Source organism: Catellatospora bangladeshensis, from assembly GCF_016862575.1.
Lineage (GTDB): Bacteria > Actinomycetota > Actinomycetes > Mycobacteriales > Micromonosporaceae > Catellatospora > Catellatospora bangladeshensis.
Window position 1 is genome coordinate 1 of record NZ_BONF01000043.1, and the last position, 109,827, is coordinate 109,827.

105 protein-coding genes, 1 tRNA gene and 2 riboswitches are annotated in these 109,827 nt (G+C 72.2%); of the genes, 66 read left to right on the forward strand and 40 right to left on the reverse strand.

Annotation, left to right across the window (positions count from 1 at the left end):
- Positions 1–97 precede the first annotated feature (97 nt).
- On the forward strand, positions 98–676 hold the full coding sequence (locus tag Cba03nite_RS31670) for a hypothetical protein (protein ID WP_203754204.1): 579 nt from the start codon (positions 98–100) through the stop codon (positions 674–676).
- A complete protein-coding gene (locus tag Cba03nite_RS31675) occupies positions 673–924 on the forward strand; it encodes a hypothetical protein (RefSeq protein ID WP_203754207.1) in 252 nt (83 codons plus the stop codon). The genes Cba03nite_RS31670 and Cba03nite_RS31675 overlap by 4 nt, the downstream gene beginning before the upstream one ends.
- 48 nt (positions 925–972) lie before the next feature.
- Here Cba03nite_RS31675 and Cba03nite_RS31680 read toward each other — a convergent pair whose 3' ends face one another.
- The gene (locus Cba03nite_RS31680; protein ID WP_203754209.1) at positions 973–1,593 is read right to left on the reverse strand and encodes a GTP cyclohydrolase II; all 621 of its coding nucleotides are present in this window, start codon (positions 1,591–1,593) and stop codon (positions 973–975) included.
- A gap of 154 nt (positions 1,594–1,747) precedes the next feature.
- Between Cba03nite_RS31680 and Cba03nite_RS31685 the strand changes: the two genes are divergently transcribed.
- Together Cba03nite_RS31685 and Cba03nite_RS31690 are read left to right on the forward strand one after the other, a co-directional pair.
- Positions 1,748–3,154, forward strand: a complete 1,407-nt coding sequence (locus tag Cba03nite_RS31685; RefSeq protein WP_203754211.1) for an MFS transporter — start codon at positions 1,748–1,750, stop codon at positions 3,152–3,154.
- On the forward strand, positions 3,151–4,617 hold the full coding sequence (locus tag Cba03nite_RS31690) for a pyridoxal phosphate-dependent decarboxylase family protein (RefSeq protein ID WP_203754214.1): 1,467 nt from the start codon (positions 3,151–3,153) through the stop codon (positions 4,615–4,617). The genes Cba03nite_RS31685 and Cba03nite_RS31690 overlap by 4 nt, the downstream gene beginning before the upstream one ends.
- A 321-nt stretch (positions 4,618–4,938) precedes the next feature.
- On the opposite strand, the gene Cba03nite_RS31695 is transcribed toward Cba03nite_RS31690, so the two are convergent.
- From Cba03nite_RS31695 to Cba03nite_RS31720, 6 genes are all read right to left on the reverse strand, one after another.
- Positions 4,939–5,328, reverse strand: a complete 390-nt coding sequence (locus Cba03nite_RS31695; RefSeq protein ID WP_239126164.1) for a PaaI family thioesterase — start codon at positions 5,326–5,328, stop codon at positions 4,939–4,941.
- A 129-nt stretch (positions 5,329–5,457) separates the two neighbouring features.
- Complete coding sequence (locus tag Cba03nite_RS31700) at positions 5,458–5,955, reverse strand: hypothetical protein (protein WP_203754216.1); 498 nt, start codon at positions 5,953–5,955, stop codon at positions 5,458–5,460.
- A gap of 110 nt (positions 5,956–6,065) precedes the next feature.
- Positions 6,066–6,356 carry a GlsB/YeaQ/YmgE family stress response membrane protein gene (locus Cba03nite_RS31705; RefSeq protein WP_203754218.1) on the reverse strand — a complete coding sequence of 97 codons (291 nt, stop codon included), beginning with the start codon at positions 6,354–6,356 and terminating at the stop codon, positions 6,066–6,068.
- A 94-nt stretch (positions 6,357–6,450) separates the two neighbouring features.
- Positions 6,451–7,551, reverse strand: coding sequence for a lactonase family protein (locus Cba03nite_RS31710; protein ID WP_203754220.1), 1,101 nt, complete (start codon positions 7,549–7,551; stop codon positions 6,451–6,453).
- Between the two features lie 27 nt (positions 7,552–7,578).
- Positions 7,579–8,583 carry a sensor histidine kinase gene (locus Cba03nite_RS31715; protein WP_203754223.1) on the reverse strand — a complete coding sequence of 335 codons (1,005 nt, stop codon included), beginning with the start codon at positions 8,581–8,583 and terminating at the stop codon, positions 7,579–7,581.
- The gene (locus Cba03nite_RS31720) at positions 8,576–9,277 is read right to left on the reverse strand and encodes a response regulator transcription factor (protein WP_203754226.1); all 702 of its coding nucleotides are present in this window, start codon (positions 9,275–9,277) and stop codon (positions 8,576–8,578) included. The genes Cba03nite_RS31715 and Cba03nite_RS31720 overlap by 8 nt, the downstream gene beginning before the upstream one ends.
- A 115-nt stretch (positions 9,278–9,392) precedes the next feature.
- On the opposite strand from Cba03nite_RS31720, the gene Cba03nite_RS31725 reads away from it, so the two are divergent.
- The 11 genes from Cba03nite_RS31725 to Cba03nite_RS31775 all read left to right on the forward strand — a co-directional run bounded on the left by Cba03nite_RS31725 (position 9,393) and on the right by Cba03nite_RS31775 (position 21,917).
- Positions 9,393–9,938 (forward strand): DM13 domain-containing protein, encoded by a 546-nt coding sequence (locus Cba03nite_RS31725; RefSeq protein ID WP_203754228.1) that lies wholly within the window; start codon positions 9,393–9,395, stop codon positions 9,936–9,938.
- Positions 9,939–9,960: 22 nt separating this feature from the next.
- Complete coding sequence (locus Cba03nite_RS31730; protein ID WP_203754230.1) at positions 9,961–10,521, forward strand: hypothetical protein; 561 nt, start codon at positions 9,961–9,963, stop codon at positions 10,519–10,521.
- 157 nt (positions 10,522–10,678) lie between these two features.
- Entirely contained in the window at positions 10,679–11,188 is a 510-nt protein-coding gene (locus tag Cba03nite_RS31735; protein ID WP_203754232.1) for a GbsR/MarR family transcriptional regulator, read from the forward strand.
- 56 nt (positions 11,189–11,244) lie between these two features.
- Entirely contained in the window at positions 11,245–13,014 is a 1,770-nt protein-coding gene (locus tag Cba03nite_RS31740; protein ID WP_203754234.1) for a glycoside hydrolase family 35 protein, read from the forward strand.
- Positions 13,015–13,288: 274 nt separating this feature from the next.
- Positions 13,289–14,476, forward strand: coding sequence for an ROK family transcriptional regulator (locus Cba03nite_RS31745; protein ID WP_203754236.1), 1,188 nt, complete (start codon positions 13,289–13,291; stop codon positions 14,474–14,476).
- 14 nt (positions 14,477–14,490) lie between these two features.
- Positions 14,491–16,041: a sugar ABC transporter ATP-binding protein gene (locus tag Cba03nite_RS31750; protein ID WP_203754238.1), complete on the forward strand. Its 1,551-nt coding sequence runs from the start codon at positions 14,491–14,493 to the stop codon at positions 16,039–16,041.
- Complete coding sequence (locus Cba03nite_RS31755) at positions 16,038–17,114, forward strand: ABC transporter permease (protein WP_346113370.1); 1,077 nt, start codon at positions 16,038–16,040, stop codon at positions 17,112–17,114. The genes Cba03nite_RS31750 and Cba03nite_RS31755 overlap by 4 nt, the downstream gene beginning before the upstream one ends.
- A 110-nt stretch (positions 17,115–17,224) precedes the next feature.
- Positions 17,225–18,280, forward strand: coding sequence for a substrate-binding domain-containing protein (locus Cba03nite_RS31760; RefSeq protein ID WP_203754240.1), 1,056 nt, complete (start codon positions 17,225–17,227; stop codon positions 18,278–18,280).
- Between the two features lie 90 nt (positions 18,281–18,370).
- Positions 18,371–19,540 carry a Gfo/Idh/MocA family protein gene (locus tag Cba03nite_RS31765; RefSeq protein WP_203754421.1) on the forward strand — a complete coding sequence of 390 codons (1,170 nt, stop codon included), beginning with the start codon at positions 18,371–18,373 and terminating at the stop codon, positions 19,538–19,540.
- Positions 19,541–19,644: 104 nt separating this feature from the next.
- Entirely contained in the window at positions 19,645–20,649 is a 1,005-nt protein-coding gene (locus Cba03nite_RS31770; RefSeq protein WP_203754243.1) for a sugar phosphate isomerase/epimerase family protein, read from the forward strand.
- Positions 20,650–21,044: 395 nt separating this feature from the next.
- Positions 21,045–21,917 (forward strand): phytoene/squalene synthase family protein, encoded by an 873-nt coding sequence (locus Cba03nite_RS31775; RefSeq protein ID WP_239126156.1) that lies wholly within the window; start codon positions 21,045–21,047, stop codon positions 21,915–21,917.
- Between the two features lie 330 nt (positions 21,918–22,247).
- Here the strand turns inward: Cba03nite_RS31775 and Cba03nite_RS31780 are convergent, their stop codons facing one another.
- On the reverse strand, positions 22,248–23,024 hold the full coding sequence (locus Cba03nite_RS31780) for a M23 family metallopeptidase (protein ID WP_203754249.1): 777 nt from the start codon (positions 23,022–23,024) through the stop codon (positions 22,248–22,250).
- 22 nt (positions 23,025–23,046) lie between these two features.
- On the reverse strand, positions 23,047–23,919 hold the full coding sequence (locus Cba03nite_RS31785) for a M23 family metallopeptidase (RefSeq protein WP_203754252.1): 873 nt from the start codon (positions 23,917–23,919) through the stop codon (positions 23,047–23,049).
- A 168-nt stretch (positions 23,920–24,087) separates the two neighbouring features.
- On the opposite strand from Cba03nite_RS31785, the gene Cba03nite_RS31790 reads away from it, so the two are divergent.
- Complete coding sequence (locus Cba03nite_RS31790) at positions 24,088–26,112, forward strand: AfsR/SARP family transcriptional regulator (protein ID WP_203754255.1); 2,025 nt, start codon at positions 24,088–24,090, stop codon at positions 26,110–26,112.
- A 9-nt stretch (positions 26,113–26,121) separates the two neighbouring features.
- On the opposite strand, the gene ftrA is transcribed toward Cba03nite_RS31790, so the two are convergent.
- The gene (ftrA, locus tag Cba03nite_RS31795; RefSeq protein WP_203754258.1) at positions 26,122–27,108 is read right to left on the reverse strand and encodes a transcriptional regulator FtrA; all 987 of its coding nucleotides are present in this window, start codon (positions 27,106–27,108) and stop codon (positions 26,122–26,124) included.
- A gap of 98 nt (positions 27,109–27,206) precedes the next feature.
- On the opposite strand from ftrA, the gene Cba03nite_RS31800 reads away from it, so the two are divergent.
- The 4 genes from Cba03nite_RS31800 (at position 27,207) to Cba03nite_RS31815 (ending at position 32,864) form a co-directional block, all read left to right on the forward strand.
- On the forward strand, positions 27,207–27,665 hold the full coding sequence (locus Cba03nite_RS31800) for a rhodanese-like domain-containing protein (protein ID WP_203754261.1): 459 nt from the start codon (positions 27,207–27,209) through the stop codon (positions 27,663–27,665).
- Positions 27,666–27,822: 157 nt separating this feature from the next.
- Positions 27,823–28,034: riboswitch (cobalamin riboswitch) on the forward strand.
- Positions 28,035–28,192: 158 nt separating this feature from the next.
- On the forward strand, positions 28,193–30,646 hold the full coding sequence (locus tag Cba03nite_RS31805) for a ribonucleoside-diphosphate reductase subunit alpha (RefSeq protein ID WP_203754264.1): 2,454 nt from the start codon (positions 28,193–28,195) through the stop codon (positions 30,644–30,646).
- Complete coding sequence (locus Cba03nite_RS31810; protein ID WP_203754267.1) at positions 30,637–31,656, forward strand: ribonucleotide-diphosphate reductase subunit beta; 1,020 nt, start codon at positions 30,637–30,639, stop codon at positions 31,654–31,656. Before Cba03nite_RS31805 ends, Cba03nite_RS31810 begins: the two co-directional genes overlap by 10 nt.
- A 47-nt stretch (positions 31,657–31,703) precedes the next feature.
- The gene (locus Cba03nite_RS31815; protein ID WP_203754269.1) at positions 31,704–32,864 is read left to right on the forward strand and encodes a toll/interleukin-1 receptor domain-containing protein; all 1,161 of its coding nucleotides are present in this window, start codon (positions 31,704–31,706) and stop codon (positions 32,862–32,864) included.
- Here Cba03nite_RS31815 and Cba03nite_RS31820 read toward each other — a convergent pair.
- Both Cba03nite_RS31820 and Cba03nite_RS31825 read right to left on the reverse strand, forming a co-directional pair.
- Complete coding sequence (locus Cba03nite_RS31820; protein ID WP_239126157.1) at positions 32,861–33,586, reverse strand: HD domain-containing protein; 726 nt, start codon at positions 33,584–33,586, stop codon at positions 32,861–32,863. The two genes, Cba03nite_RS31815 and Cba03nite_RS31820, sit on opposite strands and share 4 nt — an antisense overlap.
- Before the next feature lie 59 nt (positions 33,587–33,645).
- On the reverse strand, positions 33,646–34,539 hold the full coding sequence (locus Cba03nite_RS31825) for an MHYT domain-containing protein (protein ID WP_203754271.1): 894 nt from the start codon (positions 34,537–34,539) through the stop codon (positions 33,646–33,648).
- 125 nt (positions 34,540–34,664) lie between these two features.
- Here Cba03nite_RS31825 and Cba03nite_RS31830 point away from each other — a divergent pair, with 125 nt between their 5' ends.
- From Cba03nite_RS31830 to Cba03nite_RS31845, 4 genes are all read left to right on the forward strand, one after another.
- Positions 34,665–35,300: a dTMP kinase gene (locus Cba03nite_RS31830; protein WP_203754273.1), complete on the forward strand. Its 636-nt coding sequence runs from the start codon at positions 34,665–34,667 to the stop codon at positions 35,298–35,300.
- 15 nt (positions 35,301–35,315) lie between these two features.
- Positions 35,316–36,260, forward strand: coding sequence for a MurR/RpiR family transcriptional regulator (locus Cba03nite_RS31835; protein WP_203754275.1), 945 nt, complete (start codon positions 35,316–35,318; stop codon positions 36,258–36,260).
- Positions 36,253–37,173: an N-acetylmuramic acid 6-phosphate etherase gene (locus tag Cba03nite_RS31840; RefSeq protein WP_203754277.1), complete on the forward strand. Its 921-nt coding sequence runs from the start codon at positions 36,253–36,255 to the stop codon at positions 37,171–37,173. Before Cba03nite_RS31835 ends, Cba03nite_RS31840 begins: the two co-directional genes overlap by 8 nt.
- Before the next feature lie 487 nt (positions 37,174–37,660).
- Positions 37,661–38,593 carry a sigma-70 family RNA polymerase sigma factor gene (locus Cba03nite_RS31845; RefSeq protein WP_203754427.1) on the forward strand — a complete coding sequence of 311 codons (933 nt, stop codon included), beginning with the start codon at positions 37,661–37,663 and terminating at the stop codon, positions 38,591–38,593.
- Between the two features lie 69 nt (positions 38,594–38,662).
- On the opposite strand, the gene Cba03nite_RS31850 is transcribed toward Cba03nite_RS31845, so the two are convergent.
- On the reverse strand, positions 38,663–39,643 hold the full coding sequence (locus tag Cba03nite_RS31850; protein WP_239126158.1) for a C40 family peptidase: 981 nt from the start codon (positions 39,641–39,643) through the stop codon (positions 38,663–38,665).
- An 11-nt stretch (positions 39,644–39,654) separates the two neighbouring features.
- Positions 39,655–39,783, reverse strand: a riboswitch (cyclic di-AMP (ydaO/yuaA leader).
- A 501-nt stretch (positions 39,784–40,284) separates the two neighbouring features.
- Here Cba03nite_RS31850 and Cba03nite_RS31855 point away from each other — a divergent pair.
- Both Cba03nite_RS31855 and Cba03nite_RS31860 read left to right on the forward strand, forming a co-directional pair.
- A complete protein-coding gene (locus Cba03nite_RS31855) occupies positions 40,285–40,785 on the forward strand; it encodes a DUF6232 family protein (protein ID WP_203754279.1) in 501 nt (166 codons plus the stop codon).
- Between the two features lie 188 nt (positions 40,786–40,973).
- Positions 40,974–41,708, forward strand: coding sequence for a PIG-L deacetylase family protein (locus Cba03nite_RS31860; protein ID WP_203754281.1), 735 nt, complete (start codon positions 40,974–40,976; stop codon positions 41,706–41,708).
- Between the two features lie 32 nt (positions 41,709–41,740).
- Here Cba03nite_RS31860 and Cba03nite_RS31865 read toward each other — a convergent pair whose 3' ends face one another.
- Entirely contained in the window at positions 41,741–42,619 is an 879-nt protein-coding gene (locus Cba03nite_RS31865) for a helix-turn-helix domain-containing protein (protein WP_203754284.1), read from the reverse strand.
- A gap of 178 nt (positions 42,620–42,797) precedes the next feature.
- Here Cba03nite_RS31865 and Cba03nite_RS31870 point away from each other — a divergent pair, with 178 nt between their 5' ends.
- Entirely contained in the window at positions 42,798–42,992 is a 195-nt protein-coding gene (locus tag Cba03nite_RS31870) for a DUF397 domain-containing protein (protein ID WP_203754288.1), read from the forward strand.
- Here the strand turns inward: Cba03nite_RS31870 and Cba03nite_RS31875 are convergent.
- The 3 genes from Cba03nite_RS31875 to Cba03nite_RS31885 form a co-directional block, all read right to left on the reverse strand.
- Complete coding sequence (locus Cba03nite_RS31875) at positions 42,984–43,682, reverse strand: DUF6082 family protein (RefSeq protein WP_203754291.1); 699 nt, start codon at positions 43,680–43,682, stop codon at positions 42,984–42,986. The two genes, Cba03nite_RS31870 and Cba03nite_RS31875, sit on opposite strands and share 9 nt — an antisense overlap.
- Before the next feature lie 70 nt (positions 43,683–43,752).
- The gene (locus Cba03nite_RS31880; RefSeq protein ID WP_203754294.1) at positions 43,753–44,517 is read right to left on the reverse strand and encodes a serine/threonine-protein kinase; all 765 of its coding nucleotides are present in this window, start codon (positions 44,515–44,517) and stop codon (positions 43,753–43,755) included.
- 67 nt (positions 44,518–44,584) lie between these two features.
- The gene (locus Cba03nite_RS31885) at positions 44,585–45,172 is read right to left on the reverse strand and encodes a thermonuclease family protein (protein ID WP_203754296.1); all 588 of its coding nucleotides are present in this window, start codon (positions 45,170–45,172) and stop codon (positions 44,585–44,587) included.
- A gap of 110 nt (positions 45,173–45,282) precedes the next feature.
- Between Cba03nite_RS31885 and Cba03nite_RS31890 the strand changes: the two genes are divergently transcribed.
- The 4 genes from Cba03nite_RS31890 to Cba03nite_RS31905 all read left to right on the forward strand — a co-directional run bounded on the left by Cba03nite_RS31890 (position 45,283) and on the right by Cba03nite_RS31905 (position 48,789).
- Complete coding sequence (locus Cba03nite_RS31890; protein ID WP_203754298.1) at positions 45,283–45,696, forward strand: organic hydroperoxide resistance protein; 414 nt, start codon at positions 45,283–45,285, stop codon at positions 45,694–45,696.
- Between the two features lie 4 nt (positions 45,697–45,700).
- Positions 45,701–46,171, forward strand: a complete 471-nt coding sequence (locus Cba03nite_RS31895; protein WP_203754300.1) for a MarR family winged helix-turn-helix transcriptional regulator — start codon at positions 45,701–45,703, stop codon at positions 46,169–46,171.
- On the forward strand, positions 46,168–47,160 hold the full coding sequence (locus Cba03nite_RS31900) for an NADP-dependent oxidoreductase (protein ID WP_203754303.1): 993 nt from the start codon (positions 46,168–46,170) through the stop codon (positions 47,158–47,160). The genes Cba03nite_RS31895 and Cba03nite_RS31900 overlap by 4 nt, the downstream gene beginning before the upstream one ends.
- 126 nt (positions 47,161–47,286) lie before the next feature.
- Positions 47,287–48,789 carry a M16 family metallopeptidase gene (locus tag Cba03nite_RS31905; RefSeq protein WP_203754305.1) on the forward strand — a complete coding sequence of 501 codons (1,503 nt, stop codon included), beginning with the start codon at positions 47,287–47,289 and terminating at the stop codon, positions 48,787–48,789.
- A gap of 65 nt (positions 48,790–48,854) precedes the next feature.
- On the opposite strand, the gene Cba03nite_RS31910 is transcribed toward Cba03nite_RS31905, so the two are convergent.
- The 4 genes from Cba03nite_RS31910 to Cba03nite_RS31925 all read right to left on the reverse strand — a co-directional run bounded on the left by Cba03nite_RS31910 (position 48,855) and on the right by Cba03nite_RS31925 (position 51,741).
- Complete coding sequence (locus Cba03nite_RS31910) at positions 48,855–49,832, reverse strand: DUF4190 domain-containing protein (RefSeq protein WP_203754308.1); 978 nt, start codon at positions 49,830–49,832, stop codon at positions 48,855–48,857.
- Positions 49,833–49,895: 63 nt separating this feature from the next.
- Entirely contained in the window at positions 49,896–50,519 is a 624-nt protein-coding gene (locus Cba03nite_RS31915; RefSeq protein ID WP_203754310.1) for a septum formation family protein, read from the reverse strand.
- Positions 50,520–50,578: 59 nt separating this feature from the next.
- Positions 50,579–50,655, reverse strand: a tRNA-Arg gene (locus Cba03nite_RS31920).
- Positions 50,656–50,796: 141 nt separating this feature from the next.
- On the reverse strand, positions 50,797–51,741 hold the full coding sequence (locus Cba03nite_RS31925) for an alpha/beta hydrolase (protein ID WP_203754311.1): 945 nt from the start codon (positions 51,739–51,741) through the stop codon (positions 50,797–50,799).
- A gap of 165 nt (positions 51,742–51,906) precedes the next feature.
- Between Cba03nite_RS31925 and Cba03nite_RS31930 the strand changes: the two genes are divergently transcribed.
- The 4 genes from Cba03nite_RS31930 (at position 51,907) to Cba03nite_RS31945 (ending at position 56,303) form a co-directional block, all read left to right on the forward strand.
- The gene (locus Cba03nite_RS31930; protein ID WP_203754312.1) at positions 51,907–52,563 is read left to right on the forward strand and encodes a single-stranded DNA-binding protein; all 657 of its coding nucleotides are present in this window, start codon (positions 51,907–51,909) and stop codon (positions 52,561–52,563) included.
- A 197-nt stretch (positions 52,564–52,760) separates the two neighbouring features.
- On the forward strand, positions 52,761–54,299 hold the full coding sequence (locus tag Cba03nite_RS31935; RefSeq protein WP_203754313.1) for a cobyric acid synthase: 1,539 nt from the start codon (positions 52,761–52,763) through the stop codon (positions 54,297–54,299).
- Positions 54,296–54,859 carry a uridine kinase family protein gene (locus tag Cba03nite_RS31940; protein ID WP_239126159.1) on the forward strand — a complete coding sequence of 188 codons (564 nt, stop codon included), beginning with the start codon at positions 54,296–54,298 and terminating at the stop codon, positions 54,857–54,859. The genes Cba03nite_RS31935 and Cba03nite_RS31940 overlap by 4 nt, the downstream gene beginning before the upstream one ends.
- A gap of 70 nt (positions 54,860–54,929) precedes the next feature.
- Positions 54,930–56,303 (forward strand): dipeptidase, encoded by a 1,374-nt coding sequence (locus Cba03nite_RS31945; protein ID WP_203754314.1) that lies wholly within the window; start codon positions 54,930–54,932, stop codon positions 56,301–56,303.
- Between the two features lie 81 nt (positions 56,304–56,384).
- On the opposite strand, the gene Cba03nite_RS40095 is transcribed toward Cba03nite_RS31945, so the two are convergent.
- Positions 56,385–57,593, reverse strand: coding sequence for a hypothetical protein (locus Cba03nite_RS40095; protein WP_239126160.1), 1,209 nt, complete (start codon positions 57,591–57,593; stop codon positions 56,385–56,387).
- A 17-nt stretch (positions 57,594–57,610) separates the two neighbouring features.
- The gene (locus Cba03nite_RS31955) at positions 57,611–58,495 is read right to left on the reverse strand and encodes an SURF1 family cytochrome oxidase biogenesis protein (protein WP_239126161.1); all 885 of its coding nucleotides are present in this window, start codon (positions 58,493–58,495) and stop codon (positions 57,611–57,613) included.
- Between the two features lie 131 nt (positions 58,496–58,626).
- On the opposite strand from Cba03nite_RS31955, the gene Cba03nite_RS31960 reads away from it, so the two are divergent.
- Entirely contained in the window at positions 58,627–59,226 is a 600-nt protein-coding gene (locus Cba03nite_RS31960) for a GNAT family N-acetyltransferase (RefSeq protein WP_203754315.1), read from the forward strand.
- Between the two features lie 53 nt (positions 59,227–59,279).
- Here Cba03nite_RS31960 and Cba03nite_RS31965 read toward each other — a convergent pair whose 3' ends face one another.
- Positions 59,280–61,472 carry a transglycosylase domain-containing protein gene (locus Cba03nite_RS31965; protein WP_239126167.1) on the reverse strand — a complete coding sequence of 731 codons (2,193 nt, stop codon included), beginning with the start codon at positions 61,470–61,472 and terminating at the stop codon, positions 59,280–59,282.
- A gap of 152 nt (positions 61,473–61,624) precedes the next feature.
- Between Cba03nite_RS31965 and cobT the strand changes: the two genes are divergently transcribed.
- Entirely contained in the window at positions 61,625–62,704 is a 1,080-nt protein-coding gene (gene cobT, locus Cba03nite_RS31970) for a nicotinate-nucleotide--dimethylbenzimidazole phosphoribosyltransferase (RefSeq protein WP_203754441.1), read from the forward strand.
- Entirely contained in the window at positions 62,701–63,897 is a 1,197-nt protein-coding gene (gene cobA / locus Cba03nite_RS31975; protein ID WP_203754318.1) for a uroporphyrinogen-III C-methyltransferase, read from the forward strand. The genes cobT and cobA overlap by 4 nt, the downstream gene beginning before the upstream one ends.
- Before the next feature lie 173 nt (positions 63,898–64,070).
- Here the strand turns inward: cobA and otsB are convergent, their stop codons facing one another.
- Complete coding sequence (gene otsB / locus Cba03nite_RS31980) at positions 64,071–66,611, reverse strand: trehalose-phosphatase (protein WP_239126162.1); 2,541 nt, start codon at positions 66,609–66,611, stop codon at positions 64,071–64,073.
- Positions 66,608–68,020, reverse strand: a complete 1,413-nt coding sequence (locus Cba03nite_RS31985) for an alpha,alpha-trehalose-phosphate synthase (UDP-forming) (RefSeq protein ID WP_203754319.1) — start codon at positions 68,018–68,020, stop codon at positions 66,608–66,610. The genes otsB and Cba03nite_RS31985 overlap by 4 nt, the downstream gene beginning before the upstream one ends.
- Positions 68,021–68,259: 239 nt before the next feature.
- Between Cba03nite_RS31985 and ettA the strand changes: the two genes are divergently transcribed.
- From ettA to Cba03nite_RS32005, 4 genes are all read left to right on the forward strand, one after another.
- Entirely contained in the window at positions 68,260–69,936 is a 1,677-nt protein-coding gene (gene ettA / locus Cba03nite_RS31990) for an energy-dependent translational throttle protein EttA (protein WP_203754335.1), read from the forward strand.
- A gap of 99 nt (positions 69,937–70,035) precedes the next feature.
- Complete coding sequence (locus Cba03nite_RS31995; RefSeq protein WP_203754337.1) at positions 70,036–70,437, forward strand: acyl-CoA thioesterase; 402 nt, start codon at positions 70,036–70,038, stop codon at positions 70,435–70,437.
- Positions 70,422–71,051, forward strand: a complete 630-nt coding sequence (locus Cba03nite_RS32000; protein WP_203754339.1) for a DUF8185 domain-containing protein — start codon at positions 70,422–70,424, stop codon at positions 71,049–71,051. The genes Cba03nite_RS31995 and Cba03nite_RS32000 overlap by 16 nt, the downstream gene beginning before the upstream one ends.
- A 274-nt stretch (positions 71,052–71,325) precedes the next feature.
- Positions 71,326–71,793 carry a type III secretion system chaperone family protein gene (locus tag Cba03nite_RS32005; protein ID WP_203754341.1) on the forward strand — a complete coding sequence of 156 codons (468 nt, stop codon included), beginning with the start codon at positions 71,326–71,328 and terminating at the stop codon, positions 71,791–71,793.
- Between the two features lie 122 nt (positions 71,794–71,915).
- Here the strand turns inward: Cba03nite_RS32005 and Cba03nite_RS32010 are convergent, their stop codons facing one another.
- From Cba03nite_RS32010 to Cba03nite_RS32025, 4 genes are all read right to left on the reverse strand, one after another.
- Positions 71,916–73,196 carry a WD40 repeat domain-containing protein gene (locus Cba03nite_RS32010; protein ID WP_203754344.1) on the reverse strand — a complete coding sequence of 427 codons (1,281 nt, stop codon included), beginning with the start codon at positions 73,194–73,196 and terminating at the stop codon, positions 71,916–71,918.
- Between the two features lie 112 nt (positions 73,197–73,308).
- Positions 73,309–73,722 carry a globin gene (locus Cba03nite_RS32015; protein ID WP_275411633.1) on the reverse strand — a complete coding sequence of 138 codons (414 nt, stop codon included), beginning with the start codon at positions 73,720–73,722 and terminating at the stop codon, positions 73,309–73,311.
- 10 nt (positions 73,723–73,732) lie between these two features.
- Positions 73,733–75,085, reverse strand: a complete 1,353-nt coding sequence (locus Cba03nite_RS32020) for an MFS transporter (protein ID WP_203754347.1) — start codon at positions 75,083–75,085, stop codon at positions 73,733–73,735.
- A 141-nt stretch (positions 75,086–75,226) separates the two neighbouring features.
- Positions 75,227–76,246 (reverse strand): mechanosensitive ion channel family protein, encoded by a 1,020-nt coding sequence (locus Cba03nite_RS32025; RefSeq protein WP_203754350.1) that lies wholly within the window; start codon positions 76,244–76,246, stop codon positions 75,227–75,229.
- 199 nt (positions 76,247–76,445) lie between these two features.
- On the opposite strand from Cba03nite_RS32025, the gene Cba03nite_RS32030 reads away from it, so the two are divergent.
- Positions 76,446–76,964, forward strand: a complete 519-nt coding sequence (locus Cba03nite_RS32030) for an HNH endonuclease (protein WP_203754351.1) — start codon at positions 76,446–76,448, stop codon at positions 76,962–76,964.
- A 3-nt stretch (positions 76,965–76,967) separates the two neighbouring features.
- Here Cba03nite_RS32030 and Cba03nite_RS32035 read toward each other — a convergent pair whose 3' ends face one another.
- The 3 genes from Cba03nite_RS32035 to Cba03nite_RS32045 form a co-directional block, all read right to left on the reverse strand.
- Positions 76,968–77,585 carry a class F sortase gene (locus tag Cba03nite_RS32035; RefSeq protein ID WP_203754354.1) on the reverse strand — a complete coding sequence of 206 codons (618 nt, stop codon included), beginning with the start codon at positions 77,583–77,585 and terminating at the stop codon, positions 76,968–76,970.
- Between the two features lie 5 nt (positions 77,586–77,590).
- Entirely contained in the window at positions 77,591–78,082 is a 492-nt protein-coding gene (locus tag Cba03nite_RS32040; RefSeq protein ID WP_203754356.1) for a hypothetical protein, read from the reverse strand.
- A 217-nt stretch (positions 78,083–78,299) separates the two neighbouring features.
- Positions 78,300–78,746 (reverse strand): Lrp/AsnC family transcriptional regulator, encoded by a 447-nt coding sequence (locus Cba03nite_RS32045; RefSeq protein WP_203754358.1) that lies wholly within the window; start codon positions 78,744–78,746, stop codon positions 78,300–78,302.
- 160 nt (positions 78,747–78,906) lie between these two features.
- Between Cba03nite_RS32045 and Cba03nite_RS32050 the strand changes: the two genes are divergently transcribed.
- From Cba03nite_RS32050 to Cba03nite_RS32115, 14 genes are all read left to right on the forward strand, one after another.
- The gene (locus Cba03nite_RS32050) at positions 78,907–79,779 is read left to right on the forward strand and encodes a tryptophan 2,3-dioxygenase (protein WP_203754458.1); all 873 of its coding nucleotides are present in this window, start codon (positions 78,907–78,909) and stop codon (positions 79,777–79,779) included.
- Between the two features lie 100 nt (positions 79,780–79,879).
- The gene (kynU, locus tag Cba03nite_RS32055) at positions 79,880–81,154 is read left to right on the forward strand and encodes a kynureninase (protein ID WP_346113400.1); all 1,275 of its coding nucleotides are present in this window, start codon (positions 79,880–79,882) and stop codon (positions 81,152–81,154) included.
- Positions 81,151–82,485, forward strand: a complete 1,335-nt coding sequence (locus Cba03nite_RS32060; protein ID WP_203754361.1) for an FAD-dependent oxidoreductase — start codon at positions 81,151–81,153, stop codon at positions 82,483–82,485. Before kynU ends, Cba03nite_RS32060 begins: the two co-directional genes overlap by 4 nt.
- 17 nt (positions 82,486–82,502) lie before the next feature.
- A complete protein-coding gene (locus tag Cba03nite_RS32065) occupies positions 82,503–83,984 on the forward strand; it encodes a 2-hydroxymuconic semialdehyde dehydrogenase (protein ID WP_203754460.1) in 1,482 nt (493 codons plus the stop codon).
- Positions 83,985–84,001: 17 nt separating this feature from the next.
- The gene (locus Cba03nite_RS32070; protein ID WP_239126168.1) at positions 84,002–84,775 is read left to right on the forward strand and encodes a 2-keto-4-pentenoate hydratase; all 774 of its coding nucleotides are present in this window, start codon (positions 84,002–84,004) and stop codon (positions 84,773–84,775) included.
- A gap of 112 nt (positions 84,776–84,887) precedes the next feature.
- The gene (locus Cba03nite_RS32075; RefSeq protein WP_203754362.1) at positions 84,888–85,793 is read left to right on the forward strand and encodes an acetaldehyde dehydrogenase (acetylating); all 906 of its coding nucleotides are present in this window, start codon (positions 84,888–84,890) and stop codon (positions 85,791–85,793) included.
- On the forward strand, positions 85,790–86,848 hold the full coding sequence (gene dmpG, locus Cba03nite_RS32080; protein WP_203754363.1) for a 4-hydroxy-2-oxovalerate aldolase: 1,059 nt from the start codon (positions 85,790–85,792) through the stop codon (positions 86,846–86,848). Before Cba03nite_RS32075 ends, dmpG begins: the two co-directional genes overlap by 4 nt.
- The gene (locus Cba03nite_RS32085; protein ID WP_203754365.1) at positions 86,845–87,570 is read left to right on the forward strand and encodes a 2-keto-4-pentenoate hydratase; all 726 of its coding nucleotides are present in this window, start codon (positions 86,845–86,847) and stop codon (positions 87,568–87,570) included. Before dmpG ends, Cba03nite_RS32085 begins: the two co-directional genes overlap by 4 nt.
- Positions 87,571–87,745: 175 nt before the next feature.
- A complete protein-coding gene (locus Cba03nite_RS32090; RefSeq protein ID WP_203754367.1) occupies positions 87,746–88,168 on the forward strand; it encodes a RidA family protein in 423 nt (140 codons plus the stop codon).
- The gene (locus Cba03nite_RS32095; protein WP_203754369.1) at positions 88,168–88,689 is read left to right on the forward strand and encodes a 3-hydroxyanthranilate 3,4-dioxygenase; all 522 of its coding nucleotides are present in this window, start codon (positions 88,168–88,170) and stop codon (positions 88,687–88,689) included. Before Cba03nite_RS32090 ends, Cba03nite_RS32095 begins: the two co-directional genes overlap by 1 nt.
- Positions 88,686–89,708: an amidohydrolase family protein gene (locus Cba03nite_RS32100; RefSeq protein WP_203754480.1), complete on the forward strand. Its 1,023-nt coding sequence runs from the start codon at positions 88,686–88,688 to the stop codon at positions 89,706–89,708. The genes Cba03nite_RS32095 and Cba03nite_RS32100 overlap by 4 nt, the downstream gene beginning before the upstream one ends.
- The gene (locus Cba03nite_RS32105; RefSeq protein WP_203754372.1) at positions 89,705–90,457 is read left to right on the forward strand and encodes an alpha/beta hydrolase; all 753 of its coding nucleotides are present in this window, start codon (positions 89,705–89,707) and stop codon (positions 90,455–90,457) included. Before Cba03nite_RS32100 ends, Cba03nite_RS32105 begins: the two co-directional genes overlap by 4 nt.
- A gap of 80 nt (positions 90,458–90,537) precedes the next feature.
- Entirely contained in the window at positions 90,538–90,825 is a 288-nt protein-coding gene (ctaJ, locus tag Cba03nite_RS32110; protein WP_203754375.1) for an aa3-type cytochrome oxidase subunit CtaJ, read from the forward strand.
- Positions 90,812–91,228 carry a DUF5130 family protein gene (locus Cba03nite_RS32115; RefSeq protein WP_203754378.1) on the forward strand — a complete coding sequence of 139 codons (417 nt, stop codon included), beginning with the start codon at positions 90,812–90,814 and terminating at the stop codon, positions 91,226–91,228. Before ctaJ ends, Cba03nite_RS32115 begins: the two co-directional genes overlap by 14 nt.
- A gap of 88 nt (positions 91,229–91,316) precedes the next feature.
- Here the strand turns inward: Cba03nite_RS32115 and pepN are convergent, their stop codons facing one another.
- The gene (pepN, locus tag Cba03nite_RS32120; protein WP_239126163.1) at positions 91,317–93,872 is read right to left on the reverse strand and encodes an aminopeptidase N; all 2,556 of its coding nucleotides are present in this window, start codon (positions 93,870–93,872) and stop codon (positions 91,317–91,319) included.
- A gap of 178 nt (positions 93,873–94,050) precedes the next feature.
- On the opposite strand from pepN, the gene Cba03nite_RS32125 reads away from it, so the two are divergent.
- The 4 genes from Cba03nite_RS32125 (at position 94,051) to Cba03nite_RS32140 (ending at position 96,871) form a co-directional block, all read left to right on the forward strand.
- Positions 94,051–94,683: a mycothiol-dependent nitroreductase Rv2466c family protein gene (locus Cba03nite_RS32125; RefSeq protein ID WP_203754383.1), complete on the forward strand. Its 633-nt coding sequence runs from the start codon at positions 94,051–94,053 to the stop codon at positions 94,681–94,683.
- 153 nt (positions 94,684–94,836) lie between these two features.
- On the forward strand, positions 94,837–95,043 hold the full coding sequence (locus Cba03nite_RS32130) for a hypothetical protein (RefSeq protein ID WP_203754386.1): 207 nt from the start codon (positions 94,837–94,839) through the stop codon (positions 95,041–95,043).
- A gap of 102 nt (positions 95,044–95,145) precedes the next feature.
- Positions 95,146–96,339, forward strand: coding sequence for a DUF1015 family protein (locus tag Cba03nite_RS32135; RefSeq protein WP_203754388.1), 1,194 nt, complete (start codon positions 95,146–95,148; stop codon positions 96,337–96,339).
- A 61-nt stretch (positions 96,340–96,400) separates the two neighbouring features.
- A complete protein-coding gene (locus Cba03nite_RS32140) occupies positions 96,401–96,871 on the forward strand; it encodes a ribose-5-phosphate isomerase (RefSeq protein WP_203754390.1) in 471 nt (156 codons plus the stop codon).
- 25 nt (positions 96,872–96,896) lie between these two features.
- Here the strand turns inward: Cba03nite_RS32140 and Cba03nite_RS32145 are convergent, their stop codons facing one another.
- Positions 96,897–97,127 (reverse strand): hypothetical protein, encoded by a 231-nt coding sequence (locus Cba03nite_RS32145; protein ID WP_144121103.1) that lies wholly within the window; start codon positions 97,125–97,127, stop codon positions 96,897–96,899.
- Positions 97,128–97,205: 78 nt separating this feature from the next.
- Here Cba03nite_RS32145 and Cba03nite_RS32150 point away from each other — a divergent pair, with 78 nt between their 5' ends.
- Both Cba03nite_RS32150 and Cba03nite_RS32155 read left to right on the forward strand, forming a co-directional pair.
- The gene (locus Cba03nite_RS32150) at positions 97,206–97,781 is read left to right on the forward strand and encodes a hypothetical protein (RefSeq protein WP_203754392.1); all 576 of its coding nucleotides are present in this window, start codon (positions 97,206–97,208) and stop codon (positions 97,779–97,781) included.
- 139 nt (positions 97,782–97,920) lie between these two features.
- The gene (locus tag Cba03nite_RS32155; RefSeq protein WP_203754394.1) at positions 97,921–98,571 is read left to right on the forward strand and encodes an adenine nucleotide alpha hydrolase family protein; all 651 of its coding nucleotides are present in this window, start codon (positions 97,921–97,923) and stop codon (positions 98,569–98,571) included.
- A 6-nt stretch (positions 98,572–98,577) separates the two neighbouring features.
- Here the strand turns inward: Cba03nite_RS32155 and Cba03nite_RS32160 are convergent, their stop codons facing one another.
- Complete coding sequence (locus Cba03nite_RS32160; RefSeq protein ID WP_203754397.1) at positions 98,578–99,414, reverse strand: hypothetical protein; 837 nt, start codon at positions 99,412–99,414, stop codon at positions 98,578–98,580.
- 107 nt (positions 99,415–99,521) lie between these two features.
- Complete coding sequence (locus Cba03nite_RS32165) at positions 99,522–102,164, reverse strand: tetratricopeptide repeat protein (protein ID WP_203754400.1); 2,643 nt, start codon at positions 102,162–102,164, stop codon at positions 99,522–99,524.
- Between the two features lie 490 nt (positions 102,165–102,654).
- Here Cba03nite_RS32165 and Cba03nite_RS32170 point away from each other — a divergent pair, with 490 nt between their 5' ends.
- Together Cba03nite_RS32170 and Cba03nite_RS32175 are read left to right on the forward strand one after the other, a co-directional pair.
- Complete coding sequence (locus tag Cba03nite_RS32170; protein WP_203754403.1) at positions 102,655–103,620, forward strand: hypothetical protein; 966 nt, start codon at positions 102,655–102,657, stop codon at positions 103,618–103,620.
- Between the two features lie 485 nt (positions 103,621–104,105).
- The gene (locus Cba03nite_RS32175) at positions 104,106–105,107 is read left to right on the forward strand and encodes a hypothetical protein (protein ID WP_203754406.1); all 1,002 of its coding nucleotides are present in this window, start codon (positions 104,106–104,108) and stop codon (positions 105,105–105,107) included.
- Here Cba03nite_RS32175 and Cba03nite_RS32180 read toward each other — a convergent pair.
- The 3 genes from Cba03nite_RS32180 to Cba03nite_RS32190 form a co-directional block, all read right to left on the reverse strand.
- Positions 105,060–105,323 carry an RNA-binding protein gene (locus tag Cba03nite_RS32180; RefSeq protein WP_203754408.1) on the reverse strand — a complete coding sequence of 88 codons (264 nt, stop codon included), beginning with the start codon at positions 105,321–105,323 and terminating at the stop codon, positions 105,060–105,062. The two genes, Cba03nite_RS32175 and Cba03nite_RS32180, sit on opposite strands and share 48 nt — an antisense overlap.
- A complete protein-coding gene (locus tag Cba03nite_RS32185) occupies positions 105,314–107,281 on the reverse strand; it encodes a caspase family protein (protein WP_203754410.1) in 1,968 nt (655 codons plus the stop codon). The genes Cba03nite_RS32180 and Cba03nite_RS32185 overlap by 10 nt, the downstream gene beginning before the upstream one ends.
- A gap of 117 nt (positions 107,282–107,398) precedes the next feature.
- Positions 107,399–108,865 carry a glycosyltransferase family 39 protein gene (locus tag Cba03nite_RS32190; protein ID WP_203754412.1) on the reverse strand — a complete coding sequence of 489 codons (1,467 nt, stop codon included), beginning with the start codon at positions 108,863–108,865 and terminating at the stop codon, positions 107,399–107,401.
- A gap of 268 nt (positions 108,866–109,133) precedes the next feature.
- On the opposite strand from Cba03nite_RS32190, the gene Cba03nite_RS32195 reads away from it, so the two are divergent.
- Entirely contained in the window at positions 109,134–109,616 is a 483-nt protein-coding gene (locus tag Cba03nite_RS32195) for an RICIN domain-containing protein (RefSeq protein ID WP_203754414.1), read from the forward strand.
- Positions 109,617–109,827: the final 211 nt, after the last annotated feature.

Below are 109,827 nucleotides of genomic sequence, written 5' to 3' on the forward strand. Positions count from 1 at the left end.
TGGGGCTAGACCACCGGTTTTGACACGGGACAGCGATCATCCCTTCGCTTGCGGTGAGGGGCTACCGTCGGCAGCGTCTCGGGATAGGACGGTGCTGATGGGGCGGCGACGGCGGGTGCCGGTGTGGCTGGTGGTCGCGCTCGTGGCCGCGCTCGCCTCCGGCGGTTACGGGGTGTGGATGGCCATGGGGCAGAGCACCGTGACGCCGCCGCCACCCCGGTCGGCCTGCGAACTGATCCGGCCGGAGGCGCTGGCCCGGCTCGGCCTCACCCAGGACGGTCCCGCCGACTCCGACGTCCGGCAGACCGCGGTCTACAGCGAGTGCCTCTGGTCAGCGGGCACGTCGGCGCAGCTCGACATCGTCGTCGGTCATCACTCGGGAGACGGGCAGGGGGTCAGCCCGCACGACCGGGCCGGCTGGCTGCTGAGAGCCGGCCATGGGGGCTACGCGGAGCTCACCCGGCCCGATATTCCGGGCGCGGAGGCGGTGCAGTTGCGATACGACTCGTCCGTCGCGACGCCCAAGCTCGAGGGGTGGGAGGGCGGCAACCGGGTCGAGCTGTGGATGCGGGCGGGCGCCTTCTCGGTGCTCCTCTACTGGACCAGCAAGGACGAGCCGGAGCAGGCCGTGCGGACCGCGCAGTGGCTGGCCCGAGAGGTGGTGTCGGCGCTGTGAACCTCTCCGAGGCGGGCCTGCGGCCGAGCACGGACGGCGACATCCCGCCGGGTGACGTGCTGCGCTTCCTGGCCAGGTGTGCCGTCGCCCTGGTGCTCGTGGCCGCCGCCCTGGCCGGCGGCTACGCTGCCGGGCCGGTGCTCGGCAGGCACGTGGCCCGGCTCGACCTGGAGCGCGCCGACCGCGACTTCGTCCGCCCCACGCCGCCGGACCTTGCGGACCTGCCCGCGCGCAGCCCGTCCCCCTGACGTCCGCCCCGGGGCGGGCCGGCCGCGCCGCACGGCGGTGGGGGTTGGTCAGGCGGCTATGGGGAGGGCGATGGTGTGGCCGGTGTGAGTGACCTTGGCGCGGAGGTAGCGGAGGTTGTCGGGCTTGGCGTGGACGCCGGTGGGGACGACGCTCGCCACCTCGATGCCGTGGTCGCGCAGCTGGCCGGGCTTGTCAGGGTTGTTGGTGAGCAGGTCGATGCGGGGCACGTCCAGCGCGGTGAGCATCTGCGCGGCGGCGGTGTAGTCGCGCTCGTCGTCACCGAAGCCCAGCGCCCGGTTCGCGGCGTACGTGTCCAGGCCCGCGTCCTGCAGGGCGTAAGCGTCGAGCTTGGCGTACAGGCCGATGCCCCGCCCCTCCTGGCGCAGGTAGAGCAGCCAGCCGCCGTGCTCGGTGATCTTCTGGACGGCTTCGCGCAACTGGGGGCCGCAGTCGCAGCGGGCGGAGCCGAACACGTCGCCGGTCATGCACTCGGAGTGGGCCCGGACCAGCGGCGTCGGGGTGTTCGCGAAGTCGCCGAGGCCGAGCGCAAGGTGCTCCAGGCCGTCGGACAGGCCGGTGAAGGTGAAGACCTCGGCGGTGGTCGCGTACCCGTCGGGGAAGCGCAGCGGCACGGTCACCCGGGTGCGTACGCCCAGCGTCTCGGTCATGGTCCACCAGTCTCGTCGTCGAAACACGCTTGTTCGATCATGCTCTACAGCTAACGCCGGTCCTGCGTCTGAGTTGTTGAAGTCTCAAGAACTCTGTGAAATTCCCTCACCTCCCGATGTGCGATGGGACACACGCCGCGTAGCATCCGCAGCCATGACCGTCTCACCCCCCGCCCAGGTCACCGCCCCCGACCAGGACAAACCCCTCACCGGAGGGGTACGCGCCGGCTACGCGCTCGGCTCGCTGGCCACCGGAGCGTTCGGCACGGTGCCCGGCCTGCTGCTGCTGCCGTACCTCACCGACAACCTCGGGGTCGCCGCGGGCCTGGCGGGCCTGCTGGTGCTGGTGCCGAAGGCGTGGGACGTGCTGATCAACCCGGTCGCGGGCCGGATCTCCGACCGCACCGTGTCGCGCTGGGGCGCGCGCCGGCCGTACCTGCTGTTCGGCGGGCTCGCGGTGGCGGTGCTGTTCGCCGCGATGTTCGCCGCGCCGTTCGGCACCGGCACGGGCGCGTCGGCCTACGTGGCGGTCGCGTTCCTGGCCACCGCGACGGCGTACGCCTTCTTCCAGGTGCCGTACGTGGCGATGCCGGCCGAGATGACCGACGGCTACACCGAGCGCACCCGGCTGATGACCTGGCGGGTGGCGGTGCTCGCGATCGCGATCCTGGTGTCGGGCGCGGTGGCGCCGATCGTGGTGCAGGCCGGGGGCGGGGGCGTGCCAGGTCACCGGTGGATGGGCCTGTTCGTCGCGGTGCTGATCATCGCGGGAGCGCTCGGCGCGTTCCTGGGCACCCGGCGCGCGCCGGTGGGCCGGGTCACCGAGAGCGAGCCGTCGCTGCGCGCGCAGCTGGCCGTGGTGCGCGGCAACCGGCCGTTCATGGTGCTGCTGATCGTGTTCGTGGTGCAGTCGATCGGCGTCGCGACGATGCTGGCGGGCGTCAAGTACGTCGCCGACCACGTACTGGAGCGTCCCGAGGACGGCCCGACGCTGCTGTTCGCCTGCTTCGTGGGCCCGGCGCTGCTGGTCATGCCGCTGTGGAGCAGGGTCGGCGCCCGGGTCGGCAAGACGAAGGCGCTGGTGCTGGCCTCGCTGCTGCTGGCCGGGGGAGCGCTGGCGCTGGTGGTGGCGGGTTCGGTGCCGCCCGTGGCGGCGTACGCGATCACGGGTGTGATCGGCGTCGGCTACGCGGGACAGCAGGTGTTCGCGATGGCGATGCTGCCCGACTGCGTGGCGTACGACGCCGCGCGCACCGGCCGCCGCCAGGCGGGCGTGTTCACCGGGCTGTGGACGGCGGGGGAGACGCTCGGCCTGGCGCTGGGCCCCGGCCTCTACGCCCTGGTGCTCCAGCTGTCCGGCTACGCCTCCTCGGCGTCCGGCCAGGCCGCGGTGCAGTCGGACGGCGCCCGGCTAGGGGTGCTGCTCGGCTTCAGCGTGGTGCCCGCGCTGCTGGCCGGACCGGTGACGCTGCTGCTGCGCCGCTACGACCTGACCCCCGATCGGCTGGCATCGGTGCAGGTCACGGCCGGTGACGCGGCTGACGATAGGGTGACGCGATGATCGACGCACTGCCCACTGAGGGCGTCCCCGCCGAGCAGGTGCTGGCCGAGCTGCGCGGGATGCGCCAGGCCGACCTGCCCACCCACGGCGGCCGCCTGTTCGCCTACGTGTACGACCCGGCCCGCGCCGGGCTCGACGAGCTGGCGATGTCCGCGTACGCGCTGTCCGCGCACGTCAACGGCCTGGACCCGACGGCCTTCCCGTCCCTGCTGGCGACCGAGAACGCGCTGGTCGCCGCGGCGGCCCGGGTGCTCGGGGCGGGGCCGGGCACGAGCGCGCCGGACGTGGTCGGTTCGGTCACCAGCGGCGGCACCGAGTCACTGATCCTGGCCGTGAAGACGGCCCGCGACGCGCACCCGGAGATCGCGAACCCGCGGCTGGTCGTGCCGTCCACGGCGCACGCCGCGTTCGCGAAGGCCGCGCACTACCTGGGCGTGGCGCTGGACCTGGTGCCGGTGGACCCGGAGACGTTCACGCCGGACCCGGCGGCGATGTCCGCCGCGATCACCGCGGACACGGTGCTGGTGGCGTGCTCCGCGCCGTCGTACGCGCACGGCGTGGTCGACCCGGTCGAGCAGATCGCGGCGCTGGCCGCCGAGCGGGGCGTGCGCTGCCACGTGGACGCCTGCTTCGGCGGCTGGGCGCTGCCGTTCCTGCGCCGGGTGGGCGTTTCGGTGCCCGCGTTCGACTTCAGCGTGCCGGGCGTGACGAGCGTGTCGGTGGACCTGCACAAGTACGCGTACACCCCCAAGGGCGTGTCCGTGCTGCTGCACCGCGACGCGAACCTGCGCCGCCCGCAGTACTTCGCGTTCGCCGAGTGGCCCGGCTACACCATGATCAATCCGGTGATCTCGTCGACCCGCTCCGGCGGCCCGATCGCGGCGGCCTTCGCCACGCTGCGCCACCTCGGCGACGAGGGCTACCTGGAGCTGGCCCGGCAGACCCGGGACGCGGTCGCCGGGCTGGCCAAGGCGGTGTCCGGGGTGGACGGCCTGCGCCTGCTCGCCCCGGCCGACTACACCGTGGTCTGCCTGGCCTCCGACGATCCCGGTCTGGACCTGTTCGTGCTCGCCGACGAGCTGGCCGCGCGGGGCTGGCACACCCAGCCGCAGCTGCCGTACGCCGACCTGCCCGCGAGCATCCATCTCACGGTGACCGCGTCGGTCCTGCCGCAGGTGCCGCAGTTCGGCCCGGACCTGGCCGAGGCGGTCTTCGCCGCCCGCTCCCAGGGCCCCGTCCAGCTCCCCGCCGAACTCCACGCCCTGGCCTCGTCCCTGCCCCCGGACCAGCTCACCCCGGAGCTGGTCGCCGCCCTGGCCCAGCAGTTCGGCCTGGTCGGCGGCGACCCCGGCGCGGCCCCCCGCCTGGCCGTCGTCAACGCCGTCCTCGCCGCGGCCTCACCCCGCCTGCGCGAACGCCTCCTCGTCGAGTTCGTCAGCCTCCTCCAACGCCCCACCTGGTGAAAGGAAGGGCACCTTCTTAACGCTATGCGTTGTAGAAGGTGCCCTTCTTAACGCCTCGGTGGTGGACGCCTGGGCTGGCGCCAACCCACTGGGCGGCGTGGCTCGCTCAGCGGCGCGGCTCGCTGGGCGGCGCGGGGCGAAGATCGGCGTCTCGTGTCGAAAAGTGCGGCTGGGCGCTGCAATGTGACACGAGACGGCGATCAACACCCGCCCCGAGACCCCGCCACGTTAGGAAGGGCACCTTCCTCTACGCATAGCGTTAAGAAGGTGCCCTTCCTAACCGACGGAGGCGGCTCCGGCGCGGGGCCGGGGCGGGGTGGGTCACTTGCGGAGGAGGCAGGTGAGGCGGGCGGTGCAGATGCGCTGGTCCTCCTCGTCGGTGATGACGATCTCGTAGGTGACGACGGTGCCGCCGCGGTGCAGGGGCGTGGCCACGCCGGTGACCAGGCCGGTGCGGGCGGCCTTGTGGTGGGTGGCGCTGATGTCGACGCCCACGGCGTACGGGCGGCCGATGGTGGAGCCGTGCAGGGTGGCCCCGATCGAGCCGAGCGTCTCGGCCAGCACGCAGGACGCGCCGCCGTGCAGCAGCCCGAACGGCTGCGTGTTGCCCTCCACCGGCATGGTCGCGACGAGCCGCTCGGGGGTCGCCTCCAGCAGCGTGATGCCCATCCGCTCGGCGAGCGCGCCGTGCATGGTCGTGTCGTATGTCATCTCCACCCGCCGCACGTTACCCGCCGGTCACCAGCGCGGACAGGCCCGGGAACGGCTTCGGGGAACCCGCGGGCCTCCGGGGGGAAGCGGAGGCGGCGGGTTCCCCGAAACGGCTCGGGCGGCGACGCGTCAGGGCGTCGAGCCGCGGTAGTGACCCAGGGTGGCGATGCCGACGATCCAGCCGACGAACAGGCCGTAGATCGCACCCGCGCCGGCCGCCTGGAACGCGCCGAGCAGCGACGCGTCGGAGCGGATGAACGCGGTGAGCAGGCCGGCCACGGCGCCCGCGAAGATGTAGCCGGACCAGCCGGCCATCAGTTGGCTGAAGGTGCCCCGGGCGCGGCCCAGCTGGGCGTTGGTGGACAGCGCCAGGAAGACCGCGGTGAACACGATCAGCAGGATCGCCTTGATGTCGGCGGCGATCACGTCCTGGACGGAGGCGTCGGCGTCGAACCTCCACGCCGGCCAGGCCAGCAGCCGCAGGAACCAGCCGCCGGCGGTGTCGGGGTCGGCGTTGTCGTTCGCCCAGTCGACGTACACCGGGCTGCCGAACACCAGCACGAGGATGAGTGCGGCGATGACGCCCGCACCGGTCGCGGTGCGGTATCGCGAAGCGGTGAGTACCATGGCGCCTCGATTGCCGGGCGCCACGGTCAGTAAACATACGTGCCCAATGTGTACTGATTAGTCCTGCGTGCCCGGGCGCACAGCGGACGTGCGCCCGGCGCTGAGGGGGATCACGGCGTGCGTGGCCGGGGTGCCTGGGAGTGGCGTCCCGCGGACATCCGGGTGGCGAGCCAGACGAAGAACATGGCCAGGGCGAGCTGGATGAAGTGCCGGATCCAGTCGATGCCCCTGGTCTCGCCCACCCCGAGCCAGGTGGCGATGATGCCGCCCAGCGTCGCGGCGAGGATGCCCGCGATCACCGTCATCAGCGCCGAGATGTTCTGGTGTCCGGGCAGCAGCAGCCGCCCCAGATACCCGACGATCGCGCCGCCGACGATGCCCCAGATGATCGCCCCGATCATGCATGCCCCCCGTGATCACTCTGCGTTCCAGGCCAGTATCGGCCGGTGGTGCGGCAGCTCGGGAGGCTTTGCGAATATCCGTCGTATCTTCGGCCTAGCGGCCGGGCGCCGCGAGTACGCAGGACGGGTTGGGCACCCGGGTGGCGTGGCCGGTCGGCTGCGGCAGCCCGGTGCCCGGGTCGCGGCGGAACACGGTGACCGAGTCGCCGTCCTGATTGGCCACGTACACGAAGTCGCCGATGAGGGCGAAGTGGCGCGGCCAGCGCCCGCCGGTGGGCACGTCGGCCAGCGCCCGCAGCCCGCCGTCGGCGACGTCGAACACGGTCAGGCAGTCCGCGCCCCGGTTGGCCACGTAGAGGAAGCGGCCGTCGGGGGAGCACTCCAGGTGGCTCGGGTAGTTGCGCTCGGCGGGCGGGGCGGCGGTCGCGGGCAGCGCCGTCACCGGCGTCAGCCGGCCGTCCTCGGCGGTGCAGGCGACGACCGTGGAGTCCAGCTCACCGGCGACGTAGACCGTGCCGGACGGGTGCAGCGCGAGGTGGCGCGGGCCCATGCCCTCCGGCATCGGCGAGGTGTGCACGTGCCGCAGCCGCCCCGACTCGTCCACCACGTATCCGCGCACCTCGTCGGTGCCCAGGTCGGTGACGTAGAGCAGGCCGCCGGGGGTGAACAGGGCCATGTGCGCGTGCGGTGCGCCCTGCCGCTCCGGGTCCGGGCCGTTGCCCGCGTGCTCCACCAGGTCGTGCGGCGGGCGCAGCGCCCCGTCGGGGCCGATCGCCAGCACGCCGACCGAGCCGCCGCTGTAGTTGGCCGCGACCACGAACCGGCCCTGCGGATCGACGCCGAGGTGGCACGGGTCCGCCCCGCCGCTGGGCTGGCTGGCGAGCAGCGTCAGCTCGCCGCCGTCGGCGACCGCGTAGGACAGCACTTGCGCGGCGGACTCGCTGGCGGCGTAGAGGTGGGTGCCCGCCGGGTGCCAGGCGATCCAGGACGGGTCGACGGCCTGCACCGGCGACAGCGCCGGCTCCAGCCGCCCGGACTCCGGGTCCTGCCGCCAGCCGGTGATCGCGTGCGAGGTGCCGGCGCTCGCCGTGTACGAGCCGATGTAGACGAGGTCCGGCGGAACGTGCCCGGCCCCGCCGTGGCGCCGCTGCAGCGGCGTGCCCGTCCCGTCACTTTCCGGCGAAACCGATGACATGGCAGGCAGCTTAGTCGGCCGTGTTGATCAGGACGGCAGGTGCACCGTGAAGCGGCAGCCGCCGCCCGTGTTGGCCACGCCGACCCGCCCGCCGTGCGCCTCGACGAGTCCACGCACGATGGCCAGCCCCAGGCCGCCGCCGCCGTCCGCTTCGGGCGTACGCGCCTTCGCCCCGCGGAACGCCACGTCGAACACGTGCGGCAGGTCCCCGTCGGCGATGCCGCCGCAGGTGTCGGCGACCTCCAGCCAGCCGCCCTCGGCGTCGCGGCCGCCGGTGACCATGACCGTGCCGTCGGCGGGCGTGTAACGCACCGCGTTGAGCAGCAGGTTCCCGACGATCCGGGACAGCTCGCGCTCGCCCGCGCGCACCGTCGGCCAGTGCTCCTGCGCCGCCGTCAGGCGCACCCCGCGCGCCGCCGCCAGCGGGGCCGCCGCCGCGACCGCGTCGGAGACCACCTCGCCCAGCGGCACGTCCACCGGCGCCAGCGCCAGCGCGCCCGCGTTGATCCGGGACAGCTCGAACAGGTCGTCCACCAGGGACGCCATCCGGTCGGTGCCGGTGCGGATACGGCGGTGATACTCGGCGACGGTGGCCGGGTCGCTGACCACGCCGTCCTCCAGCGCCTCGGCCATGGCCCGCATCCCGGCCAGCGGGGTGCGCAGATCGTGCGACACCCAGGCGACCAGGTCGCGGCGGCTCGCCTCGACCTGGCGCTCGCGCTCGCGCGCGTCGGCGGCCCACATCGCGGTCCGGGCCAGCCGCCACGCCACCCAGCCGCCGAACAGCAGGCTGACCAGCCCCGACAGTGGCACCACCAGCAGCAGCACCTGGAGGTCGTGGGCCGAGATGAACATGCCCTCGGCCACCGCGAGCACCCCGGCCAGCATCGCCAGCACCGTGGCGACCAGCAGCACGCAGACGTTCAGGGTGAGCGAGCGGCGGTGCAGCAGGCGCAGCAGCAGCGCCGCGGGCAGCCACACCACCGCGGCCCCGCCGAGCGCCGCCAGCAGGATGAGCAGCACGTCACGCATCTGCCGCGCCCGCCACCGGCTCGTAGCGGTAGCCGACACCCCATACCGTATGGATGCGGCGCGGCGCGGACGGGTCGGGCTCGATCTTCTCGCGCAGCCGTCGCACGTGGACGGTGACCGTCGACTGGTCGCCGAACGTCCAGCCCCATACCGACTCCAGCAGCTGCGCCCGGCGCAGGGCGACGTCCGGATGCGCCATCAGGTAGGCGAGCAGGTCGAACTCGCGTACGGTCAGCGCCAGCTCCTGGCCGCCGAGCGTCGCGGTGCGGCGGGCCGTGTCCACCACCAGGTCGCCGTCGGCCAGCACGGCGGCCGTGGCGGCGGGCGCGGTGCGGCGCAGCACCGACTGCGCCCGCAGCACCAGCTCCCGCGGGGAGAACGGCTTGGTCACGTAGTCGTCGGCGCCGAGCTGGAGACCGGCGATGCGGTCCACCTCCTCGCCGAGCGCGGTCAGCATGATGATCGGCACGCCCGGTCCGGGCGCGGCGCGCAGCCGCCGGGCCACCTCCAGGCCGTCGATCCCGGGCAGCATCAGGTCGAGGATCAGCAGGTCGGGGCGCTCGCGGGCGTACGCGTCGAGCGCGGTCTGCCCGTCGGCGGCCAGCACCACCCGGTGCCCGGCATGCTCCAGATAGCGGCGTACCACGTCGCTGACGGTGGGATCGTCGTCCACGACGAGCACGGTGGTGGCCATGACGTGAGCGTACGTCCTGGTCAGGGCTCACCGAACCGAGGCGGGTGGGACGGGATCCTTACGATCCGCGAACGCGGCCGCCATTATGCCCGCCGGAGTCCTAGCGTGACTGGGTATGACGAGGTTCTTCCGCAAGCCCGCCGTCTGGGCGGTGGCCGCGGTGCTGGCCGTGGGCCTGGCGTTCGGGCTGTACTGGTTCCAGCCCTGGAAGCTGCTCACCTCGAACACGGTCAACGACGCGGCCCCGGTGGTGGTGGCGCCCACGCCCGCCCCCGGCACGCCGTCCGGGGCGCCCACACCGTCGCCCGTGGCCGTGCTGCTGGGCGAGGGCGCGCTGGTGACCCACGAGCACGACAGCTCCGGCACGGTCCAGCTCGTGCGCCTGCCGGACGGCCGGCACCAGGTGATCCTGCGCAACCTGGCCACATCGGACGGCCCGGACCTGCGGGTATGGCTGACCGACCAGCCGGTGCTGCCCGGCCGCGACGGCTGGCACGTGTTCGACGACGGCAAGCACGTCGAGCTGGGGCGGCTCAAGGGCACCCACGGCACCCAGGTCTACGACGTGCCGGCGAACACGGATCCGGCGCAGTTCCGCAGCGTCACCATCTGGTGCGCCCGGTTCAAGGTCTCCTTCGCCGCCGCCGAGCTGAGCATGTGACGCTCCGTGTCCACTCGGGAGGGTGACCGCTTGCTCGATCGAGTATTACCGATGGTATGACCCATCGACATATGCATTCCTGGGCACCTATCATCAGGTCATGGCGCGGACTCGTACGGTGACTGGTGCCGGCATCATCGCAACCGCGGCGCTCGTCCTCATCTTCGGAAACCAGCCCTTCACTGAGTGGGTCTACCGGCACACCAGTGAAGACACTGCCTGGGGCTGGTTCCTGCGTGTGCTCTGCTGGCCCCACTGGGCCTTCGGGCCGGTCGACGGCTCCAGCGGCGCGATGCGCCGTCTGCTGGCCGACGACCTGCGCGCGCTGTTGCTGATCCTGTTCGTCGCGGTCATCCTCGGCGTGGTCAGCAAGGCGGTCACCGGCGGCGCCGGCGGCTTCCTCCTGGGCTGGTCGGCTCTGATCTTCGCATCGGCGCTGGCGGCCTTCCTCACCGCGTTCATCATCGCCAACCCCACGTTCATCGGCGCGCTCAAGGCCGCTCACGCCGGTTCGGCGTACGGCCTGTTCGTCGGCTGGATCGTCGGTGCCGCCACCGGCACCGCCAAGGGCGCCGGCTCCTGACCGCGGCCCACCCCGTCCCCCAACCCCCTTCGCAGGCGACGGCCTGCCGCGTCGAGTCCGGCCGGGACCCGATGCGGCAGGCCGTCGTCCGTGCCGCGCGGGGTCAAGGGTGTTCAGACATTCGTGAACACTGCGAAGGTCGTTATCATCGGTGCTGATGAGCGACGAAGTTGACGCGGTCGCCCCGCGTGATGAGGACGCCGTGCGCCGCTCCGTGGAGCACATGGCGATGATGCTGGCCGACATGGGCTTTCCGCGGATGCCCTCGCGCGTGCTGATGACGATGATGAGCGCGGAGGAGACCTCGCTGACGGCGGGTGACCTGGCGGATCGGCTGAGCGTGAGCCCGGCGGCGATCTCCGGAGCGGTCCGCTACCTGATGCAGATGGGCTTCGTCGTACGCGAGCCCGCCCCCGGCTCCCGCCGGGACCACTACCGCCTGCCCGACGAGCCCTGGTACGGCGTGACCACGGCCAAGCGCGGCTTCTACGGCCAGTTCTCCGACGAGGCCGAGGGGGTCATCGACGCGGCCGGCGGCGAGGACACGGTGGCCGGGCGGCGGCTGGCCGACATGCGGGACTTCTTCCTCTTCGTGCAGGACCAGGTGGGTTCGGCGCTGGCGCGCTGGCAGGAGCAGCGGCAGCAGGGGCGTTCCGCCCGGCGGTGATCACGTGTAGTCTCCCCAGCCGTAGTAAACGGTTTCCATGCGGCTGAGGAGTGCTGATGGTCGAGTTCGCCGTGGCTTCGGGCGGCTTCCTGCGGGACGGGCGGCCGCACCAGGTGCTCTCCGGGGCGCTGCACCACTTCCGGGTGCGCCCGCAGCTGTGGCGGCACCGGCTGCGCATGCTGCGGGCGATGGGCCTGAACTGCGTGGAGACGTACGTCGCCTGGAACCTGCACGAGCCGGTGCCGGGCCGGGTCGACTTCACCGGCATCGCCGACCTGTCCCGCTTCCTGGCCGAGGCGGCCGAGGAGGGGCTGGACGCGATCGTGCGGCCGGGGCCCTACATCTGCGCCGAGTGGGACAACGGCGGCCTGCCGTCCTGGCTCACGGGGCGGCCCGGCCGCCGCATCCGCTGCCACGACGCGGACTACCTGGCCGCCGTGGACGCGTGGTTCGACGAGCTGATCCCGGTCGTCGCCGCACACCAGGCCACCCGCGGCGGCAACGTGATCATGGTGCAGGTCGAGAACGAGTACGGCTCGTACGGCTCCGACAAGGAGTACCTGCGCCACCTGGCGGACGGCCTGCGCGCGCGGGGCATCGACGTACCCCTGTTCACCTCGGACGGGCCCGAGGACTTCATGCTCGACGGGGGCACCCTGCCCGGCGTGCTCGCCACGCTGAACTTCGGCAGCGACCCGGAGGGCGCCTTCGCCGCGCTGCGCCGGTTCCGCCCGGACGACCCGCTGTTCTGCATGGAGTTCTGGTGCGGCTGGTTCGACCACTGGGGCGACGAGCACGTCACCCGCGACCCGGCCGACGCCGCCGACGTGCTGCGGCGCATCGTGCGGGCGGGCGCGTCGGTCAACGTGTACATGGCGCACGGCGGCAGCAACTGGGGCGTCTGGGCGGGCGCGAACCGCGCCGACGGGCACCTGGGCGCGTTGCAGCCCGACGTGACCTCGTACGACTACGACGCCCCGATCGACGAGCGCGGCGCGCCCACCGAGAAGTTCTGGCTCATGCGCGACGTGCTGACCGCGCACACCGGTGTCGAGCCGCCCCCGGTGCCGCCGGCCGCCCCGCTGCTGCCCGCCGGGCAGGTGGCGCTGACCGAAGCGCTGCGCCTGTTCGGCGTGCTCGACGTGCTCAGCCCCGAGCCGGTCCGGGCCGCGATGCCGCCGAGCTTCGAGGAGCTGGGGCTGGTGCACGGGCTCACGCTGTACCGGACCGAACTGCCGGGGCCGCGGCAGGCGTACCCGCTGACGGTCGACGGCCTGGCCGACCGGGCACACCTCTTCGTGGACGGCGCGCTCACCGCGGTGCTGACCGAGACCGGCAACGCGGCCGAGGTGGCGGTGCCCGGCGCCCGTGCCACGGTAGACCTGCTGGTGGAGTCGATGGGGCGCACCAACTACGGGCCGCTGACCGGCGAGCGCAAGGGCATCACGGGGGCCGTGCGCCACGCCCAGCAGTTCGTGCACGGCTTCACGGCGTACCCGATGGATCTCAGGGAACTGCCGCCGCTGCCGTGGGACGCGGCCCCGGCGGGGGACGCGGCGCTGCCCTCCGGGGGGCCGACTTTCCACCGGGGACGGCTCGACGTGACGGCTCCGGCGGACACCTACTTCAGCGTGCCCGGCGGCACGAAGGGGTACCTCTGGATCAACGGTCACCTGCTCGGCCGTTACTGGTCCGCGGGACCTCAGCGCACCCTCCACGTCCCCTGGCCGCTGCTGCGCCCGGGCGGCAACGAGGTCCTCGTGCTGGACCTCGACGGGGCCGAGCTGTCCACCGTGGATCTCCACACTGCCCCTGACCTGGGCTGACCCACTTTCGCCGGGTCCACCACCCGGCGACGCCCCCGTTCGAGGCCGCGACTCCGCCGGAGCCGCGGCCTCGAACCTGTTATGAGACCGCGACTTTTTAAGACTTGCGCACGAGAGGTGGGGGTGTTCTGCCGAGGTCGGAGTAACTTCTGCTTGATCATGCAAAAGTTTCGCGGATTCGGCTAGAAGCTATGGACACGTTCGTCGAAAGCTCGTAACCTGTGCGACACAACACACATCGGTGGTCGTCCAATCAGGCTGGAAGGGCGGGCGGATGAGCCTCGCGCGGGTGCTCTGGGATCCCCTGCATGTCAGGGTGCTGCGGTTGCTGCGAGACGAAGGTGCGCTGTCGCGCGCCGAGCTCGCCGACCGCCTCGACATCCCGCGCCCGCGGCTGCTCGGCGAGCTGGACCGGCTGGTGACCGGCGGCCAGATCGCCGAGGCCGGCCCGGCCGAGTCGCGCGGCGGCCGCCGCTCCACCCTGGTCGAGCTGAACCCGGGCATGCGTTTCGCCGGGGTCGACCTGGGCGCCACCTCGATCGACGTCGAGGTGACCAACGGGCGGCTGGAGCCGGTGGCGCACTACAGCGAGACGGCCGACATCCGCAGCGGGCCCAAGGTGATCCTGCAGCGGGTCAACGAGCTGCTCGCCAAGGCCAAGGTCGAGGGTGCGTTCACGCACCTGGACGGCATCGGTATCGGCGTGCCCGGCCCGGTCAGCTTCCGCGACGGGGTGCCCGTGTCGCCGCCGATAATGCCCGGCTGGGACCGCTTTCCCGTGCGCGAGCTGCTGACGCGGGAGCACGGGTGCCCGGCCGTGGTGGACAACGACGTGAACATCATGGCGATCGGGGAGCGCAACGGCGGCGTCGCGCACTCGGTGGACAACTTCCTCTTCGTGAAGATCGGCACCGGCATCGGCTGCGGCGTCTACCTCAACGGCGAGGTCTACCGGGGCACCGACGGCTGCGCCGGCGACATCGGCCACATCCAGGTCGACTCGCACGGCCCGGTCTGCACCTGCGGCAACGTCGGCTGCCTGGAGGCCGTGTTCAGCGGCGCGGCGCTGGCCCGGGAGGCCACCGCGGCGGCCCGGTCGGGCGCCTCACCCGCGCTGGCCGAGCGCCTGGCCACCAACGGCCAGGTCACCGCGATGGACGTGGCGATCGCCGCGGTCGAGGGCGACGTGGCCTGCGTGCAGCTGATCCGCGACGGCGGCCGGCGCATCGGCACCGTGCTGGCCGGGCTGGTCAGCTTCGTCAACCCGTCGATGATCGTCATCGGCGGCGGCCTGGCACAGCTCGGCCACATCATGCTGGCCGAGATCCGCAGCGTGGTCTACCGGCGGTCGCTGCCGCTGGCCACGGGCAACCTGCCGCTGGTGCTGTCCGAGCTGGGTCCCCGCGCGGGCGTCGCCGGTGCCGCCGTGCTGGCCAGCGAGATCGCCTTCGAGCAGGCATGAGCGAGGAGCCGGTCATGAGCGAGCAAGTTGCGGAGACTTCGGACGTCGTGCTGCGGCTGTCCGGGGTGGTGAAGACCTTCCCTGGCGTACGCGCCCTCGACGGCGTCGAGCTGGAGGTGCGCGCCGGTGAGGTGCACTGCCTGCTGGGGCAGAACGGCGCGGGCAAGTCCACCCTGATCAAGGTGCTGGCCGGGGTGCACCGGCCGGACGCGGGCCGGGTGGAGTGGCTGGGCGAGGAGGTCTCCTTCAGCGGCCCGCAGGCCGCGATGAAGGCCGGCATCGCCACCATCTACCAGGAGCTGGACCTCGTCGACTACCTGACCGTGGCGGAGAACATCTACCTCGGCCACGAGCCGCGCAGCTTCGGCTTCGTGCACAAGGGACAGGCCGCGCGCCAGACCGGGGAGCTGCTGGGCCGCCTGGGCCACGGCGAGATCCCGCCGCAGCGCCTGGTCAAGTCGCTGCCCGCGGCCGGCAAGCAGATCGTCAGCATGGCGCGGGCGCTGTCCCACTCCGCCAAGCTGATCATCATGGACGAGCCCAGCGCCGTGCTCGCGCACGACGAGGTGGGCAACCTGTTCCGGATCATCCGGGAGCTGACCGCGCAGGGCATCGCGGTGGTCTACATCTCGCACCGGCTGGAGGAGATCCGCGAGATCGGCGACCGGGTCACCGTGCTCAAGGACGGGCGCACCTCCGCGGTGAACCTGCCCGCCCGCAGCACCCCGACCCGTGACCTGGTCAGCCGGATGACCGGCCGCTCCATCGAGTACGTCTTCCCCGAGCGGCCCAACACCGCGCCGGGGGAGCGGCTGCTGGAGGTGCGCGGCCTGGGCCGCTCCGGCGAGTTCACCCACGTGGACCTGGACGTGCACGCGGGCGAGATCGTCGGCATCGCGGGCCTGGTCGGCTCGGGCCGCTCCGAGGTGCTGGAGACCATCTTCGGCGCCCGGCAGGCCGAGGCGGGCACCGTGGTGATGAACGGTAAGGCGCTCCCGCCCGGCAACGTGGCAGCGGCGGTGCGCGCGGGCATCGGCATGGCGCCGGAGGAGCGCAAGAGCCAGGCGCTGCTGCTCGGCGAGCCGATCTACCGCAACATGACGCTGACCACCTTCCCCGGGTACGCCACCGCCGGCTTCACCGACGCCGGCAAGGAGCAGGCCGAGGCGATGCGGGTGGCCGACCAGCTGGAGCTGCGCCCCCGCGACGTACGCCGCGCGGTGCGCACCCTGTCCGGCGGCAACCAGCAGAAGGTGGTCGTGGGCCGGTGGCTGCTCGGCGACACCCGGCTGCTGATCCTCGACGAGCCGACGCGCGGCGTCGACGTGGGCGCGCGTGCCGAGCTCTACCAGGTGATCCGCGACCTCGCCGCGTCCGGCGTCGGGGTGCTGCTGGTCTCCAGCGAGGTGCCCGAGGTGCTCGGCCTGTCCGACCGGGTGCTGGTCATGCGCGAGGGCCGGGTGGTGCGCAGCGCGCCGGCGACCGAGCTGAATGAAGAAGACGTTCTCGATCTGGTGATGGCGGGTTCCCTGACCGCCGCGACTACTGAAGAGGTGGCCGCGTGAGTGCGGAAGTTGGCGTGAAGGACGGCGTGGCGCTGAACGCCGCCGGTCCCCGCTGGTGGAAGAACGAGTCGGCCGAGGGCCTGTGGCGCAACCTCGGGCTGGTCGGCGTGCTGCTGGCGCTGTTCGCGATCGGCGCGGTCATCAGGCCGGATCTCTACGGCAACATCGACTGGGTGACCAACAACATGATGGTCATCCTGACCCAGGCGGCCGCGATCGGCGTGGTCACCGTGGGCATGACCTTCGTGATCATCGGCGGCGGCATCGACCTGTCGGTCGGCGCGCTGATCGCGCTGTCGGGCGTCTGGGCCACCACGGTGGCCACGCAGAGCTTCGGCCCGGCCGGCATGATCTTCACCGCGATCGCGGTCGGCGTGGGCGCGGGCCTGGTCAACGGCCTGCTCATCGCGTACGGCCGGCTGGTGCCGTTCATCGCGACGCTGGCCATGCTGGTCGCGGCGCGCGGTCTGGCGGCCGCCATCTCCGGCAAGCAGACCCAGGTCTCCAACGACCAGTTCATCAACAGCCTCGCCAAGGAGCGCGTGCTCGGCGTGCCGCTGCTGGTCATCATCCTGCTCGTGGTGGCCGGGCTGGGCTGGGTGCTGCTCAACCGGACCACCTTCGGCCGGCGCACCATCGCCATCGGCGGCAACGCCGAGGCGGCCCGCCTGGCCGGCATCAACGTCCGCGGCCACACCATGCTGCTGTACGCCCTGTCCGGGCTGTGCTGCGGCATCGCCGCGATCATGCTCACCTCGCTGGCCACCTCCTCCCAGGCGGCCGCCGCCGAACTCTACGAACTCGACGCGATCGCCGCCGCGATCATCGGCGGCACGCTGCTCTCGGGCGGCCGCGGCACCATCGTCGGCTCGCTGTTCGGCGTGATCGTGTTCTCCGCGATCACCAACCTGTTCGCCATCGCCAACCTCCCCACGGAGGTCCAGAACATGGTCAAGGGCGCGATCATCGTGGTCGCGGTCCTGATCCAGCAGGTGCGGTTCTCGTCCGTCACGCAGTTCGCCCGAAGGCACGGCCTCTCCCGTCCCAAGGCCGGCACGCCGCAGCAGACCTGACCGCCGCGTTGTAAAGGTTCCATCACCGCACACCCCGCACCACCTGGGGCGACCGTCGAACGCGACGGCCGCCGGACCGAACACACCCTCGCGACGACCAGGAGGTCGTGATGACCAAGCACATTCCGGACGCGTCCCGCCGCCGGCTTCTCTTCGGCGGCACCGCGCTGGCCGCCGGCGCTCTGCTCACCGCGTGCACCAGCAACGAGGCCGAGCCGAACGCCGCGCAGACCAAGGGCGCCGACACGTCCAACCCGAACGCCGCGGCCGGCAAGGCCGTGACCATCGGGTTCTCCGCCCCGGCCGCCGACCACGGCTGGATCGCGGCGATCACCAACAACGCCAAGGCGCAGGCCGGGGCGTACAGCGACGTGACCTTCAAGCAGGTCGAGGCCGGCAAGGACGCTGCCGCGCAGCGTGCCGCGCTGGAGACCCTGATCGCCGAGAAGCCCGACGTCATCGTGCTGCTCCCGCACGACGGCAAGGAGCTCAACGCGTTCGGCCTCAAGGCCATGGAGGCCGGCATCCCGGTCGTCAACCTGGACCGCGCCTTCCCCGACGCGCTGGCGTACCGCCTGCAGATCAAGGGCGACAACTACGGCATGGGCGTGGCCGCCGGTCACTACATCGGCAAGGCGCTCAAGGCCAAGGGCGTGGCCGCGCCGGTCATCGGTGAGATCGCCGGCATGGACGAGCTGGAGCTGACCCAGGAGCGCAGCGCGGGCTTCAAGGCCGCGCTGGCCACCTACGGCTTCTCCGTCACCAACCGGCGCGCGGCGCGTTTCACCGCCGACAGCGGCCAGAAGGAGGGCCAGAACCTGCTCCAGGCGCTGCCCAAGATCGACGCCATCTGGAACCACGACGACGACCAGGGCATCGGTGTGCTGGCGGCCATCTCGGCGGCCAACCGCAGCGAGTTCTTCATGGTCGGCGGCGCCGGCTCCAAGAAGGCGATCGAGGACATCGCCGCCGACAACACCGTGCTCAAGGCCACGGTCACCTACAGCCCGTCGATGGCCTCCTCGGCCATCTCGCTGGCCCGCCTCATCGGCCAGGGCAAGGGCATGTCGGACCTGGTCGAGCTGCAGGTGCCGAAGGAGATCATCCTGGCCTCCGAGACGATCACGAAAGAGAACGCGAGCACCTACCTGAAGCTCGGTTTCTAAGCCCGACATGGATCGCCCGCACCAGCGGGCACGGTAACGACGGGAGCCCACTCCGTGTCCACAATCGACAACAAGGAGCTGCGGGTCGGCATGGTCGGCTACGCGTTCATGGGGGCCGCGCACTCACAGGCGTGGCGCACCGTGAACCGTGCGTTCGACCTGCCCCTGCGGGTCCGGATGGCCGCGGTCTGCGGCCGTGACGAAGCCAAGGTCGCCGAGGCGGCCGACCGTCTCGGCTGGGACGGCTACGTCACGGACTGGCGTGAGCTGATCGCCCGGGACGACATCGACGTGATCGACGTCTGCACGCCCGGCGACAGCCACGCCGAGATCACCATCGCCGCCCTCGCCGCGGGCAAGCACGTGATGTGCGAGAAGCCGCTGGCCAACAACGTGGCCGAGGCCCAGGCGATGGTCGATGCCGCGACCGCGGCCCGGGAGTCGGGCATCCGTACGCTGTGCGGGTTCAACTACCGGCGCGTGCCGGCGGCGGCGCTGATGCGTCAGATGATCGCCGCCGGCCGCCTCGGGGTGATCCGGCACGTGCGGGCCGTGTACCTGCAGGACTGGATCACCGATCCGAACTTCCCGCTGGTCTGGCGGCTGCAGCAGGAGCGGGCCGGGTCCGGTGCGCTGGGCGACATCGGCGCCCACATCATCGACCTCACCCAGCACATCACCGGGCAGCGCATCACCGGCGTCAGCGCGCTGACCGAGACGTTCGTCAAGGAGCGGCCCATCCCCACCGAGATGAGCGGCCTGGCCGCCAGCTCGGCCGCGGACGGCCAGGCGTACGGGCAGGTCACCGTCGACGACGCCGCGGTGTTCACGGCGCGGCTGTCCGGCGGGGCGATCGCCACGTACGAGGCGAGCCGCTTCGCGATGGGCCGCAAGAACGGGCTGCGCGTCGAGATCAACGGCTCGCTCGGCTCCCTGGTCTTCGACCTGGAGCGCCTCAACGAGCTGGAGTTCTACGACGCCACCTTGCCGGCCGCGGAGCAGGGGTTCAACCGGATCCTGGTCACCGAGCCGGAGCACCCGTACCTGTCGGCCTGGTGGCCGCCGGGTCACATCATCGGCTACGAGCACTCCTTCACCCACCAGGCACGGGACTTCGTGCAGGCGGTGGCGGAGGGCACCGACCCCCACCCGTCGTTCGAGGAGGCGCTCGGCGTCCAGCTCGTGCTCGACGCGGTGCAGCGGTCGGCGGCGTCCGGTTCGACCTGGACGCAGGTGGCTCAGCCGCAGTACGCGGCCTGAGCCCGCACCACCCCCGACGTGGGAGGGCCGGTCGGACGCCGACCGACCGGCCCTCTCACCCATGAACGTCTCGCCCCACGGGCATACCGAAAGGGAGCGTATCCATGCCCCGACCCATCACCCTGTTCACCGGCCAGTGGGCAGACCTCCCGTTCGAGGAGGTCTGCCGCCTCGCGTCCGAGTGGGGTTACGACGGACTCGAGATCGCCTGCTGGGGCGACCACTTCGAGGTCGACAAGGCGCTGTCGGACGACACCTACATCGCGCGCAAGCGGGCGCAGCTCGACAAGTACGGCCTGAGCGTGCACGCGATCTCCAACCACCTGGTCGGACAGGCCGTCTGTGACAACCCGATCGACGAGCGGCACAAGGCGATCCTGCCCGCCCGGATCTGGGGCGACGGTGAGCCCGAGGGCGTGCGCCAGCGCGCCGCCGCCGAGATGGCCGACACCGCCCGCGCCGCCGCCAAGCTCGGCGTGAACGTCGTCGTCGGCTTCACCGGCTCGCCGATCTGGCACTTCGTGGCCATGTTCCCGCCGGTCCCGGCCTCGATGATCGACGCGGGGTACGAGGAGTTCGCGCGGCGCTGGCACCCCATCCTCGACGTGTACGACGAGGTCGGCGTGCGCTTCGCACACGAGGTGCACCCGAGCGAGATCGCGTACGACTACCACACCACCCGCCGTACGCTGGACGCGCTGGGCAACCGGCCCGCGTTCGGCCTGAACTGGGACCCGTCGCACATGGTGTGGCAGGGCTGCGACCCGGTCGGCTTCATCCTCGACTTCGCCGACCGCATCTACCACGTGGACTGCAAGGACACCAAGGTGCGCATGGGCGACGGGCGCCGGGGCATCCTGTCCTCGCACCTGCCCTGGGCCGACCTGCGCCGCGGCTGGGACTTCGTGTCCACCGGCCACGGCGACGTCCCCTGGGAGGACTGCTTCCGCGCACTGAACTCGATCGGCTACGACGGCCCGATCTCGATCGAGTGGGAGGACGCGGGCATGGACCGGCTCGTCGGGGCTCCCCAGGCGCTGCAGTTCGTACGCAACCTCCTCTTCGACCCGCCCACCGCCTCGTTCGACGCGGCCTTCAGCTCGGACTGACCCCGGCCCCCGCCGGCCGGTGCCCACGTGCCGGCCGGCGGGCCTGAGATAAGGAAGGGCACCTTCTTAACGCTATGCGTATAGGAAGGTGCCCTTCTTAACGCCTCACGATGGCGGGCCGGGCGGTCCGCCGGGGTTGATCGCGACCTCGTGTCGGAACCTGTGGTGTGAGCCGAGGTTCTGACATGAGACGGCGATCATCGAGGGTCCGGCCGGGTGGGGAGGCGTCATGGCGCCCGCCTAAGATGGGCCCTGGCCTGGGCGGACTCGCCGTCGGCAGGACAAGGGGCGGGAGAGTGCCGGTGCGGCAGGCTGGTCCGGCGGAGGCCGTGACTCCCGCCACGGAAGGTCCCGGGTCAGCCGCCGACGCCGTCGATGCAGCCGACCCGAGGACCGTGCCGAGGGCGCTGGCGGACGCCTACCGGCGCTGCGCGGACCTCCACCGGCGCCACGGCCGGACCTACTACCTGGCCACCCGGCTGCTGCCCGCCTGGAAGCGGCCGCACGTGCACGCGCTCTACGGGTTCGCCCGCCACGCCGACGAGATCGTCGACAGTCTCGACGCCACGGCACCCGCCGAGCGCGCCCGGCGGCTGGGCGAGCTGTCCGCGCGGCTGCACGCCGGGCTGCACGGCGAGCCGGTCGACGATCCGCTGCTTCCGGCTGTGCTGCATACCGCGCGGGTGCTCCGGCTGGACCCGGCCGACTTCACCGCGTTCCTCTGCTCCATGGCGATGGATCTGACGGTGCGGCATTACGCCGACTATCCGGCGCTGCTGCGCTACATGGAGGGCTCGGCGGCGGTGATCGGCACGCTGATGCTGCCGGTACTCGGCCCCGCCGATCCGGAGGCGGCACGTGAGCCCGCGCGGCAGCTCGGGCTGGCGTTCCAGCTCACCAACTTCCTGCGCGACGTCGCCGAGGATTTGGCCCGGGACCGGGTGTACCTGCCGCAGGAGGACCTGGCCCGGTTCGGCGTCGACGAGGGTGAGCTGCGCGCCGCTGCGGCGGCCGGGCGGGCGACGCCGAGGATCAAGCGGCTGATCGCTTATGAAATCACCCGGGCGCGGGGGCACTACGCCGCCGCGCTGCCCGGGGTCGGGATGCTGTCCGGCGCGTCCAGGAGGTGCGTGCGGACCGCCTACCTGGTCTACGGCGCGATTCTCGACGAGATCGAGCGCGCGGATCACGACGTGTTCGCGCGGCGCGCGGTCGTGCCGGGGCGGCGCCGGGCCGCGCTGCTGGCACGTGGTCTGCTGGGGCGGTAGCACCCGCTGTGGCTGTGGCTGTGGCTGTGGCTGCGGCTGTGGCCTCGGCGAACCCTTCCGCACGCAAGCTCGGCCCGCCTGCCCGCCTGCCCGCCTGCCCGCCTGCCCGCCTGCCCGGCCGCCCGCCTGTCCGGCCGTTCCGCGCCCGCCTGGCCTAGCCGCCGGGCTGTTCGCGGCAAGATCGGCGTTTCGTGTCCGAAACTGGGGTCAGGCCCCACCTTTGGACACGAACTCGCGATCAACCCGGCCGACCGCTCGACCCCGCGGGGGCGAGGCGTTAAGAAGGGCACCTTCCTATACGCATAGCGTTAAGAAGGTGCCCTTCCTTGTCTAGCAGCGGGGGACGCCGGGGATGAAGCCGTCGTAGCCGGTGTAGACGTAGGCGTCGGAGATGAACTTGCCCGAGCCGATGCGGTCCCAGATGGTGCTGGTGCCGTAGGTGCCGGTGACCGAGGTGCCGGTGGTCTGGCACTGGATGGAGACGGTCGCGCCGTCGGCGACGGTGCCCACGGAGGCGTAGCCGGTGCCGGGGCCCGAGCGGATCGTCAGCGGCGAGCCCGCGGTGTTGACGGTGCCCTGCGCCGCCCCACCGCCGCAGCCGTTGTCACTGGTGTAGTTCTTGGTGCCCCAGTAGAGCGCGGTCACGCCGTTGAACTTGATCTGGACGGCGGAGCCGCCGGAGCGCTGCTCGTAGTGCAGGTGGGGGCCGGTCGAGCCGCCGGTGGTGCCGACGTACCCGATCACGGTGCCGTACTTGACGGTCTGGCCCACCGACACGTTGAACGAGTTCAGGTGCGCGTAGTAGGTGGTCCAGCCGCTGCCGTGGTTGATCCGGACGTACTTGCCGTAGCTGGTGTCACCGAGGTTGGTGACGACGTCCACAGTGCCCGGGGCGCTGGCCACGACGGGGTCGCCGAGGTCGTCGGTGCGGTTGAAGTCGATGGCGTTGGCGGGGCTGTGGTTGGTGCGGGTCTGGCCGGACCAGACCTGGTTGCACGGGAACGGGACCTTGAAGGTCGGGGCGGCCATGGCCGGGCTTGCTTCGACCAGCACGGCCGCGCCGATGGCCAGGGCGGCGGTGGCCAGCCCCAGGACGCGCTTGAGCATGGGTTCTCCTCGGGGTGAGAGGTCAGGCGCAGTGTTCGAAACCGGAGGTGTAGGTGGTGCCACCGGCGCTGCCGCCCCATTTCACGCAGCCGGGGGCGGTGCGGATGACCGGCCCGGCGTAGTAGGAGAAGCTGCCGGAGTCGGTGGTTCTGCTCGCCCCCTGCGGTTCCAGGAACGCGCTGACGGCGGTGGGGGTGCCGACGCTGGTCATCTTCAGCGTCGTGACGCAGTTCTGGCCGGTCGAGCCCTTCCACAGCAGGTTCGCGGTGCCCGCGCTGCCGAGCTTGACCGAGTCGATCATCTGGAAGCCGGCGCCGCAGACCTCGGCCGGGTCGTACGACGTGGCGCAGTTGTTGCTGGTCACGTTGGCCGAGCCGTAGCCGAAGGTGCTGCCGTTGAAGACGGCCTTGATGATGTGCGACTGCGAGCGGTCCGGGTAGCGCACCTCGTAGTGCAGGTGCGGGGAGATGTTGTTGCCGGGCTTGCTGGTGTTGCCCAGCGCGCCGATGGCCTGGCCGCGCAGCACGGACTGCCCGGCGACGACCGCCCGGCTGTCGAGGTGGGCGTAGTAGGTGAAGTAGCCGCCGCCGTGGTCGATGACGATCAGGTTGCCGTACCCGTTGACGGAGCCCTGGTGCGCGGAGACCTCGACGGTGCCCGCCGCGGCGGCGACCACGGTGTCACCCAGGTCGGCCGTGGCGGTGGAGCCCCGGTTGAAGTCGATCTCCCACGAGACGTGGGCGCTGCTGTTGGTGCTGTTGCCGTTCCAGGTCTGGCCGCAGGGGAACGGCAGCTGGAACGCGGGTGCGGCATGAGCGGGCGAGCCGAGCAGGACCGCGCTCGTCACGCCGAGGAGCAGCGCGGCGGCGCCGGACAGGAGCTTGAGTGGTCGCATGTGGCCGTTCCCTTCCGTGGGGTGGTGGACAGGGTGTGCACAGCGTTGCGACACGTGCTCCAACGTTTCTCCAGAACCACTACAGCCGTTCAGCCGAGCGCTCTGGTCCGATCGGCCGAGCACGCGTAGGCTCAGGCGATCGATCACGGATCGTGAGTGGTTGGGGCGATGGCGGACCGGCTGGAACTGCGCATCCTGGGCACCTTCGAGCTGACGTGCGACGGGGTGGCCGCTTCCGTGGGTGGTGTGAAACCGCGCCAGCTGCTGGCGACGCTGGCGCTGCACCACGGCCGCACCGTGTCGGTCGACCACCTGATCGAGGTGCTGTGGCCGCAGGATCCGCCCCGCTCGGCACTGGCCAATGTGCAGACGTACGTGAGCGCGCTGCGCACCTGTCTCGGGGACCGGCTGCGCCGCCAGCCGCCCGGCTACCGGCTGGAGCTGTGCCCGGACGAGCTGGACCTGCTGCGCTTCGAGGAGCATGCGCGGGGCGGCGACCCGGCCGGGCTGGCCGCCGCGCTGGAGCTGTGGCGCGGCGAGCCGCTGGAGAACCTGCCGGCGTCCCCGCTGTGGCGCACCGAGATCGACCGGCTGGTCGAGCGGCACCGCTCGGTCCGGCAGAGCCGGGCGCGGCTGCGCATCGAGGCCGGGCAGCCCGCCGCGGCCGTCGACGAGCTGCGCCGGCTGGTCGGCGAGGAGCCGCTGCGCGAGGAGGCGTGGCAGCTGCTGGTGACGGCGCTGCGCGACGCGGGCCACCGGGCGGAGGCGCTGTCGGCGTACGCGGCCGCGCGCCGCACGCTCACCGAGGAGCTGGGCGTCGAACCGGGCGAGCCGCTGCGCCGCCTGCACCGCACGCTGCTGGTCGAGGAGGAGGGTCCGCTGCCGTTCGGTGCCCGGCTGGACGGCGCCGCCGCGCTGGTGCTGCGCGGGCTGGCCCGGCTCGCGGTGCCCTCGGTGCCGGGCTGGGTGACCGCCGCCCTGCTCGACCGTCCGGACGCGACGGAGGTGCTCGCCTCGCTGGACCGGGCCCGCCTGCTGCGCCCGGCCGGCCCGGACGAGCTGGGCCAGGCCCGGTACGGCCTGCCCGTGCTGGTCGGGCTGCTCGCGCCGGACCTGCCCGGCGAGGCGATCGGCGCGGCGCTGGCCCGCGCGCTCGGCGGCTACCTGAGCCTGGCCGAGCGGGCCGCGGGCGGGCTGCCGCCGCAGGTGTTCGGGCCGGGGCTGACCGTCGCGCCGCGCTGGCCGGTGCCGGACGCGGCGGAGCTGACGGGCGACCCGGTGCGCTGGTTCGCCGCGGAGCGGCAGGCGCTGCTCGGCGCGGTCGAGGCCGCCGCGGGCAACGGGCTGTCCGATCTGGCCTGGGAGCTGGCGCACGCCATGGTGGCCTGGTGCGACATGGGCGGGCACACCGCCGAGTGGGAGCAGACGCACCGCACCGCGCTGGCCGCGTGCCGGGCGGGCGGCAACCTGCTCGGCGAGGCGGTGACCCTGCGCGGCCTGGGCCAGCTGCACCTCTACCGCGATCACTACGAGGAGGCGGCGGAGGCGTTCAGCCGGTCCCGGCTGCTGTTCGCGCGGCTGGGCAACCTGTGCGGGCAGGCAGCGGCGCTGGCCGGGCTGGGCACCGGGCACCGCATCCGGGGCGAGCTGGACGACGCGCTGGACTGCTACCGGCAGGCCCTGGAGGCGTACCGGATGCTCGGGCACCGCCACGGCGAGGCGTACGCGCTGGGCGCGCTCGGCATGGTGTGGCTGGCCCGCGGCGACCTCGCCGAGGCGTTCCGCGACTTCGGCACCGGGCTGCGGCTGGCCGACGAGATCGGCGACGCGCACCGGTCCGCGCTGCTCACCCGCCAGCTTGGCCTGGCCCGCCTGCGCAGCGGCGACCTGGCGCACGCGCGCGCCGACCTGACCGCCGCGCTGGACCGCTTCGCGGTGCTCGGCGACGCGCACTGTGAGGCGTACTGCCTGACCGACCTGGCCGCGCTGGAGGCGCCGGAGGTCGCGGTGCGGCGGCTCACCCAGGCGCTGGAGATCTTCGAGCGGATCGGCGACCGGCGCGCCCAGGCGCAGACCTCCCGCCGCCTGGGCGAACTCCACCGCGGCGACGCCCGCTACGGCCTGTCCGACGCCTACCTCGCCGAGGCCCGCCGCCTCCAGTCCACCGTCGAGATGACCCGCATGCCCTTCTGACGGCCGCGGTCAGGGCCGGGTGCGGAAGGTGCGGCGGTATGACGACGGCGACGTGCGCATACACCGGCTGAAGTGGTGGCGGAAGGTGGCGGGGGAGTCGAAGCCGACGGCGGCGGCGACCTGCTCGACGGGGGAGTCGGAGGTCTCCAGCAGCGGCAGGCTGGCGGCCACCCGCTGCTCGATGAGCCACCGGATCGGGCTGGTGCCGGTGTGCCGGGCGAAGTGGCGCAGGAAGCTGCGCGGCGACATCCGGGCGTGCGCGGCGAGCAGGTTGACCGTCAGCGGCTCGGTGAGGTGGTCCAGCGCCCACGCCATCGCGCGGGCCACCCCGTCGTCGTCGACCACGTCGCGCACGGGCAGCTCGATGAACTGGGCCTGCCCGCCGTCGCGGTGCGGCGGCAGCACCAGCCGCCGGGCCACCGTGTTGGCGATCTGCGCGCCGTGGTCGCGGCGCACCAGGTGCAGGCAGAGGTCCAGCCCGGCGGCGCTGCCCGCGCTGGTGACCACCTGGCCGCTGTCCACGTACAGCACGTCGGGGGTGACGTCGACCAGCGGGTGCCGCTCGCGCAGCAGCGGGGCGTAGCGCCAGTGCGTGGTGGCGGCGCGGCCGTCCAGCAGTCCGGCAGCGGCCAGCGCGAACGCGCCGGAGCAGATGGACACGATGCGGGCGCCCCGCCCGGCCGCCGTGCGCAGCGCCGTGACCAGGGCGGGGGAGACCGGGGCGTGCACGTCGGCGACGCCGGGGACGATCACGGTGTCGGCCGCGGCGAGCACGTCCAGGCCGTGCCGGGCGGTGATGGTGAAGCCGCCGACGGCGGGCAGCGGGTCGGGCGTCTCGGCGCAGACGGCCAGGTCGTACCAGGGCACGTCCAGCTCCGGGCGGGGCAGGCCGAACACCTCGACCACGCAGCCCAGCTCGAACGGGGCCATCCCGGCGAACGCCAGCACCGCGATCCGGTGCCGGGGCCGGGTCTCCAGCGTCAGCGGCGTACCCATGGCGAGATCTTAGCGAACAGCGGCGTTACCGCCACTCGTCCGCGAAGCCCGGCCCGCCGAGGATGGACGTAGTTGATCGAGCCGTAGAGGAGCAGCTCATGTCCGCCGTTCTCAGCACCCCGCCGGCCGCCGCCGACGTCGCCGCCGCCCACTTCGCCGCCCGCCTGTCGTTCGAGGCCGACGTGTCCGATGTGCACGCCGACCTGGCGTCGGGTGGGGCGGGCTTCGTCCTGGTCGACTCGCGCTCGCTGGAGGCGTGGGAGCAGGGCCACCTTCCCGGCGCGGTGCACCTGCCCACGGCGGAGATCGCGAGCCGGGCGGCCGAGGTGGTGCCCGCCGGCAGCGTCGTCGTCACCTACTGCTGGGGGCCCGGCTGCAACGGCGCCACCCGGGCCGCACTGGCCTTCGCCCGGCTGGGCTATCAGGTCAAGGAGATGCTCGGCGGGTACGAGTACTGGGTGCGCGAGGGCTTCGACACGCAGGGCCTGCTCGGGTTGCAGAAACACGACGTGGACCCGCTGACGGCGCCCGCGAGCGGCGCCGCCTGCGCCTGCTGAGCGCGTCCATCGACGACTGTCGGGATGGACCATCGATGACACGCCGAACTTCATATGGGGTCGCTTTCCTCGCGGTGCCACTAGATGTAGTGTGAATCCATCGCTGGTCCACCCCTCCGGTGCCCTCAAGCACCGGGTCGAGGGGTGCGCGCGAGCCGTCGTGAGGCGGTCTCGCGCTGAGGGAATCCGGTGCGATTCCGGAGCTGCCCCGCAGCGGTGAGTGGGAACGAAGCCGTCCCGCGCCCTCCCGCGAAGAGGGCGCGGAGCAGCACTGGGCCGTCCGGCCTGGGAAGCGACGGCGTAGGGGGTCGACGTGCGGCGCGGCGGGAGCCGGGCCGGTCGGCCGCGCCCATGAGCCCGAAGACCTGCCGGCGTGCGCGCCGCGGCCCAGCCCGCGACGCGCCCCCGACCCGTCGGTCCGTCCGGACCGGAGCGGGCCGAGGACACCGGGCCGCGCGGGACGGTCCACGGTGGACCGTGCCCATCCGGCTCAGGATGAGTGCTGTTCGCGTGCCCTCCCGCGCTCGATGAGGGGGAGCGCACGCTTGACCAGCACAACCTTCCGCAACACGACCGCCACCGGCATCTCCGGGTCCGGCGGGCCGGGCACGCCGCCCGAGGAGGCGACGACGCTCACCACGGCGCTGGGGGCGCTGCTCGCCGAGGCCGCGCGGGGACTGCCCGACGTGGACCACCGGGCGGTGCTCAACCCGGTGGCCGCGGGGATCTGGCCCGGAGCGACCGAGGCCGACCTGCGGCTGCGCGCCGTCGAGACCGCCGCCGCGCTGGTGGTGCAGGAGCCCGGATACAGCCGCCTCGCGGCGCGGCTGCTCGCGGTGCACGTCGCCGAGGAGGCCGCCACCCAGGGCGTACACGACTTCGCCGGCTCGGTGCGGGTCGCGCACGAGGCCGGGCTGCTCGCCGACGACCTGGCCGCGTTCGTCGCGGCGCACGCCGACGAGCTGGGGGAGCTCGTCGACCCGGCCGCCGACGACCGCTTCGAGTACTTCGGCCTGCGCACCGTCTACGACCGCTACCTGCTGCGCCACCCGGTGACCCGCAGGGTCGTGGAGACGCCGCAGCACTTCCTGCTGCGGGTGTCCTGCGGGCTGATGGGCGAGGTCGGCGACGCGGGCACCGCCGGGCGCCGCCTGCCGGGCAGCACGGCCGAGGTCGCGCGGGTGTACGCGAAGCTCAGCCGCCTGGCGTACCTGCCCAGCTCGCCGACGCTGTTCAACGCCGGGGCCCGGCGCCCGCAGCTGAGCAGCTGCTTCCTGCTGGACTCGCCGCGCGACGAGCTGGAGTCGATCTACGAGCGCTACGCCCAGGCGGCCCGGCTGTCCAAGTACGCCGGGGGTATCGGGGTGTCGTGGAGCCGGATCCGGTCCCGGGGCTCGCTGATCCGCGGCACCAACGGGCTGTCCAACGGCATCGTGCCGTGGCTGCGCACGCTGGACGCCAGCGTGGCCGCGGTCAACCAGGGCGGCCGCCGCAAGGGCGCGGCCTGTGTCTACCTGGAGACCTGGCACGCCGACCTGGACGAGTTCCTGCAGCTGCGCGACTCGACCGGGGAGGAGAGCCGGCGCACTCACAACCTGCACCTGGCCAACTGGGTGCCGGACGAGTTCATGCGCCGGGTGGAGGCGGACACGGCGTGGTCGCTGTTCGACCCGAAGGACGTGCCCGAGCTGGTGGACCTGTGGGGCGACGACTTCGACCGGGCGTACCGGGCGGCCGAGGCCGCCGGGCGCGCGGTGCGCACCGTCCCGGCCCGGGAGCTGTACGGCCGCATGATGCGCACCCTCGCGCAGACCGGCAACGGCTGGATGACGTTCAAGGACGCGGCCAACCGCACCTGCAACCAGACCGCCGTGCCGGGCAACACGGTGCACCTGTCCAACCTGTGCACCGAGATCCTGGAGGTCACCAGCGACGGCGAGACCGCCGTGTGCAACCTCGGCTCGATCAACCTGGCCGCGCACCTGGGCCCGGACGGCGTGGACTTCGCGGCGCTGGCCGACACCGTGCGCGTCGCCGTGCGGATGCTGGACCGCTCGATCGACCTGTCCTACTACCCGACGGGCGAGGCGGCCGGGGCCAACAACCGCTGGCGGCCGGTCGGCCTGGGCGTGATGGGCCTGGCCGACGTGTTCTTCGCGCTGGGCCTGGACTTCGACTCGCCCGAGGCGCTGGCGCTGTCCACCCGCATCGCGGAGGAGATCGCGCTGGCCGCGTACGACGCCAGCGCCGACCTGGCCGTCGAGCTGGGTGTGCACCCGGCGTACGGGGACACCCGCGCCGCGCGCGGCGTGCTGCACGCCGACCACTTCCCGGACGCGGTGTCCACCCGGCCGTGGGCGTGGGACGAGCTGCACGCGAAGGTGGCCCGCACCGGGCTGCGCAACTCGCTGCTGATCGCGATCGCGCCGACGGCGACCATCGCCTCGATCGCGGGCAGCGCCGAGTGCATCGAGCCGCCGGTGGCCAACGTGTTCAAGCGCGAGACCCTGTCCGGCGAGTTCCTCCAGGTGAACCGCTACCTGGTGGAGGAGCTGAAGGCGCGCGGCCTGTGGACGGCCGCGGTGCGCGACCGCGTGCTGGCGGCCGAGGGTTCGGTGGCCGGCATCGAGGAGATCCCGGCGGAGCTGCGGCGGCGCTTCCGCACCGCGTGGGAGCTGCCGCAGCGGGCGCTGATCGACCTGGCCGCGGCACGGATGCCGTACATCGACCAGTCGCAGTCGCTGAACCTGTTCATGGCCGCCCCGGAGATCGGCAAGCTCTCCTCGATGTACGCCTACGCCTGGCGCAAGGGCCTGAAGACCACCTACTACCTGCGCTCCCGCCCCGCCACCGCGATCGCCCAGACCACGGTGCGCAAGGCGGCCGCGCCCGCCGCCGCGCCCGCGCAGCCGCTGCGCACCGCGAGCAGCCTGATCGACCTGAACCTGGAGAACCCGGAGATCTGCGAGGCATGCCAGTGACCACCCCGAAGAAGATGCTGCTCGACGCCGGTCTCGACCTGACCTTGCGGCCGATGCGCTACCCGGACTTCTACGAGCGCTACCGCGCCGCCATCCGCAACACCTGGACCGTCGAGGAGGTCGACCTCGGCAGCGACCTGCCCGACCTGGCCGGGCTGTCCGAGGGCGAGCGGCACCTGGTGAACCGCCTGGTCGCGTTCTTCGCCACGGGCGACACCATCGTCGCCAACAACCTGGTGCTGAACCTGTACCGCCACATCAACGCCCCGGAGGCCCGGCTCTACCTGAGCCGCCAGCTCTTCGAGGAGGCGGTGCACGTGCAGTTCTACCTGACCCTGCTGGACACCTACCTGCCCGACGACGAGGAGCGGGCGAAGGCGTTCGCGGCGGTGGAGAACATCCCCTCGATCGCCCGCAAGGCGAACTTCTGCTTCGAGTGGATCGACTCGGTCTTCGACCTGCCCGCGCTGCGCACCGCCGACGAGCGGCGCCGCTTCCTGCTCAACCTCATCTGCTTCGCCGCCTGCATCGAGGGCCTGTTCTTCTACGGCGCCTTCGCGTACGTGTACTGGCTGCGCTCGCGCGGCCTGCTGGACGGGCTGGCCGCGGGCACCAACTGGGTGTTCCGCGACGAGTCGATGCACATGGACTTCGCGTTCGCCGTGGTCGACACGGTGCGCGCCGAGGAGCCGGACCTGTTCGACGAGGACATGGGCAAGGCGGTCACCCGGATGATGGAGGAGGCGGTCGACGCCGAGCTGGCCTTCGCCGAGGACCTGTGCGGGGCCGGGCTGCCCGGCATGACCCTGGCCGACATGCGGCAGTACCTGCAGTACGTCGCCGACCAGCGGCTGGCCCGGCTCGGCCTGCCCGCCCGGTTCGGCGCGGCCAACCCGTTCCCGTTCATGGCGCTGCAGGACGTGCAGGAGCTGGCCAACTTCTTCGAGCGCCGGGTGACGGCGTACCAGGTGGCCGTGCCCGGCACGGTCACCCTCGACGAGGACTTCTGACCCAAGCAAGAGAACCAGTCGTTGTTTACGACGGAAGGAGGAACAGAATGACGAACTCTGCCGCAGAAACCAATGTCGTTCGATGCTTTCTTAGCTACTCGCGGGACGACAACACAGCCATGCGGGGGATCGCTGATCAACTGAAGGCGAGCCTGACCGGTCTGTACAGGGCGAAGACGGGGCGCGAGCTGGAGATCTTTGTTGATCGTGACAACATCGGGTGGGGCGAGGATTGGCGAAACAAGATCGCCTCATCCATTCGTCAGGCAACGGTTTTCATCCCGCTGGTCACCATGAATTACTTCAATCGACCCGCCTGTCGCGACGAACTCATCGCCTTCTATGAAAGCGCCCGCATCGTAGGTGTTACCGATCTTGTCCTTCCAATCGTGCTGGCTGGCTCGCGGACTCTCGCGGATCAGAACGCACGAGATGAGGTAAAGATCGTCGAAAGCCTCAACTACAAGAACTTCGAACGCATCTGGATTCGCGGCTACGACTCGCCGGAGTGGCTCACCGCGGTCGATGATCTGGTCGAGTCGCTCATAAAGGCGATTGAAGCCGCCGAGCAGACCTTGGTCGCCATGGAGGTCGGCTCGGTCGCTGCGGCGAGTGACCTCGGTGTGTCACCTCCGAGCGTGGACGTTGATCAGGTGCCGTTGGAGGACGGCGGGGCCGAGTTGGGACTCTTCGACGTACTCGAAAGTCTTAATGATGCTGGCTCTGCACTGCCACTAGCCACGGAACGCGCGCTTGAAGACCTCCGTGTGTTCGCTGAGGTTGTGGGCGAATCCTTTAGCGATCATGTCGGCAACGGGGCCGACCTGCAGAAAGCGGGCCCCATGATCGCAGCACGGGTGACCGCACCCGCTGCTACCGTCGGGGAGTCCGGCGTAGCGTTTGGAAGGCTGATCTCACGCATCGACGCAGAGCTGCGCTTCTTCGTAGGAGAATTGAACTCTTTCGATGTTCCGGAACTCCATGCGACGTTCGAGGTGCAACTGAACCGAATCCGGGAATCGCTTGAGGGCGGAGACGCCGCCGTGGAAACGATCCGGCAGGTGCGGACCTACATCAAACTGGCTCAGTCGATGAGCCTGTCCCTGCGAAAGTCGCTAGCTCCTGCGCTTCTCGGCATCACCGCTATAGAGAATGCGCTGAACACGACCCTGACGTGGAAAAACATCAGGGCAGGGCAAGCGGGTTAGTTGTCGAGGATCGCCGCGAACCGCTTCTCGGCGAGGTCGAACTGGGCGAAGATGTGCGCCTTGACCTCGCCGATCAGCGGCGTGTCCGCCCGCGCGACCAGCTCGCGCAGGGCGGGCACGAGCGGCGAGTACTTCGTCGCGGCCCGGCGCACCTTCGGCCCGATGGTGTGGATGACGCCCACGCCGTTGTCGGTGAAGTCGGAGACCTTGATGACGCGCGCCCACGGGTCCACGTCCAGCGACTCGACCACGTGCGCCCGGTACTGCTCGTCCTTGTCGCGGTCGAGGTCGTACTCCGGGTTGGTCACCGCGGCGACCAGCGACGCGACCCGGGGGCTGAACCGCTCGGCGAGCGCCGCGAGGGCCTGCTCGCGGGGCGGCGGGCCGCTGCGGTGGGTCTGGCCGACGATGCCCCACGGCTGGTCCTCGACGGAGTCGTGGAGCAGGGCGGCGACCAGCACGTCCCGGTCGGTGATCCGGTAGTAGTGGATGATCCGGATGGTCACCCGCAGCAGGTGGTTGAGGTACGGCTCGCGTACCCGCCGCTGCTCGGCGTGCAGCCGCGCGGCCAGCTCCAGGGCCTCGCCCAGCACGGCGCGGTCCGCCTCGGGCAGCCGCTCGATCTCCAGGGCGAACCGGTCGCGCAGCCCCTGCTCGCCGAGCACCTCGGTGATGGCGTGCAGGGGCATGGTCATGAGATACGCCGGCGCGGTCGCGTCCATGCCGGTGTTTATATCCGATCAGCGCAGCCCGCGCCGTCCCTCCGATGTGGACCGGACGCTCAGCGCGGCACCTTGGCACGGTTGCGGTCGGCCAGCGCACGGGCCAGGCTGAACGGCGGATTGACCGGGTCCGCCGCGTCGGCGGTGCCGCGCGGACCGGGGATGACCAGGGCGGCGTTGGCGGCGTGCTGCCCGGGGCGGGCCGCTCCGGTGCCGTCGAACTCCTCCTGCGTCATGGCCTGCAGTGCGCTGAACATCACACCGATCAGGCACAGCGCCGACAGCAGCACGATCGGCACGATGAGCACGAACGGGCTCAGCCCGGAGACCTCGCCGTCGCCGTCGGTGCGCAGCGTGATCCGCACCGCCGCCATCGCGGTGTAGTGCATGCCGCACACGGCGACGCCCATCACGGCGGCCGCGGCGGTGATAGCGCGCATGCCCGACACCGTCACGGTGAACCACAGCGCGACCGTCGCGGCGACCACGGCGATCAGCACGGAGGCGGCGACCAGGCCGAAGTCGTAGCTGACGTCGCCGGCCACCCGCATCGCGGCCATGCCGGTGTAGTGCATCGCGACCACGCCCAGGCCGGTGAACCCGCCGCCCGCCACGACGCGCAGCGCCGACCGGGGACCCTGACCGGCGATGAACAGCCCGATGCCCACGGTGGCGACGGCGAGCGCGAGGCTGATGAAGGTCACCACCGGGTCGTAGCGGACCGGGCTGGCCGGCACGTCGAAGCCGATCATGGCCATGAAGTGCATGAGCCAGATGCCCGTGCCGCCGATCGACAGCGACGCGATGATCAGCCAGCGCGCCCGCCGCCCGGCGGTGGACGCGCGCCGGGCGCGCGACGTGCAGACCAGGCCGAGCAGCGAGCCGATGAAGGCCATCAGGTACGCGGTCACCGGGTTGAACCAGCCGTACGCGAAATGGTGCACTTCTGCCATGGGGGCGCCTCCGGGCGGTAGCCGAAGATGCCATTGCGTCATGGAAGTTGCACGGACCATCGCACAGCGTGTCCGTGACCGCACTGTGGATCACCCTGTGGCGGGTGCAGGGTAGCGTCTGGTGCATGGCAGGCACGAGCGCGGCGGTGATCGCTCTGGTCGGCATCGACGGCTCGGGCAAGACGACCCAGGCGGTACGCCTGGCCGCGGCGCTGTGCGCGGCCGGCATCACCGCCCGGTACGGCCCGAATCCGGGCGGCCGGCGCTTCCTCGGGCGTGTCGCGCGCCGGCTCGGCCGGCCGGACGCGATCGCCCTGGTCGGGCGCCGGGGCCTGCTGCTGATCGAGGCGGTGCTGCGCTGGCTGGCCATCGCCCGCTCGCTGGTGGCGGCGCGGCTGACCGGCCGGATCGCGGTGATGGACCGCTACACGCCCTGCCAGCTGGTGAGCATTCGGGCACACGGCGGCGGCGACCGGCTCGAGCGCTTGGTACGCGCGGCTTATGCCCCCTTCCCCCGCCCGGCTGTCATCATCTTCCTCGACGTCCCGCCTGGCCTGGCCTACGACCGGATCGAGCAGCGCGGCGACGACCACGAGGACATCGAATATCTGAACGTGAGCCATGCCGCCTACAAAGACGTACTGTCGGATGCGGTACATGTCGACGGCACCGGCGATCCCGACACCGTCGCTCAGGCCGTTTGGGCGGCCGTCTGGCCGGGCATCGAACACGGTTTGGCAGTTGACGCCGGGCAGTCGTGAAAGTAAGTTTCAACCGTGGCGAAGAAGTCGAAAGTTTCTGAGGAGAGCGACGCCGCGCGCGCCGCACAGGAGCCGGCCGGGCTGATCGTTCAGATCAACGGCCTGCTGCCCGCGCTCTCCCCGGCGGAGCAGCGCGTCGCGCGGCTCGTGCTCGCCGACCCGGCCGCCTCGGCTCGCCGCACCATCACCGACCTGTCCGCCGCCGCCGAGACCTCCGAGGCGACGGTCATCCGGTTCTGCCGCTCGATCGGCATGTCCGGCTACCCCCAGCTGCGCATCCGGCTCGCCGCCGAGGCCGCGCGCCGGGTCGAGCCGGCCGACTCCCGGGTCGTCGGCGGCGACATCCCGCCCGGCGCGGACATGGCACAGATCATCGCCACCATCGCCTTCAACGACGCCCGCGCCGTCGAGGAGACGGCGGAGCAGCTCGACCCCGAGGTCTGCGACAAGATCGCGGACGCGCTGGTCAAGGCCTCCCGGGTCGAGGTCTTCGGGGCCGGGGCCAGCGGCTTCGTCGCCGCCGACTTCCAGGCCAAGCTGCACCGCATCGGCCGCGTCGCGTACTACTGGCCCGACCTGCACACCTCGCTCACCTCGGCGGCCCTGCTCGGCCCCGGTGACGTGGCGCTCGGCATCTCGCACACCGGCACCACCGCCGACACCATCGACGTGCTGGAGCGGGCCAAGGCCGCGGGCGCGGTGACGGTGGCGCTGACCAACTTCCCGCGCTCGCCGATCTGCGACGTGGCCGATTTCGTGCTGACCACCGCCGCGCGCGAGACGACGTACCGCTCGGGCGCCATGGCCAGCCGCCTCGCGCAGCTCACGGTGGTGGACTGCCTGTTCGTGGCCGTCGCCGCGCGCACCCGCACCAAGGCCCGCAAGGCGCTCGAGGTCACCGCCGAGGCGGTGCGCGGGCGTCGCGTCGGCACCTCGCGCCGCCGGTCCGGCGATGCCTGAGCTGCCCACCGCCTCGGTGCGCGTCAGCGCCCCGACCGAACAGCGGTACGCACCCAGCGCCGACCTCGACATGCTCGACACCCGGCAGATCCTGCAAGTGATCAACGACGCCGACCGGACCGTCGCCGACGCGGTCAGCGCCGTCCTGGACCCGCTGGCCGTGGCGGTGGAGGACGCGGTCGCGGCGCTGCAGCGCGGCAACCGGGTCCACTATGTCGGCGCGGGCACCTCGGGCCGGCTCGGCGTGGTCGATGCGGCCGAGCTGCCGCCCACCTTCAACGCCCCGCGCAGCTGGTTCTGCGCGCACATCGCGGGCGGCCCCGGTGCGCTGCTGGCGGCGGTCGAGGACGCCGAGGACGACACCGAGGCCGGCGCCGACGAGATCGCCCGCTGCGTGCGTACCGGCGACGTGGTCATCGGCCTGGCCGCCAGCGGGCGCACGCCGTACGTGCTCGGCGCCCTGCGCGCCGCGGGCGAGCTGGGCTGCCGCACCGGCCTGATCGCGGCCGACCCGCACGCCGCCGCGGCGGACTGGGTCGACGTCTTCATCGGCGTGGACACCGGCCCCGAGGTGGTCACCGGCTCCACCCGGATGAAGGCCGCCACCGCGCAGAAGCTGCTGCTGAACGCCTTCTCCACCGCGGTCATGGTGCGCCTGGGCCGGGTGTTCTCCAACTTCATGATCGACATGGTGCCGACCAACGCGAAGCTGCGCGGCCGCATGCTGAACATCCTCGTCGAGGCGACGGGCCACGACGAGGACGAGTGCCGCCGCACGCTCGACGCGGCCGGAGGCGACCTGCGCGCCGCCCTGGTCGCCCTGCTCGCCGGGCGCGAGGTCGCCGCCGCCCGAGGCGCTCTGGCCGGGCACGGCAACCGCATCCGGGACGCGATAGCTTCGCTGGCCGACTGACTCCGCGCGGGGGCAAGATCGCTGTCTCGTGTCACAACCTGCGCCTGGACCGCAGATCTCGACACGAAACAGCGATCTTGCGTCTTTACGGCCTTATTGGGGTGGCCCGGTCGGGGGCAATTGGTGGCCGGATGGGTGTGCTTTTCACTCATCGGGGTATGCGGGTCATGCGATCAGGTGCGGCTGGTGTGGAACCGTGCAATAGCGCGCCCGTTCCGACGTCACAAGAAATGGCGACGCAGGTCACAGCGTTGTAGTGAGGTGGATCGCTGTGTCAGGGCGGCGCTGCATGGTGTCATAAATGGGGCATTGCGGACCGATAGGCTCGCGTCCAGCGAGTCGGTATGTCGGTATCAGCGAGTTCACAGCTTTTCGTGACAGTTTCGATGGGCAACGCGGAATCATTCGCAGGCGTCATCTGTTGTGAAGGTGTCAGTACCGCAAGGCCCTGCGGCGATTACGTGGGAGGGACCCGAACGTGGAGAACATGACCATGCTGCGCACCGACCAGGTGGCTGAGGAGCGCGACCTCGTCGGTGTATACCTGCACGAGATCTCACGTACCCCGCTGCTGGATGCCGCGCAGGAGGTCGACCTCTCGAAGGCGATCGAAGCCGGCCTCTACGCCGAGCACCTGCTGGAGGCGGACAAGCTCAAGCGCGGCCTCAAGCGCGACGAGCTCGAGAAGCTGGTGGCCGAGGGCGAGCGCGCCAAGGACCTGTTCATCCGGGCGAACCTGCGCCTGGTGGTCTCGATCGCGCGGCGCTACGTGCGCTCCGGGATGCCGATGCTCGACCTGATCCAGGAGGGCAACACCGGCCTGGTGCGCGCCGTCGAGAAGTTCGACTACGTGAAGGGCTACAAGTTCTCCACGTACGCCACCTGGTGGATCCGGCAGGCGATCAGCCGCGCCATCGCTCAGCAGGAGCGGACCGTGCGGCTGCCCGTCCACCTGGTCGAGGACGTCAACCGGATGCGCAACGTCGCCCGCCAGCTCACCCGTGAGCTGGGCAGCGAGCCGGAGCCGGAGCAGATCGCGACCGCGCTGGGCGTGACCGTCGAGCGGGTGACCGAGCTGATCCGCTGGTCGCAGGACACCGTCTCGCTCGACACCCCGGTGGGCGACGACGGCGACACCAACCTGGGTGACCTGGTCGCCGACCGCGACACGCCCAGCCCGGAGGAGATCGTGCTCTCGGCGCTGGAGCGGCAGCGGATCGAGGGCCTGCTCAACCACCTGGACGACCGCTCCGCGGGCATCATGCGGGCGCGCTACGGCCTGGAGGACGGCCGGGAGCACTCGCTGACCGAGGTGGCGTCGCGCTTCTCGCTCTCCCGCGAGCGCATCCGCCAGCTGGAGATCCAGGCGCTGGGCCGGCTGCGCGAGCTGGCCCGTGCCGAGGGCCTGCAGTCCGTCTGATCCCACACGCGTCCCGTACACGGCGAAAGGCCCCTCCCGGAGCACCCGGGAGGGGCCTTTCGCCTGCGGTCAGAGCTTCACGCGGCCGTAGCCGTAGGGCGTCATCATGTCGACGCTGGATACCTTGACCACTTCGCCGGTGGTCGGCGCGTGGATGACCTTGCCGCTGCCGACGTAGAGCGCAACGTGGCCCAGGCCGGAATAGAAGACGAGGTCTCCCGGCGCGAGCTGGGACCGTTTGATGTGGGTCACCTCACGCCACTGCGTCGCCGCCTGGTGGTAGAGGCTCACCCCGGCGGCGCGCCAGGCGGCCAGGGTCAGGCCCGAGCAGTCGTACCCCTCGGGACCGTCGGCGGCCCAGATGTACGGCTTGCCCAGCGCCTTGTACGCGAACTTCACCGCGATCCCGGCCTTGCCCGCGTAGGCGGGCACCGCGCCGGTGTAGGTGGAGGTCGCCTCGTCGGTGAGGCCGGCCGCCTGGCGCATGGCCTTGAGCTTGCCCAGGTCCTTCTCGACGGCCTTGCGCTGCGTGGACAGCGCCTTGACCCGGGTGGCCTGCTCCTGCAGCCGGGCGTCGAGGGCGGCCTTGGCCGCGAACCGGTCACCCGCGGCGCGGTGCGCCTCGTCAAGCTGCTCCTGCTGGCTGGCGGCCAGCTGGTGCAGGGTGCTCAGGCGGGCCAGCAGCTCGCCGTCGGCCGACTTGTCCAGCAGGGCGTTCCAGCCCCGGAAGGCGCCCGTCCGGTACGCGGTCGCGGCGATGCGGGCGACGTTCTGCTGTGCGGCGTCGGCCCTGACCTCCAGCGGCCCGAGGTCGCGTTCGAGCTGGGCGACCTCGGCGCGGGTCTGCTTGAGCTGGCTGTTCAGCTTGTTGTACTGCTCGACGATCTTCTCCAGCTGTGCCGACTTCGTGGTGATCTGCTTGCGGAGCTCGGCGGCGCTGGGCTCGGCGTGGGCGGGCGCGGCGGTGACCAGCAGCCCGATGATCAGTGCACCGGCGGGGGCGAGCAGGCGCGCGGCGGCGCGCCAGCCCCTGCCATGGGGGGATGACAAGGTATGGGTGGCCCTTCTCCGTGGCCGCCTACCGAGTTAGCTGACGGGTTCGGGCGAAGGGCGCCCTACCGCCGTCACTCATGGTGACTGCGGATTCACCCCAGTGGTGGTGGGTCCCCGGCTCGCGGCGCTCCGGACGACATCGATCGTCCCGATCGCTCGGCGACTCGGCGGCGCTGGTCCGGTGCCACCCGGGGGTGGGCGGCGGACAACCGGTCCAGTGCCGGCAACCGTATCCGCGGATTCGGCGAGGCCCAACTGCTCGCTGACCGAAGTGCCCGAACTGCGCTGGCTTGCGGAAAAAGTTCCGTCACATCGAGTGATTCCTGAACGCACATTAGGTTCTGGAACGTGCCAACCTGCCAGGTGGCGGATTGAGGGACTTCACAACGATTGCTGTCCTCGGTCACACTGAGGTCACGAGGCGGCCGGACATCCTGGAGCGCACCAGCCCACCGGCGGCGGCTCGACAGCGCGAAAAGACCGGCATCCGGCGGCCACCGGATACCGGCCTCAGGTCCACCACATGCCAGGCGTCGCCACCTGCGGGCATCAACCACCAGCCGAGCCCGCGTACAAGCAGTTGGGAGACTTCTATGAAGCCTACACGGGCGCCGGATCGGCCACCAGAACAGATGATCATGACCATCCGCCCCGGACTGCACTTCTCGTCGACCTGCTTCCAGGTCGGCGGGCGGCACTTCACCCTCAGCGCCCTGGAGAACGTCCACACCCGACAGGCCGGCCACGACCCGCTGACGCGCCGGGCCGGCGCCATGGCCGCCGCCGGGCTCGTCCTGCTCGGGGCGTTCGCGCCGCTGCTGCGCCCGGCAGGCATCGTCGCCGCCATCGTCGTGCTCAGCGGTCTCACCGTGCTCACCCTGGTCAGCTCCCGCCGCAGGCCGCGCCGGCTGGAGCTGTGGGCCGACTACCACGGTCACCCCACCCAGCTGTTCGTCAGCGACGACTGGTGGCTGTCCCGCGGGGTCGAGCGCTACCTGCGCCGGGTGCTCGTCGAGTCCCGCCTCGGCCATCTCGACATCTCGCACCGCCCCACCCGCGGCGTGCCGCACCCGTCGAACATGCACCCCTCCCGGCTGGTGCCCGGCGGCGGCCGGTCCGGCTGGGAACGCGCCGCTTGAGTTGTCGGCGCCCGCTCCGCGGGCGCGGCATCCGGCCTTTGAAGCCGGGCTTACCCTCCGGTCGCTCGCCCGCTTCGCGGGCTTCCGCTCCTGTCGGGTGCGCCCGGCGGCCGGATGCGGGTACGGAGGCGTTGCCGCAGCCTGCGGCAGCGCCTGACCTCCTCCGGCGGCGGCATATGCTCGGCCGCATGAGCTTCCCGCCCTCCGCCGCACCCTGCCCCGACGTCGAGCGCGTGCTGTGCGTGTTCGCCCACCCCGACGACGTCGACTTCGGCGCCGCGGGCACCGTCGCACAGTGGGTCGACCAGGGCATCGAGGTGTCGTACCTGCTGGTCACCCGTGGTGACGCGGGCGGCTTCGACGAGACCCCGCGCGAGCGCATGCCCGCGCTGCGCGAGGCCGAGCAGCGGGCCGCCGCGGCCGCCGTCGGGGTCAAGCAGGTCGACTTCCTGGAGGGGTACGCCGACGGCTCCGTCACGCCCAGCCTCGCGCTGCGCAAGGAGCTGGTCGCGGCGATCCGCCGGGCACGGCCCGACCGCATCCTGACCAGCGCGCCGCTGCGCCGCTGGGATCGCCTCGCCGGGCCCAGCCACCCCGACCACCTGGCCGTGGGCGAGGCGGTCACCTGCGCGGTCTACCCGGACGCGCGCAACCAGTTCGCCCACCCCGACCTGGGCGCGGCCGGGCTGGCCGCCTGGACGGTGCGGGAGATCTGGTACTCCGGCGGCCCCGACCCGGACCACGCCGTCGACATCACCGACACGTTCGACCGCAAGCTCGCCGCGCTGCACGCGCACGTGTCGCAGACCGCGCACCTGCCCGAGCTGGACAGCATGCTGCGCGAGCGGCTCAGCGGTCTCGCCGAGTCGCTCGGCCTGCCCGGCCGGCTCGCCGAGGCGTTCACGGTGATCCGCACCGAGTAGCGGTCTGGGTACGGCGCGGTGACGGTGGTCGCCTACTCGTCGAGTTCGTCGGCGACGCGGGTGAGAAAGGTCAGCGAATCCGCTTCACTGAGCGCGGCCTGGGTCAGCCGGGCGAAGGCATCACGGTATGGCGTCACGAGCTCGTCACGCTCCAGGACCTCGCCCAGGTCCTGCGCCGTCGGGCTGTAGTTGCTGAACTCCAGGTAGACGACGTCGAACTCCGGCCCGTAGGGGAACGACATCACGACGAACGCGGGTTCCAGCACGTGGAGGCCCGCACGGAACGGCAGCACCTGGATATGGATGTTGCTTCGGCGGCCTAGCCGCACCAGGTGTCGGAGCTGCTCTCGCTGGATGTGCGCGTTGCCGTTCGTGCGGTAGAGCGTCCCCTCGTCGAGAACCACGTGGATCTGCGGCGGGTCGGGGCGATCAAGCACCTCCTGCTGCCGGCGCATCCGGATCGCGATGACGCTGTCCGCGTTGTCCGTGCTGGTGACATGACCGGCGAGCAGGACAGACCTTGCGTATCCAGCGGTCTGCAGCAGCCCAGGAATCACCAGGAGCTGGTAGAAACGCAGCTCGGCGGCGCCGTCCTCCAGCCCGATGTAGGTCGAGAGCTTGGGAGCGTCGGCGCCGGCCTCCTTCCACCACGGGCGCTGGCGGGCGGCTTTCGCAAGCGACACCATCTGCGACACCTCGGACGGATCTTGGATGCCGTAAAGCTGCAGCAGAGCCTTGACGTCGGTGACCGTCATGCCGACGGAGCCGTTCTCGATCCGAATGATCTTCGACAGGGACCAGTCCAGGGAATCCGCAACCTGGTTCTGGGTGAGATCCGAGGAGTCGCGCGCCGATCGAAGGGCGTTCCGCAGGCGAAGCCGGGCGACTGCTGGATTCGTCCTGGGGCTCACCTGACCGGCCCACCTTCACGACGCGGTTGATCAAGCATGTGGCGGCGTGCGACCTGGCCAATCGACCAGGGCTGCCTGCCACCATTCAGTGACTTGAGTTTAACCTGGACGCTGTCCAATCTGCCAGCACGCGGGTGTGCGGGCAGTTCCGCCATTACTGTTGATCTTCGGAGCGAAGATGACGTCAGTTCAGGCCGCGACCTGGCGAAAGAGCAGCCGCTGCGACTCGGTGACGTGTGTGGAGGTCGCCGTGTTCCCGGGGGCCGTCGGCTTGCGCGACTCCACGGATCCGCTGCAGCACCTGATGCTGTCGCCGGAGTCGTTTCAGGCCCTCATCGAGGGTGTGAAGGCCGGTGAGTTCGATCTAGCCTAGGTCGGCTTCTCGGCCGGCATCGTCGCCCCTGGCGGGTGGTGGTGCCGGCTCGTTCGTCTCCATGGTCGGCGCGTCCAGGCTGTCCTCCGCTGCCGCTGCCGCGGCCGTTCGCCATTGCTCATTGACGATCCGTACGAACATTCGCTCCATTCGCAACCTGCTGCCGGTCGCGTAGGCCGGGCGTGCCTGCGGCCACCACGCGCGTGCCTCAGGACTCCGAAAGATGATCTCCATCTGGAGCCGTAGCGCGTCGGGAGAGATGTCCTCGGTGAAGTAGCTGGATCGGAGATACATGAACATCATGTTGCGGTAGATCGAGCGCCGCCAGGTGGCCACCTGGTCCGCGCTCGCGTCCGGGGGTAGCGACGAGTTCAGAGTCGGGTCATCCAGTTGGAGTTTCATCAGCTCGAACTGCATGGAGCGCGCCGCATCCTGCTGGCCGACGCGGGCCTGCCTCAAGCTGACGGCGATGGACAGCACGATTCCGATCAGCGCGAACGAGGAGAGGATCGCGGACGCTGCGCCGTAGGTCTGGCCGACGTCACTGAGCAGAGACCAGTCGCCCGACATCACTTTGGTCGCGGTCTCGAGAAGCAGGGGCGACAGGAGCACCACGGCGATGAGTGCCGCCGTCGTGAGCAGTGAAAGTGCATAGCTTGCAGGCAGCTTTGCCGAACCACGCCTCAGCATCGATCCATGGTGACGAATGGAACGACTTGCGTCAACGGGCTATGACTGCCTGCGTGCAGGCAGTGAGCGGCTAGTGCATCGCGTTGCCCGCGATGGTCCACAGCCGCAGGGCGGCCTCGCGGGCACTGGGCCGCGCCGAGGACTTCTTGTCCATGCAGGCGCGGCACAGGTCCGAGACGGCCTGCGGCAGCCCCGGCACAGCGAGCACCGGCGTGGGCGCGAGGTGGCGCAGCGCGGCGGTCTCCTGCGGGCTGCGCCGCGGCCCGGCGTACGGCGACTTGCCGGTCAACGACGTGTAGAGCAGCGCGCCCAGGGCGTACACGTCGTCGGCGGGGCTGGCGAACGTCGGCGTGCCGGCGCCGATCAGCTCGGCCAGCCCGAAGTCGACCACCTTCGGGCCCTTCGTGGTCAGCATGACGTTGCCCGGGGTCAGATCGCGGTGCACGACGCCGCGGCGGTGCGCGACGGCGAGCACGTCCGCCGCGGTGGCCGCGACCCGGACCGCACCGGTCCACGGCAGCGGGCCGTCGGCCAGCACGTCCATCAGCGCCTCGCCGCTGAGCAGCTCCAGCGCCAGGAAGCCGAAGTCGCGGCCGTCCGGGCCGGTCTCCACACCCACGTCGATCACCTTGGGCACGTGCGGGTGACGCAGCCGGTCGGTCATCGCCGCCTCGTGCCGGATCAGACGGGAGTAGTGGCTGTCGACCACCTTGACCGCGAGCCGGGCGCCCTTGGCGGCGTCCACCGCCTGGTACACAGTGGAGACTCCGCCCCGGGCGAGTGGCCTGGTCAGCACGTATCGCCCGGCGAGCGCCGTGCCGATGGGGACATCCACGGGCGGGATTCTTCCGCAATTGCACGCGCAAAGCCATGACGCGAACTTCAAATCTTCGCTAAAAGGTTCACGGGCCCTCGCAACTACCCCAGAGCCCGCGCCGTGCGGTACGGGCGGCGGCGACGGCGGCGCCGATGTCGGCCTGGTGGGTGAGGTTGGGGCGGATCGCCAGCTCGCGCACCGCGCCACGGGCGGCCAGCTCGCCGTTGACGAAGCGGCCGTCGGCGGTCCAGGCGTAGACGAGGTAGCGCTGGTAGGAGTCGCGCCGCTCGGCGTCGGGCAGCACCCACAGGCGGCCGCCGGGCGGGGCGAGCCGTTGCAGCTCGGTGCGGGCGGATTCGGCCCAGCACTGCGGGCCGCCGTCGGCGCCGTGCAGCTCGGGCGCGTCGATGCCGAGCAGCCGCAGCTGGGCGTCCCCGGCGGTGTCGATCACCGGCCCCGGCGCGGCGACGCTTACCTGGAGCGAGTCGCCGTCCAGCGGGAAGCCCACCCGCACCTCCTGGGCACCGGTGGGCGGCCGGCCGGTGCTCCGCTGGTCCGTCTGCGGACGCAGGGTCCACCAGAGCCAGCCGGCGGCGGCGAGCAGCAGCACGACCAGCCAGAACGCCGTCGCGCGGAGTTCGCGGCGGCGCGCGGTGCGCCGTACCCCCGCCACCGGCTCATCGTCGCACCGGCCGCACCGATGCTCGGGCCGATTCGGTTCGGTGATTCTGATCGCACACGTTTTAATTGTGTACAACTAAAATCCTGGCTAGCGTCGGGGGCATGACTCCTCTCTACACAGCGGTGGCGACCGCTACCGGTGACGGCCGTGACGGGAAGGTGCGCAGCTCGGACGGGCTGCTGGAGACCGCCGTGGCGACCCCGGCCGAGCTGGGCGGCGCCGGCGGGGCCACCAACCCCGAGCAGCTCTTCGCCGCGGGTTACGCCGCGTGCTTCCACTCCGCGCTGCGGGTCGTGGCCCGGCGGGCCAAGGTCGAGCCGGGTGACACCGAGGTGACCGCGCGGGTCGGCATCGGCCGCGCCGGAGCCGGGTTCGGGCTCGCGGTGACCTTGGAGATCACCATGCCGGGCCTGCCCGCCGACACCGCCCGGCAGCTGGTCGAGGCCGCGCACCAGGTCTGCCCCTACTCGAACGCGACCCGCGGCAACATCGACGTGCAACTCGTGCTTCGCTGAGACCATGACCGCCCACGTGCCCGACGAGACCGATCTCGACCTGCGTAAGCAGGTCTGCTTCGCGCTGTACGCGGCCAGCCGCGCGCTGACCGCGCTCTACCGGCCGGTGCTGGACCGGCTCGGCCTGACCTACCCGCAGTACCTGGTCATGCTGGTGCTGTGGGAGCGGGGGGACACCTCGGTCAAGGCGCTGGGCACGTCGCTGGAACTCGACTCGGGCACACTGTCGCCGCTGCTCAAGCGGCTGGAGGCGGCCGGGCTGGTGACCCGGGCCCGCGACCCACGCGACGAGCGCTCGGTCCTGATCAGCCTCACCACCGCCGGCGACGACCTGCGCACGCAGGCCGCCGGCATCCCGCGGGCCATCGCCGAGGCCACCGGCGTGCCCGCCGACAAGCTCGCCGACCTGCGCGACACGCTGCGCATGATCACCCAGGCGGCCCACACGGCCGCCGAGGACAAGGAGACGACGTGACCACCGGACGTGAGATCCACCTGGCGTCCCGCCCGCAGGGCGTACCCACCCCGGACAACTTCCGCCTCGTCGAGGTCGACGTGCCCGCTCCCGCCGAGGGGCAGGTGAAGGTGCGCAACCTCGTCATGTCGGTCGACCCGTACATGCGCGGGCGGATGAACGACGTCAAGTCGTACGTGCCGCCGTTCCAGGTCGGCGCGGCGCTCGACGGCGGCGCCGTGGGCGAGGTCGCCGAGTCCGCCTCGCCCGACCTCAAGCCCGGTGACCTGGTGCTGCACGGCTACGGCTGGCGCGACTGGGTGGTCGGGGACGCGCGCCGCTTCCGCCGCCTGGAGCCCGTCGCGCCGCCGAGCGCGTTCCTCGGCGTGCTCGGCATGCCGGGCCTGACCGCGTACGTGGGGCTGCTCGACATCGCCGCGATGAAGCCGGGCGACACCGTGTTCGTGTCCGGCGCGGCGGGCGCGGTCGGCAGCCTGGCCGGGCAGCTCGCCAAGCTCAAGGGCGCCGGGCGGGTCGTCGGCAGCGCGGGCAGCGCCGCCAAGGTGGCCTACCTGACCGAGGAGCTGGGCTTCGACGCCGCCTTCAACTACCGCGACGGCGACCTGGCCGGGCAGCTCAAGCAGGCCGCGCCCGGCGGGGTGGACGTGTACTTCGACAACGTCGGCGGCGACCACCTCACCGCGGCCATCAGCCGGGCCAACGTGGGCGCCCGGATGGCCATCTGCGGTGCGATCGCCGGGTACAACGAGCCCGTGCCGGGCCCGGACAACATGATGATGCTGATCGGCAAGCGGCTCACCCTGCGCGGCTTCATCGTCAGCGACCACGAGGACCGCATGCCGGACCTGATCCGCGAGGTCGGCGCCTGGTACGCCGAGGGGCGGATCAAGGCGCCGGAGACCTTCGTGGCCGGGCTGGAGAACGCGCCGGAGGCGTTCCTGGGCCTGCTGCGCGGCGACAACACCGGCAAGATGCTGGTCAACCTCTGACGTCCCAGGCCGTGGGCCACGGGGCATCGCGCAGCGGCACCGGTCACTAGGATTCCCCGGGTGACGATCACCGCTGCGGCCCCGGCGTGGACGCCCGGCCGGCCCGCTCCGCGGGACCACTGAGCCGTGCTGCGTACCACCGAGGTCGACGGTGTGCCCGCGCTCATCGCGCCGTCCGCCGGCGCGATGAGCGCGGGGCTCATGTTCCGGGTCGGCCAGGCCGACGAGACGCTGGCCGAACACGGCGTCACCCACCTGGTGGAGCACCTGGCGCTGCACGACAGCGGGCTGTCCGACCACCACTACAACGGCGAGACCTCGTCCGTCTACACGCACTTCCACCTGCGCGGCAGCGAGTCCGATGTGGTGGGCTTCCTCGGCCGGGTCTGCGCGGCCCTGTCCGCCCTGCCGATGTACCGGCTGAAGACGGAGAAGGAGATCCTGCGCACCGAGAGCCGCACCCGCGGCCCGCTGCCCGGCCTGCCGCTGCGGCGCTACGGGGCGCAGGGCTACGGCCTGCCCGGCTGCCCCGAGTGGGGACTGGCCCGGCTCGGACCCGACGACCTGCGGCGCTGGGTCGCCCGCTGGTTCACCCGGCAGAACGCGGTGCTCTGGATCGCGGGCGGGGACGTGCCCGCCGGGCTGCGGCTGCGGCTGCCCGACGGCGCGCGCCGCCCGGTGCCGCCGGCCGCAGCCGTGCTGCCGCGGCTGCCCGCCTACTACCCCGGTGACGGGACCGGCGTGCTGTCGAGCGCGGTCGTTCGGCGCAGCACCGCCGCCAGCGTCTACTCCGGCGTGCTGGAGCGGGAGCTGTACCGCGACCTGCGCCAGGAGGGCGGGCACTCGTACACGGCCTCGTCGTCGTACGAGCCGCGCGGCGACGGGTACGCGACGGTGACCGCGTACGCCGACGCGCTGCCGGAGAAGCAGGACGCCGTGCTCGGCGGGTTCACCGAGGTGCTGGCGCGGATGCGGCGCGGCGAGCTGGACCCGCGCAGCGTCACCGCCGTACGCACCAAGGCGCTGGAGAATCTGAACCACCCGGAGATCGAGGCGACCCGCCTGCCCGGCCACGCCCTCAACCTGCTCACCGGGCAGCGTCACCTGCCCGTGGACGAGCTGCGCGCGGAGCTCGCCGCGGTCACCGACGAGCAGGTGCACGCCGTCGCCGCCGAGGCCGCCGGGACCACGCTGCTACAGGTGCCCCGAGGCGCCGCCGCCCCGGCCGGGTTCGCGCCCGCCCCGACGTCGTCCCCGGCCGAGGTCGCCGGCCGCCGGTACGCGCCGCGGGACGCGGCCGCCGCGCGCCTGGTCATCGGGCCGGACGCGGTCGGCATCACCCGGCCCGGCTCGCGGATCACCGTCCGCTACCGCGAGTGCGCCGCGCTGCTGGCCTGGCCCGACGGCGCGCGGCGGCTCATCGGGTACGACGGCGTCACGCTGCACCTGGAACCGGCGCTGTGGTCGGTGCCGGACGCGGCGCTGGCCGCCGTCGACGCGGGAGTCGCGGCCGCCCGGCACATCCCGATGCCACCCCGCGATCCGGACGGCATCCCGCGCAACGCGCCCGCCGTGGCGTCCGGGCCGATGCGCCGCCTGCTCGCGAACGCCCGCCTGTTCCTTTCCTGATCCTTCGTGATCCTTCGCGGTGCGAAGCTCCCGCCGGGGGAGCTTCGCACCGCGGGCGGTCAGCCCTAGATGGAGCCGGTGCGCGGCGGGTCGAAGCTCGCCACGCAGGTCACCAGCCGGTCGGACTTGAGCCGCCAGCTCTCGTCCGTCGGGTAGAGGAAGTAGGTGTCCACCGACGCGTCGTCGGCCGCCTCCGGCGCGTAGCTCTCCAGCAACGTGCCGCAGCGCTCCTCGGCCTCCTTCTGGATCGCGTCCAGGCCCGGGTAGGTGGAGCCGGTGAGCCGGAACTCGGCGTACACCTCGCCGTCGTGCGGGGCCGAGCAGGCGACCACCGGCAGCGACTCGATCTCCTCGTCGTCCTCCAGCGCGTTCAGGCAGTCGCCGATCTGCAGCGAGTGCACCGAGGTGTCGTCGCCGGTGGTCGTCGGGCTGCCGCTGCTCGGCGTGTCGTCGAACGCGATCGCCAGGCCCACGGCGGTGCAGATGCCGGCCAGCCACAGGCCGCTGATGACCAGGCCTGCGATGGCCATGCCGCGGCCGGTCTGGTTGCGCTTCTTGATCTGGGACAGCGCCACGATGCCGAAGATGACGCTGAGCAGGATGCCGCCGAGGATGCCGAGGACGAGCGAGGCGATGGCGAAGCCGTTGGTCCCGCCCGCGCCCGGCGGCTGCTGGAACGGCACGCCGTAGCCGGCCGGCGGGGTGTGGTACGGCGGGGTCGACTGCGGGGCGCCGTACACCGGCGGCACCGACTGGGGCGCACCGTACGACGGCGGGACGGACTGCGGTGCGCCGTACGACGGGGGCACCGACTGGGGCGCGCTGTAGGGCGGGGACGACTGCGGTGCGCCGTAGGGTGTGGCCGGCGGGGTGGCGCCGTACGGCGGCTGCGGCGGGACCGGGGCGTACGGGTCGGCGGGCGCGGCGTACGGGGACGCGGGCTGCGCGTACGGGTCAGCCGACGGGTAGGACGGCGTGACCGGCGGCGGTGCGAGCGGGTCCTGGTACGGCTGGGGGTTCTGGTCTGGCGAGGGGTAGGTCACCGCCGGAAGCTACCACTCACCCCCGTCGCTCCCGACAGGATTCCTGCGCCGGCCGCGATGTGCTCACACCGCGACGCCCGGCGACGCGGGCGCGGGCTGGGAGACGCCGCTCAGGGAGCCGACACGAAGCTCGTGATCGGTGGCCATGCAGACGACCTGCTGGGTCGGATCGGCCCACTGTTCCTCACTCAGCAGGATGAACGCGACGTCGAAAGCCGGGTCGTCCGCGTACCGGGGCGCGTATCGCCGGAACCTCTCCTGGCAGCGCTCATGGTTCCCCTCCGGCGCCACCCCCTCCCCGGGGAAGTCGCCGACCGGCCGGAACGTGCCGACGATCTCGAACTCGTGCGGCTGCGTGCACGGCACCATCGGCAGCACGGTCCGGTCGCCGGTGTGGACGATCCGCTCCACACAGTCGCCGACCCGCAGGTGACCGACCTCGATCCGGTCCGCTGCGGGACTCGGCTCCGGAGCCGTCTGCCGGAAGTCGGCCGGATTCCGCACCCGGTCGGGGACCAGCACGATCGCGCCGACGCCGGCCATCAGGCAGACCGCGACGGCGATCAGGCCGGCGCGCTTCGCGGTGCTCATCGGAGCCTCCTCCGGCACCCGGAGCAGCCCGATCTCGTCAGGGCGGGTCGAGGGAACGGGCGCCTGCGGCTGCGGAGCGCTCGGAGCATCGGACATGGCGCGGGATGCTACCGAACGCGGGCAACCGGGGTGGGCCGTACAGCCGGCTTACAGAATGGTGCGCCCGGCAGGACTCGAACCTGCGACCTGAGGATTAGAAGGCCCCTGCTCTATCCAGCTGAGCTACGAGCGCGCGACTTGAAGGCTACCGTGCGGGACGGCCGGTGTGATCGGCTACCCGGCGGAAGTTGACCACGATCCTAGGGCACCGACACGCCGCCGAACACTGACTTAAGTTCATGATCAACGGGGTGTCGGGTGGGGCGGGGGCGGGCTAGCGGAGGTAGGTGGTTAGCCAGCGGTCGGACTGGTCGAAGAACTGGTCGCGGGCTGGTTGGCGGGAGAGGGTGAGGTCGTGTTTGCCGCCGTCTACGCGGACCAGGGTGAGGTGGCGGCCTACGGCGGGGGCCCAGCGCACGATGTGGTCCACGTTGAGGACGGCGTCGGCGTCGTGGGCCTGCTCCGACCAGACGCGCTGGCGGTAGGAGGCGGTCGAGCAGCCGACGAAGACGGGGACCTTGAGGTCCAGGCCGCGGTGCAGGCGGCGCTGGCCGCTGCGGATCGCGTTCAGCCAGGCCACCCGGACCGGGAAGCCGATCACCGGCTTCCAGTCGACGCGGTAGTCCCACTCGCCGTCGTGGTCGCGGTGCAGGCTGCGGCCGTACAGGCCGGGCATCTTCAGCGGGATCACCCGGTAGGGGGCGCGCTGGGCGAGGGAGCCGACCGCGGACACGGCCGGGCGGCGCATGAACCAGGGCGCGTTGATGTCGAAGAACGGGCTGTTGAGCAGCAGGCCGTCGACCAGGTTCGCGTCCGCGCGGGCGTCGGCCCACAGGGCGGTGATCAGGCCGCCCGTGGAGTGGGCCGCGACCACCAGCATGTCGTGGCCTTCGTCGTCGCGGATGATCCGGGCGGCCTCGTCCAGCTCCGGGAAGTACTCCGACATGCTGCGGGTGAAGTTGGGCGTCTGGTGCGTGAGCAGGCTGCGGCCGTACTTGCGCAGGTCCAGGGCGTAGAAGTCGTAGCCGCGGGCGACGAAGAAGTCGGCCAGGTGCGTCTGGAAGAAGTAGTCGTTGAAGCCGTGCACGTAGAGCACCGCGCGCGTGGTGGTGCCGGGCGCCTTCCGGCTGACCAGGGTGGCGACGACCTTGCCCTGGTCGTCGTCGGGCAGCTCGATGACGCGCTGGGTGTACGGCTCGCCGAGGATGTCCGTCTGCACGGCGCAATGTTACCGCGAGGTAGGCATGCGCCATAACAGATCAACTTCATGATCAGGCGGTTATCCCCAACCACGCCTCTGTCCACAGGGCGGGGCCGCAGGCGGTGGTACGCCGCGCCCGGGTGGCGCAACCTCTGCGGTGTCGGACATCGAGAGGAGAAGGCAGTGTTTGACACCCCCATAACCGTGATCGGGAACGTGCTGACCGCGCCGGAGTGGCGGCGCACCAGCCAGTCCGGGCAGCTCGTGGCGAACTTCAAGGTGGCCTCCACCGCCCGGCGGCTGGACAAGGCGAACAACCGCTGGGTGGACGGCAACAGCCTGCGCGTGCGGGTCAACTGCTGGCGGCGGCTGGCCGAGGGCGTGGCCAGCTCGATCATGGTGGGCGACCCCGTGGTCGTGGTGGGCCGGCTCTACACCCGCGACTGGATCGACGAGGAGGGCCAGCGCCGGGTGATGTACGAGGTGGAGGCGGTGGCCGTCGGGCACGACCTGTCCCGGGGCCGGGCGAAGTTCGCCCGCACCAAGCCGAGCACCACGATCAGCGCCGTCGAGGACGCCGCGGCCGAGGCGCGGGCCGGCGGCGAGGCGACCGTGGCCGCGCCCGACATGCGGGTCGGCCCCGACCCGAACGACCCGCTGTTCGCCGAGGACGACGACGCGTCGTTCGGCGGCCCGTTCGACCTGGACGCGGTCGCCTCGCTGCGCGGCGGCGGCCTGCAGGCCGAGCTGGTCGGCGGCGAGCAGGACGCCGACGAGGACGACGAGGACGACCTCGACGACGACGTGACGGCGCTCGACCGGGTGCCCGTCGCGGCCTGACCCGGGGAGGGGACACCTCCGGCCCGTCCGTCATCCCCGTTGATGCGGGCCGGAGGGCTGGTGGCACGCGGTTCGACCGCCGCGTGCCACGGGGGCGGGGCGGCCGGCGGGTGCACTGGGGAGACCGGCCGCCCCGGCTCTCCGGCACGTCACGGCGTGTCGGAGAGCACAGCACCGGCTCACCTAGGCTGAGGGACATGAGCGGGATCTTGATCGCCGGCACGACCTCGGACGCCGGCAAGAGCGTGCTGACCGCCGGGGTGTGCCGCTGGCTGCACCGGCGCGGCGTGCGGGTGGCCCCGTTCAAGGCGCAGAACATGTCGAACAACTCGGCCGTGGTGGTCGACGCGCAGGGGCGGGGCGGGGAGATCGGCCGGGCGCAGGCGCTGCAGGCGGTGGCGTGCGGGCTGGAGCCGCAGGTGCGGTTCAACCCGGTGCTGCTCAAGCCGGGCAGCGACCACACCAGCCAGGTCGTGCTGCTGGGACAGGCGGTCGACCACATCGACGCGGCGAACTTCCGGCGGCTGAAGACCACCATGTCCGGGGCCGCCTTCACCGCGTACGACGAGCTGTCCGCCGAGTACGACGTGGTGGTGTGCGAGGGGGCGGGCAGTCCCGCCGAGATCAACCTGCGCGACCACGACTACGTGAACATGGGCCTGGCCCGGCACGGGCAGATGCCCACGATCGTGGTCGGCGACATCGACCGCGGCGGCGTGTTCGCCGCGATGTTCGGCACCGTGGCCCTGCTCGATCCCGAGGACCAGGCGCTGGTCGCGGGCTTCGTGGTGAACAAGTTCCGCGGCTCGCGGGCGCTGCTCCAGCCCGGCCTCGACATGATCGAGTCGGCCACCGGGCGGACCGTGTACGGCGTGCTGCCGTTCGATGTGGACCTGTGGCTCGACGCCGAGGACGCGCTCGCGTACGGGCGGGTGCTCGGCCGGCCCGGCCCGGCGCGGGGGAGCGAGTGGCTGCGGGTGGCCGTGGTGCGGCTGCCGCACATCTCCAACGCCACCGACGCCGAGGCGCTGGCCTGCGAGCCGGGGGTGAGCGTGCGGCTGACCGTCGAGCCCGGCGAGCTGGCCGACGCCGATCTGGTGGTGCTGCCGGGCACCAAGGCGACCGTGGACGACCTGCGCTGGCTGCGCGAGACCGGCCTCGACCAGGCGGTGCTCGCGCACGCCCGCGCGGGCAGGCCGCTGCTCGGCATCTGCGGCGGCTTCCAGATGCTCGCCGAGCAGATCACCGACGAGGTGGAGAGCCGCCGCGGCGAGGTGCCCGGCCTCGGCCTGCTGCCGGTGCGGATCGCGTTCGCGGCGGACAAGACCCTGGCCCGGCCCGCCGGGCAGGCGCTCGGCGCGGACGTACGCGGGTACGAGATCCATCACGGCCGGGTGGCGCACCGCGCGCCCGAGCTGCAAGCGCTGATCACGCTGCCCGGCGGGGAGACCGAGGGCGCGGTCGCCGGGAACGTGTTCGGCACCCACTGGCACGGCGCGTTCGAGTCCGACGATTTCCGCCGCCGGTTCCTGACCCACGCGGCCGGGCTGGCCGGGCGGCACGGCTTCGCCGTCGCGCCGGACACGAGCTTCGCCGCGCTGCGCGAGGCCACCGTGGACCGGCTCGGCGACCTGGTCGAGGAGCACCTCGACACCGACGCCCTGTGGCGGCTCGTGGAGAAGGGCGCCCCGCCCGGCCTGCCGTTCCTGCCGCCCGGCGCGCCAGCTCTGGCATGAGCGAGCAGGCACGCGAGGACGTGACGATGCTGCTCGCCGCGCCGCCCCGGCTGGGGCGCAGCAGGCTGGTGCTGGTCGACGGGCCGAGCGGGGCGGGCAAGACGTTCTACGCCGGGCGGCTCGCCGAGGACCTGTCCGGCAGCGGGCGGAGCGTGGCCACCGTGCACACCGACGACCTGCTCGACGGCTGGGACGACCAGTTCACCTACTGGTCGCGGCTGGAGCGGCAGGTGCTCGCGCCGATCCGGCACGGCGCGCCGGGCGGGTACCACCCGTACGACTGGCACCTGCGGCGCTTCGGCACCGAGTGGGTGACGGTGTGGCCCGCCGACGTGGTGCTCGTCGAGGGCGTGGGCTGCGGCCGGGCCGAGGGCCGGGCCTGGGCCAGCCTGACCGTCTACGTGTACGCCCCGGCGGCGGTGCGCCGCGCACGCAGCATCGTGCGCGACGGGCCCGCGATGCAGCCGGCGCTGCGGGAGTGGCGACGCCGCGAGGCGATCCACTTCGCCGCCGACGCCACCGCGCTCCAGGCCGACCTGCGCATCGACGGCTCGGCCTGAGCGGGGTGCACCCGCCGCGAACAACCAGGTCGCCGTGCGGGTGACCGGGCGCCGTGACAGGATCATCGTCATGACGACCCTCACTGTTGATCAGCTGCGCGCTGCGATCGAGCGCGAGCTGCCGGGGGTACGGGCCGACCTCGAGGCGCTCGTACGCATCCCCGGCATCGCCTTCGACGGCTTCGACTTCGCCCCGCTGGAGCGCTCGGCCCAGGCCGTCGCCGAACTGATGCGCGGTGTCGGGCTCGACGTGCAGGTCAGCCGGATCGGCGACGGGCACCCCGCGGTCATCGGCCGCCGCCCGGCCCCGCCCGGCGCGCCGACGGTCCTGCTCTACGCCCACCACGACGTCCAGCCGGTGGGCGACCTGAGCAAGTGGGAGTCCGAGCCGTTCGAGCCGACCGAGCGCGACGGCCGCCTCTACGGCCGCGGCGCCGCCGACGACAAGGCCGGCGTCATGGCGCACATCGCCGCGCTGCGCGCCTTCGGCTGCGGCACCGACGACGACCGGCTGCCGCTCGGCGTGGTCGTGTTCGTCGAGGGCGAGGAGGAGTTCGGCTCCGACTCGCTGCCCGGCCTGCTGGCCAAGCACTCCGAGGAGCTGGCCGCCGACGTCATCGTCATCGCGGACTCCGGCAACTGGGACATCGGCGTGCCCGCGCTCACCACCTCGCTGCGCGGCATCGTCAACAGCTTCGTCGACGTGCAGGTGCTGCACTCCGCCGTGCACAGCGGCATGTTCGGCGGTGTCGTGCCCGACGCGCTGACCGTGCTCTGCCGCCTGCTGGCCACGCTGCACGACGAGAACGGTGACGTGGCGGTGCAGGGCCTGGTCAGCGGGCAGGCCGCGCCGCTGGACTACCCGGTGGACCGGTTCCGGGCCGAGGCGGGGGTGATCGACGGCGTCGAGCTGATCGGCACCGGCCGCATCGTCGACCGCATGTGGACCAAGCCGTCCCTGTCGGTGCTCGGCATCGACGCCCCGCGCACCGCCGAGGCGCCGAACGCGCTGGTCCCGTCGGCGCGCGCCAAGCTGAGCATGCGGCTGGCGCCGGGCGACGACCCGAAGTCGGCGTACCAGGCGCTGATCGCGCACCTGGAGAAGCACGTGCCGTGGGGCGCGAAGGTCAGCTTCGAGTTCGAGCACGACGGCAACCCGTGCGTGATCGACGCCACCGGCAAGTACTTCGACGCCGCGCGGGCCGCGTTCACCACCGCGTGGGACGGTACCGAGCCGGTCGAGATCGGCGTCGGCGGCTCGATCCCGTTCATCGCCACCTTCCAGGAGATGTTCCCGAACGCGTCGATCCTGGTCACCGGCGTGGAGGACCCGCACGCCAAGGCGCACGGCCCGAACGAGAGCCTGCACCTGGGCGAGTTCGCACGGGTCTGCCTCGCCGAGGCCCTGCTGCTGCACAACGTGGCCGCCGCCGCGGCCGCCTGACCTGCCCCGGACCGCCCACCGCTCCCGCCCACCGGCGCGGGACCGGTGGGCGGTCCTCATTCCGTTCGGAATGGGGGAGGTTCAGAGGGCGGCCAGGGAGCGTACGTAGTTGACCTGGGCGTGGATGTGGGCGACCACGCGCTGGTCGGTGACGGGGATGCGCGCGACGTACTGGCGGTTGCCGTTGGTGATCATCACCTGGACCGTGCCGGTGTAGCGGGTCTCCTTGGCCAGCAGGAAGAACAGGCTCAGGAAGCAGAGCAGGAAGAACAGCAGCACCGCGCAGACCACGGCCCAGGTGGGGATGCGCTGGCGGCTGTGCCACTGGTCGCTCACCGCCCACTGCGAGCCGCGCAGCGGGATGTCGCCGGTCGGCGTGTGGATCGTGGTCGAGGTGACCCGTACCTCGCCGAGCTGCACCAGCACCGCCCCGGGACCGGCGGCGGGCTGGGCCGGCGGGGCGGGCTGCACGCGTGGCGCCGGAGCCGGGGTCTGCGGCCGCTGCAGGCGTGGCGGCGCGGGCTGCGTCACCGGCGCGGGCTGCCGCGCGACCGGCGGCGCCGGGGCCACGGGCGGCGCGGACACGATCGGGGGCACCGGGGCTGATGCCACGGGCGGCGCGGAGGCGACCGGCGGTACCGGGGCTGAGGCCACCGGCGGCGGGTAGGCCACCGGCGGCACCGGGGCTGACGCCACCGGCGGGGCCGGCGCGACAGGGGGCACCGAAGAAACCGGTGGGGCGTAGGCGACCGGCGGTACAGGTGTCGAGGACACACGCGGCGCGGGTGCGACCGGCGGAGTCGAGGCGGACACGGAGGACCGGCCGACGGGCGGCGCCGACGACACGGGCGGACCCGATACGGCGGGCGGAGCTGATACGACGGGCGGAGCCGATGCCGACACGGGCGGTGCCGAGGCCACGGGCGGTGTCGGGGCCACGGGAGGGGTGTACGGCACCGTCGGCGACGGGTCGACGGCGACCGTCGGCTCGGCCGCGATCGGCGGAGTCGCCTGCGGGGCCGGGGGAGCCGAGGTGACCGGAGGCGCGGCCAGGTAGACGACCGGGGCCGTGGGCATCGCGTCGGCGGCCGGGGCGATGCGCTGTGTCGGCTCCGCGGGCGGGGTGATGCGCTGTGTCGGCTCCGCGGGCGGGGCGGGCAGCTTCGCCTGGGCCTTGTCGGGCGCTTCGGCGCGGGCGCGAGCGCCGAAGGCGGCCAGCGGCTCGGTCGGCAGTGGCAGGGTCGGCGGCAGGTCGCGGTGGTCGGGCTGGTCGGGCTGCTCGTCGGTCACACCCGGCACGATATCGGCTAGGCGCCTGCGGGGCTCCCGGCAGGCGCGGTCGGCTTCTGGTCGCCCGATCCGTCCGATCCGAACGGTTCGCCGGTGCCGGCCGCCGCGTCCGGGTCGTCGGCGTCCGGGTCGGGTCCGGCGGCCGCCCGCTCCGCGGCCTCCTGGCGCAGGTCACGGCGGGCGAGGTAACCCACGCCGACCAGCGCGCCGGCCGCGAAGATCCACCACTGGACGGCGTACCCGAGGTTGAGCCAGTCGTTCTCGTGGCCGACCGTGACGGCGGTGAGGCCCTGCGCGCCGGGGGTGTCCTGGTCGGCGAGCACGTACGCGCCGAGCACCGGGTAGGGCAGCCGCTCGGCGATGGCGGGCACCCCGACGCGGCGGGTCTCCCAGCGGCCGTTGCGCTGGTCGACGGCGCCCGCGCCGGACTCGGTCAGGTGCACCCGGCCGACCACGGTGACGGTGCCGGCGGGCGCGGTTGGGTAGTCGGGGGCGACGGTGATGCCGTCGGGGTGGGGCGGCACCCAGCCGCGGTCGACCAGCAGCGCCGAGCCGTCGGCCAGCAGCAGCGGGGTGAGCACCTCGTAGCCGACCTGGCCGTCGACGGTGCGGTTGCGGATCAGGATCTCCTGGGCCGCGTCGTACCGGCCTGTCGCGGTGACCCGGGTCCAGGCGCGGTCCTCGCCGGGCCCCGGTGCGGCGCCGCGCCCGGACGGGGCGGGGGCCAGCACGTCGCCGACGGGCACCGGGTTCACCACGGTGCTGGCGTCGATGCGGTCGTTGATCGCGCTGCGCAGCTCGTAGCGGCCCCACTGCCAGCGGCCCAGCAGCACCATCACGAAGGAGGCGAGCAGGGCGAGGGCGAAGACGGTGAGCCAGCGTCGGGTCAGGAGGGCGCGCACCCGGGCAGTCTACCCAGGCCCTGAGCTGTGAGTTCTATCACGGACGAGTGGTGGAACGGTCACTCGGGCGTCCGGACGACCCAGCGGGTATGGTGCAGCTTCGGACAGCGCCGTCACTTCTGGAGTCCCGTATGTCTGGCAATCCCATTCCCGGCAACGCCGGGCTGGGCAACCTCGCCGTACGCCGCTTCCCGACGCTCACCGTGCAGACGCCGCGGCTGGACGTGCGCCCGCTGACGGCGGCCGACGCCGATCCGGTGACCGAGATCTTCGCGGACAAGCAGACGCAGCGCTGGCTGCCGTTCCCGAAGGAGTTCGGGCAGATCGACGGGCGCTCGTGGTGCACCGAGATGGCGGGGGAGCGCCGCGACAGCGGCATGGGCGACCACTACGGCATCGTGCGGCGCGAGGACCAGCGGCTGGTCGGCTGCCTGTGGACCAAGCGGACCGACTGGGTGGGCCGGGTCACCGAGATCTCGTACGCCGTCTCGCCGGACGTGCGCGGGCTGGGCATCGCGCCGGAGGCGGTGGACGTGCTGACCCTGGCGCTGGTGCTGGAGCACGGGTTCCAGCGCATCGAGCTGCGGGTCGCGCCGGGCAACACCGCCTCGCGCCGGGTGGCCGAGAAGGCGGGCTTCACCTACGAGGGCCTGCTGCGCAACGCGGGCTACGTGCACAGCGGCCGGGTGGACCTGGAGGTCTGGTCGATAGTGGCCGCCGACCTGCGCTGAGCGCATACGAGAAGGGCCCCGCCGCTCGGCGGGGCCCTTCTCGGTGAGCCGTCTCAGTTCTTCTTCTTTTTCTTCATCTTGGGCAGGTTGGCCGGCTTCTTGCCGAGGATCTTGTCCGACGGCGGGGTGAACTTCTGGATGTCCTCGCCCTTGAGCGCGTCCTTCAGGGTGTACGCGACCGTCTCGATCGGCTTCCAGGAGTTGCCGTCGCCGGTGGCGTGGAACGGGTTGTCCGGGTCGGCCATGAAGGACGCCGCGGCCAGCTCCTTGGTGAAGCCCACGAACCAGGCGGCGCGGGTGTCGTCGGTGGTGCCGGTCTTGCCCGCCACCGGCCGGTCGACCATGCCGTAGACGCCGGGCGCGGTGGACCAGCCGCCACATGCGCCCTTGGCGGCGCCGTAGCCGGTGACGCAGCGCATCGCGTCGGTGGCGGCGCGGGCCACGTCCTTGGTGACCTCCTGCCGGCAGCGCGGCGTGGCGACGGGCACCTGCTGGCCCTTGACGTCCATCATCGCCGGGGTGCCGTCCGGCTTCAGGATGCCCTTGACCGGCAGCGCCTCGCAGTACTTGCCCTCGGCGGCCATGGTGGCGTACGCGTTGGCCATCTCCAGCGGGGTGGTGTCGGCGACGCCGAGGGTGAACGAGCCCCAGGTCTTCGACTTGCCCGGCGACGCCTGGAGCTTGTCGATGTCGGTACGCCACTTGAGGCCGAGCCGCTCGGCCATCTTGACGGCCTTGTCCGCGCCGACCTTCTGCTCCAGCTGGACGAAGTAGGTGTTGACCGACTTGCCGAAGCCGGACCACATGGCGTGGTTGCCGGTCATCGAGCCGCTGGCGTTGGCCGGGCACCAGTGGCCGCCGCCACAGGAGCCGCGCTCGCCCCAGCCCGCGAAGTACTGCGACTTGTAGCGGTTCGGCGCGTAGAACCAGGTGTTCATCTTCAGGCCCGCGTCGAGCGCGGCGACCATGGTGAACAGCTTGAACGTCGAGCCGGCCTGGTAGCCGGGCAGGTTGCCGCCGCCGAGGAGCGGGTTCACCGTGTTCGGGTAGTTGCCCTTGATCTTGCCGTAGCGCTTCGGGTCGCTGTGCGCGCCGTTGTTCGACTGGTCCAGCGAGTAGACCCGGTTCACCGCCATCGCCTTGACCAGGCCGGTGCCGGGCTGCACCACGACCTCGCCGAGGGCGTACGCGCTGCCGATGGGCTGCCGCTTGGTCACGTGCTCCATCGCGATGTCCTGGATCTTCGGGTCCAGCGACGTGGTGATCCGGTAGCCGCCGCGGCGCAGGTTGTCCTCGCGCTCGCCCGGGTTGGCGCCGAACGCCGGCTGCGACAGCCACCAGCTCTTGAACATGTCGCAGAAGTAGCCCCAGCTGTTGTTCTTCTTCGACACCGCGATGCAGTCGTTCGGCGGTTCGGTGATCTTCAGCTTGATCGGCTCCGCCTTGGTGGTGGCGGCGATCGCGGGTGTGATGTAGCCCAGCTCCGCCATCCGGTCGATGACGTAGTTGCGCCGCTGCTTGGCCGCGGTCTGGTCGCTGCCCGCCGGGTCGTAGGCGCTGGGCGCCTTGACCAGGCCGGCCAGCATCGCCGACTCGGCCAGGGTGAGGTCCGCGGGCAGCTTGGAGAAGAAGATCTGCGCGGCGGCGAACACGCCGTACGCCCGGTGGCCGAAGTAGGCCACGTTCAGGTAGCGCTCCAGGATCTCCGTCTTGGACAGGTCCTTCTCGACCTTCATGGCGAGCCGGGCCTCACGGATCTTGCGCAGCGGCGTCTGCTCCGTCGCCGCCATCACCTCGCCGGGCGTCGTCGCTCCGTCGCGCAGCGCCATGCGCACGTACTGCATGGTCAGCGTCGACGCGCCCTGGGACACCTCACCCGCGGTGTGGTTGGCCACGAAGGCGCGCGCGATGCCCTTGGCGTCCACGCCGTTGTGCTCGTAGAAGCGCCCGTCCTCGCTGGCCACGATCGCCTTGGTGATGTTCTCGGAGATGTCGGCGATCGGCGCGTACTTGCGGTGCTCCTCGTAGAAGTTCGTGATCAGCGTCTTGCCGTCCGAGGCGTACACGTAACTGGTCTGCGCGGGCGGCAGGCTCTTGAGTTCCGAGGGCAGCGATTCGTAGAAGTCGGCGCCGGCCTTCAGCCCGAGACCGCCCACCGCGGCCAGCGGGTACGTGACCGCGGCTACGACGACGCCGGCGAGCAGGCCTGACCGGAGGATCGGCGCGAGACGTCCGGTAGCAGAAATTGCACCTTTTAGGCGGCTAAGCGGCTTCACCCTACAAAGGTAGGACAAAGTACGTAGACGATGGATTCAAAGCAGTAAACGACGCGACGTTTTCTGCCCCCGAGTCGGCATCACGACACTGAACGTGATGAGGTGGGGGCGTGACGAGTGAGCTGTTGGGACTAACGATCGGAGCGGTCCGGCCGCTCGACGCCGCGGCCATGGCCCAGACCCGGGAGCTGCAGGCCCGCCTCACCAAGCCGGCGGGCTCGCTCGGCGAGCTGGAGGAGCTGTCGGTGCGCCTGTCCGGGCTGGCCGCGCTGTCTCCGCCACCGATGCTGGAGCCCGCCCACCTCGCGATCTTCGCGGGCGACCACGGCGTGCACGCCCAGGGCGTCACCCCGTGGCCGCAGGAGGTCACCGCGCAGATGGTGGCCAACTTCCTGGCCGGCGGCGCGGCCGTGAACGCGCTGGCCCGCCAGACCGGGGTCGCGGTGACCGTGGTCGACGTCGGCGTCGCCGCCGACGTGCCCGGCGCCGACGGCCTGGTCTCGGCCAAGGTCCGGGCGGGCACCCGGGACATGACCGTCGAGCCCGCGATGACCCGGCCCGAGGCCCTGGCCGCGCTGGAGGTCGGCATCGCCACCGCGAACGCCCTGGTCGACGGCGGGGCGCGGGTGCTGCTGACGGGCGACATGGGCATCGCCAACACCACCGCGTCCGCCGCGGTCATCTCCGCGTTCACCGGCCGCGACCCCGGCGTCGTCACCGGCTACGGCACCGGCATCGACGCGCCCACCCACCGGCGCAAGGTCGAGGTCATCGAGCGCGCGCTGGCGCTGCACGGCCCGGCCTGGGGCGGCGACCCGCACACCGACCCCGTCGCGGTGCTCGCCGCGGTCGGCGGCCTGGAGCACGCCGCTCTCGCCGGGTTCATCCTCGGCGCCGCCGCGCGCCGCGTCCCGGTCATCCTCGACGGCGTGATCGCCGCGGCCGCCGCGCTGACCGCCGCCGCGCTCGCGCCCAGCAGCCGGGACGCCATGATCGCCGGACACGAGTCGGTCGAGCCGGGCGCTAGCGTGGCGCTGTCGCAGCTCGAACTGAACCCGCTGCTGAGCCTGGGCCTGCGCCTGGGCGAGGGCACCGGCGCGGTGCTGGCCTACCCGGTCGTCGCCGGCTCGGTGCGGGTGCTGCACGAGATGGCGACGTTCGACAGCGCCGGTGTCGCCTCAAAGGATGAGCACAAGCAGTGAGTGATCTTTATCCGCTGGCCCTGCGGCTGGACGGGCGGCCGGTGCTGGTCGTCGGCGGCGGCGCGGTGGCCACCCGGCGCGTGCCCGCGCTGCTGGCCGCCGGAGCCGCCGTGCGGCTGGTGTCGCCTGACCTGACCCCCGCGCTGCGCGGGCTGGCCGACGCGGGCCGGCTCGACTGGATCGAGCGCCCGTTCGCCGAGACCGACCTGGACGGCGTCTGGCTGGTCCAGGTCGCCGTGGACGATCCCGAGGCGGCCGCGGCGGTCTCGGCCGCCGCGGAGCGGCGGCGGATCTTCTGCGTACGCGCCGACGACCGGCACGCGGCCAGCGCCTGGACCCCGGCGGTGGCCCGGCACGGCGCGGTCACCGTCGCCGTGCTCGCGGGCGGCGAGCCGCGCCGCGCGGTCGCCGTGCGCGACCGGATCGCGAGCCTGCTCGCCACCGACGAGGCCACCGTGCCCGAGTCGGTCAAGGGCACCGTGGCCCTGATCGGCGGCGGCCCCGGCGACCCCGAGCTGATCACGGTCAAGGGGCGGCGCCTGCTGGCCGCCGCCGACGTCGTGGTCGCCGACCGGCTCGCCCCGGGTCTGCTGCTCGACGAGCTGCGGCCCGACGTGGAGCTGGTCGACGTGGCCAAGCTGCCGTACGGCCCCGCCGCGCAGCAGGAGGAGATCAACCGCATCCTGGTGGAGCGGGCCAAGGCCGGGCTGTTCGTGGTGCGGCTCAAGGGCGGCGACTCCTACGTCTTCGGCCGGGGCGGCGAGGAGGTGCTGGCCTGCGCCGAGGCGGGCGTGCCGGTCACCGTGGTGCCGGGTGTGACCAGCGCCATCTCGGTGCCCGCGGCGGCCGGGGTGCCGGTCACCCACCGCCGGGTCGCGCACGAGTTCACCGTGCTGAGCGGGCACATCGGCCCCGAGCACCCGGACTCGCTGGTGGACTGGGCCGCGCTGGCCCGGATGCGGGGCACGCTGGTCATCCTGATGGGCCTGAAGAACCTGCCCGCGATCACGGCGGCGCTCCTGGCGCACGGCCGCGACGGCGCGACGCCCGCCGCGATCATCCAGGAGGGCACCACCGACCAGCAGCGCTCGGCCCACGGCACGCTCGCCGAGCTGCCCGCGCTGGCGAAGTCGTTCGATCCGCCGGCCATCGTGGTGATCGGGTCCGTGGTGGACGTGCTTCCGCGGTTGTGAGTCTCGTCGGCGGTGGGCAAGATCGCTGTCTTGTGTCGAAACCTTGCGCTGAACTGCACTTTTCGACACGAATAAGCGATCATCCCACCGGACCGCCCAGCCCCGCCGGCGCGAGACGTTAAGAAGGGCACCTTCCTCTACGCATAGCGTTAAGAAGGTGCCCTTCCTTTATCTCAGGCGGAGAGGAGCTGGGCGCACCTGATCAGGCCGAGGTGGCTGTATGCCTGCGGGTGGTTGCCCAGGCCCCGCTCCAGGTCGGGGTCGTACTGCTCGGGCAGCAGGCCGGTCGGGCCGGCCGTGGCCAGCATCTGGTCGAAGAGTTCCTGCGCGTCGGCGCGGCGGCCGGTGCGCAGGTACGCCTCGATCAGCCAGGCGGTGCAGATGTGGAAGCCGCCCTCCTTGCCGGGCATGCCGTCGTCCCACTTGTACCGGTAGACCACCGGACCGGAGCGCAGCTCGGCCTCGACGGCGAGCACGGTGTCCAGGAAGCGCGGGTCGTCGTCGGCGAGCAGGCCGGACAGGCCGATCCACAGGCTCGACGCGTCCATCTCCGGGAAGCCGTACGCCACCGTGTACGCCTTGGTGCCCTCGTGCCAGCCCTGATGCAGCACGTTGTCGGCGATCCGGTCACGCAGCTCCAGCCACTCCGGCCGCTCCTCGTTGGTGTGCCGCTCCAGCACCTGGATCGCGCGGTCCACCGTCATCCAGGACATGACCTTGGAGTAAACGTGGTGGCGCGGAGGCAGGCGGGCCTCCCAGATGCCGTGGTCGGGCTCGTGCCAGCGCTGGCTGACGGCCTGCACCATGGCCTCCATGACCCGCCACTCCTCGTGCCGGATCTTGCCGCGCTTGTCCGCGACCGCCATCAGCACGTCCGCGACCGGACCGAACACGTCCAGCTGGAGCTGCTTGTTGGCGGCGTTGCCGACGCGCACCGGCCGGGAGCCGGCGTAGCCGGGCAGGCTCTCGATCACGGCCTCGGGGCCCAGCTCGTATCCGTCGACGGTGTAGAGCGGGTGCAGCCGCTCCGGGTGCCCGCCGGTCCGGTCGACGACGCCGTCGACCCAGCGCAGGAACGCCTCGGCCTCGGTCAGCGAACCCAGCTCGACCAGGGCCTTCACCGTCATCGCGCCGTCGCGCAGCCAGCAGAACCGGTAGTCCCAGTTGCGGATGCCGCCCAGCGTCTCCGGCAGGGAGGTGGTGGCCGCCGCGATCACGCCGCCGCCCTCGAAGTGGCACAGGCCGCGCAGGGTGAGCGCGCTGCGCAGCACGACCTCCTTCTCGGCCGACGGCAGCTCCAGCGAGTTGGCCCACTCCCGCCACGACGACTCGGACTTCTCCAGCCGCTCGCCGGTGGTCAGCGGGTGCGCCGTCAGGTTGTGGCTGCGCATGCGCATCTCCAGCAGCGCCTCGCCGTTCATCCGGGACAGGTCGATGACGGCGCGGGCGGTGTCGTGCCCGCCGTCGTCGACCACGTCCCACTCCACGCCGGGGGAGTAGAGGCACAGGTGCTCGCTGGTGCCGAGCACGAGCAGCCCGTCGGTGAGCGGTTGAAGCTGCACCGGCACCTGGCCGAACTCCGGGCGCGGGGCGTACTCGACGCGCACCACCGTGTTGCCGGTGAGGCGGCGCATCAGGCTGTCGCCCTCCAGCCAGTCCGTGACGGTGAGCCCGGACCAGCGGGTCTCGACCGTCATCGTGCCGGTGCGGTAGCGCTGGCCCAGCGGGTGCCCGCCGCGCTGCGGCGCCACGGTGAAGTGGCCCGCGGGCGCGCCGCCGAGCAGGTCGGCGAAGATCGCCGCGGAGTCGGGCCGCGGGTGGCACAGCCAGCTGACCCGCGCGTCCGGGCTGATCAGCGCGACGGTGCGGCCGTCGGCCAGCATCGAGTGGCGCTCGATCGGCACCGCGCGCTCGCCGAACAGCCAGTGCCGCCGGGTCTCCAGCAGCAGCGCCAGGATGCGTACGGCCTGCAGCGGGTCGCCGACCCGGTGCCCGGCGGCGGTCTCCCCGGTGCCCACCTTGACGCCGACGTCCTTGCCGGACAGCGTGCGGAAGGCGTTCTCGTCGGTGACGTCGTCGCCCATGAACAGCACGGCCCCGGCGGACACCTGGCGGCGCAGCTCGTCGATCGCGGTGCCCTTGTTCGAGGCGAGCACCGACAGCTCGACGACCTCCTTGCCCTCGGTGGTGTGCACGTTGGGCCAGGCGGCCGGGCCGACCCGGATGGCGTCGGTCACCGCCGTGGCCACGGCCCGGGAGGCGGTGCGCAGGTGCACGGCGACGCTGGCAGGCTTGTTCTCCAGCCGTACACCCGGGTGGGCGGCGGCGATGCGCTCCAGCTCGGCCTGCAGCCGGCTGCGCAGGTCGACCTGGTCGGCGGCGAGCCGCTGCACGAAACCGATGTCGAACTCGGAGCCGTGACTGCCGATGAGATGGACCTCGCTGGGCAGGCGGGACAGCGCCGCCAGGTCGCGCAGCGCCCGGCCGGAGACCACCGCGACGGTGGTCTGCGGCAGGGTCGCCAGCGAGCGCAGCGCCGCCACCGCCTCGGGCAGCGGGGCGGCCGCGGACGGGTCCTCCACGATCGGCGCCAGCGTGCCGTCGTAGTCGCACGCCACCAGCAGGTGGGGTACGCGGGCCAGCTGCGTCAGCGCGGAGCGCAGGGCGGGGTCGAAGCCGTCGCGATCGAGATCGACGGTCATGCCCAGGGTCATGGTATGGCTCCCAGTTCGGTCAGGAAGTCTGACGCCCAGCGCGCCACGTCGTGGCGGCGCAGGTGCCGCTGCATCACGCTCATCCGGCGCCGGGCCTCGTGCTCGTCGACGGTGACCGCGCGCATGAGTGCGTCCTTGACCGCGTCCAGATCATGTGGATTGCACAGGAACGCCTGGCGCAGCTCCCCCGCCGCGCCCGCGAACTCACTGAGCACAAGCGCGCCCCCGTGTTCGAGGCGCGCTGCCACGTACTCCTTGGCCACCAGGTTCATACCGTCCCGCAACGGGGTCACCATCATCACATCGGCCGCGCAGTAGAGCGCGGCCAACTCACTGCGACTGTACGACTGGTGCAGGTAATGCACGGCAGGCACGCCGACGCGACCGAAATCGCCGTTGATCCGGCCCACCTCGCGCTCGACCTTGATGCGAAGTGCCTGGTAGTGCTCCACCCGTTCGCGGGAGGGCGTCGCGACCTGCACCATCACCGCTTCCGGCACGGAGAGCCGGCCCGCGCCCAGGAGCTCGCGAAACGCCTTCAGGCGGTGCTCGATGCCCTTGGTGTAGTCCAGCCGGTCGACGCCCAGAATGACCGTTTTGGGGTCTCCGAGCTCGGCCCGGATCTGGATCGCACGTTCCCGGACAAGTGGATTGTCCGCGAGACGCTGCATCTCGCCCACGTCGATCGAGATCGGGAACGCGTCCGCCTTGACCTGGCGACCCTCGTATTCGATCACGTTGCCGTGGTACGGCGTGCCGAGCAGGTGGCGGGCCAGCCGGATGAAGTTCTGCGCGGCCAGCCGCTGCTGGAAGCCGACCAGGTCGGCGCCGAGCAGCCCGCGCAGCACCTCGGCGCGCTGCGGCAGCTGCATGAACAGCTCGATCGGCGGGAACGGGATGTGCAGGAAGAAGCCGATCTTGAGGTCGGGGCGCAGCTCCCGCAGCATCGAGGGGACCAGCTGGAGCTGGTAGTCCTGCACCCAGACCGTGGCGCCCTGGGCGGCCACCTCCGCCGCGGCCTCGGCGTAGCGCCGATTGACCACGCGGTACGCCTCGCGCCAGCGCCGCCGGAACACCGGCGGCTCGACGTTGTCGTGGTAGAGCGGCCAGATCGTGGCGTTCGACTGGCCCTCGTAGTAGCGCTCGAGATCCTCCTCGGAGAGCGGCACCGGCCGCAGGTTTATCCCGTCCAGCTCGAACGGCTCCGGGGCCGGCCCGGGCGACCCTGCCCAGCCGATCCAGGTGCCGTGGCGCTCGACGAGCACCGGGTGCAGTGCGGTGACCAGTCCGCCGGGGCTGCGCCGCCAGCGGCGCCCGGAACCGGTGTCGCGCCCCCCGGGCGTGTCCGTGGTCACCTCGTCCACGGGCAGCCGGTTGGCGACGACGACGAACGGGCTGCGATCGACCATCGCTGCCTCTCCTCCGATCGGTGGAGCGTGGGCCATCCTCTGAGACTACTGAAGTCCGCTGAAAGGTGGATCATCGGCGCGGCACGCGGCGGCGATACGTGTAGATCATCCCAGCGCTGTGCATTGATCACAACCCGCTGCGTGATGCCCGGAGCGTAACCGCCCAAACCCCGAAGAGCAGCTTCCCGGGCGACCTGGGAGTATTGACGTGAAGACGTCTGAAGGGGGTTGGCCCGACCGTGGCCCAGTACATCTACACGCTCGAAAAGGCACGCAAGGCGCACGGCGACAAGGTTGTGCTCGACAACGTCACGCTCAGCTTCCTGCCGGGTGCCAAGATCGGCGTGGTCGGCCCGAACGGCGCGGGTAAGTCCAGCCTTCTGCGGATCATGGCCGGTCAGGACATCCCCAGCAACGGCGAGGCCCGGCTCATGCCCGGCTACACCGTGGGCATGGTTGCCCAGGAGCCGCGCCTGGACGAGTCGCTGACGGTGCTGGAGAACATCGAGCTCGCCGTCGCCGACACCAAGCGCAAGCTCGCCCGGTTCAACGAGATCGCCGAGCTGATGGCGACCGACTACTCCGACGCGCTCATGGACGAGATGGGCAAGCTCCAGGAGGAGCTGGACCACAGCGACGCGTGGGACCTGGACTCGAAGCTCGAGCAGGCCATGGACGCGCTGCGCTGCCCGGAGCCGGACCTGCCGGTCGGCCCGCTGTCCGGTGGCGAGAAGCGCCGCGTCGCGCTGTGCAAGGTGCTGCTGGAGCAGCCCGACCTGCTGCTGCTCGACGAGCCCACCAACCACCTGGACGCCGAGAGCGTGCTCTGGCTGGAGCAGCACCTGGCGAAGTACCCGGGCACCGTGATCGCGATCACCCACGACCGGTACTTCCTCGACAACGTGGCGCAGTGGATCCTCGAGCTCGACCGGGGCCGCACCCACCCGTACGAGGGCAACTACTCCACCTACCTGGAGAAGAAGGCGGCGCGCCTGGCGGTCGAGGGCCGCAAGGACGCCAAGATGAAGAAGCGCCTCTCCGAGGAGCTGGAGTGGGTCCGGTCGAACGCCAAGGCGCGCCAGACCAAGTCCCGGGCCCGCCTGGACCGCTACGAGGAGATGGCGGCCGAGGCCGAGAAGACCCGCAAGCTCGACTTCGAGGAGATCCAGATCCCGCCGGGCCCGCGCCTGGGCAACACGGTGATCGAGGTCAAGGGCCTCAAGAAGGGCTTCGGCGACCGGGTCCTGATCGACGACCTGTCGTTCTCGCTGCCGCGCAACGGCATCGTGGGCATCATCGGCCCCAACGGTGTGGGCAAGACCACGCTGTTCAAGACCATCGTCGGCATCGAGGAGCCGAACGAGGGCAACGTCAAGGTCGGCGAGACCGTGTCGCTGTCCTACGTGGACCAGAACCGGTCCGGCCTGGACAGCGGCAAGACCGTGTGGGAGGTCGTCTCCGACGGCCTGGACTACCTGATGGTCGGCAAGGTCGAGATGCCGTCGCGGGCGTACGTCGCCGCGTTCGGCTTCAAGGGCCCGGACCAGCAGAAGCCGGTCAACGTGCTGTCCGGCGGCGAGCGCAACCGCCTCAACCTGGCGCTCACCCTCAAGATCGGCGGCAACGTGCTGCTGCTCGACGAGCCGACCAACGACCTGGACGTGGAGACGCTCTCCAGCCTGGAGAACGCGCTGCTGGAGTTCCCCGGCTGCGCCGTGGTCATCTCCCACGACCGCATGTTCCTCGACCGCGTGGCCACCCACATCCTGGCGTGGGAGGGCACCGACGAGGACGAGTCGAAGTGGTTCTGGTTCGAGGGCAACTTCGAGGCGTACGAGAAGAACAAGATCGAGCGCCTCGGCGTGGAAGCCGCCCGCCCGCACCGCGTCACCCACCGCAAGCTGACGCGCGACTGACCCAAGATCGACCGACTTGCCAGGCACCTGGGCGTATGGGCGACCAAGATACGCCCGGGTGCCTGGCAAGTTCGATGATCTCCAGCGGAGCGGAGAACGATGAGATTCACCTACCACTGCGCGCTGCGGTGGTCTGATCTTGACGCTTACGGGCATGTGAACAATGCGCGGTTCCTCACGCTGTACGAGGAGGCGCGGGTGGCGATGATGTTCGTGGGGGCGCGCGAGGCCGGGGTGACCTCCTTCGAGGAGGGCATCGTGGTGTCCCGGCACGAGGTGGACTACCTGCGGCCGGTGGACTACGGCGACCCGGTGCGCATCGAGCTGTGGGTCGAGGACCTGCGGCCGTCCCGGTTCACCGTCGCCTACGAGCTGTTCGACGGCGACCTGCTGGCCAGCCGGGCCAAGTCCGTGCTGGTGCCCTACGACCTGGTCCGGCAGCGGCCGCGGCGGCTGTCCGAGTCCGAGCAGAGCTTCCTGAAGCCATGGCTGTCGAGCTGAGCGACCGCGCCGACGCGGCGGTGTTCCTGCGCCGGCTGCTGCGGCTGGACCCGGCGACCCTGGTGCGGCTGCGGCCGGCCGGGGCGGGCCGGGTGGCGCTGTGGGCGCCGCTGCCGTGGGGCGTGCTGGTCACCCGTACCGTCGCCGGGACGGTCGACCGGGAGCGGGTCACCTCGGCGGCGGCGCTGCTGGAGGGTCTGGCCACGCTGCCCGCCCGGGACGCCGACTGGCGCGGCGCGCTGCCGCCCGCGACGGCGGCGGTGGTGGAGCGGCTGCCGGCCGAGGTGGTGCAGGACGCCGCCGCGGCGGCGGCCCAGGCGCTGCGCGATGTGAGCAAGGACGGCCTGCACGGGCGCGCGGTGGGGCAGCGGGTGCTGCGTGACGCACTTCTCGACCACGTGGTGGTGCGCGGAGTCTCCGATGTGGACGGTGTAGCCTTCGCCGTACCTCAGCGGCTCGTGCAGGGGTTGGTCCGGATGGGTTTCCTCGGCGCGGACGCGGTGAACGTGGTCACCGCCGGGCCGTGGACGGGACTGGCGGGCGCTTACGGGACTGCCTGGTTCCGGACACCCACTTTGTCCGTACGGCCTATTGTCAGCAGGCCGATAAGCTGATGAGCCATCGTCTGTTCAGCCCGGGACCTTCGGTAAGGGGATGACGAAAGACGGCTGTCCGGGTAGCCTCCTCGCCGGGGATGGAACTGAGGGTAGGCGCGCAATCTCCCTCAGCATTGATCTGTCGGCTTCAGGCTACGGTCGGACAGGAGCATTGGCGATGGCGTGGTTCTCGTGGCAACGCTTGCGGGTGGGTCAGTCGGCGACGGGGACAGCGCGACCGCGCACCGTGCCGCAGCAGCGAAGTCTCTTCGAAGTGCCGGACGATCTGTCCATGATGGACAGCCTGCCGCCGGCGCCCACCGCGCTCGCCGCGGCGGAGACGCCGCAGGTCAACCTGCGCCGGATCGCCGCCACGCTGGACCTGCTCGACATCCGTTACCTCTCCGACGGCGAGGAGAGCCTGCTGGCGCTCTGGGAGCGGCACGCGCTGCTGTTCGCGGTCGAGGGCCCCGACGACGAGATCCTGGTCATCCGCGCCCGGCCGCACGCCACCGTGCCGCCGGAGCTGGCGGACCTCGCCTACCGCGCCGTCAACGAGTGGAACCACACCCGCCGCTTCGCCAAGGCGTACGTCGGCGACCCGACCGAGCGCGGTCAGCTGCCGATCTACGCCGAGTGGCAGGTGCCGCTGCGCTCCGGCGCGCACGACGCGCTGCTGATGGAGATTCTCGACTGCGCCGCCTCGGTGTCCACCACCTTCGTCGACTGGATGCACAGCGACGGCGGCCTCCTGCTCTGACCCGCGTCCGTGCGCCCCGGTGACGGGGCGCACGGACGGCGACAGCCGCCTGACCGGGGCTCGTACACCCGGACAGGCGGCTGTCTTCGTGACGGCCGTCTGAAGGCGGCCTACGGGCTTCGTCAGTCCGTACGCGGGAACAGCCCGATCCGGCCGTGGTACTCCCGGCCCAGCTCGTCGGTGTCCGAGCCGACCAGCAGCCCCAGCGGGGTGATGGCGAACGCGCGCACCCCCACGCCGCGGCTGCGGGTCGGGTTCCACGGCAGCGCCATCCCGGTGACCGGGTGGATCGCGGCCACGCCGGGGCGCTCCACGGCGCCGGGGCCGGCCGACTCCATGCCGTACGGGTTGTCCAGCCAGCGCTGGTGGCCGCCCACGTAGACGGCGCCGCCGACGATCTCCACCGCGTACAGCGAGTCGCCGCCGGTGTGGTTGACCCAGGTGGGCCGCACGCGGCCGGTGGCGTACGTCTCGAAGCGGGCCGCCGTGTCGCAGGTGAGGTCGACCCCGCTGAGCCGGCCGGTGGTCACGATGACCAGGTACTCGCCGTCCGGCGAGAAGTCGACCGCCCGCATGTACGTGTCGAAGCCCTCGCGGCACAGCGGCACGTACGCGTCGGTCCACCAGCCGGCCGCCTTGGCGGGGTTGTCGGCGGTCAGGTCGAACATGGCCGCCTGCACCCGGCGCGCGCCGCCGGCCCGGGTGAACGCGCCGACGGCCAGCAGCCGGTCGCCGTCCGGCGAGACCGCGATGTCCTCGACCTTCACCCGGCCGATCTCCGGCGCGTCCAGCCGCGCGTCGAACCACGGGTCGACCTCGCCGGTCTGCGTGTCCAGCCGGGCCAGGCCGAGCCGCCGCACGCCGTTGACCGCGCTGAACGAGCCGCCGAGGTAGAGCCAGCCGCCGGAGACGGCGAGCCCCCGCACGTCGCCCCAGTTGATCGAGGCGTCGAAGCCCTCGACCAGCCCGCCGGTGGCCAGGTCCAGCCGGGCGATGCCGCGTACGTCCTGGTCGTCGACCTCCTCGAAGGGGCCGCCTGCGAACACCGTGCCGTCGGGGCCCGCGGCCAGCGAGAGCACCATGCCGTCGATGTCCGGCGCGAAGTCGAGCACCTCCCCGGTGCGCAGGTCGAAGGCGAACAGGTGCTCGCGGTCGTACTCCTGCTCCAGGGCGCTGTCGGCCACCTTCGTGAAGTCGCCGCCGACCACCACGGTCTCGCCGACGACCGCGAGCGCGTGGACCTCGCCGTCCAGGATGTGCGGCGTCCAGTCGGCCGGGTCCTCGCCCACCGTCCGGACCTGGCGCGCGCCCAGGCTCTCCGGCGGCGGGCCCTGCGCGGCTCCCACCGCCGCCGGCAGTGCGATCGCGGCGAGCACGGCCAGTGACACGACACGACGGTGCATCAGGACGTCTCCTCGTAATCGGGGCAATTCCCAGTGCCCAACGAGGCGACGGAAATCAGGGCACTCGCCTGACCCGTACGGTCAGGAAAGTGCCCCGGGTCACATCCACCTGTCAGAGATCCTTATTGACCATGAAGAACGCTGCCCGCTCCAGGTAGTCCCAGAGCATCCGGTCCAGCTCGGGGGTGAGTTCCAGCACGTCGACCGCGTGGCGCATGTGGCGCAGCCAGGCGTCGCGCTCCACCTCGCCGATCACGAAGGGCGCGTGCCGCATACGCAGCCGCGGGTGCCCGCGCTCCTGCGAATACGTGTTCGGGCCGCCCCAGTACTGGATCAGGAACAGCCGCAGGCGGTCCTTGGCCGGGCCGAGGTCCTCCTCCGGGTACATGGGCCGCAGCACCGGATCCTCGGCGACCCCGGCGTAGAACTCGTCGACGAGCAGCCGGAACGTGTCCTCGCCGCCGAGCAGCTCGAAGTAGTTCGGCACCGGCAGGGACGTCACGGGGGCAGCGGCCTGGTCACTCACCCGGCCAAGGCTACCCGGCGGCCGGAGCCTCGTTGAGCCGCCGGGCACGCTCGATCGCGGCCGCGAAGCGGTCCTGTGGCGGCCACACGCTCAGCGCCACCAGCACCAGCACCACGCCCGCCACGCTCCACAGCCCGACCACCTGGTGCAGTGCCCAGTGGTTGGCCAGCAGGCCGGTGACCAGCACCGAGCCGCCCTGCATGACCTGCACCCCGCTCTGCATCACGCCGAACGCGCGCGCCCGGTAGACGTTCGGCAGGGCCTGCACGAACAGGCCGTTGGCGACGGGCATCATGCCGGCCACGCAGAAGCCGGAGGCGGCGGCCATCAGGCAGACCGCGGTCAGCGACGGGTTCAGCAGCGCGGGCACCAGCACCAGCGGGGTGAGCAGGGCCAGCGGCCGGATCAGCGCCCGCTTGGTGACCGGGGTGAGCATCCGGCCCACCACGATGCCGCCCAGCACGTAGCCGGCCGGGTTGGCCAGCATGATCAGGCCCTGGGCGAAGCCGCGCTCGGTGGGGCTCGCGCCCGGATCCAGGTGGTGCGCCCAGACCGCGGCCAGGCCCTCCGGCACGATCGCGAACAGCGCCACGCTGAAGACCAGGATGGCGATGCCGCGCAGCGCCGGGATGCCGAAGACCACCTTGAAGCCGTCGGCGGTCTCGCGCACCAGGTTGCGCCGCGCCGCGCGGGCGTTCGCCGCCGGGCGGGCCTTGACGAGCAGGCTGAGCAGCAGCGCCGACAATGCGAAGGTGGCCGCGTCGAGCAGCAGCGAGACCCGCGGGTTCAATGCCGCCAGGAAGCCGCCCGCCAGGTAGCCCACGATCTGGGCGGCCTGCCCGGCGCTCAGGTTGAGCGACAGGCCGACCACCAGCCGGTCCCCGCTGAGAATCGACGGGAGCAGGGCGGAGCGGGCCGCGTCGTAGGGCGGGTTGCCCAGCGCGGTGAGGAAGAGCAGGCCGATCAGCAGCGGCACGGGCAGGCCCGGCAGGGCCACCAGCGCGATCAGCACCATCCGCGCGAGATCGCTGACGATCATCACCGTGCGGTACGGATACCGCTCCGCCACCGCGGCCAGCAGCGGCCCCAGCAGCACCCACGGCGCGAAGCTGATCGCGAACGTGGCCGCCGCGGCGCCGGCCGACTGCGTCTGCTGGTAGACCAGCGCGGTGACGGCGGCCTTGGCCAGGTAGTCGCCGATCCAGGACAGCACACTCGCGCCGAAGACACCCCGGTACTCGCGGTTGGCGAGCACCTCACCGAAGGTCGCGCGCTCCTCGGGTTGCGAGGCTGACGGCGCTGGTGCTTCATTCGGCTGGGGGTCGGTGCGCGTGGGGTGGTGCACCACCGGATGGTCCTCCATGGATCACACGACGTGTTGGTCGAGGACCGTCATCCTGTCGCAGAGTCCGCCGAATGACCGCCCCATGCGGGATATCGTCGGTTGATTCTGCCCGATCGGTGGATAAAGCGCTAGCCTCTATGGCTGATACCCGTCAGTCCATCAGGGATTCTGTGCCGCCGGCTCCTCGGCGGGCACCGACGCGCGCAGCGCGCGGGCGGCCTGCATCTGCGCCGCGATACCGGACGCCTCCAGCGCCTCGGTGAGCCGGCGGCGCATCTCCCGCTGCAGGTCCCACTGCCGGTCGGCGGAGGTCTTGCACACGGTACGGATCACCGCGCCGTCCACGCTGATGTTCTCCACGCCCAGCACCTGCGGCGGCTCGACGAAGTCCGCGGCCCACTCCGGATCGTGCGCGAACGCGTCGACGGCCTGGCGCAGCACCGAGGTCGCCTCCTCCACGCCGACGAAGCCGATCGGCACGTCGATCATGACGGTGGCCCAGCCCTGGCTCTTGTTGCCGATGCGGATGATCTCGCCGTTGCGCACGTACCAGATGACGCCGCGCCCGTCGCGGATGGTCACGGTGCGCAGGCCCACCGACTCCACGACGCCGACCGCCTCGCCGGTGTCGATCACGTCGCCGACGCCGTACTGGTCCTCCAGCAGCATGAACAGGCCCGCGATCAGGTCCTTGACCAGCGACTGCGCGCCGAAGCCGAGCGCCACGCCGGCGATGCCGAGGCTGGCGATCAGCGGCCCGACGTTGATGTCGAACTCGCTCAGCACGATCAGGAACGCCACCGAGAAGACGCCGACGGTGACCATGCTCTTGAGCACCGAGCCGATCGCCTCGGCCCGCTGGCGGCGCCGCTCCGGGAACACCGACGTCGCGTTGACCACCGAGGCCGGGATCTTCTCCCGGATCGGGCGCAGCATCGTCGGCACCTTGCCCTGCGCGGTGCGGCCCACGATCTTGTTGATCGTGTGGTTGAGCAGCGCGCGGGCGATCATCGCGACGATGATGATGACGATGATGCGGAGCGGTTTGATGAGAAGGTAGTAGCCGCCGTCGGCCAGCCACTGCGAGTCCGACAGTTCGTAGACGCCCTTGCAGATCTTGTCGGCCATGCAGCCGACGGAGGGCGTCTCGGAGGGGTTCGGGTCGAACAGACTCAGCATGGCTACGTAGTTACCTCATCGGTCGGGGCGTGGTGCGGGCGGGTCTCGCGGGGATTTAGCTCGCAAATGCCAATGAGCTGGGCAAAGCGCGGCTGAGAATTCATGAGACCGCCGCAAATTGTAGGTGCATTCACCAGATCTATCGGGGACGATGGTCACAATGACGCCATGACATGAGTGACCCCGGAGGGTGAGACCGATGCCTGACATACGACCCGCAGCCTCCTCCGCCGCGTTGCTCCTCAATGCGACCTACGAACCGCTGTGTGTCGTGTCCGTGCGCCGGGCCGCCATCCTCATCCTCTCGGGCAAGGCCGTCTGCGTCGCCGACGGCGACGGGGTGCTCCACAGCTCCCGCCACCGGGTGCCCGTCCCCCTGGTCGCCAAGCTCACCCGCTACGTCCGGGTGCCGTATCGCACTCAGGTCGGGCTCTCCCGCCGGGCCATCTTCGCCCGCGACGGCGGGCGCTGCGTCTACTGCCAGGGTCCCGCCGAGACGATCGACCACGTGCATCCGCGCTCCAAGGGCGGCCAGCACGCGTGGGACAACGTCGTCGCGGCCTGCGCGCGGTGCAACCACCACAAGGGCGACAAGACCCTGTCCGACCTCGGCTGGCGCCTGCCGGTCAAGCCGACCGTGCCGCACGGCGCGATCTGGCGGGTCATCGGGCACCGCACCCCGGACCCCCGCTGGGCGCAGTGGCTGGAGACGGTCTGACGCTCAGGCCTTGCGGGCGCTGATCAGGCTCGCGAACACCACGATGTTGTCGGCGTAGCCCAGCTCGCCGCCCACCCAGCGGCCCCCGCAGGTGATCAGGCGCAGCCCCGGCCGGCTGAAGTCGTGGTAGATCCGGTCCACCGGCAGCTTCTCCTTGCTGAACCGCTCGACGGTGTTCACCTCGAACACGGTGATCCGGTTGTCCCGGCGCGTGATCTCGATCTTCGCGCCGGGCTTCAGCTCGTTGAGCCGGTGGAACACGCCCGGCCTGTCCTTGGTGTCCACGTGCCCGACGATGATCGCCGGGCCGTACTGGCCGGGCGAGGGCCCGTCGTCGAACCAGCCCGCCTCGTTGCGCAGCAGCAGCGACGGGGTGTCGATGGCACCCCGATCGTCCAGGCCGACGCCGTGGATGTACGCCTTCACCCTGATGTCCGGGATCTGGATCCGCAGCGGCCGGCTCGGGCCCAGCACCGGGAACTCGCCCGGCGGGGCCTTGCCCGGCCCCCGGAACAGCTCCGCCAGCGAGAACCCGTTCGCCTTGCCCAGGCCGATGCCGACCCCGAACAGGCCGGCCACGACCAGCAGCACCGCCAGCGGGACGCCCAGCCGCCGTGGCACGGCGCTCAGGCCGGGGTCAGCGGCGAGCGCCCGCGCCGCCGCATCAGCACCAGCAGCCCGAGGCCCAGCCCCACCACGGCCGCGCCGCCGCCGATCAGCGTGGCGCCGTCGTCGGCCAGCGCGCCGCCGCCGGTGTTCGGCCCGTGCTCCGGGCTGTCGTGGTTGACCACCCAGAGCGTGGTGGTCGCGGTCTGCCGGCTGGGGCAGGTCAGCTTCACGTTGTAGCCGCCGGCCTTCTTGCCCTCGGGCACGGTCGCCGCGGCGATCAGGTACGAGTTGACCGGCTCGACGGTCACCGTGCCGAACGCCTCCGAGTGCACCTTCGCGTTGTTCAGCGCGTCACCGCAGCTCGCGCGGATCGCCACCTGGAACCCCGCCTGGATGGTGCTCGGGTTGACCTCGACGAAGACACCCTCGGCGTGCGCGGGCGAAGGCGCCGTCAGCGCCGCCACGACCAGCGCCGTGACGCCGGCCGCCACCCGTAGAGCAGACCGCATGATTCCCCCAAACCGGTACCCCCCACCCCCGAACCCGGGGCTCCCAGGCATCCTCTCACCCACACCACCCCGAAACATGAAAAACGACCCGAACCGGACCTTCATGATCGTCCAACTTGCCCGGCACCTGGGCGTATCTTGGGCGCTCTTTCGCCCGTCTGCCTGGCAAGTCGGACGATCAAGCCGGGCCGGGCCGGGTCGGGGTCGGGGCGGATGGTCAAGCGTCCTCGCGGGGTGGGGTGAGGGGGCGCCAGGGGAGGGGGGTGGAGAGGATCATCGTGCTGGAGGGGCGGCCGTGGGGAGCGAGGCGGTCGATGAGGGCTTCGAAGGCGTCCATGGAAGTGGCGGCGACGCGGAGGATGCTGCACGCGTCGCCGGTGATGCGGTGGATCTCCAGGATCTCGGGCCAGCCGGACACGGTGGGGTCGCGCAGGATGCAGCCCGCGCCGTAGCAGGACATCTGGATCAGCGCGATCACCGGTCGGCCGGCCAGGGCCAGGTCCACGTGCGCGTGGTACCCGGTGATCACGCCGGCCTCCTCCAGGCGGCGCACCCGCTCGGCGACGGCCGGCGGGGACAGGTGCACGCGGCGGGACAGCTCGCTGAAGGACAGCCGTGCGTCCGCCTGCAGCTCACGCAGCAGCGCCCAGTCCATGTCGTCCACGACGCGCTTTCCCTTCGTAAACGAAACGCCCCTACCTCAGTATGAACGTTAAGCAGAGCGCCCCGAGTGCCGTTGATCCGGCATTCCGATGTCACGCCCTCCGGAGAGATCATGACGTGGTCCGGAGAACCTGGAGGAACGCGTGAACGCCCCATCGACGATGACGTCGGCCGTACGCCCGGCCACCGCCGCGGAACGCGCGGCGCGCGCCGAGGCCAACGGCGGCGAGCCGACCCTGGAGTTCGCCGAGCGGACCCCGTACGACGCCTACGTCCACGCCGGCACGCTGCACACGCTGCAGCAGACGCTGAGCAAGGACCCCGGCGAGATGTCCTTCCTGATGATCAGCCAGGTGATGGAGCTGTACTTCGGGCTGGTCCGCTTCGAGCTGCGGGAGACGCAGCGGCTGCTCGGCGAGGACGACGTCTACGGCGCGCTGGCCCCGCTGCGGCGCTGCGCGCTGCACCTGGACGGCCTGAACGCGGCCTGGCAGACGCTGCGCTGGATGACCCCGGCGGACTTCAACAAGTTCCGCAACCTGCTCGGCGAGGGCTCGGGCTTCCAGTCGGCGATGTACCGCCACCTGGAGTTCCTGCTCGGCCTGAAGACCGCGTCGCTGGTCCGCCCGTTCAAGCGCCAGGACGACGTGTACCACGACCTGCTGGCCAGCCTCAACGGCCCGAGCCTGTGGGACGACGTGATCGCCCTGCTCGCCCGCCAGGGTCACGACATCCCCGCTGAGCTGCTCACCCGCGACTTCGCCGAGGAGCACGAGGCGCACCCCGCCGTCGAGGCCGCCTGGGTCGCCGTCTACGCCGAGGACACCCCCGGCAACCTGCTCCGCCAGCTGGGCGAGGCACTGACCGAGGTCGCCGAGCGCTTCGACGTGTGGCGGCACAAGCATCTGATGGCCGTGGCGCGCACCATGGGTGCGAAGGTGGGCAGCGGCGGCTCCAACGGCTACGCCTGGCTCCAGCGCAGCATGGCCAGAACGGTCTTCCCCGAACTCTGGTCCGCCCGTACCCACATGTAGTACGGGTTGATCACGGCGCCGAGGTCGGGACACGCCGTCCAGCACGTCCATAAGTTCATGATCAACGCAGGGCACCCAGACAGCGAGACGGTAGATGGCAATGACCGAGGTTGACGCGCGCAGGCGCGATGAGGCCGACCCGGGGCACCGGGACCTGTTCCGGATCCCGCCGGCCGAGGGGGGCGGGTACGCCGAGGTGGCGTACATGGCGGGCAACTCGCTCGGGCTGCAGCCGCGGGCCACGCGGGATGAGCTGCTGGAGGATCTGGACGCCTGGGCGCGGCTCGGGGTCGAGGGGCATCTGGAGGCGGGGCGGCCGTGGCTGCCGTATCACGAGCTGCTGACCGAGCAGGCGGCGCGGCTGGTGGGCGGGCTGCCGAGCGAGACCGTGGTGATGAACTCGCTGACGGTCAACCTGCACCTGCTGATGGTGTCGTTCTACCGGCCGTCGGGGACGCGGACCCGGATCGTGATCGAGGACGCGGCTTTCCCGTCGGACAGCTACGCGGTGCGCAGCCAGGTGGCCTTCCACGGGCTGGACCCGGACGCCGAGGTGGTGCGGCTGCGGCCGCGCGACGGCGAGGACTGCCTGCGCACCGAGGACGTGCTGGCGTACCTGCGGGACGAGGGCGGCAGGGTCGCGCTGGTGCTGCTGGGCGGGGTCAACTACCTGACCGGCGAGCTGATGGACATCCCGGCGATCACCGGCGCGGCCCGCGCGGCGGGTGCGGTGGCGGGCTGGGACCTGGCGCACGCGGCCGGCAACGTGCCGCTGCGGCTGCACGAGTGGGGCGTGGACTTCGCCGCCTGGTGCTCGTACAAGTACCTGAACTCGGGGCCGGGCGCGCTGTCCGGCGTGTTCGTGCACGAGTGGCACCTGGGCGACCCGGACCTGCCCCGGTTCGAGGGCTGGTGGAGCACCGCGGCGGCGACCCGGTTCGAGATGACGCCGACCTCGCGGCCCCCGGCGACGGTCGAGGCGTGGCAGATCTCCAACCCGCCGATCTACGCCATGGGCCCGGTGCGGACCTCGCTGGAGCTGTTCGACAAGGTGGGTATGGAGGCGCTGCGCGCCCGCAGCCTGCGCCTGACCGCGTACCTGGAGTCGCTGCTGGACGAGGTGCTGCCCGGCCGCCCGCTGGTCCAGGTCACCCCGCGTGATCCGGAGCGGCGCGGCTGCCAGCTGTCCGTGCGCACGACCGCGATGGGCGCGAACGAGCTGGCCCGGCGGCTGCGCCACGAGCACGGCGTGATCGCCGACGCGCGCCAGCCCGACATCGTGCGCTTCGCGCCGGTGCCGCTGTACTCGACGTACGACGACTGCCGGCGGGTGGCCGAGGCCCTCGCCGCGATCTTCCCTAAGGACGCCTCATGACCAAGGGCAAGCACGTCGCCGTGGTCGGCGCCGGGCTCGCGGGCTGCCTGCTCGCCTGCTACCTGGCCCGCCGCGGCTACACGGTGACCATGTACGAGCGCCGCCCCGACCCGCGCACCGGCAAGGTCGAGCGCGGCCGGTCCATCAACCTGGCGCTGTCCGAGCGCGGCCTGGACGCGCTGCGCCGCATCGGCCTGGACACGACGGTGATGGCCGACGCGCTGCCGATGCGCGGCCGGATGATCCACCCGGTCGCGGGCGAGCTGGACTTCCAGCAGTACAGCGCGGACGGCGAGCGGGCGATCAACTCGATCAGCCGCGGCGCGCTGAACAACGCGCTGCTCGCGGCGGCCACCGAACTGCCGAACGTCTCCGCGCACTTCGACCACCGCCTGGTCGGCCTCGACCCCAAGACGGGGGAGATGCGCTTCGAGACCCCGGGTGGCGCGGTCACCGCGCAGGCCGACATCGTCCTGGGCACCGACGGGTTCAGCTCGGCGGTACGCGGGCAGCTGCTCGCGCACACCGGCCTGACCGAGAGCCTGGACTTCCTGGAGCACGGCTACAAGGAGCTGACCATCCCGGGCCGGGACGGCGAGTTCGCGCTGGACCCGGGCGCGCTGCACATCTGGCCGCGCGGCGCGTCCATGATGATCGCGCTGCCCAACCCGGACCGCTCGTTCACCTGCACCCTGTTCTGGCCGACCGGCGGCACCAGCGCCTTCGCGTCGCTGAGCAGCCCGGCCGCGATCGAGAAGCACTTCGCAGCGGTGTACCCGGACCTGCTGGAGCTGGCTCCGAACCTGGTCGACGACTACCTGCACAACCCGGTGGGCGTGCTGGGCACGGTGCGCTGCGCGCCGTGGCACGCGTACGGCCGGGTCGGGCTGCTCGGCGACGCCGCGCACGCCATCGTGCCGTTCTACGGCCAGGGCGCGAACTGCGCGTTCGAGGACGTGGTCGAGCTGGACCGGGTGCTCGACGAGACCGGCGACGACTGGGACCGGGCGCTGCCGGAGTTCGAGGCGCGGCGGCGGGAGAACACCGAGGCCATCGCGCAGATGGCGCTGGAGAACTTCGTGGAGATGCGGGACAAGGTCGCCTCCCCGGTGTTCCAGGCGCAGAAGAAGGTCGAGCACGCGCTGGAGCGGGCGCTGCCCGGCCGCTACGTGTCCCGCTACGAGCTGGTGTCGTTCTCCACCACGCCGTACGCCCAGGTGCAGCGCCGGGTGCGCCGCCAGCAGCGCCTGCTCGGCGCGGCGGCGGGCGCGGCCGTGCTGGCCGTGGGCGCGCTCGCGGCGTGGGCCTTCCGGAAGGGGACGGGCGCGTGAACTGGGACCCGACGCTGATGACCGGCCGCCCCGCGGGCGAGCCCGGCCTGCTGCGCAACTTCGTCGGCGGCGCGTTCGTGCCGGCTGAGAAGACGTTCGCGAAGGTGTCGCCGGTGACCGGCGAGAAGATCTTCGAGGTCGCCGAGGCGGACGCGTCGACCGTGGACGCGGCCGTGGCCGCCGCGCGTGCGGCGATGCGCGGGCCGTGGGGCCGGATGAGCGAGGGCGAGCGCGCGGCGGTGCTGCGGCGGGTCGCCGACGAGCTGGAGAAGCGCTTCGACGACCTGGTCACGGCCGAGGTCGCGGACACCGGCAAGAGCATCTCGCAGGCGCGTACCCTCGACATCCCGCGCGGGGCGGCCAACTTCCGGGCCTTCGCCGACATCGTGACGACCGCGCCCACCGAATCGTTCATGACCGCGACCGCCGCGGGCGGGCGCGCGCTGAACTACGCGGTGCGCAAGCCGGTCGGCGTGGTCGCCATCATCGTGCCCTGGAACCTGCCGCTGCTGCTGCTCACCTGGAAGGTCGCCCCGGCGCTGGCCTGCGGCAACGCGGTCATCGTGAAGCCGTCGGAGGAGACGCCGTCGTCGGCCACGCTGCTGGCCGAGGTGATGGCCGCCGCGGGCGTGCCGGAGGGCGTGTTCAACCTGGTCCACGGCTTCGGGCCGGACTCGGCGGGCGAGTTCCTGACCAAGCACCCCGGGGTGGACGCGATCACGTTCACCGGCGAGTCGGCCACCGGCAGCGCGATCATGCGCGCCGCGTCCGACGGGGTGAAGGCGGTCTCGTTCGAGCTGGGCGGCAAGAACGCGGGCCTGGTCTTCCCGGACACGGATCTCGATGCGGCCGTCGCGGGCTCGGTGCGGTCCAGCTTCACCAACGGCGGCCAGGTCTGCCTGTGCACCGAGCGGCTCTACGTGCACCGCTCGATCTTCGACGAGTTCGCCTCGAAGCTGGCCGCGAAGGCGTCTGAGCTGCCGTTCGGCTGGCCGCAGGACGAGGCCACGGCGAACATGCCGCTGATCTCGCGGCAGCACCGGGAGAAGGTGCTGTCCTACTACGACCTCGCCCGCAGCGAGGGCGCGACGGTGCTCGCCGGAGGCGGGGTGCCGGTGTTCGGCGACGCGCGGGACGGGGGCGCTTACGTCCAGCCGACCGTGCTCACCGGGCTGGCGCAGGACGCGCGCGTCAACCGCGAGGAGATCTTCGGCCCGGTGTGCAGCCTGATGCCGTTCGACGACGAGGACGAGGCGTTCGCGCTGGCCAACGACAGCGCCTACGGCCTGGCGGCCACCGTGTGGACGCGGGACGTGGGCCGGGCGCACCGGGCCGGGTCGCGGCTGGACGCCGGGCTGGTCTGGGTCAACACCTGGTTCCTGCGCGACCTGCGCACCCCGTTCGGCGGGGTCAAGGCCTCCGGCGTGGGCCGCGAGGGCGGCGTGCACTCGCTGGCCTTCTACTCCGAACTGACCAACGTCTGCGTGGAGCTTTCGTGACCATCGGCAAGGACAAGATCGACGAGGCGGTACGCCTGCTGCGCGACGCGCAGGAGACCCGCACCCCGTGCGCCCCGCTCCGGGAGCGCCTGCTGCCGGTCGGCGACGTGGCCTCGGCATACGCCGTGCAGCGGGCCATGACCCAGGACGCGGTCGCCGCCGGGCGGCGCATCGTCGGCGCGAAGATCGGCCTGACCAACCCCGCCGTGCAGCGGCAGCTCGGCGTGGACCAGCCCGACTTCGGGGTGCTCTTCGCCGACATGGCCGCCTGGGACGGCGCCGAGGTCGACGTGACCCGCATCCTGCAGCCCAAGGTCGAGGCCGAGGTGGCCTTCGTACTCGGCGGTGACCTGCCGCACCAGCAGGTCACCGTCGCCGACGTCATCCGCGCGACCGACCACCTGCTGCCCGCCATCGAGATCGTCGGCTCCCGCATCGCGAACTGGGACATCTCCATCGTCGACACCGTCGCCGACAACGCCTCCAGCGCCATGTTCGTCCTCGGCAACCGCCCCGTCCCGCTGCCCTCCGTCGACCTCCGCCTCTGCGGCATGGTCCTGGAACACGAGGGCGAGCCGGTCTCCGTCGGCGCGGGCGCCGCCTGCCTCGGCAACCCCCTGCACGCCGTCGCCTGGCTCGCCGAGACCATGGCGCAGGCCGGCACCCCCCTGCGCACGGGCGACGTCATCCTGTCCGGCGCACTGGGCCCCATGGTCCCGGTCACCCCCGGCGCCGCCTACGAGGCCCGCATCAGCGGCCTCGGCTCCGTCCGCACCCGGTTCACCCCATGAGTGCGTTGATCATGAACTTGAGGACGTGTTCGACGGCGTGTCGCTACCCCGGCGCCGTGATCACCGAAGCAACACGCGGTGCGGGGCAAGCAAGCGGCAAGGGAGGCAGCCGGTGAAGGCCGGAGTGGCGGTGATCGGGTCGGGGAACATCGGGACCGACCTGATGATCAAGGTGTTGCGGTTGAGTGAGTCGCTGCGGATGGTGGCGATGGTGGGGATCGATCCGGAGTCGGACGGGCTGGCGCGGGCCGCGCGGCTCGGGGTGGCGACCACGGCCGAAGGCGTGGACGGGCTCGTGAAGATGCCGGAGTTCGCCGAGGTGGATGTCGTGTTCGACGCGACGTCGGCGAAGGCGCACCGGTATCACGACGAGGTGCTGCGCAGGCACGGCAAGGTCGTGATCGACCTGACGCCGGCCGCGATCGGGCCGTACGTCGTGCCGACCGTGAACCTGGACGAGCACCTCGACCAGCCGAACGTGAACATGGTGACCTGCGGCGGGCAGGCGACCGTGCCGATCGTGGCGGCGGTCAGCGCGGTGACGCCGGTGGCGTACGGCGAGATCGTCGCGTCCATCGCGTCGCGCTCGGCTGGCCCCGGCACCCGGGCCAACATCGACGAGTTCACCGAGACCACGGCGCGGGCCATCGAGGTCGTCGGCGGCGCGGGACGCGGCAAGGCGATCATCGTGCTCAACCCGGCCGAGCCGCCGCTGCTGATGCGCGACACCGTGTACTGCCTCTGCCCGGACGCGGACGCCGACCGGGCCGCCATCGCGGCGAGCGTCGAGGACATGGTCAAGCAGGTGCAGGGCTACGTGCCCGGCTACCGGCTCAAGCAGCAGGTGCAGTTCGACACGGTGACCGTGCCCATGTTCGACGCGCCCGCGCTGCAGGTGTCGGTGTTCCTGGAGGTGTCGGGGGCGGGGCACTACCTGCCCGCGTACGCCGGGAACCTGGACATCATGACCTCGGCGGCGCTGCGTACCGCGGAGCGCCTGATGGAGCTGAAGAAATGACGACTCGGATCTACGTACAGGACGTGACCCTGCGCGACGGCATGCACGCCATCGGGCACCGGTACACGGTCGAGCAGGTGCGGCGGATCGCCGCGGCGCTGGACGCGGCGGGCGTCGCCGCGATCGAGGTGGCGCACGGCGACGGCCTGGCCGGTTCCAGCGTGAACTACGGGCACGGCGCGGCGACCGACGCCGAGTGGATCGCCGCGGCGGCCGAGGTCATGCCGAACGCGAAGCTGACCACCCTGCTGCTGCCCGGCATCGGCACCATCGCCGACCTCAAGGCCGCCCGCGACCTCGGCGTGACCAGCGTGCGCATCGCCACGCACTGCACCGAGGCGGACATCTCCGCCCAGCACATCGGCTGGGCGCGGGAGAACGGCATGGACGTGTCCGGCTTCCTGATGATGTCCCACATGAACGACCCGGCCGGGCTGGCCAAGCAGGCCAAGCTGATGGAGTCGTACGGCGCGCACTGCGTCTACGTCACCGACTCCGGCGGGCGGCTGCTCATGCGCGACGTCGCGGAGCGGGTTGACGCCTACCGGCAGGTGCTCGACGAGCGCACGCAGGTCGGCATCCACGCCCACCACAACCTGTCCCTCGGCGTCGCCAACAGCGTGGTGGCCGTGGAGCACGGCGACCGCCCCGGCGTGCCGGTGCGCGTCGACGCCTCGCTGGCGGGCATGGGCGCGGGCGCGGGCAACGCGCCGCTGGAGGTGTTCGTGGCCACCGCCGAGCTGATGGGCTGGGAGCACGGCTGCGACGTGTTCGCGCTGATGGACGCGGCCGACGACGTCGTCCGGCCGTTGCAGGACCGTCCGGTGCAGGTGGACCGGGAGACGCTGTCGCTGGGCTACGCGGGCGTCTACTCCAGCTTCCTGCGCCACGCCGAGCGCGCCTCGGCCAAGTACGGCGTGGACGTGCGCTCGATCCTGGTCGAGCTGGGCCGCCGCCGCATGGTCGGCGGCCAGGAGGACATGATCGTGGACGTCGCCTTGGACCTGGTCCGCGACGCCGAGCAGGCAGCCGCGAGCGCGGGGGAGATGGCATGAGCATCGAGACGATGGCGGCGCTGCTCGACGACGCGGCGACCGGCGCGAAGGCGATCCCGCAGCTCACGCTCGGGCACGAGCTGGACGTGGACGGGGCCTACGCGGTCCAGGAGGCGCTGATCGCGCGCCGCCTCGACCGGGGCCAGCGCCTGGTGGGCATCAAGATGGGGCTCACCAGCCGGGCCAAGATGGCGCAGGTCGGCGTACACGAGGTGATCTGGGGTCGGCTCACCGACGCGATGCGGGTGCCCGACGGCGGGCGGCTCGCCCTCGACGGCTTCATCCACCCCCGGATCGAGCCGGAGGTCGCGTTCCTGCTGGGCGAGGGCGGCATCGCCGCGGTCGCGCCCGCGCTGGAGATCATCGATTCGCGGTACGCGGACTTCCAGTTCACCCACCCCGACGTGGTCGCCGACAACACCTCCGGCGCCGCGTTCGTCATCGGCGCCTGGCAGCCGGTCCCGGCGGGCCTGGACAACCTCGGCGTGCTGCTGGAGGTCGACGGCAAGGTGGTGCAGGCGGGCTCGACCGCCGCGATCCTGGGCGACCCGCGCCGGGCGCTGGACGAGGGCCGCGCCCTCACCGCCCGCTACGGCGTCGCCCTGGAGCCCGGCTGGATCTTCCTGGCGGGTGCGGCCACGGCCGCGGTGCCGCTGACGCCGGGCGCCCACGTGCGCGCCACCGTCGAAGGCCTCGGCACCACCTCCGTGGTGGCGTCATGACCCCCCACGCGCGCCTCGTCGGCGCGGGCCGCCGCAGCTTCGGGCAAACCACGCGCCACGGCGGGATGGGCCGCCGCAGTTTCGGGGAAACTGCACGAATCCACGGCTCGGATGCTGCAGTTTCCCCGAAACTGCACGGCGCCCTCGGGCGGGCGGCGGGAAGCGGGGAGGCGGCATGAGCGGGGCGAAGACGGTCGCGGGCAAGGCGACGCCGCGCGGCAGGTTTCCGCACGTGAAGGTGGCGGGCGGGTTCGCGTTCGTGAGCGGGACGTCGAGCCGGCGGCCGGACAACACGATCGCGGGCGCTTCGGTGGACGAGATGGGGACGACCAGTCTCGACATCCGTGAGCAGACCCGGGCCGTGATCGAGAACATCGGGGACATCCTGCGCTCGGTCGGCGCGGACCTGTCCGACCTGGTCCAGGTCACCACGTACCTGGTCAACATGAACGACTTCGGCGGGTACAACGAGGTGTACGGCGAGTTCTTCGACGCCACCGGGCCGACCCGCACCACGGTCGCGGTGCACCAGCTCCCGCACCCGCACCTGCTGATCGAGATCCAAGCCGTCGCACTGCTGCCAGACAAGGAGTCGTGATGACCGAGATCACCGAGCCGGTGAGCTTCCCCGGCTGGATCGAGGAGAACCAGCACCTGCTCAAGCCGCCGGTCGGCAACAAGCAGATGTTCCCGACCGGCGACGACTTCATCGTCATGGTGGTCGGCGGGCCGAACCAGCGCACGGACTTCCACGTGGACCCGTACGAGGAGTTCTTCTACCAGATCAAGGGCACCCTGCGGATCAACCTGATGACGCCGGAGGGCCCGCGGACCATCACCGTGCCCGAGGGGCACATGTGGATGCTGCCCCGCCTCACCCCGCACTCGCCGCAGCGCGAGGCCGGCTCGATCGGCCTGGTCCTGGAGCGGCCCCGGGAGGAGGGCACGCTGGAGAAGTTCCGCTGGTACTGCCCGAACTGCGCCGAGATCGTGCACGAGGTCGAGCTGCAGGTGCGCGACATCGTCGCCGACCTCCCGCCGGTGTTCACCGCGTTCTACGAAGACGAGCAGGCGCGCACCTGCGCCAAGTGCGGCACCCTGCACCCGGGCAAGGGCTGATGGCGCCCGTAGTCGACGTGCACACCCACGTCGTGCCGAAGGGCTGGCCGGAGCTGTCGTCGGAGTGCGGCGGCGACGGCTGGCCGTGGCTGCGCGTGGACTCCGAGCACGAAGCAATGATCATGGTGGGGGAGAGCGAGTTCCGCCCCATCGGCGCGCAGTGCTGGGACGCGCCCACCCGGCTCGCCGACATGGCCGACGACGGGGTGGACGTCCAGGTGGTCTCGCCCACCCCGGTGTTCTTCTCGTACGAGCGACCGGCCGCGCAGGCGATGAAGGTGGCCCGGATCTTCAACGACCTGGCCCTGGAGGTCTGCGCGGACTCCGGAGACCGGCTGGTGCCGTTCTGCCAGGTGCCCCTGCAGGACCCCGACCTGGCCTGCGCCGAGCTGGACCGCTGTATGGCGAACGGGCACGCGGGCGTCGAGATCGGCAACCACGTCGGCGACCGCGACCTCGACGACGAGGGCATCATCCAGTTCCTGCAGCACTGCGCGCAGGTCGGGGCGCCGGTGTTCGTGCACCCGTGGGACATGCCGAACGGGCCGCGCCTGGACCGGTGGATGGCCCGCTGGCTGACCGGCATGCCCGCCGAGACGCACCTGTCCGTGCTCTCGATGATCCTGGGCGGGGTGTTCGACCGGGTGCCGGAGACGCTGCGGCTGTGCTTCGCGCACGGCGGCGGCAGCTTCCCGTTCTGGCTGGGCCGCGCGGACAACGCCTGGCACCGGCGCGGCGACGTGGTACGCGGGCAGTCCGCGCTGCCGCCGAGCGAGTACACGCACCGGTTCTACGTGGACACGGTCGTCTTCGACCCGGCCGCGCTGCGGCTGCTGGTGGACACCATGGGCGAGGACCGCATCCTGCTCGGCAGCGACTACCCCTACCCGCTGGGCGAGCGCCCGGTCGGCGCGGTGGTGCGCAAGTCCGACTTCCTCACCGACGGCCAGCGCGACAAGCTGCTCGGCGGCAACGCGCTCGCGTTCTTGAACCGGCCCGGCCTCGGGCGGGCGGCGTGACGGAGGACCGCTCGGTGCTCTCCCGCAGCGCACCCGCGCCCGACGCGACCGTGCGCTACGGCCCGCTGCCCGAACACGTCGCCGACGCCTGGCACGGCGACACGCGGGCGGCGGCCCGGCCGCTGGTCGTGTTCGTGCACGGCGGCTTCTGGCGGCCGGAGTACGACCGCGCGCACACCCACCCGCTGGCCGCCGCGATCCGCGACGCGGGCTGGACGGTGTGCTCGATCGAGTACCGCCGGGAGCCGGGCCGGCCCGAGCACACCGTGCGTGACGTGGCCGAGGCGCTCGCCGCCGTGCCCGGCGCGGTGGAGGGGCACGACGGGCGGGTGATCGTGGCGGGACACTCCGCGGGCGGCCATCTGGCGCTGTGGGCGGCGAGCGCGGCCCCGGCCCCCGGGCAGACCGGCACGCTGGCGCTGGCGCCCGTGGCGGATCTCCGGCTGGCCGAGGAGCTGCATCTCGACGACGGGGCGGTGGCGGACTTCCTGGGCGCCGAGGCGGCGTCCCGGGCCGACCTGGACCCGGCCCGGCTGCCCGCCCCTGCGGGCACGACCGTGCTGCTGCACGGCCTGCTCGACGAGATCGTGCCGGTCGCGGTGGCGGAGGCGTACACCGCCGCCCACCCGGGCAGCCGCCTCGTCACGGTGCCCGGCGCGGCCCACTTCGCCGTCATCGACCCGCTGTCGGCCGCGTGGCCGGTCGTGCTCGCGGAACTGGAGCGGCTGTCGTTTCCGGCAGCAGTTTGACCACCCCTGAGCAGGTGACGGCGCTCACTCCGCTAGCGTTGAGCCGGTAAGGGATCGGATTCGAGCCGGGGGGCTTCAAGGTGTCCACGCCAGATCTACCCGATCTGTTGATCTATGCGGGCATCCCGCTCGCGGTGATCGGCATCATCTTCGCCTTGGTGTACGCGGCCGGCGGCCGCAACGCCAAGCGTTACCGTCCGGGACGGCCGTATCAGTTCAAGCCGGTGTGGTTCCTCGCCCGGCCCGAATCGGACGGCCCCGCCGCGGCGCACGGCGCGCTCGAGGCGGCCGCCCGTGCGGAGCTGACCGCGTCCGGCGACCTGTCGCCGGTCGTGGATGTGACAGGGGGCGCAAGTGACCGCTGGTGACCAGCACGACAGCCACGACGTGGCGGTGCACGAGGTGCTCGACGGGCCGTTCACGACCCGTCAGCTGCTGCGGCTCGACGATGCGCTGCGCAAGGCCGACGAGACCACCGGCCTGACCTTCAGCGTGTACGTGGGCGACATCACCGAGCCGGTGCGCGAGGGTGCGGAGAAGCTGCACGCCCGCCTCGCCCACCCGGCGCAGTCGGTGCTGCTCGCCGTCGCGCCGGACCAGCGCCAGCTGGAGATCGTCACCGGTTCGCAGGCGCGGCGGCGGCTGTCCGACCGCGACTGCAAGCTCGCCGCGCTGTCCATGGCGGCGGCGTTCGGCGGCGGCGACCTGGCCGGCGGCCTGGTCAGCGGTCTCGCACAGCTCACCGGCCTGGCCGGCAAGCCGTCCGTCTGACGGCCGGGGCGCCGGCTTCCGGCGTCGTTCCAGAGCAAGACATGAAAAAGGGGCCGGACGCGGGTGCGTCCGGCCCCCTTTCGCGTGCTCACGCGGAGGCGGCGTCCTTGGCGCGGGCCTTCTGGGCGCGCAGCATCCGGTCGTTGCCCTCGGCCATCAGGCGGCGCAGCGAGGCGGGGTGGCCCTCCTCGGCCAGCCACGCCTGCGCGGCGGCCACGGTCTCGTCCGACACGTCGAGAGCGGGGTAGTTCAGGATCACGAACTCCTGCGCCGGCTCGCTGTCCCGGGCGGTCCACACACCGGCCACGTCGGCGAAGAACCGCGCCGTGTACGGCCTGGTCAGCTCGACCTGAGCGGTGTGCTGGAAGCCCTGGATGTAGGCGCGGTTGCGCCAGTTCGGCAGGGCCGCCGGGCCGGTCAGCTCGGCCCATACCGCGGCCTTGTTCTCGGCCGTCGGGATGAGGGCGTGCGCGAGCGCGGCGCCGATGTCGCCGGAGGCGGTGCGGTCGGCGTCGTGCTCGGCCTGGATCGCCGCGGGCTCCAGCGCGCCCATGGCGACCAGCGCCTGAACCAGCTGCCAGCGCAGCTCGCCCGCGATGGTGATGCCCTCGGGCACGCCGTCGCCGTCGAGCCAGCCGCGCAGCACGGCCAGGTCGGTGGCGGAGCGGGCCGCGTTGATGAAGGCGCGGGTCCAGGCGAGCTGGAAGCCGCTGCCGGGCTCGGCGACGGTGAGCGCCGCGCGGGCCGTGTCGGCCAGGCGGCCCCAGCCGGTGGGGGCCCAGGCGGGGTCGGCGTACACGCTGAGGACCGTCTGCACCTGGCGCAGGGTGGCGGTGACCAGGTTGATGTCGCGCTCACCGGGCAGGGCGCCGGTGACCAGGGCGGCGTAGTCGCGGGCGGACATCTCGGCGTCGCGGACCATGTCCCAGGCGGCGGCCCAGCACAGCGCGCGGGCCAGGGACGAGTCGAAGCCGCTGAGGTTGTCGACCACGACGGCCAGCGAGCGGTCGTCCAGCCGCAGCTTGGCGTAGGTCAGGTCCTCGTCGTTGAGCAGCAGCACGTCCGCGGCGCGTACGCCGGCGAGCTGCTCGATCTCCGTCTCGGCCCCGGCCACGTCGGTCTCGATCCGGTCGCGGCGCACCAGGCTGCCGTCGATGAGGTCGTAGAGGCCGACGGCGAGGCGGTGCGGGCGCAGCGTCGGGTGGCTGGCGGGGGCCTCCTGCTGCACGGCGACGCGCTGGTAGGCGCCGTCGGGGCCGATCTCGACGACCGGGCGCAGCGTGTTGACCTGGGCGGTCTCCAGCCAGGCGGCGGCGAAGGCGCGCAGCTCGCGGCCGGAGGACTCCTCCAGCGCGGACAGCAGGTCGCCGAAGGTGGCGTTGCCCCAGGCGTGCTGCTTGAAGTAGCTGCGCAGGCCGGCCACGAAGGCCTCGATGCCGACGTACGCGACGAGCTGCTTGATCACGCTGGCGCCCTTGGCGTACGTGATGCCGTCGAAGTTGACCTCGACCGCCGACACGTCGGGCATGTCGCAGTACACCGGGTGGGTGCTGGAGAGCTGGTCCTGGCTGTAGCCCCAGTTCTTGCGCAGGGACAGGAACGTGGTCCAGGCGTCGGAGAAGCGGGTGGCCTCGGCGTTGCACCAGTGCGACGCCCACTCGGCGAACGACTCGTTCAGCCACAGGTCGTCCCACCAGCGCATGGTGACCAGGTCGCCGAACCACATGTGGGCCAGCTCGTGCAGGATCGTGTTGGCGCGCTGCTCGCGCTCGAAGTCGGTGACCTCCGAGCGGAAGATGTACGACGCGTCGGCGTGGGTGACGCAGCCGAAGTTCTCCATCGCGCCCGCGTTGAACTCGGGCACCCACAGCTGGTCGTACTTGGGCAGCGGGTAGCGCACGCCGAACTGGGCCTGGAAGAAGTCGAAGCCCTGCGTGGTGATCTCGAACAGCTCGTCGGCCTCCAGGTGCTCGGCCATCGAGGCCCGGCAGAACACGCCCAGGTCGATGCCGTCGTGCGTGGTGCGGACCTCGTGGTACGGCCCGGCGCACAGCGCGGTGACGTAGGTGGACATCCGGGCCGACTGCGCGAAGTGGACCGTCTTGCCGAAGCCCTCGGTGGTGGTCTGCTCGATCGGGGCGTTGGAGACGACCTTCCAGTGCTTGGGGACGGTCGCGTGCCAGGTGTAGACCGACTTCAGGTCGGGCTGGTCGAAGCAGGCGAACACCTTCTGCGCGTCCGCGGTCTCGAACTGGCTGTAGAGGTAGACCTCCTTGTCCGCCGGGTCGACCGCGCGGTGCAGGCCCTGGCCCTGCTGGGAGAACGGGAAGTCCGCCTCGACCACCAGCGTGTTCTGCCCGGCGAGCCCGGTCAGCACCAGACCCTTGTCGGCGGCCCAGGCGCTGGTGTCCACGGCCTGGCCGTTGAGCTCGGCGCGCAGGATCTTGCTGGCCGCGACCTCGATGAACGTGCTCGCACCGGGCTCGGTGGCGGTGAAGCTGACGGTGGTCACGCTCCGGAAGGTGCCGTCGCCGGGGTTGCCGGCTCCGTCGGTCAGGTCCAGCGAGATGTCGTAAGAGTTGACCTCGAGCAGCCGGGCTCTGTCGGTGGCCTCGGCCTGGGTGAGATTGCGCGTACCGGTCACGGCGTCTTTACTCCTGTCGGGCTGCGGTGCTGAGCAGCGTGGAGGGCAGTATCGCTGCCCAGGGCAGTCTTTCATTGCGGCACCCTCGCGGGCGCGAAGTAACTGTTTCACATTGTCGCCCGTCGCGCGTGGGGAAGGTCACGCGCGCGGGTGAGAACAGCGCGTCATGATTTCACCCATGACCCCTGTAGTTGAAGGTTCCACCATCGGTATGTGGTTCGACCCGCTCTGCCCCTGGGCGTGGATGACCTCGCGCTGGCTGCTGGAGGTGGAGAAGGTCCGCCCGGTGACCGTCGAGTTCCACGTGATGAGCCTGTCCGTGCTGAACTCCGGCCGGGAGCTGCCCGAGCAGTACGTCGCGCTGATGGAGAAGGGCTGGGGCCCGGTGCGCGTGTGCGTCGCCGCCGCGCAGCAGTACGGCGAGCAGGTGCTGCGTGACCTGTACACGGCGTACGGCACCCGCATCCACCTGAACAAGCAGGAGCTGGGGCCGGAGCTGGACGCCGCCGCGCTGGCCGACGTGGGCCTCGACCCGGCGCTGGCCGCCGCCGCCACCTCGACCGAGTACGACGAGGCGCTGACCGCCAGCCACAACGCGGGCATGAAGCCGGTCGGCACCGACGTGGGCACCCCGGTCATCCACGCCCCCGGCCCGGAGGGCAGGACCATCGCCTTCTTCGGCCCCGTGGTCACCCCCGCCCCCAAGGGCGAGGACGCGGGCCGGCTCTACGACGGCGTCCTCCTGGTCGCCGGCACCCCCGGCTTCTACGAGCTCAAGCGCACCCGGGACCTGGGCCCCATCTTCGACTGAGCGGGTGCACTTTCGGGGAAACTGCAGGCAAGCCGACCCGGATTCGTGCAGTTTCCCCGAAAGTGACCCCCGCGCGGGGGTGTGCGTCCGGGAGGGGGCTCGGTCGTTGGTGAAGTGGGACACAGTGCTTCACCGATGAGTCGGGAGACAACAATGGCGGACGTCGTCGCGGATCCCTGGCGGCTGGTCGCACCGGCGCAGGCCGTCGCGGACAGCCTGGGCACCTCGTACGTCAGCGTGGAGGAGAGCCGCTGGGCGACGTGGCAGCCGAACCTGCCCGCCGAGGTCACGGCCTTTCTCGCAGAGCCGGTCGTGGTGGGCGCGTCGCCCGCGGGCCTCCTGGTGAGCGGCCGGCGCTGACCTTCCGCCGCCGGTGACCCCCGAGGAAGGGGCAGGTTCACCGGGGCGCGCCGCGCGGGGCCACGGCGTCCCAGCCGGTGGACGGCGGTAGCGTGAGCAGGCGTGACAGTCGTACACCCGATTCACACGGCCTGGCTGACCACCGGGGCCACCGGCGCGCAGAACTACGACGAGTTCGCCGACGACGCCGAGATCACCGAGATCATCGCCGCCAACCCGCGTAGCGCGCTCGCTGTCGAGATGCCGCACCGGGCGCCGGACAGCCTGGGCAGCTCCTTCACGGACAGCCTGCCCGCCGCGGTGGCGCGGCTGACCGAGGCCAAGGACGCCGGGGCGTATCGCGCCGCCGAGGACGTGGTGGTGCTCTACGCCATCACCGCGCCCGACGGCGCCGTCGCGTACGGCCTGTGGAGCATGGTCGACACCGACCAGATCTCCACCAGCGCCGACGAGCCCGGCCTGGTGATCCGCAACGAGGACGTGTTCATCGAGAAGGTGCGCGAGCGGGTGGCCCTGGCGCAGGCGCTCGGTCACCTGCTGTCGCCGGTGCTGCTGCTGCAGACCGGCCGCGGCGACGAGCTGCACGCGGCGCTGGCCGAGGCGGTCGCCCAGGCGGGTGAGCCGGCCGCGACCGACGTCGACCCGGCGGGGCGTACCCACGCGATCTGGCCGGTGCCCGCGGGGCCGCAGGCCGACGCGCTGCGGGCGCTCGCGGGCGGGGGCGACCTGGTGGTGGCCGACGGCAACCACCGCAGCCTGGCCGCGCAGACCGGCGGCTACGAGCGCTTCCTCGCCGTGGTGACCACCCCGGCCTCGGTGGCGATCCAGCCCTACAACCGCCTGGTGCACAAGCTCGACGTCACCGTCGAGGAGCTGCTGGCCCGGCTGGAGAAGGCCGGCGCGACGGTGGGTGAGGGCACCGCCGAGGTGCCCGCCACGGGCGGCACGATCCACCTGTACGCGGGCGGCCGCGCCTACGCGGTCACCCTGCCCCGGGATCCGGCCGGCTCGGTGGTGGACAACATCGACCACGCGCTGGTGGAGCGGGTGCTGTTCGGCGAGGCGCTGGACCTGGAGCCCGGCGACAAGCGGATCACCTACGTCGGCGGCGACTACCCGGCGTCCTGGCTGACCGGTGAGGTCGACGCCGGTCGGGCCGCGCTGGCCGTGCTGATCGCCCCGGTCACCGTGGACGACTTCGTCGAGGTCAACCTGGCCCGGCAGAAGATGCCGCGCAAGAGCACCTGGTTCACCCCCAAGGCCCGCGCCGGCCTGGTCGTCGCCCAGCTGCCGTGACACCGCCGCCGTGTGCCCGGGTCCCGCGCGGGTCCGGGCACACGGCTGGCAGACTTTGACCATGCGCGTATATCTTGCGGCGGACCACGCCGGATTCGAGCTGAAGGCCCACCTGCTCACCGAACTGCAGGCCAAGGGGTATGACGTGGTCGACGTCGGCGCGCACGCCTACGACGCCGAGGACGACTACCCGTCGTTCTGCCTGCACGCGGGGCACCGCGTGGTCACCGACCCGGGCAGCCTGGGCGTGGTGATCGGCGGCTCCGGCAACGGGGAGCAGATCGCCGCGAACAAGGTGCCGGGCGTGCGGGCCGCGCTGGCCTGGAACATCGACACGGCCACCCTGTGCCGCCAGCACAACGACGCCAACGTGGTGGGCATCGGCGCGCGCCAGCACTCGCTGGAGGAGGCCACCGCGATCGTGGAGGCCTTCCTGAGCACGCCGTTCTCGCAGGCGGACCGGCACTCCCGGCGGATCGAGCAGGTCGCCCTGTTCGAGAAGACCGGCGAGCTGCCGCCGCTGCCGAACTGACGGCTTTCCGACTGCCCCCGCGAGCTCAGCGCAGCGGGTCGCGCGGCACCCAGCCGCGGCGCACGATCTCCAGCTCGGCCTCGGCGCGGGCCAGGTCGTCGGCCGTGGGCCGGGCGGCGTCGCGCGCCCGCAGCGCCGCGGACAGGCTGATCTGCGACGCGCCGGGCCCGATCAGCCCGCGCAGGCCGCGTTCGAGGTCGTGGTCGTCATCGTCGTCGGAGCGACCACGGTGCCGCCGGCGCTCGTACTCCTGCATCCCGCCAGGCTAGCCGAGTGCGCGCGGGCGCCGGAATACTCGGCTGGCGGTGTCGTGCGCGCCGACTAGCATGGCGGCGTGACTGAGGGGACCGATCCGACACACGAACTGCGCCTGGACCGTACGCAGGAGATCCCGACCGAGGCGCTGCACCCGCAGCAGAACAGGCCCGGTCAGAAAGACTTCAGGACGGGCGTGGCCGCGGTGCCCGCCCAGCGTCAGGTGGAGCAGACCGTCTCCTTCGAGCCGACGCTGGTGCCGGGCCAGATCGTGACGTCCGGCCAGCTGAAGCGGCCGGACGTGCCGCTGAACGTGCGCCTGCGCCAGCTGAAGGCGGGTGGCCGGTGGAGCGTGGCCGGCGCGATCTTCCTGCTGGTGAGCTGGGGCCTGTGGGCCGCCTCGGCGGGGGGCGACGGCGATCACGGCACCGCGACGCTGGCGCTGTTCCTGGTGCTGGTGGTGGCGGTGGGCCTGTTCGCGCTGAGCCGCCTGGTCGGCGGCGTGGTGCTGGAGAAGATCATGGGCCGGACCCGGCGCAGCGCCTGGCTGTCGCACGCGTTCATCGGCCTGTTCCTGGTCGCCGCCGGTGTGTCGTATCTGAGCAGCATCCACTGGGTCGTGGACGCCTGGAACTTCCTGCGCGGCGTGCGCTGAGCCGTTAGGAAGACCGAAGCCTTCCCGAAGATCGCCGTCCCGGGCCGGGACGGCGATCTTCGCGTTTCCCGGCCACGTCCCGCGGGCATGAAATAGGGTCAAATGCCGCAGGTCGGCTCGGGAGCGCGGGAGGTGCGGGGTGCGGGTGCGTCAGCCGCTGACCGCCGCGAGCGCCGTCATGGCGCTCGGTCTCTGGCTCACCGTCATGTCCGTCGTGCTGCGCGATCCCGGCACCGGCGACAGCGGCGCCGTGCCCACGCCGCCGCGCGCCGTCGCCCCGGCGCGCCACGACCCGACCTGGCCGCCCGAACCCTCCGGATCACCGACCGAGGTGGGCCGGACGCCGGTGGGCCCGGCGCCGACCATGGTGGGCCGTACGCCCGCCCCGGCCGGCCTCGCGCCGTACGCGGGCACCTGGCGGGCGCACGGCTCCGAGCTGACGATCGGGCCTGACGGCGCCACCGAGGTGCTCCGGCTCGGGCCCTGCCGGGGCCTGTCCGCCGGGATCGACTGCGTCGCCACCGCGACGCTGCGCGCCGATCTGAGCAAGGGCGAGCCGGAGCTGGTGTACACCGGCTTCCGGTACACCGACGGCAGCGGGGCGGTCGTGGTGCCGGACAGCCTGGAGGGGCTGCCCGTGGCCGGGGACGGCTACCGGCTGCGCGTGTTCGCGCCCGGCGTCATCGAGCTGGTCCCGCTCACCCCGCACCTGCGCCAGATCATGGGCACCCCGTACCGCTGCGCCGCGGGCGCGAACGAGTACGCCCACCAGCGCCTCTGCAACGCCTGACCTCGGTCAGGGCGCGAAGGTCACCACGACGCCGGGATCGCCCAGCGAGCTGACGCCGAACGTGTCGTCGGGGCGGCCGTCGGTGTCGAGGACCACCGCGATCAGCCGGCACGGGAAGAACTCGTCCCGGCAGTCGGTCAGGTCGGCCAGGTGGCGGTAGACCGGCACCTTGACCCGGAAGGTGTCGTTGTCGCGCAGGGGCACCGACACCAGCGGCAGCTGCCCGCTGCAGCCGCTGCCCTGGACCAGCTGGTAGCAGCGCGCCTGCACGATGGTGACGTACCTGCCCTGGGAGCCCTTCGCCGAGCCGGTGACGATCACCTGCTGCCCGTCGACGAGCCCGGCGGACTGCGACAGCGCGACGGTGGCGGGGGCGCCGACGAAGTACAGCAGGCCGCTCGGCACCGAGTGCAGCTCACCGGTCACGGCGTCGGTCCACTCCAGGAAGTAGCGGCAGATGTCGGCGCGGCAGTAGACGGGCACCGGATCGCCGTACTCCAGGCTGCGGTAGACCAGCGGGAACGGGTTGAACGAGTCGTTGTACGAGCCCGCGCCGTCGGTGCTGCCCGTACGCAGCACCGGGCAGCCCAGGACGTCGCCGTCCACCTGGTACGACGGCTGGTCGCACTGCACGACGCGGATCGGGGTGCTCGGTGGCAGGCCGCTGCCCTTGACGATGACGTACGTGTAAGCGTCCAGCCCGCGCGACGGGTGCGCGGAGGCGGTGGGGGCGAGGCCGGCCCGCGCGGCGGGCGGGGCGGGCGCGGCGGCCGCCGGTTCGAGACCGATGGCGGTGGCGGTGGCGGCGAGCACGGCGGCACACAGGACGGCGCGGAGTTTCATCAGGAATCCCTTCGCTGACGGTAATCTTCCCGACGCAGTCTGTGTCATCCGCCCGGCGTGCGGAAAGCAACTGTCCGACAACGACGGACGGCAACCGTCCGGACAGGTCAGCGGTGACGTGCGCGGACGGCGCTGAGCGAGGCGCGGGCCAGCGCCGTCTCCGGGTGCCGCGGGCCGAGCACGAGCCGGCGCGCGGCCAGCACCTCGGCCAGCTCCGCCTCCGCCGCCGCGTACGCGCCGAGGTCGACCAGCAGCAGCCCGATCCGGTGCCGGGTGACCAGCACCGCCGGATGCCGGTCGCCGAGCAGCCCGCGCCGCTGCGCCAGCAGCTCGCGGGCCTCGGCCAGGGCCTGCTCGCGCTCGCCCAAGTCGTGCCGCACCTCGATCAGCGCCTGGCGGCTGAGCAGCGTCCGTGGATGCTCCGGCCCGAGCACCCGCAGGTAGTCGTCCACCAGCGCCTCCAGCGCCGCCCGCGCACCGGCCAGGTCGTCCCGGTCGTGCGCGAGGCGCGCGAGGTGGTAGCGGGTGACCAGGGTCGCCGGGTGCTCCGCGCCGAGCAGCCGGGTGCGGGCCGCCAGCACCGAGGCCAGCTCGCGGCCCGCCTGCTCGTGGCGGCCCAGCGCGCGCAGCGCGTCGGCGGCGTTGTTGCGGCTGGTCAGGGTGTCCGGGTGGTCCTCGCCGAGCACGGCCCGCCGCGCGTCGAGCGTCTTGCGGAACAGCCGCCAGGCCGCGTCGAGCTGCCCGGCGTCGCGCAGCGCCCGGCCCAGGTAGTGCTGCGTGGTGAGCGTGTCGGGGTGCGCCGGGCCGAGCGTCTGCGTGCGGGCCCGCAGCACCGCGCGCAGGCCGCGGCTGGCGTCGCCGAGCCGCCCCAGGTCGTACCAGACCCGGCTCAGGTCGTGCTGCACCTCCAGCACCCGGGGGTCGTGCTCGCCGAGCGCGGCGATCCCCAGCCGCACCAGCCGGGCGTACGCGGCCTCGGCGCGGGCGGGCTGCCCGGAGGCGCGCAGGTAGCGGGCGGCGAGCGTGGCGGCGGTCAGCACGCCGGGCGGCACCGCGCGCGGGCTGATGCCGAACCCGAGCACCAGGTCCAGCGGGCTGAAGGTGTGGTCGACCAGCGACCGCCACTGCTCCCAGGTGGCCGGGTCGCGCGGGTCCAGCTCGGTGGCCGCGCCCGCCACCAGCTCGGTGACCAGGGCGAGGTGCTCGCCGATCCGGTCCCGCACGTCCGGCGCGCGGCGGGACATGTCCCGGACGAGCTGGTGCACCACGACGACGTCGGTCGGGCCGGGGCCGGCGGGCTCGACGATGCCGAGCCCGGCCAGCGCCCGCAGCGTCTCCCAGACCTCGCGCCCGGACACCGGCCCGAACAGCGGGGACAGCGACAGCGTGGCCGGGCGCAGCAGCAGCCCGCTGGGCACGGGCGCCGGGCCCAGGCAGGACAGCAGGCGCAGCAGCGGCCGGGCGGTCGGCTGGCCGCGCCCGGCCAGCAGGTCCAGCGACAGCTCCCAGGTGCGGCCCACCGCGTCCCCGGCCGGACCGTCGCCGGGCGGCCCGGTGCGGGCCAGCACCTCGGCATGGCGGCCCTCGTCCAGCGCCCGGTCGTAGCCGGCGAAGGTGCGCGCGGCCCGCGGCCCGGCGAACGCGGCGGGGATGGCGGCCACCTCGGCGACGTGCCGCCCGGCCAGGCACAGCGCGAGCGGCAGCCCGCCCAGCCGCGCGGCGAGGTCCCGGGCCTGCTCCTCCGTGCCGGCCCCGGGCCCGGCGAGATCGGTGAGCACCCGGGCCGCGTCGGCGGCGTCGAGCGGCCGCACGGGGATCAGCTCCAGCCACGGCGGCGGCGGATCGCCCCAGGTGCCCACACTGCCGTCCCGGGTGGTGACCAGCACCAGGCCCCGTCCGGTGCGGACCGAGCGCATCCAGCCGTTGCCGTCGCCGACCGCCGCGCCGGGCAGGGCCAGCGTCCCGGGCGGGTCGTCGGCGTTGTCGAGGACCAGCAGCCACGGTCCGGGGTACGCCTCCAGCAGCCGCCATACGAGATCGGGCGGGCTGCCCGCCTTGATCTGGTCCGGGTCGGCGCCCAGCTCGGCGGACAGCGCCTGCATGCCGGCCATGACGGTGTCCGGGTCCTGTCCGGACACCCACCAGGCCGGGATGCCGCGTTCGGCCGCCATCCGGGCGGCGAGCAGCGCGACGGTGCTCTTCCCGGAGCCGCCCAGCCCGCACAGGACCAGCACGTCCGCGGCGAGGGCGGCCCGCTGCCCGGCGAGCGCGTCGAGGTCGCGGCGCAGCCGCTCGGTCACCTCGTGGCGGCCGCGCACCTCGGGGCCACGGGTGAGCCGGTCCACCGGCGGCCTGGTCGAGACGAGCACCCGGCGCCCGTCGGGACGGGCCGCGGCGGTGTCCGGCGGCGGGACAGGCGGCCCGGCCGGGGAGGTGGGGGAGGTCTGGTCGCCGCCGGCCCGGCGGGCCCGCCGCAGCGCCTGCCACCACAGGTGCACCTGCGCCTGGTCGGTCACGCCGCAGGCGGCCAGGATCCGGGGGAACTGGTCGGCCGGGCGCAGCGCGGGCAGGTGCTTGCCGCTGAGGTAGCCGCCGACGGTGCTGGCCGGGGCGCCCACCGCCGCGGCGATCTCGCGTACGGTCACCCCGGCGCGGTCCTTGGCCAGGGTCAGCTCGCGGGCGAAGTCGGTCTTGGTGGCGATACGCCGGGGCTCGGGCCGGTCGGGCGGCAGGGCCGGATCGCTGGTCACTGCGCTGCGCCCTCCGTCGTCGGCCGTCTCTCCCAGCCAACTCCGCGGCGCGGCGGCAGTCAATGTCGCCTTCCGGGCAGCGGGGGAGGCTCGCGCGCGCCTCCCGCCGCGTTGCGGGCCTGCTCGATCCCGGCGACGCCCGTCGCGCGGGCCGGTCAGCAGGAGATGCGGAACATCGAGAACACCTTGCCGAGCAGCCAGCCCCAGCCCGACACGCAGTGCGACTCCATGGTGGTCACCTCCCTCCTCAGACCGCGCCACCGGGCCGTCCGCCCGGCCGGTGGTACGCGGTCAGCACACCGCCGCGAGGCGTCCCCGGGGCCGGTGACGCGGCCACTCCGGACAGCCCCGGACGCGGTCCGGCCAGGCCGCGGGGGGTGTGCGGGTCAGCCGTGCGGGGAGGTCCGTCCCGCCGGGCCGTTGCCTATAGTGGATGAGACATTCACGGTGGTGAGCGGAGCGCCGGAGGCGCCGGATGGGGAGACCAGCCGTGCCGATCGAGAGCGCTGCGCTGGCGAAGGAGCTGGCCCAGCTGTGCAAGGGGCGGGCGATGCTGCACCCCGTGCTGCGCGAGCGGCTCGGCCCGCAGGTGCGGGCCGCGTTCGGCATCGAGGACGCCGACCAGCCGCCGGCCGTCCGCAGCAAGGTGCGGTCGTGCGTGCGGCGCCTGCTGCACGACGAGGAGCTGCAGAAGGCCGCGCTCGCGGCGCTCGCCCTGCTGCCCCGGGCGGACCAGGGCCTGCTGAAGGATCGCGAGACCGCGTTCGCCCGCATGCGCAGCTTCGAGGCCCGCACCGCCCGCCGCCGGATGCGCCGGGCGATCCGCGAGCTGGTGAACGCGCTCGCCGAGGAGCACCACGGCCGGTCCACCCCCGACGTACGCTGCGACGACGACGGCATCGTGGTGCGCACCTTCCACGCGCGCATGCGGCTGGACTCGGCCCAGCCCCGCCTGTACGAGCGGCGCACGGTGGAGGTGACCGTCGACCGGCTCGACCGGATCGCGGTCCGGCTGACCGTGCCGCAGCCGGAGCCGGACGCCGCCGAGAGCGACGTCGAGGTGTGCGGCGGGTTCGGCGGGGAGGTCGGGGAGCTGCGGCGCACCTCGCCGGTGGACTTCGAGTGGACGCTGCGCCTGCCGCGTACGCTGCGGCTGGGCGACACGCACGAGTACGGGGTGGACTTCACCATCCCGCCGGGCCGGCGGATGCGGCCGCACTACGTGTTCCAGCCGCTGGTGCCGTGCGAGCGGTTCGAGCTGGAGGTCCGGTTCGACCCGGCCCGGCTGCCCGAGCACGTCTGGCTGATCGACGGGCTGATGCTGCGGGCGCTCGACCATCAGCAGGCGCAGCCGGAGCGGCTGGTGCCCGACGGCCGGGGCGCGGTGCAGCGGACGTTCACCAACCTGCGCCAGGGCATGGTGTACGGGGTGCGCTGGTCGCCGGCCGCCCCCTGACGGCGCTGTCCGTCAGGAGTCCGGTACGCCGCGCGCCGTTGACGAGCATCGATAGCCCACATTGGCCATTATGTTGGCCATTCCGGCGGCCTTTGCAGGCGCAAACTTGGCCACGATCGAGTGGAGATCGGTGGTCGAGGGGGCTCCAGATGATCGGACATCGTGCGACGCCGTCCGGCGGGACGCCCGGCGATCGGGCCATGCCCCGGCCACCCGTTCCCGTCCGCTCTGACCACATAGGCAGGGCGACCGACCGCTTAGGCACGGAAACGGACTCTTCGATTCCGAAGTGGCTTGCCTGACCGGTTATAAACAACGCTGGGTCTGTACTCGGTTACCGTCCGTGGGCTAGCTTCTGCACAGCTTGGTCGATTTCGATCACGTCGGCTCCGGACAAGCCCGTACACGCCGGCGACGGCGCCCCCTCCCCTGAACGTGCCATCTTCTTCCGCAAGCCTCCTGCTGGGAGAGAGGAGAACCCTGACGTGGTGGATGTCGATCCGACCGGCGGCTCGGCCGCGGTGGCCGAGCTGCGTTTCCTGGCGAGCCAGGGCCGGCTGGCCGCTACCGCGCGCACCGCGACGCCCCGGGAGCGGACGGCGCTCACCGGTGCCGCGTTCACGCTGGCCTGGCCCGTCGTGTTCCACCGGCTCACCCGGATGAACGAGCAGCGCCGCGGGCACTGGACGTGCGCCATCGCGGTGAACCGGCTCGCCGACGCCTGCCTGGACCGCTTCTACGACGACGTCGAGGCGGTGGTGGAGGACCTGCTGGCCCACGCCACCATGCAGATTCACAACGCCGAGGGCTGGATCAGCGGACGGCTGCGCGCCGTGACGATCGACGCGCACCGCCGCCGCCGCGGGGCCCGCGGCGCGCAGCAGCGGCCGCGGCTGCCCCGCTGGCTCGCCGACGGGCTCGGCCACGACCCGTGGCTCACCGTGCTCGCCATCGAGATCCTGGTCTGGGTCGGCGTGCCCGGCACCGCAGGCGGGCTGCTCTGGCCGCTGGACAGCTGGGCGCAGCGCCGCGTCGCGGTCACCGGCGACGTGGCCGGCAGCGACGTACGGGCCGTGCAGCGTGACGTCGACCGGGTGCTCGCCGTGATGCGCACCAAGGAGCGCTGGTACGCCGACTACGTGGAGCGGCCGCTGGGAGCCAAGACCCCGCCGACGGCACCGGCGTTCGTGGACCGGAACGCGGCCGTGGTCGAGCCGCCCGCCCTGCTGCTGACCGAGCCGCACGAGGTGGCCGACGGCTGGCTGTCCGAACTCGCCGCGCTCGCGCTGATCGCGCTGCGGCAGGCCGATCCGTGCGACGACGCCGCGATCGAGCGGATCGTCACGAAGGTGTTCGGCCGGGTCGACACGGCCGGGGCGATGGCCGCCGCGCCGCATGCCAGCGACGGGCTCGACGCGCTCGTGGACGACAGGGCCGAGCTACGCCGTATCGTCGCCGCGGTCCGCGCCGTCCTCGCGGGCGGCTGACGCCGCGGCGATCTCCGCGCGCAACAGGGCGGCCCGGGAGTCGACGTAAGCGGCCAGAGACCCCGGGTCCGTGCCGCGGGCGAGCGCGTCCGCGGCCGCCTTGCCGATCTCACTCTCCAGCAGGGCCAGCAGGCGCTGCCGCGTCACGTCGTCAGGGTCGCCGGCGGGCGTGGTGTCGCCGGTCGCGCGAGGGCCGGCGGGATCACTCAGTGACATGACGCGCCGCCGTTCGGTCCGCGGGTGACGATCTTCACGACCGAGGTGCACCAGTCCCCGGCCGCGCGTGGGCTGCGTACCGCGTCCCGGTGGTGCACGCCCAGCGCCAGGTGCTCGGCGATGCCGTCGAGGGCCGCCGAGCGGTGGGCAGGGCGATCGGTGGTGCCCAGCCGGGTGAGGGTGAAGGACTCGGGGTTGATCTTGTCCTCCGACGCGATCAGCATGAGCCAGTCTTGCACCAGGGGGCAAGACCCGCCCATCCGGTCCTCGGGGATGCGCAGTTCGAACGGGTGCCCCTCGCCCGCCGCCGCCGAGGCGCCCGCGTCCAGGCGGCCGCCCGGGAACATCCCGGCGTCGATCGCGAACCGGTCGGTCAGGTTCAGCAGCACGCAGTACAGCGGTCGCGGCGCCGCGCTGTCCAGCCGCAGGAACACCTGTGGCGGCGCGCCGCCCGGGGTGTACGCCAGCTCGATGACGCCGCGCGGGCCCACCGGCAGCCCGGCGCGGTCGCGGGGCGCGCGGACGTCGCCGGGCTCCGCCGGGATGACCTGAAGGCGCACCAGGTCCGCCAGCCCCGAGCCCGGATTCCTGATCTCGCGTATCCGCCGCCAGCGCGCCACGTGCTCCAGCCGCCGCACCACCTCGCCGGGCGACGGGCTCTCCGGCCCGGCCGACGCCGTCGCCAGCATGGCCCCGTCGGTGCTGCGGATCACCGGGACCCCCTGCCGAGGCAGCGCCACCACCAGCTCCGCCGCCTCCCCGGCCGCGTCCCGCGGCACCAGCCGCAGGTACGGCGAGGGGACACCGCCGGGCCCGGCGGCCGCGATCGCCGCCCGGATCGCCGCCGCGGCCGGCTCGTCGTCCCCGTCGTCGCCGCCCACCGTCACCGGCGTGGGCGGCGTCGCCACCGCGGACAGCACCACCGGATAGACCGTGCCCGGCACCGGCGTCCAGCCGAGCGGCTCGACCTCGCAGCGAGCCGGGGTAACCGCGACCACCCTCGCCTCCAGCGGCGGCCGCGACCCGTGTACGGCCACCCGCGCCGACCCGTCCGACGGCATGCCGTGCACGGAGCCGACGTCGACGATCCACCGCCCGGACCCCTCCCGCATCGCCATGCCGGCGACCGGCGGGCGCACCTGCCCGCCGAGGAACGGCTGGTCGGCGATCGGCGCGGCGGCCGGGTACAGCCCCGGGGTCTGCTCCTTGATCCGGTTCTCCACGAACGACAGCACCGCGGGCACCAGCTCCCGGTAGGTGCGCGGAGCACCGGCCCGCCGCAGCTCGGCGAGCAGGCCCAGGCTGAACACGCCCCGCTGCGCGCCGTCCGGGCCCCGGCACTCGAACGCCCGCTGGTTGTCCTGGCAGGCGCTGAGCAGCACGTGGTCCGGGGCCGCGGGCGGCCCACCGGCCGTGAGCAGCTCCAGGACCCCGGGCAGCATCGCCGCCGGCTCGGGCGCGAGCGCGGGGGCGGGCGTGTGCCGGGCCCGTGCCGAGGGCAGGGTGCGCGTGCCGCCGCCGGCATGGCAGCAGTCGAGCACCACCGCCACGTGCGGCCCGCGCGCGGCGACCTCCTTGATGACCAGGGCAAGCTCCTTGTCGTACAGGTCGGCCCCGCCCGGCTCCCGGCTGTCCGCGCACACCAGCGTCTGCATGGTCGTCCCGCTGCTCTCCAGGTGCCAGCCCACGTCCGGGACCGGCGCGGTCGAGCCGTGCCCGGAGTACCAGAACAGCGCGCTGTCACCCGGCCCCGCCTGACCCAGGTGCTCTCGGAAGAGGTCCACCACCGCGCTCTTCGTCGCCGCGCCGTCGGCCAGCATCCGGATGTCGCCCTGCGGGATGCCCGCGTCCAGGAGGTAACGCCGCGCGTCCACCACGTCGTTCACGCAGCCGCGCAACTCGGGCACCGGTTCCCGGTAGGCGTCGATCCCCACGAGTAAGGCGTACACACGGTCCATGGGTTCTCCCTGCCGATCCGGGTATCGCATCCGACTCCCTCTGACGGACAGCCGGGACGGCCCATCCCGCGCCGACCGAAAAGCGATGCGATATCGGTGGTTCGGGCCAGGTCCGTGTCACGTCCGCCGGACCAGCAGCACCAGCCTGACCAGCCGCGCGGGGAACGTCTCCGCGACCGTGTACCCGTCACGCAGCGGCCCGGCCTTCTCCGTCGGCAACCCGGCGAGAGGATCGTCCGCCCCGGCCACCACGACCAGCCAGATCCGGGGCGCCTCGCCCAGACACGCCCGCCCGCACTCGGCTGCCGCGTAGGTGCCGCGCGACTCCGGCAGCGCCAGGAACGCGTCCCGGGGCGCGGCCGCCCCGCGCAGGTGATACCGCAGCGACAGGCGCTCGTTCCAGGACGAGCCGCCGAACACGATCGCGTCACCGGGCTGCTGCCGGGCCGCCACCACCCCGGCGAGCGCCCGTAGATCGGGCTGCCAGGCCGGATCCGCCCGCGCGTCGCGGTGGCCGGGCAGCGCGAGCGCGGCCAGCAGCACCAGCCCGGCCGTGCCCACGGCCCGGACGGTCCCCGGCGACCACCGGCGGGCGGCGGCGCCGTGCAGGTCGACCAGGGTGACCGCGGCGAGCACCGCCCACGCGGGCAGCACGTAGAGCAGGTAGCGGGGCACGAACAGGTCCTGCACCGGGCGCAGCGCGTACAGCAGCAGGATCGGGGCCCACGACCAGATCGCCAGCAGCCACACCGCGTCCGGCTCGGTGCGCCGGCGCCGCACGACCGCGGCGGCCACCGCCGCGACGACTACCAGCGGCAGCAGGTACGAGAACAGCAGCTCGCCGAGCACGCTGAACAGTGCCCACCAGGGCGTGTCGATCCAGCTCACCTGGCCGGTCTGGCCCCGCGCCGCCCACAGCGACGCCAGGCCCGGCGCGGCCGCCACCGCTCCGGCGGGCAGGAACGCCCCGGCCCGCCCGCGCCGCCAGGCCCAGGCGGCGTGTGCGAGCAGGAAGGGCAGCGCCAGCGGGTGCAGCGCCGTGGTCAGCGCGCCGGTGGCGGCGTACGCCGTCCAGCGGGCGGGCCCCGGGCGCTCGACGGCCCGGAGCAGCAGCAGCGCCGAGCCGGTCACCCCGGCCATGACCAGGGCGTACGGGCGCGCCTCCTGCGCGTACCGGGTGATGCCGGGCAGCAGCGTGAAGACGACCCCGGCGACCAGGCCGATCCGTGCGCCGAACAGCCGCCCGCCCAGCGCGGCGGTCATCGCGGCCGCCGCGGCCATCGCGAGCAGTGCTTGCGTCCGCAGGGCGAGCGCGGAGTCGCCGAACACGGCCACCCAGGCCCGCATGAACAGGTAGTACGGCGCGAGGACCACGTCGTTGTGGCCGAGCAGCTCACGGAACTCTGCCCAGGAGATGGTCGACGCCCACCACGTCGCCAGCTCGTCCTGCCACACCTGCCGCCCGGTCACCCCGATCGAGCCAACGACCAGCATGAGCAGCGCGGGCACCGCGGCGGCCACGGCCGGCCGTGCGGTCGGAGAGGCGGACGCCGGATCGGCATCGACATATGGGAGCGTTTCCATGCGATGACGGTAGGGCCACTTCCGCGGCCGGGCAACGGGTTGTCACGGCGACACCGCTCGCTTTGCACCCCTGCCTAAGATCTGCGCCATGCCATCCGAGCCTTCGCCCGCCCGGTCGAGGGACCGACTCCGGCCGAGCCGGCGCAGGCGGCGAACGCCGTCACCGCCACGGCGGGCACCTGCCCGACTCGGCTATCGATCCATCCCTATCGAATTGAGAAGCCTCAATCTAGGATGCTGACTTGTCAGTCCCTAGCTGGAGGCCCCCATGAATCGCCGTATCACCCAAGCGCTGCTGGTCGCCCTGGTCGCGCTTTCCCCTGCGGTGCTGCAGGCCGCGCCCGCCCACGCCGCCTCGTGGTCTGCCGTGTTCATCGAGAGCCAGCTGACCCACACCTGCGCCGCGGTTGCCGACTCCGCCGATGGCACGGCCGTCACTCAGGAGATCTGCGCCGACGTCGACCTCATGCTGTGGAACGTCACCGAGGTCGCTCCCGGGGCATACCGGATCACCAACCTCGCCAGCAGTAAGTGCCTGACCGCGGTCCTCGTGACCGGATCGCCGGTGCAGCAGCTGACCTGCAACGGGAGCGGCGCACAGCAATGGATCGGCAACGGATCGGGCAACACGTTCCGGTTCGAGAACGTGGCCAGCGGCCGATGCCTGGCCCGGCCGGGCAAGGATCCGGGCACCGCGCTGGTCCACGGCAGCTGCGCGGTTCCCTTCGCGCAGTGGAAGCTGCTCTACTGACGCCGCCGTCCCCGACGATCTGATCAGCGCCGCTTCCCGCGGTCGCGCGCGTCGAAAGGAAGGGCACCTTCTTAACGCTTTCCGTAGTAGAAGGTGCCCTTCTTACGCTGCCGGGCCGGGTGCCGCACCGGCCGGCCCGCGTGCGCCGTGGCGCGGCAGGCATGATCACGAGTTCGTGTCAGAAAGTGCAGTCAGGCCACAGGTTCTGACA

What these genes read in the sequence shown, in the direction of transcription:
- Cba03nite_RS31715 (WP_203754223.1), bottom strand. Translation starts at nt 8,583, where the DNA reads ATGCGTGACGTGCTGCTCATCCTGCTGGCGGCGCTCGGCGGGGCCGCG.
- Cba03nite_RS32130 (WP_203754386.1), top strand. Translation starts at nt 94,837, where the DNA reads ATGGCGGACGTCGTCGCGGATCCCTGGCGGCTGGTCGCACCGGCGCAG.
- Cba03nite_RS31760 (WP_203754240.1), top strand. Translation starts at nt 17,225, where the DNA reads ATGACCAAGCACATTCCGGACGCGTCCCGCCGCCGGCTTCTCTTCGGC.
- Cba03nite_RS31790 (WP_203754255.1), top strand. Translation starts at nt 24,088, where the DNA reads ATGGCGGACCGGCTGGAACTGCGCATCCTGGGCACCTTCGAGCTGACG.
- Cba03nite_RS31935 (WP_203754313.1), top strand. Translation starts at nt 52,761, where the DNA reads ATGAGCGGGATCTTGATCGCCGGCACGACCTCGGACGCCGGCAAGAGC.
- Cba03nite_RS31855 (WP_203754279.1), top strand. Translation starts at nt 40,285, where the DNA reads ATGACCATCCGCCCCGGACTGCACTTCTCGTCGACCTGCTTCCAGGTC.
- kynU (WP_346113400.1), top strand. Translation starts at nt 79,880, where the DNA reads ATGACCGAGGTTGACGCGCGCAGGCGCGATGAGGCCGACCCGGGGCAC.
- Cba03nite_RS32190 (WP_203754412.1), bottom strand. Translation starts at nt 108,865, where the DNA reads ATGGAAACGCTCCCATATGTCGATGCCGATCCGGCGTCCGCCTCTCCG.
- Cba03nite_RS31940 (WP_239126159.1), top strand. Translation starts at nt 54,296, where the DNA reads ATGAGCGAGCAGGCACGCGAGGACGTGACGATGCTGCTCGCCGCGCCG.
- Cba03nite_RS31890 (WP_203754298.1), top strand. Translation starts at nt 45,283, where the DNA reads ATGACTCCTCTCTACACAGCGGTGGCGACCGCTACCGGTGACGGCCGT.
- Cba03nite_RS32050 (WP_203754458.1), top strand. Translation starts at nt 78,907, where the DNA reads ATGACGTCGGCCGTACGCCCGGCCACCGCCGCGGAACGCGCGGCGCGC.
- otsB (WP_239126162.1), bottom strand. Translation starts at nt 66,611, where the DNA reads ATGACCCTGGGCATGACCGTCGATCTCGATCGCGACGGCTTCGACCCC.
- Cba03nite_RS32010 (WP_203754344.1), bottom strand. Translation starts at nt 73,196, where the DNA reads ATGCACCGTCGTGTCGTGTCACTGGCCGTGCTCGCCGCGATCGCACTG.
- Cba03nite_RS31685 (WP_203754211.1), top strand. Translation starts at nt 1,748, where the DNA reads ATGACCGTCTCACCCCCCGCCCAGGTCACCGCCCCCGACCAGGACAAA.
- Cba03nite_RS31830 (WP_203754273.1), top strand. Translation starts at nt 34,665, where the DNA reads ATGGCAGGCACGAGCGCGGCGGTGATCGCTCTGGTCGGCATCGACGGC.
- Cba03nite_RS32060 (WP_203754361.1), top strand. Translation starts at nt 81,151, where the DNA reads ATGACCAAGGGCAAGCACGTCGCCGTGGTCGGCGCCGGGCTCGCGGGC.
- Cba03nite_RS31710 (WP_203754220.1), bottom strand. Translation starts at nt 7,551, where the DNA reads ATGTCATCGGTTTCGCCGGAAAGTGACGGGACGGGCACGCCGCTGCAG.
- Cba03nite_RS32040 (WP_203754356.1), bottom strand. Translation starts at nt 78,082, where the DNA reads ATGCGGTCTGCTCTACGGGTGGCGGCCGGCGTCACGGCGCTGGTCGTG.
- Cba03nite_RS31670 (WP_203754204.1), top strand. Translation starts at nt 98, where the DNA reads ATGGGGCGGCGACGGCGGGTGCCGGTGTGGCTGGTGGTCGCGCTCGTG.
- Cba03nite_RS31690 (WP_203754214.1), top strand. Translation starts at nt 3,151, where the DNA reads ATGATCGACGCACTGCCCACTGAGGGCGTCCCCGCCGAGCAGGTGCTG.
- Cba03nite_RS31995 (WP_203754337.1), top strand. Translation starts at nt 70,036, where the DNA reads ATGAGATTCACCTACCACTGCGCGCTGCGGTGGTCTGATCTTGACGCT.
- Cba03nite_RS31845 (WP_203754427.1), top strand. Translation starts at nt 37,661, where the DNA reads ATGACCATGCTGCGCACCGACCAGGTGGCTGAGGAGCGCGACCTCGTC.
- Cba03nite_RS31895 (WP_203754300.1), top strand. Translation starts at nt 45,701, where the DNA reads ATGACCGCCCACGTGCCCGACGAGACCGATCTCGACCTGCGTAAGCAG.
- Cba03nite_RS31720 (WP_203754226.1), bottom strand. Translation starts at nt 9,277, where the DNA reads ATGGCCACCACCGTGCTCGTCGTGGACGACGATCCCACCGTCAGCGAC.
- Cba03nite_RS31780 (WP_203754249.1), bottom strand. Translation starts at nt 23,024, where the DNA reads ATGCTCAAGCGCGTCCTGGGGCTGGCCACCGCCGCCCTGGCCATCGGC.
- Cba03nite_RS32160 (WP_203754397.1), bottom strand. Translation starts at nt 99,414, where the DNA reads ATGAAACTCCGCGCCGTCCTGTGTGCCGCCGTGCTCGCCGCCACCGCC.
- ftrA (WP_203754258.1), bottom strand. Translation starts at nt 27,108, where the DNA reads ATGGGTACGCCGCTGACGCTGGAGACCCGGCCCCGGCACCGGATCGCG.
- Cba03nite_RS31740 (WP_203754234.1), top strand. Translation starts at nt 11,245, where the DNA reads ATGGTCGAGTTCGCCGTGGCTTCGGGCGGCTTCCTGCGGGACGGGCGG.
- Cba03nite_RS31985 (WP_203754319.1), bottom strand. Translation starts at nt 68,020, where the DNA reads ATGGTCGATCGCAGCCCGTTCGTCGTCGTCGCCAACCGGCTGCCCGTG.
- Cba03nite_RS31915 (WP_203754310.1), bottom strand. Translation starts at nt 50,519, where the DNA reads ATGTCCGATGCTCCGAGCGCTCCGCAGCCGCAGGCGCCCGTTCCCTCG.
- Cba03nite_RS32005 (WP_203754341.1), top strand. Translation starts at nt 71,326, where the DNA reads ATGATGGACAGCCTGCCGCCGGCGCCCACCGCGCTCGCCGCGGCGGAG.
- Cba03nite_RS32125 (WP_203754383.1), top strand. Translation starts at nt 94,051, where the DNA reads ATGACCCCTGTAGTTGAAGGTTCCACCATCGGTATGTGGTTCGACCCG.
- dmpG (WP_203754363.1), top strand. Translation starts at nt 85,790, where the DNA reads ATGACGACTCGGATCTACGTACAGGACGTGACCCTGCGCGACGGCATG.
- Cba03nite_RS31745 (WP_203754236.1), top strand. Translation starts at nt 13,289, where the DNA reads ATGAGCCTCGCGCGGGTGCTCTGGGATCCCCTGCATGTCAGGGTGCTG.
- Cba03nite_RS31860 (WP_203754281.1), top strand. Translation starts at nt 40,974, where the DNA reads ATGAGCTTCCCGCCCTCCGCCGCACCCTGCCCCGACGTCGAGCGCGTG.
- Cba03nite_RS31700 (WP_203754216.1), bottom strand. Translation starts at nt 5,955, where the DNA reads ATGGTACTCACCGCTTCGCGATACCGCACCGCGACCGGTGCGGGCGTC.
- Cba03nite_RS32185 (WP_203754410.1), bottom strand. Translation starts at nt 107,281, where the DNA reads ATGGACCGTGTGTACGCCTTACTCGTGGGGATCGACGCCTACCGGGAA.
- Cba03nite_RS31820 (WP_239126157.1), bottom strand. Translation starts at nt 33,586, where the DNA reads ATGGACGCGACCGCGCCGGCGTATCTCATGACCATGCCCCTGCACGCC.
- Cba03nite_RS32090 (WP_203754367.1), top strand. Translation starts at nt 87,746, where the DNA reads ATGAGCGGGGCGAAGACGGTCGCGGGCAAGGCGACGCCGCGCGGCAGG.
- Cba03nite_RS31680 (WP_203754209.1), bottom strand. Translation starts at nt 1,593, where the DNA reads ATGACCGAGACGCTGGGCGTACGCACCCGGGTGACCGTGCCGCTGCGC.
- Cba03nite_RS32030 (WP_203754351.1), top strand. Translation starts at nt 76,446, where the DNA reads ATGCCTGACATACGACCCGCAGCCTCCTCCGCCGCGTTGCTCCTCAAT.
- Cba03nite_RS32065 (WP_203754460.1), top strand. Translation starts at nt 82,503, where the DNA reads ATGACCGGCCGCCCCGCGGGCGAGCCCGGCCTGCTGCGCAACTTCGTC.
- Cba03nite_RS32000 (WP_203754339.1), top strand. Translation starts at nt 70,422, where the DNA reads ATGGCTGTCGAGCTGAGCGACCGCGCCGACGCGGCGGTGTTCCTGCGC.
- Cba03nite_RS31785 (WP_203754252.1), bottom strand. Translation starts at nt 23,919, where the DNA reads ATGCGACCACTCAAGCTCCTGTCCGGCGCCGCCGCGCTGCTCCTCGGC.
- Cba03nite_RS32095 (WP_203754369.1), top strand. Translation starts at nt 88,168, where the DNA reads ATGACCGAGATCACCGAGCCGGTGAGCTTCCCCGGCTGGATCGAGGAG.
- Cba03nite_RS31875 (WP_203754291.1), bottom strand. Translation starts at nt 43,682, where the DNA reads ATGCTGAGGCGTGGTTCGGCAAAGCTGCCTGCAAGCTATGCACTTTCA.
- Cba03nite_RS31815 (WP_203754269.1), top strand. Translation starts at nt 31,704, where the DNA reads ATGACGAACTCTGCCGCAGAAACCAATGTCGTTCGATGCTTTCTTAGC.
- Cba03nite_RS31725 (WP_203754228.1), top strand. Translation starts at nt 9,393, where the DNA reads ATGACGAGGTTCTTCCGCAAGCCCGCCGTCTGGGCGGTGGCCGCGGTG.
- Cba03nite_RS31695 (WP_239126164.1), bottom strand. Translation starts at nt 5,328, where the DNA reads ATGACATACGACACGACCATGCACGGCGCGCTCGCCGAGCGGATGGGC.
- Cba03nite_RS31810 (WP_203754267.1), top strand. Translation starts at nt 30,637, where the DNA reads ATGCCAGTGACCACCCCGAAGAAGATGCTGCTCGACGCCGGTCTCGAC.
- Cba03nite_RS31805 (WP_203754264.1), top strand. Translation starts at nt 28,193, where the DNA reads ATGAGGGGGAGCGCACGCTTGACCAGCACAACCTTCCGCAACACGACC.
- Cba03nite_RS32145 (WP_144121103.1), bottom strand. Translation starts at nt 97,127, where the DNA reads ATGCAGGAGTACGAGCGCCGGCGGCACCGTGGTCGCTCCGACGACGAT.
- Cba03nite_RS31705 (WP_203754218.1), bottom strand. Translation starts at nt 6,356, where the DNA reads ATGATCGGGGCGATCATCTGGGGCATCGTCGGCGGCGCGATCGTCGGG.
- Cba03nite_RS31960 (WP_203754315.1), top strand. Translation starts at nt 58,627, where the DNA reads ATGTCTGGCAATCCCATTCCCGGCAACGCCGGGCTGGGCAACCTCGCC.
- Cba03nite_RS32025 (WP_203754350.1), bottom strand. Translation starts at nt 76,246, where the DNA reads ATGCTGAGTCTGTTCGACCCGAACCCCTCCGAGACGCCCTCCGTCGGC.
- Cba03nite_RS31750 (WP_203754238.1), top strand. Translation starts at nt 14,491, where the DNA reads ATGAGCGAGCAAGTTGCGGAGACTTCGGACGTCGTGCTGCGGCTGTCC.
- Cba03nite_RS32020 (WP_203754347.1), bottom strand. Translation starts at nt 75,085, where the DNA reads ATGGAGGACCATCCGGTGGTGCACCACCCCACGCGCACCGACCCCCAG.
- Cba03nite_RS31840 (WP_203754277.1), top strand. Translation starts at nt 36,253, where the DNA reads ATGCCTGAGCTGCCCACCGCCTCGGTGCGCGTCAGCGCCCCGACCGAA.
- Cba03nite_RS31800 (WP_203754261.1), top strand. Translation starts at nt 27,207, where the DNA reads ATGTCCGCCGTTCTCAGCACCCCGCCGGCCGCCGCCGACGTCGCCGCC.
- Cba03nite_RS32140 (WP_203754390.1), top strand. Translation starts at nt 96,401, where the DNA reads ATGCGCGTATATCTTGCGGCGGACCACGCCGGATTCGAGCTGAAGGCC.
- Cba03nite_RS31825 (WP_203754271.1), bottom strand. Translation starts at nt 34,539, where the DNA reads ATGGCAGAAGTGCACCATTTCGCGTACGGCTGGTTCAACCCGGTGACC.
- Cba03nite_RS32085 (WP_203754365.1), top strand. Translation starts at nt 86,845, where the DNA reads ATGAGCATCGAGACGATGGCGGCGCTGCTCGACGACGCGGCGACCGGC.
- Cba03nite_RS31870 (WP_203754288.1), top strand. Translation starts at nt 42,798, where the DNA reads ATGACGTCAGTTCAGGCCGCGACCTGGCGAAAGAGCAGCCGCTGCGAC.
- Cba03nite_RS31765 (WP_203754421.1), top strand. Translation starts at nt 18,371, where the DNA reads ATGGTCGGCTACGCGTTCATGGGGGCCGCGCACTCACAGGCGTGGCGC.
- Cba03nite_RS32195 (WP_203754414.1), top strand. Translation starts at nt 109,134, where the DNA reads ATGAATCGCCGTATCACCCAAGCGCTGCTGGTCGCCCTGGTCGCGCTT.
- Cba03nite_RS31945 (WP_203754314.1), top strand. Translation starts at nt 54,930, where the DNA reads ATGACGACCCTCACTGTTGATCAGCTGCGCGCTGCGATCGAGCGCGAG.
- Cba03nite_RS31735 (WP_203754232.1), top strand. Translation starts at nt 10,679, where the DNA reads ATGAGCGACGAAGTTGACGCGGTCGCCCCGCGTGATGAGGACGCCGTG.
- Cba03nite_RS31770 (WP_203754243.1), top strand. Translation starts at nt 19,645, where the DNA reads ATGCCCCGACCCATCACCCTGTTCACCGGCCAGTGGGCAGACCTCCCG.
- Cba03nite_RS32180 (WP_203754408.1), bottom strand. Translation starts at nt 105,323, where the DNA reads ATGTCACTGAGTGATCCCGCCGGCCCTCGCGCGACCGGCGACACCACG.